Genomic DNA, 114742 nt, shown 5'->3' with positions numbered 1-114742 from the left:
GAAGCATGTTCCTCGACCGCGTGCCCGACCCTGCGGGGGACACGTACTACGGCATGGGATGGACGTCGTTTTACTGGGACGACGGCGAGCTGGTGCTGTCGCACGACGGGCAGGTGGAGAACTACGTGGCCAGCATGTGCCTGCTGCCCGAGCGCGGCATCGGCGTGGCGGTGCTCGGCGACGCCAACGACAACGCCGGCGGCAACGACCGGTTCTTCGACCTGGCCGGCGGCGTGGTGAGCGTGGCGGTGGGCGGTGCGCCCGGGCCGGTGGACGTTGCCTGGGCGGCGCTGTGGCGGCAGCGGACCGATGTGCTGTACGCCTGCGCCCTGCTGGCCGCCGCGGTTCCGCTGCTTCTGACGGGCCGTTGGCGTCGACGGCTGGCCTCGGTGCCGCGCCGGCGCCTGCTCGCGCAAGGTCTCGGTCTGCATGCGGCTCTGCCCGTCGCGATTCTCGCCCTCCCGTTGCAGTGGGGCGCGCCCTGGCGCGATTTGCTCGCGTTCTCGCCCGACGCCGCGCTCGTGCTCGTCCTATGCGCCGCGCTGCTCGTCGTCGCGGGGGCGGCGAAGCTCGCGTTGCTCGCGAAGCCGGCGGCGAAACCTCCTCCCGGAAGCGCGCGAATGCGCTAAGATGACTCCTTCACCGTAGATCGACCGCCGGGCGCGCATGCTCCGGGCGGTGGGAGAGGGATGTCGTGGAAATTCTGGCAGTGATGGTTGCGGGCGTGCTCGTGGGGGCCACGGTGTTCCCCGCGCGGCTCAAGGGGCTCAACGAGAAGCTGACGCTGGCTGCCACCGCGCTGCTCATCTTCTCGATGGGCGTGCTGCTGGCCGGCCGCGATGCGTTCCTCGAGGAGCTGGGCGCCGTGGGGTGGGCGAGCGTGCTGTTCTGCCTCGTCCCCGTGGCGTTCTCCACCGCCGCCGTGTACGGGCTGACGAACCTGTTCCTCTCTGACATCGCCCGCCGACCGCCCGGCCCCCGCGTGGCCGCCGCTCAGGGCGGCGGCGCGCCGGGCGAGTCCGCATCGTGCGGCGAGGCGGTCATGATCGCCGTCGCCGTGGGCGCGCTCGCGCTCGGCGTTGCGTACGGCCTGGCGGGCGTGCCCCTCGCGCCGGTCGACTTCGTGGCCGACCACTCCGATGCCGTCCTCTTCGCACTCATGTTCCTCGTCGGCATCAGCGTGGGCGGCAGCCGCGGCCTGTTGGGCAAGCTGCGCCAGTACCACGTGCGCGTGCTCATCGTCCCGGCGGGCATCGTGATCGGCTCGGTGCTGGGCGGCCTCGCCTGTGCGCCGCTCGTCGGGATGTCGCTGCCCGAGGGCGCGGCGGTCGCGTCGGGGCTCGGGTGGTACAGCCTCGCGGGCGTCATGATGACCGACATCGCCGGCGCGAAGGCGGGCAGCATCACGTTTCTGGCGAACCTGCTGCGCGAGCTCGTGTCGTTCTTCAGCATCCCGTGGATCGCGAAGCACCTCAACTATCCCACCTGCATCGCGCCCGCGGGCGCCACGAGCGAGGACACCACGCTGCCCATGCTCGTCCGCTGCACGAACGGCGAGACCGTGGTGCTCTCGGTGCTCAACGGTGTCATCTGCTCCGCGCTGGTGCCCGTGCTCATCGAGGCGTTCCACCAGCTGATGTAGGGGCGGCGGGAGCCTTCGCGCCGTGCCCCCTCGTCCCTTGCAGGCCGTCTGCGCGAACCCCCCGCGCCCTGCGTTCCACGTGAAGCATTTTCCCCCTGCAAGCCCTCCGCGCAAACCCCCGCTCCGAATGTTTCACGTGAAACATTTGTTCGGGAACATCTGTGCGGTTTCTGGTATACTGTCCCTATGGAGCAGATGATCGAAACAGCGGCGAGCGACCAACCCGACGGCGCGGGCGCCCCTCCGCGCTTGAACGCGGCGCAGCGCGAGGCCGTCACGACGACGGAGGGGTATGTGCGCGTGATCGCAGGCGCGGGCACCGGCAAGACGCGGGCGCTCACCGAGCGGTTTGCCTATCTCGTGAACGAGCTGGGCATCATGCCGGGCAACGTCCTGTGCGCCACGTTCACGAACAAGGCGGCCGGCGAGATGCGGCGGCGCATCCGGCGGCTGACGGGCGACAACGACACCGGCTACATCAACACCTTCCACGGTTTCTGCGTGTCGGTGCTGCAGGAGGACGCCCATGCGCTGCAGTACCCGAAGAGCTTCCTCGTGCTGGACAACGCCGACATCGACGCCATGCTCCAGGTCGTCTACGAGGAGCGCGGGCTCACGTTGCGCGACATGACGTTCGCGAAGGCCCGCGACATGATCGAGATCATGAAGCTGAAGGAGCGCCCCGGCTACTACCGCGACATGCTGGCCATGCCGCTCGAGGACCTGCGGCAGAAGTACCTCGACGCGGAGGCTGCGAAGGACATCATCTTCTACGGCTACCTCTACCAGGAGAAGAAGTGCTTCGGGCTGGACTACAACGACCTCATCGTGTTCGTGCTGTACCTCTTCGAGCAGAACCCTGCCATCCGGTCGAAGTGGCAGAGGCGGCTCGAGTACGTCATGGTCGACGAGTTCCAGGACATCGACGGCCTGCAGCACGAGCTCATGGAGGTGCTGGCCGGCTACCACAAGAACCTGTTCGTGGTGGGCGACCCCGACCAGACCATCTACACGTGGCGCGGCGCGGACGTGCGCTACCTGCTGGACTTCGACAAGCGCTTTCCCAAAACGCACACGGTCATGATGCTGGAGAACTACCGGTCGGCGCCGCGCGTGGTGGCCGTTGCGAACTCGCTGATCGAGAAGAACCGCGAGCGCATGCCCAAGCGGCTCGTCGCCGCACGTTTGGCTCACGGGCCCACCGTGTGGCATCACGCGAAGAGCGCGGCCGACGAGGCCGATTGGATCGCCCAGGGCGCCCTCGCGCTGCACGTCGAGGGCGTGGCGTTCCGCGACATGGCCGTGCTCTACCGCGCCCACTACGCATCGCGGCCGGTGGAGGAGGCGCTGCTGCGCGCCGAGGTGCCCCATGCGGTGCACAGCGGCGTGCCGTTCTTCGGCCGCCGCGAGATCAAGGACGCGCTCTCGTACCTGCGGCTCGTCGCCTACCGGGACGACCTCGACTTCGCGCGCGTGGCGAACGTGCCCAAGCGCAACCTGGGACAGCGCCGCATGGCATTTCTGCGGCAGCAGGCCGACGAGCGCGGGTGCAGCCTGTACGAGGCGCTTGCGCTCGCGGCGGACGACGACCTGTTCAAGCGCACGAAGGCGCGCCAGCTGCTCGACCTGATCGAGCGCTTCCACTCGTCTTACGAAGGCCGGCCGGTATCGGAGGTGCTCGCCGCCGTGCTCTCGGAAAGCGGCTATGAGCGCGCGCTGCGCACCGAGGGAAGCCAGGAGCGGCTCGACAACCTGGCCGAGCTCAAGCAGTCCGTCTACGAGTTCGAAACCACGTGCGGTGAAGAGGTGACCCTCGAGCACTACCTGGCCCACGTGGCCCTGTTCTCGAACGCCGACGCGATGGACGACGCGCAGGACAAGGTGCGGCTCATGACCGTCCACGCCGCGAAGGGCCTCGAGTTCCGGCACGTGTTCCTCTGCTCGATGAGCGAGGGAGTGCTGCCGTCGCGCAAGACGAGCACGCCGCAGGGCATGGAGGAGGAGCGCCGCCTGGCGTTCGTGGCCATGACCCGGGCGCGCGACGGGCTGTACCTCACCGAGGCGGAGGGCCGCTCTCACGAGGGCGCGGCGCGCTACCCCTCGCGCTTCCTGCTCGACATCGACCCGGCAGCGCTCGAGTTCTCGGACAAGCCCTCTGACCCCCAGATGGCCGATGCGCGCTCCGTCTACGCGCTGACCGACCGCTGGATAGCCGACCTCGTCCGCGACGCGCGCTTCTCGGTGGGCGACCGCGTGGTGCACGCGGTGTTCGGCGCGGGGCGCGTGTCGGCCGTCGACACCGGGAAGCGCGCCTACGAGGTGGAGTTCGACGGCATGGACACGCCCCGCACCATCTCGTTCAAGGCCAAGCTGGAAGAAGCCTGAGGAGGGCCGCGAACCTTCGCCTTTCTGTTGAAGGAGACCCTATATGATCAGCATCTTCGGCCAAGACACACGCCACCGGCACCGGTGACGCGCGTCTTGGCCGAAGATGCTGATTTGGAGAAAACTACAAATGAATAAGAACAAATGTTCCTATAATGTGCTATAGTATCATCTAACGAGAAAAGGTTGGCGATGCCTAACCTTCGAAGGGGACAGCCGTGTGGAGGGGTTCGCACCTGCCAGTGTATGAGTTTCAGCAGTTTCTTCAAGCGCGCCGCAATCCCTTTACAAACGAAGGTTATTAGGTTATAACCTAAGGAGGCGTTATGTCCGATCAATATCGCTGGGAGTTGCGCGAGGTGCTCGGATGTCCGTTTTTACGCGTTCTTGCGCCGAAGGGTGCTGAAAAGACCTTTCTCGACAAGTTCGCGGAAAAGCGCCAGAACCGCGAGGCGGCCGTGTATGTGGCCAAGACCCTGCAGCAGGTCGTGCGCGACGGCATCGCGCGCAGTTTGACCGTCGGCCGCATCAAGCGGCTGAAAGGCAACATTGTCGAAGTGAAAGCGCAGGGGACGGTGATCAGATGCTTGGCCTATTGCAGTACCGGCGGGCTCATGCTCGTGCTGCTTTCCGTCGAGCGGACCCATCAAGGTTCCGGCAACATGCATCCTTTGATCGAGGAAGCCGAACGGAAAGCGGCCATCGTCGAGGCATTGATCGATGAGGGGAAGGAGGGCTGACGCATGGTGAGAAGCCCTGAGGCGGAGGAGCTCTTCGGAGTGGAGCTGGAGGAGACTCCCGACACGCTCTCGTACGGGCTGTCGGGCGATTTCGCCAGCCAGGTCATGGACGAGCTCGAGCGGCAGGGGATCACACTGGCGGAGCTCGCGCGGCGCATGGGCATCAAGCAGCCCACGTTGTGCGGTATGCTTCGCGGCACCTCCAACATGACGTTGAAGACCATGGCGCGGATGGCCCTCGCGCTGGGATGCACGCTTGAGGTACCGAGGCTCGTTATCGTCGACGAGCCTGCCTCGCCTTCGCGGTTGGCGAAGGTCGTGCCGTTCGATGCGCTCGAAGACGGTCGCAGACGGCGAGCCGAGGTCGAGGCGCTGCAGGCGTGAGCCGGCTTCTGCAAACCGCGTGGAGGGGGAGCGGGTTCAGGGGAACGCTTGTGCGGTTTGCTATACTCCTGCCATGGACGAATTACATGAGAGCGCCTTCGAAGGCGATATGATAGAGGAAGAGAGCGGCTGGGGCGGCTTCGCCGACGACGGCCTCGGGCCTGCCGACGCGGGCGGCGTGGAGCGCCTTGGGTTCGGCTTCGATTCCGAGAGCGGCGGCGATACCGAACCCGATCCCGAGGACGCCGAGCGCCTCGAACGCGAAGGCCGTCGCCGGCCTGCGCTCCAGCGCGCCGTGCGCGAGCATGGGGGCGAACCCGCTGCGTCCGAGCCGCAGCGGGCCAAGCTCGAGCGCATCAAGCGCGAGCTCGACAGCGTGCCCACGCTGCCGGGCGTGTACCTCTGGAAGGACAAGTCCGGCCAGGTCATCTACGTCGGCAAGGCCAAGCAGCTGCGCGCCCGCATGCGCCAGTACGTGAACTACCAGGACGAGCGTGCGAAGATCCCGCTGCTGGTCGACCAGATCGACTCCTTCGACTACCTCGTGGTGGAGAACGAGCACGAGTCGCTCGTGCTCGAGAAGAACCTCATCAACCAGCACGCCCCCTTCTTCAACGCCGACTTCAAGGACGACAAGTCCTACCCGTTCATCGCGCTCACGAAGGGCGACGTGTTCCCCGCCATCAAGTACACGCGCGAGAAGCACAAGCCCGACACGAAGTACTTCGGCCCCTACACCGACAGCCGCGCCGCCCGCGACATGGTGGACATCGCCCGCCGCGTCGTGCCGCTGTGCGCCACGTCGTGCGCCGATTGGCGCGGGCTCAAGCGTCGCCTGGACAAGGACCCGCTCGCGCTGCTCGACCGCGAGGCGCGGCCGTGCTTCGACGCGCACGTGGGCCTCGGCCCCGGCGCGTGCTGCGGCGGCATCACGCCCGAGGAGTACCAGGTCAACGTCAAGCGCATCGAGCGCTTCCTGTCGGGCCAGCACCGCGAGTTCGTCGCAGAGCTCACCGAGGAGATGCAGGCCGCCGCCGCCGAGCTCGACTTCGAGCGCGCCGCGCGCATCAAGGCGCGCATCGACACGATCAACAGCCTCACCGACAAGCAGCACGCGGTGTCCACGCGCAACCTCGACGCCGACGTCGTGGGCCTGTTCCGCGAGGAGACGGTGGCCGGCGTGCACGTGTTCATGGTGCGCGAGGGCCGCATCATCAACTCCAACGAGTTCGTGCTCGACCGCGGCAAGGACGTGCCCGACCAGGACCTGCTGCACATGTTTCTGCTGCGCTACTACGACGCCACCACCTCCATCCCGCACGAGGTCATCCTGCGCGACGAGCCCGAGGACAAGGACGCCATGGAGGCCTGGCTCACGGAGAAGCTGGCCAGCCCCCATGGCGCCAAGGTGCGCATCTGCGCGCCGCAGAAAGGCGAGAAGGCCGAGCTCGTGGGCATGGCCGAGACGAACGCGAAGCACACGCTCATGCGCTACAAGGTACGCACGAACTACGACGACAAGCGCATCAACAACGCGCTCCTGCAGCTGGAGAGCGCGCTCGCCCTCGACGAGCCGCCGATGCGCATCGAGTGCTTCGACATCTCCACCATCCACGGCTCCTACACGGTGGCCTCGATGGTGGTGTTCACCAACGGCAAGCCCGACAAGAATCAGTACCGCCGCTTCAAGATCAAGACGCCGCTCGACGAGGCGAATGACTTCCTGTCCATGCAGGAGGTCATGAGCCGCCGCTACGCGCCCGAGCGCATGGCCGACGAGCGCTTCGGCTCAAAGCCCGACCTCATCATCCTCGACGGCGGCAAGCCGCAGCTCTCTGCGGCGCTCGAGATGTTCGACCAGATGGGCATCGACGACATCGCCCTGTGCGGCCTGGCCAAGCGCGACGAGGAGCTGTTCGTGCCCTGGCAGGACACCGGCCCCGTCGTGCTGCCTTCGGGCTCGGCGTCGCTCTACCTCGTGAAGCAGGTGCGCGACGAGGCGCACCGCTTCGCCATCACGTTCCACCGCGAGCTGCGCGGCAAGGGCATGACGGCCTCCATTTTGGACGACGTGACGGGCATGGGCCCCGTGCGCAAGAAGGCCCTGCTCAAGCACTTCAAGTCGTTCAGGAACCTGAAATCCGCCACGCTCGAGGAGATCAAGGAGGCGCGCGTCGTGCCGAACGAGGTGGCCGAGGAGCTGTTCCGCGTGCTCCAGCAGTATAATAGGGACCGCAAGGACGAGCGCGTCGTGGGCGGCGAGGCCGGGAGGGCGGAGGGCCCTGGCACGTCGGCCGCCGAGGTCGTGGACGGCCCAAACGCCTCCGACGCGTTCGACGAGCGTGCGGCCGCCTGCCCGCCCGCGGGCACGGGACCGGCCGCCACGTGGTCGCCCGCCGTGGACGAGGCGGTGCGCGCGGCCGTGCAGGGCAGGGAGCCCGGCAGGGAAGACAACGAGGGAAGGACGATCGCATGACCGACGAGAACACCGAGCTGGCGAGCATGCCCGAGCTGGTCATCGTGAGCGGCATGAGCGGCGCCGGGCGCACCGAGGCCATGCACTCCTTCGAGGACCTGGGCTACTTCTGCGTGGACAACCTGCCCTCCAGCCTCATCGGCAACCTGCTCGAGCTCACCGGCATGCCGGGCCAGCCCGACGAGCACCGCCGGCTCGCCGTGGTGTGCGACGCGCGCAACCGCGACTTCTTCGCCAACCTCACGGCCGAGCTGGCGAAGCTCAAGGCCCAGGGCATCGGCTACCGCATCCTGTTCCTGGATGCGGCCGACGAGAAGCTCGTCGCGCGCTACAAGTCCAGCCGCCGCCGGCACCCGCTGTGCGCCGACGGCGCCTCCATCGCGCAGGGCATCGACCGCGAGCGCGACCTCCTGTTCGAGGTGCGCGAGGCGGCGCACCACGTGGTGGACACCACCGACATGCTGCCGGCTCAGCTGCGCGCGACCATCCGCGCGCTGTTCGCTCCCGGCTCCGAGCAGCAGGGCCTGGCCGTGACCGTGTACTCGTTCGGCTTCAAGCACGGGGCGCCGCTCGACGCCGACCTCGTCATGGACGTGCGCTTCCTGCCGAACCCCTACTACGAGCCGCAGCTGCGCGCGCTCACGGGCCTCGACAAGCCGGTGCGCGACTACGTGCTCTACCGCCCCGAGACCGAGGAGTTCGAGCAGCGCTGGCGGGCGCTTTTGGACTGCGTCATGCCCGGCTACGTGGCCGAGGGCAAGCAGCAGCTCGCCATCGCCGTGGGCTGCACGGGCGGCCAGCACCGCTCCGTGGCGCTGGCGGAGTCCACGGGCGACTACCTGAAGACGAAGGGCTACCGCGTGAGCATCGCCCACCGCGACCTGGCGCTCGCCGAGGGCGCCGACGGCCGCCTCGCGGCGGACCCGCAGGCGGCGGCCCCCGGCCCCGAGACGGAGGCCGCCCCGCAGCAGCCGGCCCCGGCCCTCGGCGGCTCCGCGGCCGACCCGCAGGCGTAGGGCGCCCCCATGGCGAAGCCCGCGTTCACCCACGACCCCTCGGCCACCGCCGCCTTCGCGGCGCTCGGCTCCACGCCGCCCGTGGTCGGGCCCGGCGAGCATCTGCGCGCCGTGGTCATCGGCGGCGGCACCGGTGCCCCCGTGTCCATCCGCACGCTCCTGTCCATGGGCCTGGACACGGCCGCCGTCGTGGCCATGGCCGACGACGGCGGCTCCACCGGCGTGCTGCGCGAGGAGGCGAACGTCACGCCCCCCGGCGACGTGCGCAAGTGCCTGGCCGCCATGGCAGCCGACCCCGCCGACCCGCTCACGCGCGCGTTCAAGTACCGCTTCCCGTTCGCGGGCAACCACACGCTGGGGAACCTCATGCTCTCCGCTCTCGAGGACGCGGCCGGGTCGTTCCCGGAGGCCATCGCCATCTGCGAACGGCTGCTGGGCGCCCAGGGCCGCGTGTACCCCTCCACGCTCGACCGCGTGACGCTCGTGGCGCGCACGCGCGACGGCCGCGAGCTGGAGGGACAGGCCGTCGCCTGCCATTCGCGCACGGCGCTCGAGCGCGTGACGCTGCGCGCCGACCGTCCCATCGAGGCCTACCCGCCCGCCCTCGAGGCCATCCGGAAGGCCGATCTCATCGTGCTGGGCCCCGGCTCGCTCTTCACGTCCATCATTCCGAACCTGCTGGTGCCGGGCGTGGTCGACGCCATCCGCACATCGCAGGCGAGCACGCTCTTCGTGTGCTCGCTCGCCGACATGCAGGGCGAGACCTGGGGCCTCACGGCCCGCGAGCACGTGGAGGCGCTCATGGACCACGGCCTACGCGGCCTCGTTGACTACCTGCTGGTGCACACGCCGGTGCCGCTGCGCCCCGACAGCCCGGCCACGGGCGTGTTCGGCGCCATGACCGGCGCCGAGCCCGAGCACGCCTCCACGTCGGGCCTCGACGACGCAGAGCTTTCGGGCCATATCCGCCCCGTGCGGATCAGCTACCATGACGTGCAGGCCATCCAGGCCCAGGGGCCGGTGGTCATCGCGCGCGACCTCGTGGACGGCAGCAGCCCCACGTGGCATGACCCGCAGGCCCTGCGTGACGCGTTCTCGGGGGTGTTGAAGCTATGTCGTTCACGGCAGAGGTAAAGGACGAACTCGCGCGCGTGCCGCCCACCTGCTCGCACTGCGAGAAGGCCACGCTGGCCGCGCTCGTGCGCATCGAGGGCACGCTGTTCTTCAGCGGGCAGGGAACCTACCGCATCGAGATAGCCACGGACGTGCCCAGCGTGGCGCGCCTGATCATCAAGCTGCTCCACGAGCTGTACCACCTGAAGACCGAGCTCACCGTGCGCCGCAGCGTGCTGCACAAGACGCCGAACTACCTCATAGAGGTGCCGGCACAGCCCCATCTGGCCGACGCGTTGCGCGACATGGGCGTGCTCTCGGAGGAGGGCGGCCTGGAGCTGGGCATCAAGGAGGGCCTCGTGGCGAAGGAGTGCTGCACGGCGGCCTACCTGCGCGGCGCTTTCCTGGGAAGCGGCTTCGTGTCTGACCCGCGCGGCGACTTCCACTTCGAGGTCACCGTGGAGAGCGAGGATCTGGCCGAGGGGCTGGTGGAGCTGCTCGACCGCAAGGGCATCAACGCGCGCGTCATGCAAAGGCGCAGCTCGCATATGGTGTACCTGAAAAGCGGCGCCGCCATCCTCGAGTTCCTCGCGTTCACCGGCGCGCACCAGAGCGCGCTGTCCATGGAGAACGCGCGCGTCATCAAGAGCGTGCGCAACGACGTGAACCGCATGACGAACGCCGAGATCGCGAACCAGGCGAAGGCGGCCAGCGCCTCGGTGGACCAGATCTACGCCATCAGGGAGGTGCTGGAGGCGCACGGCATGGAGAACCTGCCCCCGGCGCTGCAGGAGTTCATACGCCTGCGCGTGACCTATCCCGACGCCACCCTCAAGGAGCTGGGCGAGCGCGCGACCCCGCCCCTGTCCAAATCGGCCGTTTACCATCGCGTTCGCCGGATCGAGCAGATGGCGAAAGAGTTACACCGCTAGAATGGTTCGCGTACGTGTTGTATTATCGTTTAAGCTTCAGCGAGCAAGAGTATCTTATGAAAGGGGATACGCATGGCAATCAAAGTAGGCATTAACGGATTCGGTCGCATCGGCCGCCTGGCGTTCCGCGCGATGGTGGAGGATCCCGAGATCGAGGTCGTGGCAGTGAACGACCTCGGCGACATTCCGACGATGGCCCACCTGCTCAAGTACGATTCCATCCACGGGCGCGCCTTCGACACCGTCGAGGTCACCGAGGACGGCTTCGTGGCCGACGGCCATGCGGTCAAGGTGCTCTCCGAGCGCGAGCCGGCGAACCTCCCCTGGGGCGAGCTGGGCGTCGACGTGGTCGTGGAGTCCACGGGCTTCTTCACCGACGGCACGAAGGCCAAGGCGCACCTCGACGCGGGCGCCAAGAAGGTCGTCATCTCCGCACCGGCCAAGAACGAGGACATCACCATCGTCATGGGCGTGAACGACGACCAGTACGATCCCGAGAAGCACAACATCATCTCCAACGCCTCGTGCACGACGAACTGCCTGGCCCCCTTCGCGAAGGTGCTCATGGACAACTTCGGCATCAAGCGCGGCTACATGAACACGATCCACTCCTACACCAACGACCAGAAGATCCTCGACCTTCCCCACAAGGACCTGCGTCGCGCCCGCGCGGCCGCCATGTCGATGATCCCCACCACCACGGGCGCCGCCCGCGCGGTGTCGCTGGTGCTGCCCGAGCTGAAGGGCAAGCTCGACGGCTTCGCCACGCGCGTTCCCACGCCGGACGGCTCGATGGTCGACCTCACGGTGGAGCTTGAGCGCGACGCTACCGCCGAGGAGATCAACGCCGCGATGAAGGCCGCCGCCGAAGGCCCGCTCAAGGGCATCCTGGAGTACACCGAGGACCCGATCGTCTCCATCGACATCGTGGACAACCCGCACTCCTCCATCTTCGACAGCAAGCTCACCATGGTGCTGGGCGGCGAGGGCAACTTCGTCAAGTGCATCAGCTGGTACGACAACGAGTGGGGCTACAGCAACCGCGTCAAGGACCTCGTCAAGATCCTCCTCTAGCCTTTCGTTCCGCCGGTCTGACGACCGGCGGAACTGCTCGACGCTGCGAAGCCCCGAGGCACCCAACCTTGCCGCTCCCGGCTTGGCTCACGTACCCAAGTACGCTTCGCCAAGCCTTCACGGCAATCTTGGGCACCTCGGGGCTTCTCGCTGACTTACTACGCCAACCTGTTCTGAAAAAGGAGTAAGTATGGCCGACATCAAAACCATCGACGAGCTGGACGCGCGCGGCAAGCGCGCGCTCGTGCGCGTCGATTTCAACGTGCCCGTGAAGGACGGCGCCGTCGCCGACGACACGCGCATCCGCGCCGCGCTGCCCACCATCGAGCGCCTGGTGGAGCAGGGCGCGCGCGTCGTCCTCATGAGCCACCTCGGCCGCCCGGCCGGCGAGGGCTTCGAGGAGGCGTTCACCCTGCGCCCCGCCGCGCAGCGCCTGTCCGAGCTTCTCGGCAAGCCCGTCGTGTTCGCCACCGACACGGTGGGGCCCGACGCGCAGGCGAAGGCCGCGTCGCTGCGCGACGGCGACGTGCTCGTGGTGGAGAACCTGCGCTTCGACAAGCGCGAGAAGAAGAACGACCCGGCGTTCTGCGAGGAGCTGGCCGCGCTCGGCGACGTGTACGTCAACGACGCGTTCGGCACCGCGCACCGCGCCCATGCCTCCACGGCGGGCGTCGCCGCGCTCTTGCCGGCGTACGCGGGCTACCTCATGCAGCGCGAGGTGGCCACGCTCTCGGGCATGCTCGAAGCGCCCCGTCGCCCCTTCGCCGCCATCCTCGGCGGCTCGAAGGTGTCGGACAAGATCAAGGTCATCGACGCGCTCATGGACACGTGCGACACGCTCGTCATCGGGGGCGGCATGTGCTTCACGTTCCTGTTCGCCCAGGGCAAGGCCGTGGGCACGTCGCTCAAGGAAGAGGACTGGGTCGAGCGCGCGGCGGCCATGATCGCCAAGGCGGAGGAGCGCGGCGTGAAGCTGCTGCTGCCGGTGGACGTCGTCGTGGCCGACCGGTTCGCTGAAGATGCCGAAACGCTCACGGTTTCGGTCGACGACATCCCCGATGGTATGATGGGGCTCGACATCGGGCCCGAGACGGCGAAGCTCTACGCCGATGCCGTGGCCGAGGCGAAGACCGTGTTCTGGAACGGCCCCATGGGCGTGTTCGAGATGGCGGCGTTCGAGGCCGGCACGAAGGCTGTTGCCGAAGCCGTGGCCGCCAACGCCGACGCGGACACCGTCATCGGCGGCGGCGACAGCGTGGCCGCCGTCAACAAGTTCGGCCTGGCCGAGCAGATGACGTTCATCTCCACCGGCGGCGGCGCCTCCATGGAGCTCGTCCAGGGCGAGGCGCTCCCCGGCGTCGAGGCGCTGCGGTAGGACCCGTTCCGTGCGGCCCCCGCGACGCGGACGGGTCGCACGACACTCGAAGGAAAGGATACCCCAATGGCACGCAAACCCATGATGGCGGGCAACTGGAAGATGAACAACACGGTGGGCGAGGCGGTGGTGCTCACGCAGGAGATCTCGAACCAGTACGAGAAGGAGTGGCCGGAGTCGGTCGACATCGTCATCTGCCCGCCCTACGTGGACCTCAAGCCGGCCAAGACCGTGCTCGACTTCGACAAGACGAAGATCGCCGTGGGCGCGCAGAACGTGTACTGGGAGCCGAAGGGCGCCTACACGGGGGAGATCTCGGTGCCGATGATCAAGGAGATCGGCTGCGCCTGCTCGATCGTCGGCCATTCCGAGCGCCGCGAGCTGTTCGGCGAGACGAACGAGGACGTGAACCGCAAGGTGAAGGCGCTCGTGGAGGGCGGCCTGTACGCCATCGTGTGCGTGGGCGAGTCGCTTGCCGTGCGCGACGAGGGCACGACCGACGAGTACGTCACCGCCCAGGTGCGCGCCGCCTTCGCTGGCGTGGATGCGCAGGACGCGGCGGGCTGCGTCGTGGCCTACGAGCCCATCTGGGCCATCGGCACGGGCCGCACGGCCACGCCCGAGCAGGCCGAGGCCGTGTGCGCCGCCATCCGCGCGACGCTCGCCGAGCTCTTCGGCGCCGAGGCGGCCGAGGAGATGCGCGTGCTGTACGGCGGTTCCATGAACCCCGGCAACGTGGAGGGCCTGTTGGCCCAGCCGAACATCGACGGCGGGCTCATCGGCGGCGCCAGCCTCAAGTGCGAGTCGTTCGTGCAGCTGATCGAGGCGTGCCTGTGATGGAGCGCGCCGACCTCACGCTGCCGGCCTGCCTCGTCATCATGGACGGGTTCGGCCTGGCCGAGCCCGGTCCCGGCAACGCCATCGCGCAGGCGCGCACGCCGAATCTCGACGCGCTGTTCGCGGAGCGCCCCTGGACGCGCCTCGAGGCGTCGGGCGAGGCCGTGGGCCTGCCCGAGGGGCAGATGGGAAACTCCGAGGTGGGCCACCTCAACATCGGCGCGGGGCGCGTGGTGTTCCAGGAGCTCACGCGCATCAACCGCGCCTGCGCCGACGGCTCGCTGGCGGCGAACCCCGTGCTGAACGACGCGTTCGCCGCGGCGCGCGAGCCGGGTGCGGCGCTGCACCTCATGGGGCTCGTGTCCGACGGCGGCGTCCATTCGACGAACGGGCACCTCTACGCGCTCGCGCGCGCGGCGAGGGAGGCCGGGGTGGGGCATATCGTGGTGCACTGCTTCATGGACGGCCGCGACGTGCCGCCGAAGAGCGGCGCGGGCTACCTGGAGGAGCTCGAGGCCGTGCTGGCCGAGCTGACCGACGACGCGTGCACGGCCGAGATCGGCAGCATCTCCGGCCGCTACTACGCCATGGACCGCGATAACCGCTGGGAGCGCGTCGAGCAGGCATGGCGTGCCGTCGTGGCCGCCGAGCCGTGTACGGACGCGACGTCGGCCGAGGTCATGGCAGCCTCCTACGCCGAGGGCGTCACCGACGAGTTCGTCGTGCCCACGGCGCTCTCCGGGCGCGGGGTGCAAGACGGCGACGCCGCCGTGTTCTTCAACTTCCGCCCCGACCGCGCCCGCGAGATCACGCGCGCGCTGGTGGACCCGGCGTTCGCCGGCTTCGAGCGCGGCGCGTGGCCGCAGGTGAGCTTCGCGTGCCTCACCGAGTACGACCCCGAGATCCCGGCTCCGGTGGCCTTCCCCAAGGAGTTCCCCGCCAACGTGCTGGCCGACGTGCTGGCCGCGGCGGGCCTGCGCCAGTACCACATCGCCGAGACGGAGAAGTACGCCCATGTGACGTTCTTCCTGAACGGCGGCCGCGAGGAGCCGAAGGCGGGGGAGGAGCGCGCGCTCGTCCCCAGCCCCAAGGTGGCAACCTACGACCTCAAGCCCGAGATGAGCGAGCCGGACGTGGCCGCCACGCTGGCCGCCGCCATCGAAGCGGGCGAGGCCGACGTCTACATCGTGAACTTCGCGAACTGCGACATGGTGGGCCACACCGGGCGCATCCCGGCCGCCGTCGCCGCCGTCGAGGCGGTGGACGCGGGCGTGGGCCAGGTGCTCGCCGCGCTCGAGCGCAAGGGCGGCGTCGCGCTCGTCACCGCCGACCACGGCAACGCCGACAAGATGCTCGGCGAGGACGGCAGCCCCTTCACGGCGCACACCACGGCCCCCGTGCCGCTCGTGCTCGCGGACTTCGCCGGAACCGGCCGCACCCTCGACGGCCGCGAGGGCGCGCTCTGCGACATCGCGCCGACGCTGCTCGGGCTCATGGGCCTGCCGAAGCCCGCCGAGATGACGGGCAGGAGCCTGCTCGCGTAACCCGGCATGATCGACCGGCCACGAGAGGCGCCACGGTTCGGGCCGTAGCGCCTCTCTTCTGGACGTTTTGCGACGCCCGCGCCCCTGCGGCCTGCCCTGCTTGCCAGGGGAGGCGCTTTTCGGGTATACTTCATAACTTGTGTAAACGATCGTTCTCAATGGAAAGAAGAGAGACGCCTTGAACCCGTTCCTTATCATCATGCTCATCCTGCTCGTCGTCTCGGGCTTGGGCCTCATCGTGTTCATCCTGCTGCATTCCGGCAAGGGCACGGGCATATCCGACATGATCGCCAGCTCCGTGTACTCCACGCAAACGGGCACGAGCATCGTGGAGAAGAACCTCGACCGCATCACCATCATCTTCGCGGTGGTGTTCCTGCTGTCGCTCATCGTGCTGATGATCATCTACCCGCAGGGAACGATCGCAAAATAGCGAAAATTCGCTCTTCACAAGCGGCGAAGGTTCGGGTAGAATAACCAACGTTGCTTGTGAGCAGCATACGTCGGAGTGGTGGAACGGCAGACACGCTAGCTTGAGGTGCTAGTGCCCACACAACGGGTGTGCGGGTTCAAATCCCGCCTCCGACACCATCGAAGCTAGAAGGAGAGTCCGAGTGGCTCTCCTTTTTCGTATTTGGGCCCCTGACGATGAGATGCGGAGGAATCGAACATGGCGAAGGCGCTTGCTGCCAAGGACGCGGTCTCGACGCGCATGCGGTCGATCCGCCGGGTGCTGTGGATCGTGCTCGTGCTGAACCTGGCCGTGGCGGCCGCCAAGTACGTGTACGGCACCGTCACCGGGTCGGCGTCCATGCAGGCCGACGGCATCCATTCGGTGTTCGACTCCGCCGGCAACGTGGTGGGGCTCGTGGGCATCGCACTGGCCTCGCGGCCGGCCGACGAGGGGCACCCCTACGGGCACGCGAAGTTCGAGACGTACGCGAGCCTCGTCATCGGCGTGCTGCTGCTCCTGGCCGCCTTCGAGGTGGGGTCGAGCGCCGTGGCCAAGCTCGCGTCGGGCTCCTACACGGCCGAGGTCACGCCACTGTCGTTCGCGGTCATGGCAGGCACGCTGGCCGTGAACCTGGGCGTGACCACCTACGAGCGGCGCTGCGCGAAGCGCCTCAAGAGCGAGGTGCTGGCGGCGGATGCCAACCACACGCTCTCCGACGCGCTCGTGTCCGTCGGCGTCATCGTGGGCCTGGCAGCCGTGGCGCTCGGATTCCCCATGGCCGACCCCGTCATGGCGCTCGTGGTGACGCTCGCCATCTTGGCCACGGCCTGGGACGTGTTCAAGCACGCGCTGGCCACGCTCTCGGACCGCGCGCGCATCCCTGAGGAGGACGTGCGCGCGGCGGCCCTGGCGGTGCCCGGCGTGCGCGATGCGCATCGCATACGCACGCGGGGCACGGAGGGGGAGGTGTACGCGGACCTGCACGTGCTCGTCGCGCCGGAGATGACGGTGAAGGACGCCCACGACCTCTCGGAGCGCGTGGAGCGCGCCGTGGAGGAGCGCTTCCCGAACGTGGCGGAGGCGCTCGTGCACATCGAGCCCGACGACGGGCACGTGGACTAGGAGGGGGAGCCGCATGGTGGAGGCCGTTTTCTTCGACGTGGGGTCGACGCTCATCCGGCCGTGCCCGTCGGTGGCGGAGACGATGGCGCGCGCAGCCGCCGAGCGCGGGCATGCGCTGACCGTGCGCGACTTCGAGCTCCATATGCCCGCCATGGACGCCTACTACGAGGCGGAGTACCTGCGCGACGGGGACTTCTGGTGCTCGCACGAGGGGTCGACGGCCATCTGGCTGGACCAGTACCGCTACGTGTGCCACCTGGCGGGCATCGGCCACGACGCGGAGGGCATGGCGGCCGCGGTCAACGAGGCCTACCGCCACGCATCGAGCTGGGAGGTGTACGCGGACGTCGCGGGTTGCCTGCGCGCCCTCAAGGAGCGGGGGCTCGCCCTGGGGGTCGTGTCGAACTGGGACGCCGAGCTCGAGGACCTGCTGCGCGGCCTCAAGCTGCTGCCGTACTTCGACACGGTGGTGTCGAGCGCCGCAGTGGGCTACCGCAAACCGAACCCCGTGATCTTCGACCTCGCCTGCGAGCAGCTGGGCGTGCGGCCCGGCGCATGCGCGCACGTGGGCGACCGCCCCGATGCAGACGGGGACGGGGCCCAAGCCGCCGGCATCCGCCCCGTCATCGTCGACCGCCACGGCGCCGAGCCGGACTGCCCCTACGACCGCGTGGAAACCCTCGCCGACGTCCCAGGCTTCCTGTAAGGGAATCCCCCGCAGGTCCGAGGAGCTACTTCCGCCTCCCTGCGTTGGGCCCGCTCGTCCAGTGCCCCTCCTCCCACAGGCGCTGTGCCACAGGCTCCCAGCGGTCGGCTGCGGCGTGCGTCTTCGCGCAGAGCGCCGCCGCGTCCTCCGGCTCCTCCAGGTCGGTCGAGTGGGCGCCCGAAGCCTCCACCATCTGGGCCAGGCGGTCCTTGTTGTCCAGCACGGGGCAGGGCCGCAGGTGGTTGCCGTTGAAAGGCTGGTTGTCGTGGTAGGCCATGAACAGCGGCCGCTTGAGCGCCTCCAGAAGGGGGGTGTCGCGGATGTTCGCGTCAGAGTAGTGGATGAACGCGCAGGGCTCTATGTCGCCGTTCGCGTTGATGTGCAGGTAGCGCCGCCCGCCGGCGATGCACCCCTGCGTGAACTCGCCGTCGTTCCAGAAGTCCATGGTGAACAGCGGCTTCGTCTCACGGAACGCGCGTATCTGCCGGTACATGAACGCGCGGTCCTCGGCCGTGGCCAAAAGGTCGGTCGGTGCGGAGGCCCCCACGGGCATGTAGGTGAAGAACCAGGCGAACTTCGCCCCGCGCGCCACGAGGTCGTCGACGAACGCCTCGCTGCCGATGGAGGCGGCGTTCGCATGCGTGTAGCAGCACGACACGCCGAAGGGCAGGCGGTGGCGCCTCAGCACGTCCATGGCGCGCACGACAGCGGCGTACGTGCCCGCGCCGCGGCGGGCGTCCGTGGCCTCCTCGAAGCCCTCCACCGAGATGGCAGGGATGAAGTTCCTCACCCGCAGCATGTCCTCGGCCAGCGCGTCGTCGATGAGCGTGGCGTTCGTGAACGCCGTGAACGCGCAGTCGTCGTGCTTCTCGCACAGGCGGATGACGTCGCGCTTGCGCACGAGCGGCTCGCCGCCCGAGAACAGGTAGAAGAACACCCCCAGCTCCTTGCCCTGCTCCACGATGGAGTCCAGCTCCTCGAACGTGAGGTTGAGCCGGTCGCCGTACTCGGCAGCCCAGCAGCCGGTGCAATGCAGGTTGCAGGCGCTCGTGGGGTCTACGAGCAGGGCCCACGGCACGTTGCAGCCGTGCTCGGCCGCCGCGGCGTCCTGGCGGCGCAGGCCGACGAGGCTCGCGTTCACGAGGAAGTTCTCCAGCACCTTCTGGAGCACGCCGGGGTCGATGTCGGCCCACAGGCTCTTCAGCAGCACCATCCAGTTGTTGTCGGGGTTGTCGATGACCTCGTGGAACAAGGCTCGCTGTTCCACGAGGTAGTCCTTGGGAACCAGCGCGTCCACGGCTTTGAGCATCTTGGGCAGCTGCACGTCGGGGTCGCCTCCTCGCGCGTATGCCAGCAGCTTGCGCGCTATGGCCGACTGCGCGCCCTCCGCGATGGTCTTCTTCGTGGATGACATTGCTCTGCTCCTTTCCGGGGGATATCGCAGAACATGATGGCAGAAGGGCCGGGACAGAGGGCGGTTTGTCATCCGGCTGGAACAGGGAGGTTGACGAGCCGTTGGAGTGCGCCTGCCATCGGCGGGGAACCGGCTGCAGAGGTGTCGCGGGAGCAAGGGGATCTAGTCCTATAAGCCGGGATCTGCCCGCTGTAGGCCAAAGGCATGAAAAAACCCGCCGGATCGATGTCCGGCGGGCGAGGTTTCGTGGAGCGGACGACGGGGTTCGAACCCGCGACCCCGACCTTGGCAAGGTCGTGCTCTACCAGCTGAGCCACGTCCGCATTGTGAAGCGTGCAGTGCTTGGTCATCCGTCCCCGCAAGGAGGAGCGAATGGAGGCGACGCCCGGATTCGAACCGGGGGTGAAGGCTTTGCAGGCCTCTGCCTTACCACTTGGCCACGTCGCCGTGTTGCGGCAAAACCGTCATGGAAAAGGCCGGCCAAAACTTTGGAGTATGACCGGCCTCGTGATGACGATGGAGCGGACGACGGGGTTCGAACCCGCGACCCCGACCTTGGCAAGGTCGTGCTCTACCAGCTGAGCCACGTCCGCGTCGCGAGGAGATATAATACTGGAACGACCCCTTTCGCGCAAGCCCCCATTTCTGATTTTTTCACATCTCGATGACAACTCCTGCCGAAGAGCCCCGAAAGCCGTTGCCGGAGGATGCTCGCGGCCGTTTCCAGGCTCTGGTGCCCTCTTGCCGTGCCCGGGTTGACGCGGCAGGAACTCAATGCTTATATCATTCAATGAAGCTGCGTAGGGGATTGAGGCGGAGAACGCTTCCTGCCATCTTCGCTTTTGATGCAGGAGGCTGTCATGCGGGAAGATATCGAGAAAACAAGGCAGAGGATTCGCTCTCTTGAGTTCGACATCTCGCAATTGGAGGAGCGCAAGCAGGATTGCCTGCTTCGGTTGAAGCTAAGGGATCTGGAGATTGCAATCCCCTCCAGCAGGGTCGAGGTTTCGCGGGGCGCCCTCGACAGGAAGGCCGACTTCGAGGTTTACGATTTATGCGACGAGCTCGATTGCATGATCGCCGATAAGCAAGACATCATCGAAAAGTGCAAGCGTGCCCTGTCGACATACGAAGGGCGGCATAACGAAAGTGATTAGAATCTCCCGGACCTCGTAAAAGCCAAACGGTTGTGCCAACAACCCCCTCCAACTCTCTGACGCGGGGAGGCCGGAATTTTTCACCCGCAATTCGAAACTTTTCGTCCGAAAAGTGAAAAGGCCCTTTGACATGGCGCCGTGTTCTGGTAACATACCAACTCGTCGGTACGGACGGTGTCCGAACCGCAGAATGTGCGCGATTAGCTCAGGGGGAGAGCATCACCTTGACACGGTGGGGGTCGCAAGTTCAAATCTTGCATCGCGCACCACGGAAACTCGAAAGGCACCCTCGCGGGTGCCTTTTCTCATGCAGACGACCTTGCGGGCGCCGGCCGGCCATCGTTTCGGCCGGTGCGCGTCAGTCCTCGTCCTCGAGCTTCTCGAACTCGTGGTGGCCGCAGTTGGGGCAGGCGGGCAGCTTCTCGGTATCGCTCGTGATGCGCACGATGTAGCCGCAGTTCTTGCAGCGGTAGCGCCCCTCTTCGGGCTGGTCTCCGGTATGGAACTCCATGTCGCGCTCCTTTCGCTTGTCGGAGGGATCCTTCGGCAAGCAGCCTACCACGGGGCCGCCCCCGGGCGGTGGCGGCCTTGCAACGGCACGGCGAGCATTCGGCGACGCCCCTGCGGCGGGCAAGGCGCGCCGCAGGCTCTGTGCAGGCGCGTGTGGGCCCGAATGTCGTGCAACGACACGCGAAATAGGGGATAATGGCGAAAGAGCAAGGGGAGGCGAGGCCGTTTCGCGAGGACGGCGGCAGCTGCATCCGCATCGAGGCGAGGGGGAGAGGCATGGGGGCGTCGAATTTCTGCGAGGACGTGCTTGCGGGCAGGAGCGAGGTCTACGCGCGCACCGTGGAGGACCTGAAGGAGCGCTACGGGTTCGACTTCGTGGGCTTGGGGTTGACGGCGTTCTTGGGGGCGCCGCTCAAGTGGATCTACAGCGCGGGCGCCACCGACGAGCGGCACCACCGCATCGTGCTCGCGCCGGGGCACGGCATCGGCGGCATCGTCATCAAGGCGGGCAAGCCCATGCTGTTCACGAACATCGACGCCGAGATCGACCCGCGCGAGTACTCGTCGTACCCCATCGTGTTCGCCGAGGACCTGCACAGCTTCTGCGCCCTGCCGCTCGTGAAGGAGGGCCGCGTCGTGGGGGCCATCCTGTGCGCGTTCCGCACCGTGAGCGACGCGCACCGCGCGAGCTACAAGCGCTTCATCGCCGACCAGAAAGGACGGCTCGCCGACTTCGACCTGGTATCGAGCGACTTCATGGACTTCGAGCGCATCGCCGAGGAGAAGCGCGACGACGAAGTGGACAGCCCGCTGCTCGTCCATTCGGAAGTATCGCGCGTCATCGCCGCCCAGGAGGCCGAGCGCAAGCGCATCTCGCGCGAGCTGCATGACGGCATAGCCCAGGAGCTCCTGGGGGTCTCGTTCGTGCTCAAGCGCCTGGAGCCTCACCTGGGCGACGACGCGGAGGCGCGGCAGCTGTTCGCGGAAGCCAACAACGACATCGACCGCATCCTGGACGAGCTGCACAACATCTCGGTGGAGCTGCGCCCCTCGGCGCTCGACCACCTGGGCTTTATCCCGGCCCTGCGCTCGCAGGCGGCCGTGTTCGAGAAGACCTACGGCGCCGAGATCGTGTTCGAGGGCAACCTGTCGCGCAAGCGCTTCGACCCCGCGCTCGAGACGCAGGCCTACCGCATCTGCCAGGAGGCCGTGCTGAACGCCTGCAAGTACTCGGGCGCCGACAAGGTCCACGTGACGCTGGAGGACGCCGACGGCTGGCTGCACGCCACCGTCGTGGACCACGGCTGCGGCTTCGACGTGGAGCACCCCGAGGTGAAGGGGAGCGGCTGCGGGCTCTCCGGCATGCGCGAGCGCGCACGCCTCATCGGCGCCACCCTCACGATGGCCTCCGACGGGGACGGCACCGTCGTGACGCTCGTCGCGCCCATGAAGATAGCGGAAGGCGGTGCGGCATGATACGCGTGGTGCTGGCCGACGACCACGAGGTGGTGCGCGCCGGGTTCAAGATGATCTTGGAGCAGGACGCCGAGATCAAGGTGGTGGCCGAGGCCGCGGACGGCACGCAGGCCTATACGATAGTCTCGCGCGAGAGGCCCGACATCCTGCTCATGGACATCTCCATGCCGCCTGGCCAGAGCGGCCTGGTGGCCTGCGAGAAGATCGCGCGCGACTTCCCCGGCACGCGCATCGTCATCCTCACCATGTTCGCCGAGCCCGAGTACCTGTTCTACACCCTGCGCGGGGGAGCTGCGGGCTACGTGCCGAAGAACTCCACGTCCGAGGAGCTGCTCTCCGCCGTCCACGCCGTGGCGGGCGGCGGCAGCTACATCCACCCGAAGATGGCCGCGCTGCTCACCAAGCAGCTCGTGGGCGCCGGCGAGGAGGAGGACCGCTCCTACCAGCAGCTGTCGAACCGCGAGTTGGAGATCCTGCAGCTTCTGGCGAAGGGGTACACGAACAAGGAGATCTCCGAGCAGGTGTACCTGTCCGTGAAGACCGTGGAGGCCCACCGCTCGAAGATCTACAAGAAGCTCGGCTTCAAGACCCGCGCCGACCTGGTGTCCTACGCCCTGGAGCACAAGCTGCTGGACGTGTGAGGGCCCTACGCGGCTGCCGCCGACCCTTCCTCGGCCGGCTCGGCGGCGGGCTTCGCGCCCTTGCCCAGGCCCAGCGACAGGGCGCGGGCGGGGCAGGCATCCACACAGGAGCCGCAGGCCATGCAGTCGCCGGCGCGCACGCACGTGTCGTCCCCGGCGAGCACCGGATCGAGGATGGACGGGTCGGCCAGGCACGCCTTGCGGCACGCGTCGCAGTGGATGCAGGCCGTGCGGTCGTACCTCACGTTCACCACGCCCATGCGCCCGATGGCCTCGTAGAAGCCGCCGAGCGGGCAGAGCGCGCGGCACCACACGCGGTGGCCCCAGAAAAGCTCCGCTGCCACGATGGCCCCGAGCGTCCAGAGCCCCGCCACGCTGCCGAAGAGGATGCCCTTGTTCACGGCGCCGATGGGCGAGAACGACTCGAACAGCGGCACGCTGGTGGCCGCCGACAGCACGAGCACGGCCAGCGCGACCCCCATCTTCGCACGGCGCGGCACGGGCGCCTCGCTCACCTTGATGCCCAGCTTGCGGCGCAGCGCGTCCACCAGCTCCAGCAGCAGGTTCACCGGGCACACCCAGCCGCAGAACGCCCGGGCGCGCACGAGCCCGTAGAGCACCACGACCGGCAGCGCGAACCAGAGCCAGTCGAGCTCGAACGTCTTGGAGGCGGCGACGACCTGAAGGACCCCGAACGGGTCCAGGAGGGTGACCCCTCCTATCGATGAAGAGGAAAGGCTGCCGAAAAAGGGAAGGTCGGCAGGAGCGGGAACAGGGTCGTCGCCGCCGACGGACACCCCGAACAGGCCCCAGCCGGCAACGAGCAAGGGCGCGGCGAACAGCAGCAGGGCCGCTATCTGCACCGCGTGCCGCAGCCAGGACCACTTGAGCGAATGCGAGGTGTTCGGGGTGCGCATCATCTCACGGCTGCCTTCTGCACCGTGGGGTCGTCCTCGAAGTTGGCGTACACCAGGTTGATGCCGATGACGCCCTCAAGGGCGATGAACGTGCTGGCGATGTCGTGGGAGTCGTCGAGCGTCTCGGCCTCGATGGTCACCACCACCTTGTAGCCGTTCGTCTCATGCACCTCGACGCCCTCGATGCGGCCGAGGTCCTCGGCCACGCGCGCCGTGGTTTCGGGCGTCGTCTCCACGACGAGGCTTGATATGACCATGCTGCTCTCCTTGCTACGGTAAGGTCGGCTTGCGAAAAGGGCCGGGACGGCGGAGGGAGCCGCCCCGGCCGGAGGGAAGGGCCGGTGCTAGCCCTGCACGTGGCAGGTGTTGCACTGGTCGTGCGTGGGATCGAGCTCGAGCGTCTGGGACGAGCCGTCGACGTAGTGGTCCTCGGGCATGGCCTTGGAACCGTTCAGCATCGGGTTCGAGCGCTCGCTCGCGCCGTGGCAGCCGTAGCAGCCGGAGGCGCCCAGGGTCTCGAACCGGTCCTGATGCGTGGCGGGCATGAGCGGCGGCGCGCCGGCCGGCACGTTCGCGTTGACGTCCTCTGCGGGCGCGGCGCCCGAGCATCCGGCCGCGGCCAGCGCACCGAACGCCATCGCGACCACGAGGGCGCCGGCAACCAAATGTCTCCTCATAGCGATCACCCCTCGACCTTCGTGATAGAGACGCAGGTCTTCTTGTAGTCCGGCTCCTTCGACAGCGGGCAGTACGTGTCCTGCACTGCCAGGTTCACCAGCGTCTCCTCGGCGAAGAAGGGCGCGAACACGATGCCCTCCTGCGGCTCGGTGCGGCCGGCCGTGGAGGCCTTGATGTCGAACTCGCCGAAGCGCGACTTCACGTGCACGAGGTCGCCGTCCTTCACGCCGAGCTTCGACGCGTCGTTCGGATGGATGTTCAGCAGCGCCTCGGGCAGCGCGCGGTCGAGCTCGGGCACGCGGCGCGTCATGGTGCCGGTGTGCCAGTGCTCCAGGAGGCGTCCCGTGCAGAAGTAGAACGGGTACTCGCCGTCGGGCTCCTCCGCCGGCGGCTCGTAGGGGCGGAACACCACGGAGGGCTTCATGTTGGCGGACTTGTAGAACGACAGGTTGTTGGCCTGGCCCTGCTTGCCGTACTTCGCCACGCCGACCTCGTCGAAGCCGTCGGCCTGCTTGCCGTCGGCGAAGCGCCAGTGCGTCTCGAGCCATTTGCCGTCCACGTTGCGCACGGGCCACGTCATGCCATGGTGCGCCAGGTACTTCTCGTAGGGGGCCAGCTGCTTGGCCTCCATCTTAAGCTTCGCCTCGAACTTCCCGTCGGCATCGTCGTTCACGGCCTTGGCGCGCTCGTTCATGTCGGGGTTCGAGAAGATGCGGTACTCCTCCCACAGCAGGCGGTTCGTCTCGCGCCCGTCGTTCTTGAAATCGTGCGCGCCCTTGTCGTAGACGAAGCCGAACAGGTGGTCGAAGGCGTCCTTGCCGTCGATCTGCTCGCCGTCGAGCACGCGGTGCGCCACCTCCATGAACGCCCACAGGTCCCACTTGGCCTCGCCCGGCGGGTCCACGGCCTTCTCGAACACCGCCGTGCGCCGCTCGGCGTTGCCGAACTGGCCCTCGCGCTCCACCCACATGGCCACGGGCAGCACGACGTCGGCGTACTGCGTGGACAGCGTCGGGTACACCTCGTTCACCACGATGAACGTGTCGAAGATGCCCTTCTTGTCGCCCTGGCCCAGGAAGCGGGTGAGGTTCGGCATGGACTGCGCCCAGTTGTTGTGCGCGGTCCATAGGAAGTCGAGGTTGCCCTTCGACATCTCGCGGAAGATCTTCACCGTGTGCATGCCGGGCTTCTGGATGGCGTCGAGGTAGCCCTCGGGCAAATCCCAGATGGCCTCGGTGTAGCGGCGGTGCTGGGCGTTGGCCACCAGGAGGTCGGCGGGCAGGCGGTGCGAGAACGTGCCCACCTCGCGGGCCGTGCCGCAGGCCGTGGGCTGGCCGGTGAGCGAGAACGGGCCGCAGCCGGGGCGGGCGATCTTGCCGGAGAGCAGGTGGATGTTGTAGATGTTGTGGTTCATCCAGGTGCCGCGGTTGTGCTGGTTCACGCCCATCGTCCACAGCGACATGATGTTCTTGTCGGGGTCGGCGAACTCGAGCGCGAGCGCCTTCAGGTCCTCCGCCGGCACGCCGGAGAGCTCGGAGGTGTACTCGAAGGTGTAGGGCGCCAGGCGCGCGGCGTACTCCTCGAACGTGATGGGGCTCACGGCGTCGACGGTCTTGCCCACGTCGCTCGCGTCGTAGCCGTCGTCGGTGGCGTTGCCGATGTTCTCGGTGCCCTGCTTGAACTGCAGGTGGTCGTTCACGAAGGCCTCGTCGTACTTCTTGTTCTGCACGAGGTAGTTCGCGATGCAGTTCGCGATGGCCAGGTCGGTGTTCGGCTTGAACAGCATGACCGTGTCGGCGCTCACGGACGTGCGGGTGCGCAGCGTGCCCAGGTCGTAGTGCTTCACGTTCTTGCCCGAGAGCTTTCGGGCCGTGAGGCGCGAGTACAGCATGGGGTGCGCCTCGGCCATGTTGGCGCCCCAGGTGACGAACACGTCGGCGTTGTCGAGGTCGGCGTAGCAGCCGGCCGGCTCGTCGGTCTGGAACACGTTCATGAAGCCCACCACGGCGCTGGCCATGCACAGGCGCGCGTTCGGGTCGACGTTGTTCGACAGCAGGCCCGCCTTGATGAACTTGGCGCAGGCGTAGCCCTCGGTGATGGGCTGCTGGCCGGAGAGCCAGAACGCCAGGCGGGTCTTGTCGGCCTTCCATGTTTCCTTGAGCTTCGCGGACACGAGCTCCAGCGCCTCGTCCCACGTGGCCTCGCGCAGGCCCTCGTCGGTGCCCTTCGTGGCCTTGTCCTCGCGGATGAGCGGCTTGGTCAGACGGTCGTCGCCGTAGAGGATCTTGCCCAGGTAGTAGCCCTTCACGCAGTTGAGGCCCTTGTTGGAAAGGTTCTCCGGGTCGCCCGTCACGCTCACGAGCTTGCCGTCCTTCACCTCGCAGATCACGCCGCAGCCGCAGCCGCAGAAACGGCACACGGCCGTGTGCTTCTGCCCCTCGCCGCCCGACGCGGCGCCCGTGGAGCCCGAACCGCCGCCCGCGCAGCCGGTCATCGACGCAAGGCTGCCCGCCGCTGCGGCGCTCGCCAGCGCGACGGCCGTCGCCTTGACGAATGCTCGTCTTGAGATGTCCATGACACCCCTCCTTCTCTCCCTTTTAGCTCTTCGCTCTTCTATCCCACCGTTCCTCGAACGGATTGGCAGTGCTTGGGTCAGGCGCCGGTGCGGGGATGCTCGGCGTCGGTCTTGATGCGGATGGCCACGTCCGGCTCGTCCACCACGCAGCGCTCGACGCACAGGCCGCAGCCCACGCACTGCTCCTCGTCGATGACGGGGGCGAACAAGGAATGGATGGCATCGCCCTCGCGCAGGCGGTAATCGATCGAGATGGCCTGGTCGATGAGGGGGCAGGTGCGGTAGCACACCTCGCAGCGCATGCCCTGGAACGCGATGCACAGATCCTCGTCGATCACGGCCGTGCCCATGCGCACGTCGGATCGCCCCTCGATGCCGCGCAGCGCGTTCGTGGGGCACGCCTCGACGCAGGGAAAGTCCTCGCACAGGCGGCAGGCCTGGGCGCGCGCGTCGACCATGGGAGTCCCGGCGGCGATTCCCTGGTCGCCGGGTGCGGGGGAGAGGGCAAGGTACGGGCAGGCCTCCATGCACTTGCCGCATTTGATGCAGCGGGCCGAGAAATCGGCCTCGCCCTGCGCCCCGGGGGGTCGCAGCAGGCTCTTGGCGGGGCCCTGCACGGCGTAGGCGACGCCCTGGAAGGCCACGGCGGCGGCTGACAGGCCGGCTATGACGCTTGATAGTCTCATTCGCTCCCTCTTTCCTCACCTCGTATGATGCGCCGAAGGCGAGGTCCTGCCAATCGGGGTAGCCCCGAGGATGCGCAGGGGAAGCCCCTCGAGGGGGCGAGGGTTTTCTTCTATTTTTTACAGCGGATAATCGAGGTGGGACAGGGGGCGCCTAGGCGTACAGGCGGATGCCCACGTACACGGCGGTGTCCGGCAGGCCCTTGATGTCGTAGACGCTCGAGAGCTTGATGGCGGACACGCGCCAATGGTACGTGGCGTCGCCTGCGGCGACCGTGCCCTCCTGGAACGTGTTGCCCGACTCGTCGACCGCCATCTCGCCGGCCGTGGCCGGGTCGAAGCCCTCGGAGGCGATGGCCGTCTGCACGGCGGCCTCCACGCTGCCGGACGAGAAGTCGGCGTATTTCACACGCATGTTCGCGGAGTCGCCCGCCTCCCACGTGAACTGCCACGACCCGTTGAGCAGCAGGGTGGCGTCGGCCGCGGACAGGCCGGAGACGTTGCTGTACATGAGGAGGGCCTGGGCCTCGCTCACGTCGTCGGGCAGCTTGATGAGGTCCAGGTTGCCGCTCTCGTCGCCGGAGAGGGCGCCCTTGTCGGCGATGGACCAGCCGGACTCCGCGAACGCCGCCTTGACGCCCTCGGCATTGAGGCCGACGAGCGAGGCGAGGTTCGGCAGGCTGGCCATGGAGGCGGGGCGCGCGAGGTTCTGCTCGACCGTGGCCCGCGCGCGCTCGGCCGAATGCGTCACGTTGTCGATGACGTTGAACAGGAAGACCCCGCCGATGACGGCGGCGGCCAGGACGAACGCGGCCATGGCGAGCATCTGGGGACGGGGCGCCTCCAGCGGGCGGGTGAGCGAGCTGCCGTCCAGGTAGCGGACGGGGCCGTCGCCCGCGTCGTAGCCGTTCTTTCGCGCGTTGAAAAACATGAGCGTACTCCTGAGGGGTTTGTGTGCTTTGGGCATTATAGCATTGTTCCCGCACCGCTCCGTGATAGGATACGTCTCGCCCGTGGGGGAGTAGTTGGCTCGCGCTCTGGAAGCGCGAGCGGCACGTTCAACATCATGGCCGAAAAGCCTGGCGTGTCTTGAATAACGAGACTCATGGCGCAGCTTGCATGCATGCAGCCGCGCCATGAGTCTTTTTTATGGACTCTGCCCGCCCGCGGTACGGACGAGGAACCCGACAAAGGAGCTAGCAACCCGTGGATCTGTCAATCTTCGCATCGCCCGAGGCATGGATCAGCCTGGTCAGCCTCATCTTCCTGGAAATCGTGCTCGGCGTGGACAACCTGGTGTTCATCTCGATCACCACGAACCGCCTGCCCGAGGACAAGCAGCACATCGGCCGAAAGCTCGGCCTGGCGGGCGCGCTCGCCATGCGCATCGTCTTCCTGTGCTTCGCGTCGTTCCTCGTGCATATGACCACGCCGCTGTTCACCATCGACCTCGGGCCCTACGCGCACGGGTTCTCGGTGCGCGACCTCGTGCTGCTCGTCGGCGGCGGCTACCTTATCTACAAGGGCATCGCCGAGCTGCGCGACACGCTCAAGCTCACCGAGCTCAAGGCCGAGCACTGCGAGGAGCACAAGGCGCTCCATCGCATCGCGCTGCCGCAGGCCGTGGGCACCATCATGGTCATGGACCTCGTGTTCTCCATCGACTCGGTCATCACGGCCGTGGGCATGGCCGACCACCTCATCATCATGATCATCGCCGTCATGCTGGCCGTGTTCCTCATGATGATCTTCATCGACCCCATCTCCAACTTCATCAACGGGCACCCCGAGATGAAGATGCTCGCGCTCACGTTCATCGTGGCCATCGGCTGCTTGCTCGTCATCGACAGTGCGGGATTCCATACCGGCATCGAGCTTCTGCACATGCCGCTCGAGAAGCTGATCGTGTACTTCGCCATGGTGTTCTGCATCGTGCTGGAGGTCATCCAGATGCGCTACAACGCGAACGTGCTGGCGTGGCGCAAGGAGCGCTGGCAGAACGAGACGGCCGCGCAGATCGACAGCGTGCGCGCCGAGATGATGGAGCAGATGAAGCGCGATGCTGACGGCGACGCCGCCGCCGGAGCCTCGGCCGAGGGTGCGAAGGCGGCCGCCGCCGAGCGCATCCGGCCCGTCATCATCGGCAACAACGTGTACGTGATGATGCCGATGGCCGGCGAGGACGCCGCATCGTTCAAGGAGCTCATGGCCTCCTCGAGCACCGCAAGCGCCGCCTTCGACGCCCCGCTGGAGATAGGCGCCCAGGTGGAGGACGTGGAGCCGACGTACGAGGAGCCCGCGGAGAAGTAGGGGCGGAACGCCTCGCCGGACGGGACGGGGGATGCGACAGCGGGATGTCCCGCTGTCGCATCCTACTTCTCGGCGAAGAGGTCCCAGCCTTCCTCGCTCACGAAGAAGCGGGCGGCGCGGCGCATGATGTGGGCGGTGAACGGCGTGGTGAGGTTGGTGGCCTCGCCGTCGTACTGCACCTCCATGGGCGGGTCGGCCTCCACGCGCACCTCGCGGGCACGGTGGATCTCGAGCGAGCCCGTGCGGTCGGGGAAGTCGCCGCCGCGGTCGAGCAGACCGGCGAGGAGGGCGGGGATGAGCTCGAAGGCGTTCTGCGCCTTGAGCACCACCACGTCGAACACGCCGTCGCGCGGCTCGTTGTCGTGCGTGACCGTGATGTCGAACTGGATCTTGGAGAAGTTCACCAAAAGGATGCCCAGGCCCTCGCTCTCCACGTGCTCGCCGTCGAGGTCCAGCTTGAACCTGGAGGTCTGCGGCAGGGGGTTCGCCAGGGCGGCCGAGAAGTAGGCCATAGGGCCCAGCAGGCGCTTCGCCGGCACGGCGCCGTGCATGATGGCCGCGTCGTAGCCGGCCCCCGCCATGATGCCGAAGCCGAAGCGGTGCCCGTCCACCTCGATCTCGCCCAGGTCGAAGTCGAGCGTGCGCTCCTCGCGCACGAGCTTCGCGAGCGCGTGGGGCTCCATGGGCGAGGCCAGGTTCGCGGCCAGCAGGTTCGCCGTGCCCGCGGGGAACGGAAGGATGGGGACGCCCGTGTTCGCCAGGCGGTAGCTCACGGTGGCCACCGTGCCGTCGCCGCCGCTCGCCACCACGGCGTCGAACGCCTCCGCGTCGCCCAGAAGGTCGCGCACGTCGGTGGTGCCGTCGGTCGAGCGCACGCACACCTCGTCGCCGTCGCGGGCGAACGAGCGGATGAAGTCGTAGACGGACCCTTCGCCGAAACCCGAAGCCAGGTTGTTGATGACGAGCAGTTTCACACAATCCCTTTCTGTTTGCTATGATGGCATAGTACAACATGGAGCGCGGATGACAAGGCAGGGAATCTCGTACATGTATATTGCTACCCAGGAAAACCTCGCGGCGTTCGTGGAGCGCGCGCGCTCGTCGAGCGTGCTTGCCATCGACACGGAGTTCTTGCGCGAGAAGACGTACTACGCCAAGCTGTGCCTTCTGCAGATGGCCACCGACGACGAGGTGGTGATCGTCGACCCCTTCGAGATGGACGACCTCTCCGTCCTGGCGCCGCTCCTCACGGACGAGCGCATCGTGAAGCTCTTCCACGCGGCGGGGCAGGACCTGGAGATCATCCTGCGCGAGGTGGGCGTGCTGCCGCGCCCGGTGTTCGACACGCAGATAGCGGCGGCGCTGCTCGGCCACACGCAGCAGATCGGCTACGCGGCGCTCGTGCATGCGGAATGCGGCGTGTCGCTCAAGAAGATCGACTCGTTCACCGACTGGTCGCGCCGGCCGCTGTCGGCCTCGCAGCGCGACTACGCGGCCGACGACGTGGTGTACCTTCCGCGGCTGTACGCGGGGATGCGCGCGGCACTGGAGGAGAAGGGGCGGCTGCACTGGCTCGACCATGACTTCGAGGAGCTGTCCGACCCGGCGCGCTACGAGGCGAACGAGCGCGAGCGCTTCCGGCGGCTCAAGCGCGTGTCCCAGCTGTCGCGCCGGCAGCTCTCGGCAGCGCGCGAGGTGGCGGCCTGGCGCGAGCTGGAGGCCCAGCGCCGCGACGTGCCGCGGAAGTGGGTGGTCACCGACGAGCAGATCGTGGAGGCGTGCAAGCGCGAGGCGCGCACGATCGACGAGCTGTTCATGGTGCGGGGGCTGTCCGACCGCCTGTCCACGAAGGACGCGCGCGCGGTGGTGTCGCTCATCTCCTCGGCGCTCTCGACGCCGCCCGACACGTGGCCCGAGCTCGACCGCTGCGGCAAGAGCGAGCCGAACGTGGATGCGGAGCTCGACCTCATGAGCGCGCTCGTGCGCCTGCGCGCCAAGGAGAACGGCATCGCGTTTCCCACGCTGGCCAGCCACGACGACCTCGCGCGCGTCGCGCGCGGCTACCGCGAGGGCGTGGACCTGCTGCGCGGCTGGCGGCGCGCCATCGTGGGGGAGGAGCTGCTGGAGCTTCTGGACGGCCGGCTGGCGCTCAGCCTGGACGGCGGGCTCAAGGTGGAGCGGCGGGAGGGCCCCGGCGCCGCGTGAGGCCGGCCGGGCCCGTGGCCCGGAAAGGCGGCGGGCGCCGGCGCGGGCCGCACCTGATGACGGGCCCGTGGCCGCAGGGTTGCGGGAAGATCACGGCTCGGTAACGCGCCTTTGGTGATTCCGCGCTGTTTGCCGCGTGTTTTCGGCCCGATTTCATGCTCTTGTATAATACAGGTGTACGGTACAGAGCGGCCGCCGCGCGGCCGCGGAAGCAACCCCTTCGAAGGAGTGGTCACGTCCTATGTTTTTCGGATTGAGCTATGGATACCTGCTGCTGATCGTGGTCACGCTCGCCATCGGCGGGCTCGCCACGTGGTACGTGAACTCGCAGCTAAAGAAGTACACGAGGGTGCCCATCTCCAACGGGCTCACCGGCGCCGAGGCCGCGCGGCGCATGCTCGCCTACTACGGCGTGACGAACGTGGCGGTGCACCGCGGCGGGCCGGGCCAGGACTTCTTCGACCCGCGCACGAACTCGGTGACGCTCTCGCCCGACGCGTTCGACGGGCGCTCCATCACGGCCACGGCAACCGCGTGCCACGAGGTGGGGCATGCCTGCCAGTACGCCGAGAACTACGCGCCCATGAAGATCCGCGGGGCCATCGTGCCCGTGGTGAACCTGGCCTCGAACGCGTGGATCTTCCTGCTCATGCTGGGCATCATACTGGTGAGTAATCAGCTCACGACGCTCGCCATCGTCATGTACGCCGTGGTGGTGCTGTTCCAGCTGGTCACGCTGCCGGTGGAGTTCAACGCCTCGCGCCGCGCCATGACCTACATGGACACCATCGCGCTGCCGCAGTCCGAGCAGGGCGGCGCGTTTTCCGTGCTGCGCGCCTGCGCGCTCACCTACGTGGCGGCGGCCCTCACGTCCATCCTGCAGCTGCTGTGGCTGCTGGGCCAGCGCCGGGAATAGCGGAGGCGTACATGGGGGATCGAGGAGAAGGGACGCGCGCGGCCCTGGCCGACGCGCTCGAGCGGGCGCGCGCCGCGACGGCGGGGGCCTCTGCGGCCGACTCGTGCGCTGCCGCGCCTGCGGGCGGAGGACACGAGATGGGCGCCGGGGGCGCGTCTGTGGCGCTCTCCGTCTCCGCGGCCATGGCCCTTGCGAAGGGCGCGCTTGAGGGCGTGGTCGTGCGCCTGGTGGGCGAGGTGTCCGAGACGAGCAGCAAGCGCGGCTACAAGGCCGTGTACTTCACGGTGAAGGACGCCGACGCCGCGCTGCCCTGCATGATGTGGATGGGCCGCTACAAGGCCTCGGGCGTGGATCTGGCCGTGGGGCAGCTGGTCGAGCTGACCGGCAGGTTCACGCTGTACGCGGCCAAGGGCCGCATGAACTTCGACGTGTTCTCGATCGAGCTCGCCGGCGAGGGGCGCCTGCGCGCCCAGGTGGCGGCGCTCGCGCGCAAGCTGGAGGCCGAGGGGCTCATGGACCCGGCGCGCAAGCTGCCCATCCCGCAGTTCCCGCTGACCATCGGCATCGTCACCTCGCCGCGCGGCGACGCCGTGCACGACATGCTGCGCACGCTGCGCAACCGCTTCCCCGTGGCGCGCGTGTTCGTGGCGGGCGTGCAGGTGGAGGGCGCCCAGGCCGCCGCCAGCATCGTGGAGGGCATGCGCTGCATGTACCGCGCCGGCGTGGAGGTCATGCTGGTCGGGCGCGGCGGCGGGTCCTACGAGGACATGATGCCCTTCAACGACGAGGCCCTGGCGCGCGCCATCGCGGCGTGCCCCATCCCCGTGGTCACCGGCATCGGGCACGAGCCGGACACGTTCATCGCCGACATGGTGGCCGACCGGCGCGCCTCCACGCCCACCTACGCGGCCATGGCCGTCACGCCCACGCGCGAGAGCCTGGCGGAGCTGTTCTGCGCGCATGCCCGCTCGCTGTCCATGAGCGCCGGGCGCGCCGTGGAGCGGGCGGCCGCCGAGGTGCGCCGCTGCGTCGAGCGCCCCGTTCTCCGGGACCCGAACCTGCTGCTCGCCGCCCCGATGCAGGGCGTCGACCTGGCCTCGGAGCGGCTGTTCCGCGCCATCCCCGCCAACCTGGAGCGCGACCGCGCCACGCTCGACCGCCAGCGCGAGCGGCTGTCGCGCCTCCTGCCCGAGGGCGTGGCGCGCGAGCGGGCCGCGCTCGAGCGGTGCCGGGAGCGCCTGCTGCCGGCCCTGCCCGCCAACCTGGAGCGCGACCGGATGCAGGTCGGGCACGCGCGGCAGCGGCTCGCGTCGCTGGGGCCCGGGCTCGTGCCCCGGTTCGGCCAGCAGGCGGCGCTCGCGGCCGCACGTTTGGAGGACCTGTCGCCCCTGTCCGTCATCGGGCGCGGCTACGCCATCGCGCGCACCCAGGAGGGCGCCGTGGCGAAGCGCGTCGAGGACGCGCCGCCTGGATCGGCGCTCGAGGTGACGGTGTCGGACGGCGTGCTGGCGTGCCGCGTGGAGTCGGCTCGGCGCGAGGACATCGAGATGATACTATGGGAGGATGAGGACAATGGAGACCGGTGATCGCAAGCCCGTCGAGGAGCTGACGTTCCGCGAGGCCATGGGCGAGCTCGACGGCATCGTGCGGGTTCTGGAGAGCAACTCGCTGGAGCTCGAGGACAGCCTGGTCAGCTACGAGCGCGGCGTGTCTTTGCTGCGCGCGCTGCAGGGCCGCCTGAACGAGGCGCAGCAGAAGGTCGAGGTGCTGATGGGCGAGCTCGAGGGCGAGGTGGACGACGCCACGCGCGACGCCACGCTGTCGTAGGCTGACGCCGCCCCGACGGGGCGGCGCACGGAAAGGAAGGAGAGGGCGCCATGCGCAAGGAAGACTGCCTGTTCTGCAAGATAGTGGCGGGGGAGATCCCGTCGACGAAGGTGTACGAGGACGAGCGGGTGCTCGCGTTCGAGGACGTGAGCCCGCAGATGCCGGTGCACACGCTCATCGTGCCGAAGGACCACTACGACAACATCGGCGACGGCGTGCCGGACGAGGAGCTGGGCTACCTGTTCAACACGGTGCGCAAGGTTGCCGACATCAAGGGCATCGCCGAGAGCGGCTACCGCGTGATCGTGAACACGAACAATGACGCGCAGCAGTCGGTGCACCACCTGCACGTGCACGTGCTGGGCGGCGCCCCCATGAACTCGGGCGACCCTTCGCGGAAGTAGCTCTGCGGCAACGGGGCGTGACAGGGGGACGGGGATATTGTCACATTCACGTTCGTCTTGCCTGGTCGTGATGCGTCACGGAATGTGACAATATCCCCGTCCCCCTGTCACGCTTTTTCGGTGAGCGGCGCGCCGTTTGCCGAATGAACGGGCCGTATCCATTCAACGACCGCAGTGCTTCCCTAAACTAATTGTTTCAGGAATTGAGCCCAAAAGGAGGCAGGTCGTTGAACGTTCTCGTTATCAATGCAGGATCATCTTCCTTGAAGTACCAGCTGGTGAACGTGGAGCAGCACGAGCTGCTCGCGAAGGGCATCTGCGAGCGCGTGGGCTCGGCGGAGGCCTTCCACAAGCACGGCCTCGACAAGAACGAGGAGGTCATCGACGCCAAGATGTCCGACCACGACGACGCCATGGCGCTCGTCCTGGAATCGCTCACGTCGGGCCCGGCGAAGGCCATCGACTCGCTCGACGAGATCGACGCCGTGGGGCACCGCATCGTTCAGGGCGGCAAGTACTTCGACCGCTCGGTGCTCATCGACCAGGACGTCATCGACAAGATAGACGAGCTGGCCGAGCTCGCGCCGCTGCACAACGGTGCCGCCCTCATGGGCATCCACGCCTGCCAGAAGCACATGCCGGACGTGCCCATGGTGGCCGTGTTCGACACGTCGTTCTTCCAGACGCTGCCCCCGAAGGCCTACATGTACCCGCTGCCCTACGAGCTGTACGAGAAGTACGCCATCCGCAAGTACGGCGCGCACGGCACGAGCCACCGCTACATCTCCGAGCGCGCCGCCGCCGTGCTCGACGAGCCGATAGAGGACCTCAAGCTCATCACGTGCCACCTGGGCAACGGCTGCTCCATCAGCGCCATCGACCACGGCGTGGCCGTGGACACGTCCATGGGCCTCACGCCGCTCGATGGCCTCATGATGGGCACGCGCTGCGGCGCCATCGACCCGGCCATCGTGCCCTTCGTCATGGAGCACGAGAACCTGACCGGCGCCGAGATGAACGACCTCATGAACAAGAAGTCGGGCCTGCTGGGCATCTCGGGCATCTCGAACGACCTGCGCAGCGTGCGCGACGCCTCCGAGAAGGGCGACGAGCGCGCCATGCTCGCCTACGACATGTACTCGAACTCCGTGAAGAAGTACATCGGCCAGTACATCGCCGTCATGGGCGGCGTGGACGCCATCGTGCTCACGGCCGGCGTGGGCGAGAACTGCGAGAAGATGCGCCGCATGATCTTCACCGGCCTGCAGCCGCTCGGCATCATCCTCGACGAGGAGAAGAACCGCCAGCGCGGCTTCGAGCGCGAGATATCGGCCGACTCCTCGCAGGTGAAGATCATCATCATCCCCACGAACGAGGAGTACATGATCGCGCGCGACACCTACGACATCGTCCACGAGCAGATGCGCGTGGAAGGCACCGTGTTCGACGAGGAGCCGGTGCTGGTGTAGGGCGCTTTCTCCTGCGAGCCCAGAACCTGGAGCGGCCCCGCGCAACGCGCGGGGCCGCCTTGGTATGCCGTGCATGGCCGTCCGGGGGAGCAGGAAATCCCCTGCGCTCGGCCGCCCCCTTGCGCATAGGCGGGGGCGGCCTGCAGGCGCTTCGCTATTCGATGGCTTTCGCCTGGGCCTGCACGCAGGTGATGGCGATGACGCCCACGATGTCGTCGGCGGAGCAGCCGCGTGACAGGTCGTTCACCGGCGCGGCGATGCCCTGGGTGACGGGGCCGTACGCCTCGGCGCGGGCGAGGCGCTGCACGAGCTTGTAGCCGATGTTGCCGGCGTCCAGGTCGGGGAACACGAGCACGTTCGCGCGGCCGGCCACGGGGGAGCCGGGCGCCTTCGACGCGCCCACGGAGCCGATGATGGCCGCGTCGAGCTGCAGCTCGCCGTCCAACGCCAGGTCCGGCGCCAGCTCGCGTGCGATCTCGGTCGCCTCCACCACCTTGGCGGCGTCGGCGTTCTTGGCCGAGCCATGGGTCGAATGCGAGAGCAGCGCCACGCGGGCCTCCTCGCCCATGAGGGTCTCCCACGACTTCGCGGAGTTCACGGCGATGTGCGCCAGCCTCTCGCTGTCGGGCTGCACCTCCAGGCCGCAGTCGGAGAACAGGAACGTGCCGTTCGCGCCCAAGTCGCAGTCGGGCACGCACATGACGAAGAACGAGCTGACCAGCTTCACGCCGGGCGCGGTCTTGAGTATCTGCAGGCTCGGGCGCAGCACGTCGCCCGTGGCGTGGCAGGCGCCGGCCACCATGCCGTCGGCCAAGCCCTGCTTCACCATCATCACGCCGAAGTACAGCACGTCGTCCATGAGGGCCTCGGCCTGCTCGGGCGTCAGGCCCTTGTGGCGGCGCAGCTCGTAGAGGGCGGCGGCGAACTCGGCGCGCTCGGCGGCCGTGCGCACGTCCACGATGCGGGCGCCGTCCAGCGCGTAGGGGCTCGCCTCGATGGCCGCGGCATCGCCCAGGATGACGAGGTTCGCAACCCCTTCGGCCAAGATGCGCTCGGCCGCCTGCAGCGTGCGCTCGTCGTCGCCCTCGGGCAGCACGATCGTCTGCAGGTCGCCCTTGGCGCGAACCAGCATGGAATCAAGAAATGCACTCATCGGCACTATCCTTTCGCGTATATGATCGAAGCTCGCACGACGGAAGGCATGCGAAAAAAACGATGGTTGTATGATAGCGTGCCCGCGGGCTGGGTTTTTCGGTAAACTGGCTTCTCGGTGCAATATGCGCATACTTCGGGCCGGGAGAGGCCCTACCGCTGGTATAGAGACTAAAGGAAGGTGCCCCATGGGTGTGCAGTACTGCGATTTCAAGGACGTCGATATCGACGAGGTGGACGCCCTCGTAGTGGGAAGCGGGTTCGCGGGCGGCGTCATGGCGCGCGAGCTGGCCGAGCGCGGCGGCAAGCGCGTGCTCGTGGTGGAGAAGCGCCCGCACATCGGCGGCAACATGTACGACGAGGCCGACGAGGCCGGCATCCTCGTGCACCGCTACGGGCCGCACATCTTCCACACCAACGACGAGCGCGCCTTCGACTACGTGCGCCGCTTCACCGAATGGCGCGACTACCAGCACGAGGTGCTGGCCGACTGGTACGGCACCTACCTGCCCGTGCCGTTCAACAAGAACTCCATGGAGATCGCCTTCGGCGAGGAGAAGGCCGCGCGCCTCACGGAGAAGCTCGTGGACACGTTCGGCGACGAGCGCAAGGTGACCATCACCGAGCTGCGCGCCCAGGACGACCCGGAGCTCTCCGAGATCGCCGACTTCGTCTACAAGAACGTGTTCCTCTACTACACGCAGAAGCAATGGGGCCTCACGCCCGAGGAGGTTGACCCCTCCGTCACGGCGCGCGTGCCCGTGTTCGTGTCGCGCGACAACCGCTACTTCCAGGACGCCTTCCAGGGCATGCCGCTGCACGGCTACACCCCGCTGTTCGAGCGCATGCTCGACCACGAGAACATTCAGGTGTGCCTGGGCGTGGAGGCGGAGAGCGCGTTCGACCTGGAGTTCGAGAGCGACGACGAGGACGCTCCGCTGTCCGCCATCAACGTCAAGGACCGCCCGTTCACGGGGCCCATCGTCTACACCGGGCCGCTGGACGAGCTCTTCCTGTCGCGCTTCGGCCGCCTGCCGTACCGCAGCCTGGACTTCGTGTACGAGACGCACGACGCCGACCACGTGCTGCCCTGCGGCACGGTGAACTTCACCGTGACCGAGGACTACACGCGCATCACGGAGTTCAAGTACCTCACGGGCCAGGAGACCGACAAGACCACCATCATGAAGGAGTACAGCCACTCCTACGACGACCCCAAGACGCAGACGCCGTACTACGCCATCATCAACGACGAGAACGCCGCGCACTACGAGCGCTACCGCGCGCTGACGAAGTCGCTGCCGAACTTCCACCCGTTGGGCCGGTTGGCCGAGTACCGCTACTACAACATGGACGTCATCATCGGGCGCGCGCTGGCGCTGGCAGACGAGCTGGTGGGGTAGCGCCGTGAAGACCATCTCCTTCGCCGTGCCGTGCTACAACTCGGCCGATTACATGGACGCGTGCATCGAGTCCATCTTGAAGTGCGGCGACGACATAGAGATCATCATCGTGGACGACGGCTCGACGAAGGACGACACCGCCGCCAAGGCCGATGCGTGGGCGGAGCGGCACCCCGGCATCGTCAAGGCCGTGCACCAGGAGAACGGCGGGCACGGCCAGGCCGTGAACACGGGCCTGGCGAACGCCACGGGGCGCTACTTCAAGGTGGTGGATTCCGACGACTGGCTCGACGAGGCCGCCATGCGCGAGATCATGGCCTACCTGCGCCGCCAGAACGAGCTGGAGGACGCCACCGACCTCGTGATCGGCAACTACGTGTACGAGAAGGTGTCCGAGGGCTCGCGCACCGTCATGCACTACCGCAACGTGTTCCCCGAGGGACGCGAGTTCGGCTGGGACGAGGTGGGGCACTTCGGCCAGAGCCAGTACCTGCTCATGCACTCGGTGGTCTACCGCACCGAGCTTCTGCGCGACATGGGCCTGGAGCTGCCGAAGCACACGTTCTACGTGGACAACATCTTCGTGTACGTGCCGCTGCCGCACGTGCGCACCATCTACTACCGCGACGTGGACATGTACCGCTACTACATAGGCCGCGAGGACCAGAGCGTGAACGAGAGCGTCATGAAGGGCCGCATCGACCAGCAGCTGCGCGTCACGCGCCTCATGATCGACGCCGTGCAGCTGCCCGACGCCGTTCCCGAGAAGCGCCTGGAGCGCTACATGGAGAACTACCTGTCCATGATGATGTGCATCTGCTCCATCTTCCTGCGCATGATAGGCACCGACGAGGCCGAGGACAAGCGCGAGGGCATCTGGGACTACCTCAAGGAGAAGAACCCCGACGTCTACCGGCGCATCCGCCGCAGCGTGCTGAACATGGGCACGAACCTGCCCACCGAGCTGGGCCGCAAGATCGGCATCACCGGCTACCGCATGGCCCAGAAGATATTCAAGTTCAACTAGGTTCCGGCGGCTCGACGGCTGCCGGAACGAGCCAGCAGCGAGAAGCCCCCTCGTGCCGAATCTGCACGAGGGGGCTTCTCGCTGTCTTGCCACGCCAACCTCCGCACCCGTTTCGCTTCGTGCCCGATCCGCGCGCGACGCTACTTCCTGCGCACGAACTCGTAGAAGGCGAAGATGATGGACACCACGGTGAGCACGCACACGATGAGCTCCGCCATGTTGTTCGCGTAATCGGTCTGGTCGGGGTAGAGCGCGCCGACGACGAGGAAGCCTGTGCACCAGATGAGCCCGAGGGCGAGGACGGTGCCCGTGGCGAACCGCAAGAGGATGGAGCCCTTCTTCCACAGGCGCTGGTAGGCGGCCACCTGCTTGTCGGAATAGCTCCGCTTGCGGTGCAGGCGGTACTTCGCCGCGCCGGCGACGACGCCGAACACCGTGCCGGCGGACAGCGCCGCGCATAGGGTGATGATGAGCTCCATGGGAAAACCTCCGAGGGTCGGGCGGGGCGGGCGGTTGCGGGGTCGGCCGATGCGCGTCCCGCGCCGCGCCCGTCCTCGCCATGGTACCACGAAGCCGCCCTCCCCGGGCCGGCGCCTGCAGCGGGAGGGGCGTCCTTACGCCCCCAATCCGGCCGCGACGGCGGCCAGGGCTATGACCACGCCCACGACCGACTCGCCGCCCAGCAGGCCGCTTGCCACCACGAGCCCTGTCTCGTCCTGCGCCTTGAGCCGCGCGGCCGCCTCGTCGGGCGGCAGCTTCGCGCGGCGACGCGCGCACACGGCATCGTAGGCCATCTTCGCCATGGCGCCGAGGAACGCGGTGAGGGACATGTAGAACGGCAGGTAGATGCCCAGGCCCAGCATCATGGCCGGCGCGCCCAGCAGGTAGAGCGCGAAGCCGACGGCCAGGCCGACAAGGAACGCCGGCACCGAGGGGATGCCCGCCACCATGGTGGCCACGACGGATGCCTGCGCCGCGACGAACGTGCCCTGCAGGCCGAACGCGTCGGGCCCGTAGGCGGCCAGGAGCACTGCCATGACGGCCACGGCCACCACGGCGCCCAGCACGCCTCCCACGGCCTGCCCGATCCACTGCGCCCGCGGGTCCGTTCCCAGCACGTGCCCCGCCTTGAAGTCGTTCATGATGTCGCCCGCCAGGCCGCACGCCACAGCCACCACGCCGGCCACGAAGAACAGCTGCACCTGCGCCACGTCGGAGAGGGCGGCCACGGCCAAGAGCACGATGAGGCCGAAGATCTCCATGGGGTCGATGCCGGTCTGGCCCACGCTCTGCGCGCTCATGGCGCAGGTCACGAACGCGAGCAGCACCACGATGACGCTCGGCACCGCGCCGAGCCCCAGCGCGAAGCACGCGAGCAGCGCCACGGCGGCCACGGCCAGCGCCGCGAGTCCCGCGGTGAGGCGGCGGCGACGGCGGGCGCCCGGGGCCGCCGCCTCGTCGGCGGCGGTCGGCGAGGCGGCCTCAACGCGGGCCACGGCCACCGAGCCGCGCGTGTCCCTGACGAGCGAGACGGCCTTCGGCAGGATGTTCTTCGCGATGACGCCCACGCCGCAGCCCATCATAACGCCCATCCCCAGGCTCGATACGATGCCCTGCGCCGCGGCCACGTCCCAGAGCCCCGCCGCCGTGCCGCCCACGACGATGCCGAAGTTGCCGATGAGCGCCCCGGCGAACCATACGGCCACCGCGCCGGTGCCCACGAGAAAGCCCACGGCCAGGAGCATGGGGGAGAGGTACACCCCGAACGCCACGCCCGGCAGGGCCACGTTGCCGAACAGCAGGGAGGGGATGGCGCCCAACCCGTCCCGCAGCGCCGTGAACAGGCCCGCCAGCCCCATGGCGCCGAACAGCTTCTTGCCGGTGGAGCCGCCGGAGTCGCCCGCGACGAGCGTCTGCGCGGCCGCCTGGCCAATGGGGTACTCCAGCTCGGCGTCCTCGATGAAGTGCCGGCGCAGCAGGGCCGTGCACACGAGGCCCAGCACCACGCCCGCCAGCGCCACGGCCAGCATCTGGAACCAGTCGATCTCGGCGGCGTGCCCGAGCATCCAGGCGCCGGGGATGGTGAAAGCCAGCCCGCCCGCCACCATGGCGCCGGCCGACATGACCGTGTGCGTGACGTTCGCCTCGCTCAGGTTCGTGTGCCCGAGGGCTTTCAGGAAGAACAGGGAGATGATGGCGGCGAAGATGATGGGCCAGGGAAGCGCCCCCATCTTGAGGGCCGTGTAGGCCGATGCCGCGGTGATGATCGCGCAGCCGACGCACCCGATGGCGACGCCGCGCAGGGTCAGTTGCCCCTTCAAGGCTTGCATGTTCCGCTCCTTCTCGTATATCCGCTTCCCCTCTCTTCGGGAAGTCGGGTTACTGATGAGACGGGTACAGTATAATCGGGGCGAGCGACGGTGAACATCGTTAATTTCGCAGTATTGGGTAAAAAAGGCGCAGCGCGCGGTCCGACGGCCGCACGAGGCGCGGAAGGCGAGGCGACATCATGGGAACGGATGCGCGTGAGGCGGTCGGCGGCGAGCGGGCCGGCGGCCTGCTGGCGGTCGACGTGGGAAACACCGTCACGCGGCTGGGGCTGTTCGACGGCGGGGAGCTCGTGGCAACGTGGGAGGCCACCACGCCGGAGCGGTGCACGTCCGACGAGGCGCGCCTCGTGGTGACGGGCTTCCTCGATGCGCTCGCGCGCCGCAAAGGCGCCGGGAAGGGGGATGCGGCGCCCGCAGGCGGAGCGTGCCGGCCGGCCGACGCCATCCTCTCGTGCGTCGTGCCCGACCTCGTGGACGTGTGGGCCCGGGCCCTGCACGCGGAGTGCGGGCGCCGGGCGCTCGTGGTGGGCCCCGGCCTGAAGACGGGCATCAGGATGCGCTACCGCGACCCTGCCGAGGTGGGCCCCGACCGCGTGGCCGACCTGGCGGCGGCGCTTGCCGACTACGGCGGGCCGCTCGTGGTGGTGGACCTGGGCACGACGACGAACTTCGAGGTGCTGGACGCCGAGGGCACGTTCCTGGGCGGCATCATCGCGCCGGGGCTGGCGCTGGGCGCGAAGGCGCTCTCGCAGGCCGCCGCGCGCCTGCCGCGCGTGGAGCTGAAGGCGCCGACGTCGGTCATCGGCACGTCCACGCGCGAGGCCATGCAGGCCGGCGTGGTCATGGGCGAGGTTGCGCGCATCGACGGGCTGTTGGACCTGGTGCTGGCCGAGCTCGGCTGCGAGGCGCCGGTGGTGGTGACGGGCGCGGACGCGGACGCCATGGCGGCGCTCCTGCGCCACGGGGCACGTGCCGACCAGACGCTCACGCTGCGCGGCCTGCGCCGCCTCCACGAGCTGAACCGGCGGAGGTGAGCGCCGTGGTGGGCGAAGCGCTCTTGGAGCAGCTGCGCGGCATCGTGGGCGCGGCGGGCGTGCGCTGCGATGCGCCGCTGGCGGAGATGACGACGTTTCACATCGGCGGCCCGGCCGAGTGCTGCGTGGAGCCGCGGACCGAGGACGAGGTGCGCGCCGTGGCGGCGGCCTGCCGCCGGGCGGGCGCGCGCTTCCGGGTGCTGGGGCTGGGCAGCGACGTACTGGCGGCCGACGAGGGCGTGCGCGGCATCGTGGTGCGCCTGGCCGAGAACCTCGCGGCGCTCGAGGTGGACGGCGAGACGGTGCGCGTGCAGGCGGGGTGCGCGAACGCCGACGTCGCCCGCGCTGCGTGCGCGGCGGGGCTCGCGGGCTACGAGTTCGCCTCCGGCATCCCGGGCACGGTGGGAGGGGCCGCCATCATGAACGCGGGCGCCTACGGCGGCGAGTTCAAGGACGTGTGCACCTCGGTGCGCTGCCTGGCCCCCGACGGCAGCGTGGAGGACGTGGACGCCGAGCGGGCGGAATGGTCGTACCGGCACTCCATGATGGGCGCGGCAGGCTACGTAGTGCTGGCCGCCACGCTGGTCCTGCGCCGCGACGACGCGGCCGCCATCCAGGCGCGCATGGACGACTTGGCGCGCCGGCGCGCCGAGAAGCAGCCGCTCGAGCTGCCGAGCGCCGGCAGCACGTTCAAGCGCCCCGAAGGGTGCTTCGTGGGCCAGCTCGTGCAGGAGGCGGGCCTGCGCGGATACCGCGTGGGCGGCGCCCAGGTGTCGGAGAAGCACACGGGCTTCGTGGTGAACGCGGGCGGCGCGACGGCTGCCGACGTGCGGCGGCTCATCGCCGACGTGCAGGCGCGCGTGCGCGAGAGCGCGGGCGTGGAGCTCGTGCCCGAGGTGCGCCTGTGGGGGTTCGAGGAAATGGAAGAGAAAGAGGAAAGCCGTTCATGAAGATAAACCATGCCATCCTGCACGTCTTCGACTTCGTGTCGTGCGTGAACGTGTACGCCCAGGAGGAGCTGGACCTTGCCAGCAAGAACGCGAAGCGCTACGTGACGAGCCATGCAAAGAAGGCGCTCGGCAACATGGACAGCAAGCGCGGCGAGTTCGCCGAGGACAGCATGTTCGCCGAGGAGCTGCGCGCCTACTTCCGCGGGCAGCGCGGGTTCGTGGACCTGTCCGTCCAGGTGGCGGAGTTCATAGCCGGCGAGCTGGGGCGGATGGAGAAGAGCGAGTCGGCCGACCTCTTGGTGCTCGACTTCGAGGACGATCCCGATACCACGGTGCGCGCGATGGACGACGAGGAGGCCGTGGCCGCCTACGAGGCGCGCGGCAAGCGCTACTTCGCGTTCATGCTGCTGGAGAGCAAACAGGCCTATATGCACGAGGTGGGCTACGGCGAGAGCGGCGCGCAGCGCGTGGACGTGGCGCGCCACCACGCCATCCTGCCGAACCCCTCGCAGAAGGTGGCGTCGTTCGCGGTGGTGGAGTCCAAGACGCTCTCCGTGTCGTTCTGCGACAAGGAGCGCGAGATCGCGGGCGAGCGCCGCTGGCTCATCCCCGACGGCCTCTTGCAATGCTCGATGGAGGCGTCGAGCAAGGAGGTGTTCGACACGGTGGCGCGCCTGGTGGAGGAAGTGGCCGAGGAATACGGCGCCAACACGGCCGTGGCGGTGTCGAAGGCGAAGGCCTACGTGGCCGAGAACGCCGACGAGTCCGACGAGCTGGCCCCGTGGGACCTGGGCGAGGAGGTGTTCGAGGACGAGCCCCTGCAGAAGCGCTTCGAGGAGGCGCTTGCCGAGGAGGCCCTGCCCGAGCGCGTGGTGGTGGAGAAGAGCGTGGCCAAGCGCGTGGCGAAGAGCCACAAGATCCGCACCGACACGGGCATCGACATAACCTTCCCGGCCGAGTACGGCGAGAACCCCGACTTCATCGAGTTCGTGAGCGGCCCGAACGGCCTCATCAACATCGAGCTCAAAAACATCGGCCACATAGAGAACCGCTGAGGGAGGGAGCGCCCCGTCCTGCTCGAGCAGGACGGGGCGAGGAGCCTGCCCTTTTAGATCGCGTCGGCGCGCAGGGCCTCCACGATGCTGCCGGCGCGGGCGCGGACGAGCGCGTAGGCCACGCTCAGGGCGAGCACTGCCAGCACCATGCCCACCGCAGCGCCCACGTAGGCCCATGGCAGCGAGAACGCCAGGCCCTCGAACGCCAGCGACGTGGCCCGGTGGAGCGCCCAGGCCACGGCCGTGGCCGCCGCCAGGCCGATCACGAGGCCGCGCGCCGCGTAGCTCGCGCACTCGTAGGCGAGCATCCGGGCGAACGCGCGGTTGCCCATGCCCGCCGACTTCAGCACCGCGAACTCGCGGGTGCGCAGGATGATGCTGTTCGCCAGCGTGTTGAACACGTTCGCCACCGCGATGAGCGCCATGATGAGGGAGAAGCACATCACGAACAGCTGGATGGCCTGCGTCATCAGGCGGTTTTGGCGCGCGCTCTCCGCGAGGTCGCTCACGTACAGGGTGACGCCGTCGAGGCCCTGCGCGAGCGCCTCGAGCTCCTCGGCGGCCTTCGCGTGGTCGGCCGCCTTGAAGGAGAAGCTTGCGAACGAGTACGTGAACGGGCTGGCGAAGCGGTCGTCCGCAGGGGCGGCGGCCGCGCTCTCGGGAAGGACGAGCGCGGGGAACTGGCTGCTCGCGGCCAAGGCGTTCAGGACGCCGGGCTCGCCCTCGGTGAGCGCGCCCACGTCGAGGACGCGCTTCGCCGCCACCTCCTCGATCGGGAACGTCTCGATACGCTGGTTCGGGTCGTTCCCATCGGTATAGCTTGCAACGAGCTCTCCGTTCGGGCCTTCCCGCAATCCCATGAAGGCCAGGCCCTCGCGGCGATCCACCGTGTACAGCTCGATGCTTCCCGTGCCGGCGAAGGGCTCGGCCGAGACGTAGGTGCCGTCCGCGAGCGTTTCCTGGAACGTGTTCAGGCCGATGGCGCGCGGGTTGTCCGGATCGCAGAACGCCGCCTCGTCCTGGCCCAGCTCCGCCACGAGCGAGCGCCACGAGGCGTCGTCGAGGTAGAACAGCGCCAGGTATCCGAGGTAGTCCCCCTGCGCGTTGAAGCTCGGCGCGCTGTATGCGGCGCGCCGCTCGGCGTCGATGAGCTCGCGCGCCGCCCTCGCCTCGGGCGAGATCATGCCCGCAGGCACGACGGCCTCGGCCTGCCCCTGGCGCGTGGAGCCCAGGAACTCGACCCCCTCGACAGCGCGGGCCTGCTCGAGGAAGCGTTCGAGCTCCTGGGCGTAGGAGTGCAGATCGGCGGTCGACCCTTGCTCGTAGGAGTCCACGTGCGCCGACACCGTGACGTCCGCCTGGCCCGCCGCGCCGCCGCGCCCGACCCGGTCGGAGATGGGCGAGAGCGCGTCGGCCAGGCTGCCGGTGGCCACGATGAGCACCACGCTCACCGCGAGCGACGCCACGACGGTGCGCCCGCGGGAGGCGGAGCGCGAGAGGTTGCGGTGCGCCACGAAGCCGGGCACGCCGAAGAGCTTCCCGGCCGCGCCCATCCTCACCTGGGTCCCGGCGGGCGCGGCCGCCTTGCGGCGCGCGCGCTTCGAGAGGCGCACGTCCTGGGTCTGGCGGATGGCGTCGACGGCCGACACGCGGGCCGCGCGCAGGGCCGGCACCCAGGCGCTCGCCACGAGCGTGGCCAGCGAGAGCGCCGCCGCGGCGGCCAGCACGGCGGCGTCCACGTGCACGGGCACGCCGCCTCCGGTGCCCACGAGCGAGGTGAACGCCTCTTGCGACAGGGCGAACGCGCCGACCGTGCCGGCAACGCCCAGCACGAGCCCCAGCGGCACGCCCACGGCGCCCAGCACGAGCGCCTCGGCGAGCACCGTGCGCCGCAGCTGCCGCCTCGACGCGCCGAGCGAGGCCAAGAGCCCGAACTGCCGCGTGCGCTCCGCCACCGAGATGGCGAAGGCGTTGTAGATAAGCGACACCGACGCCACCACGATCACCGCGGCGAGCACGATGGCCACCATCCAAAGCGTGCCCCAGATGGGCCGGCCATCGGAGATGCCCAGGTAGGGGAACAAGGTCCGGTGGTACAGGGTCGTGTCCGCATCGGCGAGCCCCGTCGCCTCCTCGAAGAACGCGTGCATCTCGTCGACGCTGCCGATGCCCCGCGTCACCACGTACGCGCCCATCGTCGCATCGTCCGCGCCTGCGCCGATGCCCGCAGGGGAGCCGGCGGCGTTGATCGCGACCGAGGAGTACGTGGCCACCGCGTAGTTGTTCGCTAGGAAGGGCGGCTGGCGCTCGTAGAACCCGGTCACGACGAGCGTGCGCGGGCGCGGGTCCTCGATGGACTCCTCGCCGTCGGGACCGGCGGTGCGCACGCCCAGGTCGGCCGTCACCGACGAGCCCACGGCGATCGGGCCGTCCGAGCGCACGCCGCCGCTGCCGTCGGCGCCGAGCGTCTCGCCCTTGAGGTAGTCGGGCAGGATGACCTCGTCCGCGGTCTGCGGCATGCCGCCCTCCACGAGCTCGGGCATGAGCGCGTACGGCGCGCCCATCGGCTCGTCCGACCCCTTAGCCACGGTGGGCATGCTCTTCAGCGTGAGGAAGTCGCCCAGGTTGCGCGCATCCTCCTCCGAGAGCGCCGCCGTGCCGCCCTTCGTGAACGTCATGAGGTCGCTCACCTGGTCGCTGTCCGCAAGCGCGTCGACGGCGGTCGCGGACAGCTCCGAGGAGAACACGTGCCACGACCCCTCGGTGGCCATGGTGCGCTCCATAAGCGCCGCCTGCATGCTGCCCACGCTCGTGAGCACGGCGGCCAGAAGCGCGGTGGAGAGCGCTATGCCCACCACGGTGACGGCGGTGCGCACGCGGTTTTTCGCGAGCGACCGCAGCGTGAAGCGCGTGAAGATGCCCATGCTAGCGCCGCCTCTCGTCCGAGGCGACGCGCCCGTCCTCGATGGCGATGACGCGGTCGGCCGCGCAGGCTATGTCCTCGTCGTGCGTGATCACGACGAGCGTCTGGTCGAAGTGGCGGCTCGAGTCGCGCAGAAGGCCCATGATCTCGCGGGAGTTCCGCGAGTCGAGGTTGCCGGTGGGCTCGTCGGCCAGCACCACGGCGGGCGCGTTCATGAGGGCGCGCCCGATGGCCACGCGCTGCTGCTGGCCGCCGGAGAGCTGGTTGGGCAGGAATCCCTCGTGGCCGCGCAGCCCCAGGCCGTCGAGCAGCGTGCCCAGGCGCTCCTCGTTCACCGGCCGGCCGTCCATGAGCACGGGCAGCGTCATGTTCTCCACCACGTTGAGCACGGGGATGAGGTTGTAGAACTGGTAGACCAGCCCCACCTCGCGCCGGCGCAGCACCGCAAGCTCCTCGTCGGTGCGCGCGTACACGTCCGCGCCGGCCAGGCGCACGGTGCCCGATGTGGGGCGGTCCACGCCGCCCATGAGGTGCAGAAGCGTCGACTTGCCGGAGCCCGACGAGCCCACGATGGCCACGAACTCGCCCTGCCCGATGGACAGCGTCACGCTGTCGAGCGCCTTGAGCGCCGTCGGCCCCTGCCCGTACACCTTCGTCAGCCGCTCCGCAGAGAGGATATCCATATCTCGCCTTTCTCTCGATTCTCTACGGAACAGTGTCCCATCGCGCGCTTGCGGCACCGTGAACCCCGCATTACGAAATCGTCATCTTCGCCTTCGCGGGGCCGCGCGTCACACCACCATCTTGGGGAACGCGAAGTCGAAGCGCGCGCCGCCCGTCGCGCGGTCGTTGCCGGCGCGCAGCGTCCCGCCTTGGGCGATGGTGAGCGAGCGGGCGAGCGGGAGCCCTATGCCGAAGCCTTCCGACCCCTCCCCGCGGTAGAAGCGCTCGAACAGGTGCGGCAGGTCCTCGGCCGCGATGCCGGGGCCCGTGTCCGTGACATGCAGGCGCAGCGCCACCGCGTCCTCCCGCGCGCTCACGCGCACGGTGCCGCCGGCGGGCGTGTGCTCGAGGCAGTTCTTCAGCACGTTGCCGAGCGCCTCGGCCGACCACGCGGCGTCGCCCGTGAACGTGGCGCCGGGGGCCACGTTCACCTCGCAGGCCACGCCGCGCAAATCGAACGCGCCGGCCAGCGGGGCCAGCGCGTCGCGCACGATGCGCTCCACGTCCACGGGCGCGGCCTGCACGCGGATGGCCCCCGCGTCGGCCTTCGCCAGCTTGAGGAGCGTCGTCACGAGCCAGCCCACGCGCTCCACGAGCGCCTCCAGCTCGCGCAGGGCGCGCGTGCGCTCGGCGGGGCCTGTGGCGTCCTCGATGGCGGGCACTAAGAGGCCGATAGCCGTGAGCGGCGTTCTGATCTGGTGCGACACGTCTGCCAGCGCGTCGGCGAGGGCGGCTTTCTCCTGTCCGAGGCGCTCGGTGGCGCCGGTCAGCGCCGCGGTCATCTTCGCCAGCTCGTTCTTGAGCACGGCCACGTCGCCTTCGCGGTAGTCCGCGAAGGTGATGCGCCGGCCGCCGTGCAGCACCTCGTCCACCTCGGCGGCGAGGCGCGCGATCTCGCGGTATCGGCGCGCCGAGAACGCGGCGAAGAGCGCGCAGGTTGCGGCGAGCGAGCACAGGGAGGCGCATCCCGCCGCCGGCCCCGCGAGCGCCCCGGCCAAGGCCGCGACCGCGCCGAGTGCGCCGGCCATCACGGCCAGCTCCACGGCGAAGGATCGGTTGCGCAGAAGGCTCATCGCGCGCCGCCTTCCGCCGCGGGGCCCGCCTTGTACCCGAGGCCCCGCACCGTGAGCACGAGCTGGGGGTCGGTCGGGTCGTCCTCTATCTTGTCGCGCAGGCGCTTCACGTACACGTTCAGCGTGTTGTCGCTCACGTACTCGCCGGCGCTGTCCCAGATGGCGTTGCGCACGTGCTCGCGCGTGACCAGGCGGCCCTGGCTCTGCGCGAACAGCAGCAGCAGCCGGTACTCGAGCGCCGTCAGCTGCACCTCGCGGCCCGCCTTGCGCACGACGGCCGCCGCCGGGTCCACCTCCACGTCGCCCAGGCGCAGCGCCGCCGACGCGCCCGAGGTGCGGCGCAGCACGCTCTTGATGCGCGAGAGCAGCTCGCGGGCGCGGAAGGGCTTGGCTATGTAGTCGTCGGCCCCCATGTCCAGGCCCGCCACCGTGCTGTACTCGTCGTCGGAGGCGGTGAGGAAGATCACGGCCGGTGCCGGGTCGGCCGCCTTCGCCGCCGCGCACACGGCGAACCCGTTGCCCTGCGCGAGGGCCACGTCCACGAGCGCGAGGTCGAACCGCGATGCGGCCAGGAGCCCCTCGGCCGCGTCCTGGCCGTCGGCGTGCTCGGTCTCGTACCCCTCGCGGCGCAAGAGGTCGGTCAGGCTGGCCACGATGGCCGCGTCGTCTTCCACGATGAGTATGCGCATGCGCTCGGCTCCTTCTCCTGCGGGCGTTTGCGAACACGGTAGCAGAAAACGGGATGCCGCGCAGGGAGGAAGGCGTGCCGGGGCGGGTTCGCTCGCTTGGCTCATGCCCTCGAGGCGCCACGATGCGGGCGGGCTCGGGAGGGGAGAGGGGGGCCGGTGCGGTTCGCCGGACGCTACCCGAGGCGGTTGATCGCGCGGTCGATCGGCGGCAGCGCGGTGTAGGCCACGAGGACCCCGATGACCGCGCCGAGCGCGTCCACGAGCCAGAGCACCGGGACGGACACGTAGTCGGCGGTTCCCAGGGCAACCTCTCCCACGATGGCAAGCAGCCCTGTGAGGGCGAACGCCATCGCGCATGCCCGCTTGAGCTCTGCGTGTTGCCAGAGCGCGTTCACCAGGAGGAAGGCGAGCAGGAAGGCGGCGAACATGCGGGGGATGGCAGGCCAGAGCGCCACGACCGCCACGCCCCAGGCGACGGCGACCGCCCATCGCCCGGCGACGATGAACGGCCGCATCTTCGAGCGGCCGGAGGGGGCGGGGGCGTTCCCTGATGTCTTGCGAGATTCCATGCCCGCCAGCGTACCGCGGGCCGCCTGCGCCGCCCCCTCCGCGCCTAAGCGGTCGCCCTCCCGTTGCCCGCCCATGAACGCCCCGTTTCCTACATAAACTAGAAGTCATACCCCTACTTTAAAAATTCCATCACTTCCTCCATAGAGCTTTTCCCTAATGTAAATCGCTCTAGTGCCAGGTATCTTTTCTCCGCAACAGTGTGTTCTCTTTCATGCAACCCTTTTACTATGTTCGCTTCATTATCTAACGGCTCGACAATATTTGATTTGGTCTGATAAGCTTCAAAATATCTAATGCCAAATCTTCTTTGAGACTCTGCATTGATATGGATACCATCTGGATTAGGGTATAATTTTTTCCCTGTTACAAAATAACAATTCCTATTATTTTCTGCGTATTTAAGTAATTCCTGGTTAATCAAGTCATGCTCTACACAGCTTATTCCAAATCCAGACTTACCTAAATAATCTCCCAAACCACCAACAATGAACGGAGCTTCCAAAGCTCCCAGTTCTTTTCTGAATGAATTAATTAAAACGTTAAGTTTTTGATAATAATTTTTGTACTTTCCGCTGTGACCATCACTTTCACCTTGATGCCACAGAATTGCAATCAATTCACTGTTTCCCATGGCGAATTTTGCCTCGCTGACTGCATGGCGAAATAGAGCGCCTTCCTTATTCCATTCATCAATGGAACTTCCTCCTTCCGCACAAGGGATAAGCCCAATTTGTTCATTTTTATTCGCGTTGCACCATGCTTGCGCAAATGACGCTGCCGGTCCGACACCGGCAACTGCCCGGTCAAAGTGGATAGGCTCTGTCATCATCTGCCATCTGCTATTTCTAAGCATAAAAATATTCTCATTGCAAATCGGCATAACCTCGCTTGAAAATCCACGTCCTGCCATATTTGACTGCCCTATAAGTAAAACTGATTTCATTGCTAATTTCCTCTCGCTTTAACTTGTTCTTTCTCATTATATCGTTAGGGCTTTCGGACGTTTTCCGGACTGGTTTTACGATGATGAAAGAAGCCTGGAAAATGGCTTACTCGAAGGAGTGCGAGGAAGATTTCCTGGACAGGTTCCATGCGAGCGGAATGCCGAGGTGCACGGCCTTCTGCATCCGTCGCACGCTCCACTTTGCAAAGTTCTATCAACCATACGCCGAGAACAGGTGTCTCGAACGAAACGTAGGGGCGGGAGGCTCATCCTGTTGATGGTGGGGTTGCCAAGCGGCGACGGCTGCGAGGACGGCGCCGCTTGGGGAGGGGGCTACTTCAGCTTGCCCACGTTCATGGCGCGCATGGCGTTCAAGATGGCGATCACGGCCACGCCCACGTCGGCGAACACGGCCAGCCACATGTTGGCGATGCCGAGCGCCGCCAGGATCAGCACCAAGAACTTCACGCCGAGGGCGAACACGATGTTCTGCCACACGATGCCCATGGTGGTGCGGGCCACGCGGATGGCGCGGGCGATGTTGGACGGCTTGTCGTCCATGAGCACCACGTCGGCCGCCTCGATGGCCGCGTCCGAGCCCATCGCGCCCATGGCGATGCCGATGTCGGCGCGCGTGAGCACCGGGGCGTCGTTGATGCCGTCGCCCACGAAGGCCAGCTTGCCCTTCCCGGCGCCCTGCGCGTGGGTCTCCTCGAGCAGCTTCTCCACTTCGGCGACCTTGTCCTGCGGCAGAAGCTGCGCGCGGAACTCGTCGATGCCCAGCTCCTTCGCCACGGCGGCGGCCACGTCGGCGCGGTCGCCCGTCAGCATGACGGTCTTCTTCACGCCGGCCGCGCGCAAGGCGGCGACGGCCTCGGCCGCGTCGGGCTTGACGACGTCGGCGATGACGATGTGGCCGATGTATTCGCCGTCCAGCGACACGTGCAGGATGGTGCCGGTCAGCTCGCAGTCGCGGCAGTCCACGCCGCACGCGCTCATGAGCTTGTCGTTGCCCACGTACACCACGTGCTCGTCGACCCGCGCCCGCACGCCGTGGCCGCTCTGCTCCTCCACGTCGTCGATGCGCTGCTGGTCGATGGGCCCCGAGTAGGCCGCGCACACCGACAGCGCGATCGGATGGTTCGAGTACGCCTCGGCGTGCGCCGCGATGGACAGCAGCCGGTCGGGGTCGATGCCGGAGGCGGGGTGCACGGCCACCACGTTGAACGAGCCGTCGGTGAGCGTGCCGGTCTTGTCGAACACGACGGTCTCGGCCCGGCTCAGCGTCTCCAGGTAGTTGCTGCCCTTCACGAGGATGCCGAGGCGCGAGGCGCCGCCGATGCCGCCGAAGAACGACAGCGGCACGCTGATGACGAGCGCGCAGGGGCACGACACCACGAGGAAGATCAGCCCGCGCTGCACCCAGTCGGACCAGCCGCCGCCCAGCAGAAGCGGCGGCATGATGGCCAAGAGCGCCGCGATGCCGACGACCGCCGGGGTGTAGTAGCGCGCGAAGCGGGTGATGAAGTTCTCGGTCTTGGCCTTCTTCTCGGCTGCGTTCTCCACGAGCTCGAGGATGCGGCTCACGGTGGACTCGCCGAAGGGCTTGGTCACGCGCACGGTGATGAGGCCGCTCATGTTGACGCAGCCCGAGATGATCTCGTCGCCCTCGCGCACCTCGCGCGGCACCGACTCGCCGGTGAGGGCCGCGGTGTCCAGCTGCGAGGAGCCGCGCACCACCACGCCGTCGAGCGGCACGCGCTCGCCGGCTTTGACGACGATCTCGTCGCCCACGGCCACCTCGTAGGGGTCGACCTGCACGAGCCGCCCGTCGCGCTCCACGTTGGCGAAATCGGGCGCGATGTCCATCATGTCGGCGATCGACTTGCGCGATTTGCCCACGGCGTAGCTTTGGAACAGCTCGCCCACCTGGTAGAACAGCATGACGGCCGCGCCTTCGGCCATGTGCGGGTCGCTGTCGGGGAACAGCACCAGCGCGAACGCGCCGATGGTGGCCACGCTCATGAGGAAGTTCTCGTCGAACACCTGGCCGTGGCCGATGTTCTTCGCCGCGCGCAAAAGCACGTCGTAGCCGGCGATGAGGTAGGGGACGAGGAAGAGCGCGAACTCCACCCAGAGCGCGGCTGTCTCGCTTCCGAGCCACGTGGCGAGCGGCATGAGCTCGGCGATCACGTAGACGACGGCGAACAGCGCGATGGCGAGGACGATGCGGTTCCTCGTTCGTTTCTGTTTCTTGTTCATCGATTTCAACTTTCGGTTCGGTCGAGGGCGCGGAACGCCGCCGGAGTGTTTCACGTGAAACATCCGTTCGTGAAAAGTGCGGCGAGCGCGCTCGTGCGCAGGCGCCCCCTCGATGGTCGGTGGGTTAACGCAGGATGACGCAATCCGGCTCGATCTTCGAGCAGGCGCGCTGCGCTTCGTCGAGCACGGCGTCGAAACAGTCGTCGTCGGCCTCGATCACGAGCTTCTGCGTCATGAAGCTGACCGTGGCGCTTTTCACGCCGTCGATGCCCTTGATGGCGTTCTCCATCTTCGCGGCGCAATTCGCGCAATCGAGGTCCTGGAGTTTGAAAGCCTTGCGCATGGTTCTTCCTTTCACGTGCGCCGCTGCCGGCGCTCTCCTGTTTTCGTCTTCCGGGCGAGATGTTTCACGTGAAACATCTGTACGTGTCGGTGGCGCTCGTCATTCGCAGATGTGGGTCATGCCCTGGGCCAGCATGGTGTACACGTGGTCGTCCGACAGCGAGTAGATGACGTTCTTGCCGTCGCGCTGGAACTTCACGAGGCGGGCCTGCTTGAGCGTGCGCAGCTGGTGCGACACGGCGCTCTGCGTGGCGCCGATGAGCTCGGCGATGTCGGCCACGCACCGCTCCGTGCCCATGAGGGCGTAGAGTATCTTGATGCGCGTGGTGTCGCCGAACACCTTGAACAGGTCGGCCAGGTCGTAGAGCAGCTCCTCGTCGGGCAACGAATCGGGCGGCTGGTCGGGCGAGGGATGCTCCGCGCTTCCGCACGCGCATCCGTGATCGTGCTCCGTCGTCGGGGCGGGCGCTTCGTTCGCTTCGTTTCGCTTTGATGTCATTTCAACCTCTTAACATATGAACAACTGATCATAAGTATACGAACCGGAAGGGAGCTGTCAAGAGGTTCGGGAGATTTTCTCCCAGCCAACGAAAAAACGAATCGCCGGAAAACGGCGAAAGGGAGCGGAGGGGTTGGGGTTGGGCCGGGAGGGGGGTGGAAGGGTGCTGGAAAAACGGCGGTCGATGAGCGGGAGGCAAGGAGGTCGCGGGAAAGATGTGCAAGAGAAAGAGAAAAAGAGGAGGGGGCACCTCTCATGGCGGGGGCTGTGGGTCGTCGGGATAGCGAACGAATGTTTCACGTGAAACATTTTTGGATGACGGGGCCCGGTGGTGCCAGCGCAGGGGACGGCCAGGCCGCCCGGGCGCCGTATTGTTGCAGAAAATGCAGGGGGAGTGCCCGCGGGGAGTAAGTGAGCAGGGGAGTGAAAAAAGAGGGATGGGGAGATGCGGTAACCGAGAGAGTCCTGCGGAACTGCCGAGCTACCGAGCTGCCGAGCCGAGGGGTCGCGGCGTTTCGGGGCTGTCGAACCGCGGCGAGAGGCTCCACAACCGTTTTTTCGCGAACCAAAAAACGGTTGGAGTGGGAAATGTTGTAAATACAACAGAAGAGAGGAGGTCGGGATGGTAGGCTTGCCTCGAATAGGAGCAAGCTCGGGCGCGGGCGGCGGTTGCGTGACGCAGGTTGCGGGCCCGCGGCAGGCGGGGAGACGGAGGAGGCGGAGGAGGCGGAGATGATCCGTACGATCGTGGAGATAGACGAGGTTGCCTGCAACGGATGCGGGCTGTGCGCAGAAGCATGCCACGAGGGCGCGATCGGCCTGGTGGGCGGCAAGGCGCGGCTCCTGCGCGACGACTACTGCGACGGGCTGGGCGACTGCCTGCCGGCATGCCCGGCCGGGGCCATCTCGTTCGTACAGCGCGAGGCGCAGCCCTACGACAAGCAGGCGGTGCTCGCGGCGAAGGCGGCAGCAGGGTCCCCGGCCGATGGGTCGTCGGGGCATGCGGGCGCCGCGCCCGAGCCCGTCGCAGCAGCGCGGCATGCAGCCGGCTGCCCGGGGTCGCTCTCGAGGTTCTTCGCGGCAGAGGACTCGCCTGCCGCGTCGGCGGCGGCCGACGCTTCTGCCGCCGCCGCAGCCCCGGACGCTCCGCCGAGGTCCCGGTTGGCGCAGTGGCCGGTGGAGATCAAGCTCGTGCCTGCTCAGGCGCCGTACTTCGCGGGCGCGCACGTGCTCGTGGCGGCCGACTGCACGGCGTTCGCCTATGCGGACTTCCACCGTCGCCTCATGGACGGCAAGATCACGGTCATCGGCTGCCCCAAGCTCGACGCGGTCGACTACGCGGACAAGCTGGCCGAGATATTCGCCTCCAACGACGTGGCCTCGGTCACGGTCGCGCGCATGGAGGTTCCCTGCTGCGGCGGGCTGGAGCAGGCGGCGCGGACGGCGCTCGCGCGCAGCGGAAAAGACGTGCCGTTCGCGGTGGCCACGATATCGACGCGCGGCGAGCTGCTCTAGGAACCGCCTGCCAGGACCGCCTCCAAGACGGGCTTCTGCCGCGCGTTTTCCAGTGCGGCACGCCTCTTGCAGCTGCGCGGATGCCGCCCGCGCAGCCCTGCCCCCGTCGCTACGCCTCGGCCTCTATCTTCAGCTTGCCGTGCTTGCGATGCAGCTTGAAGGGATAGAGGATGAGCTCGATGCCCAGCACGATGAGATGGTGCTCGATGTTGGCGAACGGGTTCAGTATGAGCAGCACCGACAGCACGAACTGCAGCACGCAGAACGCCAGCGCCACGGCGAAGGGGCGCTTGTGCCTGATGTCGGAGAAGATGCCGTCGAACGTGCGGGCGGCCTTCTGCAGGCCGAGAAGGCCCCATACGATGCCGATGAACACGGTGGAGTTCGCCCCGTGCACGATGATGACCAGGCCGAGGACGCACAGCACGATGGCCGACCCCAGGCTCTCGCGGCCCGCGCCCGCATCGCGCTCGCGCACGACGGCCACGATGCTGCCGATGGCCGAGACCACCATCGGCACGCCCAGGTACCACGGCAGCGCCTCCTCGGCAAGGGCGGGGAACAGCAGGCAGCTCACGCCCGCCACCGGCACCAGCAGCATGGATATCACGGCAACCTGCACGCTTATCTTGCTGTTCCTCACGTCTTTCACGGACGAGACGGTGGTCATGGAATTCCTCCTCTATCGGTTTCAGCGGGCAATTCTACCATTCATGCAGTTTCGCACGGACCGACCCGGGCCAAGGAGGAGCGAAAACCTGCACGATGTTGACAAACTGTCGGGCAACGTCTCTTGACAATACCCTCATGGGGTATATACTGACCGCGTGATAGATACCCGACAGGGGTATAAGGCAAGCAGAGAGGACGAGCCATGGCGAGCGACGGCCCGTTGACGGATGAAAAGGCGACCGCGACCGACGACGGCGCGATCGCGACCGACGACGGCGCGAGGGCGACGGAGGGCGGCGCGCGCGACGGGGCGGCGTGCCCGTGCCGTCACAAGGAAACGCCCCGCGACGAGGAGCTGCAGGCCGACCTGCAAAAGCGCCTCAACCGGGTGATAGGGCAGCTGGGCGGGGTGAAGGCCATGCTCGACGACAACCGCTACTGCGGCGACGTGCTCGTGCAGCTGGCCGCGGCCGAGAGCGCCGTGCGCAGCATCTCGAGCAAGCTTCTGCAGAACCATTTGGAGACATGCGTGGTCGAGCAGATACAGCGCGGCAACGTGGAGGTCGTCGACGAGGTCATGCAGCTCATGAGGAAGTTCTCGCGCTGACCGCACCGCAGCGCGTATCGCCGCAAGCGATTCGACGGCGGATGTTTCACGTGAAACATCCGTTCGTGATCGGGAAAGCTGCCTGTGCGGAAGCGGTGCTTTCAGCGGGTGGATCGGGCGGGCTTGCGAGCGAACGAAAAACCGACGTCGCGGGCATGCGAGCCAAGGCGGGCTCGCGCCCGATCGAACGGTGCGATGCGCGTGGCGCAGGAGCACGCGGCCCCGTTCGACGGCGAAGACAACCAGGACGGACGACGCGGTCCGCACGGGCCGCGCAAGTTAGGAGGCGGAAGCCTTGAAGCAGACGTTCGACGTGACCGGCATGACGTGCGCGGCGTGCTCGGCGCACGTGGAGAAGGCGGCGCGCGGCGTGGAAGGCGTGTCCGACGTTGCTGTGAACCTGCTGAAGAACAGCATGGAAGTGGACTCCGACGGCGCGCCCGAGACGCTCGCAGCCGTGGCCGCGGCCGTGGAGAAGGCGGGCTACGGCGCCTTCCCGCGCCCGGCCAAGGGGGCGGGCCCCGTGGGTGCCGGGGGCTCTGTTGCGGGCGGCGACGCCCGAGCGGGAGCGCCCACGCCGATGGGTGCGGCCGCCGCAGAGGCCAAGCAGGTGAGGATGCGGCTCGTCGTGTCGTTCGCGTTCACCATCCCGCTGTTCTATATCTCCATGGGCCACATGTTCGGCTGGCCGCTGCCGGGGTTCTTGCTGGGCGAGCGCAACATCATGGCGTTCGGCCTCACGCAGCTGCTGCTGCTCGCGCCCGTGGTGTTCGTGAACTTCAAGTTCTTCCGCGTGGGCTTCAAGACGCTCTTCCGCGGCGCGCCCAACATGGACTCGCTCATAGCGCTCGGCTCCACGGCGGCCACGGTATACGGCGTGTACGCGCTGTACCGCATCGCCTACGCGCTCGGTGCGGGCGACGTGCACGGGGCGCATGCGGCCGGCATGGACCTGTACTTCGAGAGCGCGGCCATGATCCTCACGCTCATCACGCTGGGCAAGTACTTCGAGGCGCGCGCGAAGGGCCGCACGACCGATGCCATCGCCACGCTCATGGACCTGGCGCCCAAGACGGCCGTGCGCGTATCCGCCGACGGCACCCAGGAGCAGATCCTGGCCGACGACGTGCGCGAGGGCGACGTGTTGGCGGTGCGCGCGGGCGAGGGCGTGCCGGTGGACGGCGTGGTGGTGGCCGGCGCGGCATCGGTGGACGAGTCGGCCATCACCGGCGAGTCGGTGCCGGTCGACAAGGCGCCTGGCGACCCGGTGACGGGGGCCACGGTGAGCCGCACGGGCTACTTCACCATGCGCGCCACGCGCGTGGGCGACGACACCACGCTCGCCGGCATCATCCGCCTCGTGGACGAGGCCACCAGTTCCAAGGCGCCCATCGAGAAGATCGCCGACCGCATAAGCGGCGTGTTCGTGCCCGTGGTCATCGTCATCGCGCTGGGCACGTTCGCCGTATGGATGGTGCTGGGGGCGGGGCTCGAGTCGGCCCTGTCGCACGCCATCTCGGTGCTCGTGATATCGTGCCCCTGCGCGCTGGGGCTCGCCACGCCCACGGCCATCATGGTGGGCACCGGCCGCGGCGCGAGGAGCGGCATCCTGGTGAAGTCGGCCGAGGCGCTGGAGGGCGCCCACGACGTGCGCACCGTCGTGCTGGACAAAACCGGCACCGTGACCCAGGGAACCCCGAGCGTGACCGACGTGCTGCCTGCGCCGGGCGTGCCCGAGGAGCGCCTGCTGGCGACGGCGCTGGCCGTGGAGCATCCAAGCGAGCACCCGCTCGCCCGCGCCGTGTGCGGCTTCGCCGAGGCGCGCGGGATGGCGGCGGACGCTCGCGTCGAGGGCTTCATGCAGGTGTCCGGCGAGGGCCTGTCCGCCGCCGTGGACGACGCGGCCGTGCTGGCCGGCAACCTGCGCATGATGGAGGCGCACGGCGTGGATGCAGGCGAGATGGGGGCACGGGCGCAGCGCCTGGCCGACGATGGCAAGACGCCGCTGTTCTTCGCCGCCGACGGCAGGCTGCTGGGCGTGATCGCCGTGGCCGACACGGTGAAGCCCACGAGCCGCGCCGCCGTGGCCGAGCTCAAAGCCATGGGCATCCGCACCGTGATGCTCACCGGCGACAACGAGCGCACGGCCGCCGCCATCCAGCGCGAGGTGGGCGCAGACGAGGTGATAGCCGGCGTGCTGCCCGAGGGCAAGGAGCGCGAGATCCGCCGCCTGGCCGAGCGCGGCCGCGTGGCCATGGTGGGCGACGGCATCAACGATGCGCCCGCGCTCGCCCGCGCCGACATCGGCATCGCCATCGGCGCCGGCACCGACGTGGCCATCGAGAGCGCCGATGTCGTGCTCATGAGAAGCGACCTCATGGACGTGCCGGCGGCCATCCAGCTGTCGCGCGCCACCCTGCGCAACATCAAGCAGAACCTGTTCTGGGCGCTCGTCTACAACGCCGTGTGCATCCCGGTGGCGGCCGGCGCGCTGGCCTTCGCAGGCGTGAACCTGAACCCGATGATCGCCGCGGCCGCCATGTCGTTGAGCTCGGTGTGCGTGGTGTCGAACGCGCTGCGGCTGCGCGGGTGGCAGCCGCGGTTCACAGCAGCACCGGCGGACGCCCCCGCGCCCGCCGTGAAGGAAGACCCTATAACGAAGGAGAGCGCCATGGAGAAGACCCTGCATGTCGAGGGCATGATGTGCCAGCACTGCGTCGCGCGCGTGAAGAAGGCCCTCGAAGCCGTGGACGGCGTGGAGGAGGCCGTCGTGGACCTCGACGCGAAGACCGCCGTCGCGAAGCTCGCGCACGAGGTGGACGATGCGACCCTGAAGGCCGCCGTGGAGGAGCAGGACTACGAGGTGACGGGCGTGGAGTAGCCTCCCCTAGCACCCCGCGATGATCTCGCGGAGGGCGGCGATGAGCTTCTCGTTGTCCTCGCGGGTGCGCACGGCCACGCAGAAGTACTTGCCGTTGGTGAGCCCCGGCGTGCCCTGCAGCTTGCGGATGAGGAACCCGGCCAGCTGCAGGCGCGCCGCCAGCTCCTCGGTGCTCGCCACGCCCAGATCCAGGTCGGGGCCGTGGTCGAACGCGCACATGACGTAGTTCGCCTCGGCGGGGAAGATGTCGATGCCCGGCACCAGGCTCAGCATGCACTGCATCCACGGTATCTCGGAGTCCAGGAACTCGCGCGTGCGCTCCAGGTGCTCGCGCTCGGCCAGCGCGAGCTCGCCCAGCACCTCGGCGAACATCGGCACGCCCGAGCTGTCGTAGAAGCGCGCGATCTGCGCGATGGTGTCGGGGTGCGCCCCGCAGTAGCTGATGGGGATGCCCGGCATGGCGTACGGCTCGCAGAGCGAGCGCACCACCACGAGGTTGCGGTGCTCCTTCACCAGGCCCACCATGCTCTCGCCGCCGAGCGTGAGCTCGATGGAGCGCTCGTCCACCACGACCCAGATGCATGCGTCCAGGTAGGCCAGCAACGTGGGCAGGGGCAGCAGGCGGCTCGTAGGGTAGCCGGGGTTCGCCAGCACCGCGGCGTCGAAGGACACGCCGTGGCGCGCGGCCGCGGCGGGGTCGGGCATGACGAAGCCGGCGGGGCTCGTGATCTCCACCACGCGGTGCCCGGCGTTGCCGGCCGCCAGCGCGTACTCCACCGGGCCCGGCACGGCCACGCCCACGGTGCAGGGCTGGTAGGTCTGCGCGACGGCGCGCACCATGTCGCCCACGGTCGAGCCCACCAAAAACGACTCCACGGGCAGGCCGTGCTGGCGCGCCAGCACGCTGCGCAGCGTGTGCGCCTCACGGTCGGGGGAGTAGTTCAGCTCGCCGGCTGCGAGGGCGGCCTGCATGGCGCGGATGAACGAGGGGGGCGTGCCCAGCGGGTTGGCCGTTCCCGAGAAGTCTATCCAGTTCATCTCGGTGCGCAACTCGTAGGGAGGGGAGAGCAGCTGCTCGGGCAGGGCGGTCACCGCGGCGCGCACGCCGGGCGTCGCATCGCATCCGTTCGACATGTCGTCTCTCCTTCCCATCTCTTCCCGATACGGTCCGCTGCGGGCTTGAGGGGAATCTGGGGGACGTTTCAGCAGGTGGCAGATTCGAGCGCGGCCGTGTATGTCAAGTTCCCCGCCCGCGCGATCGGGCGCGGAGGTTGCGAGGGAATGATAATCCTAGCACATGTTCCCAACGGCCACGTGCGGCATGGTAGACTAATTCGCGCAATGAAGGAAGAATTCCCGCAGACCGCCGCGCCCGCACCGGGCAACCGCCCCTCCCGCCCGCCGGCAGGGGAAGCTCCGGCGCGCCCGCTGCCGCTCGAGCCGTGGGAGGGGTCGGCCATCCTGCTGGTGGACCTGGACGCGTTCTTCGCCTCGGTCGAGCAGCTGGACCACCCTGCCTGGCGTGGCAAGCCCGTCATCGTGGGCGGCGATGCGGACAAGCACGGCGTGGTGTCCACCGCCTCCTACGAGGCGCGGCCCTACGGGGTGAGAAGCGCCATGCCCTCGTCGACGGCGCGCCGCCTGTGCCCCGACGCCATCTGGACGCACGGGCGCTTCGATCGCTACCGCGAGGTGTCCAACGCCATCATGGCCATCCTGCGCTCCGAGACGCCGCATGTGCAGCAGGTGAGCATCGACGAGGCGTTCCTGGACGTCACGCCTACCGTGGTGAACCGCGAGCACCCGGTGCGGGTGGCCCAGCGCATCCAGCGGCGCGTGGAGGAGCTGGGGGTGACATGCTCCATCGGCGCAGGCACCTCCAAGACCATCGCGAAGATCGCCTCGGACATGGACAAGCCGCGCGGCCTCACCGTGGTCTACCCCGGCAGCGAGCGCGACTTCCTGGCGCCGCTGCCCGTGCGAGTGATGAGCGGCATCGGCGCATCGGCCGAGGAGAAGCTGAAATCGCGCGGCATCCGCACGCTGGGGCAGCTGGCCGACGCCGACCTGCGCATGCTCGAGCGCGTGTTCGGCAAGCTCGGGCGCGTGATGCACGTGCGGGCGAACGGCGGCGACGACGCGCCGGTCGAGCAGGACGATGCCGTGAAGTCGGTGTCCAACGAGATGACGTTCGCGACGGATCTGACCCGCCGCGAGGACGTGGAGGCCGCCATCGCCACGATGGCGGCGAAGGTGGGCCGCCGCCTTCGCCGCAAGGGCCTGCGCGGCCGCACGCTCGCGCTGCGCGTGAAGTTCGACGACCTGAGCGTGCGCTCGGTGCAGCGCCAACTGCCGCGCCCGAGCGATGACGAGCTGGCTTACACGCCGCTGCTCTATGCCATGGTCGACGAGGTGTGGCGCCCCGGCACGCCGCTGCGCCTCATCGGCGTGGGCATGAGCGGCTTTTCGGAGGAGGGCGTCGTGCAGGAGAGCCTCTTCGACGTGGCCGAGGCGGCGCCGTCCGCTGACGACGTCGAGCCCGTCGTGCGCGACGAGCGCAAGCGCCGCGGCCTCATCGAGGCCACCGACCTCGTGAAGGACCGCTTCGGCGAGGCCGCCGTGCGCTTCGGCCACGAGCTGCGCAACGAGGAGAACACCACCGGCTCGTCCAGCAAGAACCCGGCGGACTACAAGTGACGGCGGGCCGTCGGTTGCCCGGCGGCCCGCTCAAGATCAAGGCTAGCGCTTGTCGGCAAGGAAGAACAGGGCCATGGTGCCGGGGCCGGAGTGGGCGCCGATGACGGGGTCGACGTAGTTGATGACGACCTCCTTCACGCCGAAGCGCTCCTTCACCTGCTCGGCCACGTACTCGGCCTCCTCGAGGCAGTCGCCGTGGGTGATGAACACCATCTGCTGGTCGATGGGCTGGACGGCGCTCTTCTCCATGTGGTCCACGAGCGCGTTCAGCGACTTCTTGCGGCCGCGCACCTTCTCGAGCGGGATGAGATGCCCCTCGTCGTCCACGTGCATGACCGGCTTGATGTTGAGCATGGTGCCCGCCCAGGCGGCCGTCTTCGACACGCGCCCGCCGCGGAACAGGAACATGAGGTCGTCCACCGTGAACCAGTGGGCCAGGTGCAGCTTGTTCTCCTCCACCCAGTCGCGCACCTCCCCGATGGGGGCGCCGGCGCGGGCGCGCTGCACGGCATGCCACACGAGCAGGCCCTCGCCACCGGAGGCCGCCAGCGTGTCCACCGCGAGGAGGGTGCGCTCCGGGAACTCCGCCGCCAGGTCGCGCATCAAAAGCTCGGTGGCCTCGAAGGTGCCGGAGAGGCCGCTCGAGAAGCCCAGGTACAGGATGTCGCGCCCCTGCTCTAGGAGGCCGCGCATGAGCGCCTCGGACTCGGCCAGGTTCGGCAGCGACGTGGTGATGACCTTGCCCTCGCGCATCATGGTGTAGAACTGCTTGAGGTCGGTGTGCTGGCCCTTGAGGTAGCTCTGGTACTCCTCGCCGTCCACCATGAAGGTGAGGGGCAGGACGTGCAGGCCGAAGTCGTCGATCATCTCCTCGACGAGGTTGCTGCTTGAATCGGTGACGATCTCAAAATCCATGGGCATGGCGGATCCTTCCTTTGTTGCACCGCGCCGACGTGGAACGGGATCAGCGGCTTCTACGCATAGCTTCTCCGTGTATCGAGTAAAAGTATAGCCTTTCGCTACGCGTTCGACGCCGCGATTTTGGAGAACGGGTGAACACCTCCGATCTCCGAGGCGCGCGCCCCTCTTCAACGAATTGCTTTGGGCCCATGATAGAATGGGCTACCGATCGTGCAGGAGGGCGAGGGATCCGAGAAGAGGCGGCGCGTATGGGGGCTTCGAAGGCGGCGGAACGGCCCGGGCTGCGCCAGGCCGCGTCGGCGGTTCGCTGGGCGCGGGTCCTTATCGTCCTTGCGGCGTGCTGTGCCCTCGTCCTCGCGCGGACCGCTTACGCGGACGGCCGCGCCCTCAATGTGCTCGGCGGCCAGGAGGGCGTCGATTTCACCTATGAGGGCGGCGTCCTCACGGTTCTCGGCGAGACGCCGCTGACCATCTCGATGGCGGACCCGGGCGCACCGCCCACCGACGACGGCAGAAAATCCGGGAGCGGCGTTTTCGGTTGCGTCCGGCGGACTCGACCTCGTGATCGAAGGGGAGAATTCCCTCACGTCGACTTTTGGCCATGCCGGTCTCCGGAACGGCGAGAATCCGCTTGCCATATCCGGACAAGGCTCGCTCTTCGCAGAAGGCGGAGGGGCTGCCGGCATCGGCGGCGACCGCAAGCAGAACGGCTCGAACATCACCATCGCGGGCGGGACGGTGACGGCTGTAGGCAATGAACCGGGAGCAGGCATCGGCGGCGGGTTCATGAGCAGCGGCTCGAACATCACCATCACCGGAGGGGTCGTGACGGCCCAAGGAGGCAAGTTCGGCGCTGGAATCGGTGGTTCATACGGATACGACCTCACCGGCAACAGCGCAGACGTCACCATCACGGGCGGCGAGGTCACGGCGATAGGCGGATACGGGTCAGCCGGCATCGGCGGCGGCTACTGGGGATTCTGCTCAAACGTTGTGATAGAAGGTGGTCAGGTCACGGCTCAAGGAGGCGAGCGCGCCGCAGGCATCGGCGGCGGCGAAGGCGGCGGCGGCAACGATATCGTCATCACCGGAGGAACCGTGACGGCGACAGGCGGTGAATGGGCCGCAGGCGTCGGCGGCGGTTTCAATGGCGACGGCAGCGACATGGCCATCTCGGGCGGAACGGTGACGGCGACGGGAGGATCGGAAGGGGCCGGCATCGGCGGCGGGGTCGTTGGCGATGGCAGGAACATCGCCATCTCGGGCGGGACGGTTATGGCCTATGGCGGCGACTTCGCCACCGCCATAGGCGGCGGATCCGGGCTCGACAACAACATCAGGCCGTGCTCGGGCGGACGCGGCTCGAACATTGCGATCACCGGCGGATTCGTCGCGGCGATCCCCGGTCAGACACCAGACCCCGACTACGCCCAAGGAACCGTCATCAGGCCGATCGCGCAGGCCATCGGCAGCGGCTACGGCTCGCTGACCTATGGCGACTCCTCCATCACGGGAGGGTTCTTCGCCGACGAGGCGCGGGACTGGGCGGGCAACACGGTCTACGGGCTGGCGCCCGCGCCGGGGTACGCTGCGGCCGAGAACCGCGAGGGGGCGACCAAGGACGCCTTCCCCGTGCGGGTGCTCCCCGTGGCCACGCTGGAAGTGCGCGCCGACGTCCAGCATGTCTGCGACGGATCGGCGGTCGCCGCGTCCGAGGTCGTCTCGACTGCGCGCTACGGAGACGCCGACGCCCTCGACGCCGTGGCGTTCGAGCATCGGGAAGCCGGCCGGTCGGACTGGAAGGCCGGTCTGCCCGAGGATGTCGGAACGTACCGCGTGCGCGCGACGCTTCCCGAGGGGGCGGACGCAGGCGGCGCGCTCTACGCCGCAGCCTCGGCCGAAACCGACCTCGCCATCGTCTCCGCGGACGGCGCCGACCGAACCGGCGACCCCGCCGACGGCAGCCCGGCACCGGCCGAGCGCCGCGGGGGCGCGCTCGCCGCAACCGGCGACCCGTCGGGTGTGCTCGCCCTCATCGCGCTCGCGCGCGCCATCTCGGCCGCCGCCCTCCTGCGCACGGCCTCCCGCCGCCGCTAGCGGCCTGACCGTCCGCGCCCGCCCGCTCCTGTGGCGTTTTTGGAAATCGCCGCGCAGGACGTGGGCATCCGGGCCCGCTTACACTATACTAGAGCGGTTTGTAACGAACGGAAACCCCGCGGGGCCCGGCGGCCCGATCGCCGCCCCGCGAGAGCGCATACTTGAAGGAAAGGTACTCACAGCCGTGGCGAACAGTTACAAGGAAACGATGAACCTGCCCAAGACCGACTTCGCGATGCGGGCGAACCTGCCCGAGAACGAGCCGAAGCGCCTCGCGAAGTGGGAGGAGGAGCGCATCTACGAGCGCGTGCTGGAGAAGAACAAGGACGGCAAGCCCTTCATCCTGCACGACGGCCCCCCGTACGCGAACGGTCCCATCCACATCGGCCACGCCTTCAACAAGATCCTCAAGGACTTCGTGAACAAGTCCCATGCGCAGCGCGGCTTCTTCACGCCGTACGTGCCCGGCTGGGACTGCCACGGCCAGCCCATCGAACACATGGTGGAGAAGACGCTCGGCCCCGAGAAGATGGCGAAGATCGACCAGCCCACGCTGCGCCGCCTCTGCCGCGAGTGGGCCGAGAAGTACGTCGACGTGCAGCGCGAGGGCTTCAAGCGCCTCGGCGTGAACGGCGACTGGGAGCATCCCTACCTCACGTTCACCCCGAACTACGAGGCCGGCAACGTCGAGGTGTTCAAGAAGATGTACCTCGACGGCTCGGTGTACCGCGGCCGCAAGCCCATCCACTGGTGCAAGCGCTGCCACACCGCGCTCGCCGAGGCCGAGATCGAGTACTCCGACGAGACGTCGCCGTCCATCTTCGTGAAGTTCAAGATGGACCTCATGCCCGGGATGTTCGAGGCCGCGGGCGCCGAGGGCGACGCCTACGTGCTCATCTGGACCACCACGCCCTGGACGCTGCCGGCCAACACGGCCGTGTCGCTGGCCCCCGACGCCGACTACGTCATGGTGGTCGCCGACGGCTCCAACATGATCATGGCGCGCGAGCTCGTGGAGCAGGTGGCCGAGATCGCGGGCTGGGAGTCCTACGATCTCGTGCGCGGCGCCGACGGCGAGCCCGTCGCGCTCAAGGGCCGCGAGTTCACGGGCCTCACCTACACGTGCCCCATCCGCCAGGACCTCAAGGGCACCGTCATCTACGGCGACCACGTCACGCTCGAGTCGGGCACGGGCGCGGTGCACACGGCCCCCGGCCACGGCCAGGACGACTACCTGGTGGCGCTGGAGTTCGACGTGCCGCTGCTCATGCCGGTGGACGACAACGGCGTGCTCACCGACGAGGCGGGCCCCTTCGCGGGCCTCGACGTGGACGAGGCGAACCCGGCCATCATCGAGTGGCTGCGCGAGCGCGGCACGCTCATGGCCGAGAAGAAGATCCTGCACAGCTACCCGCACTGCTGGCGTTGCCACGAGCCGGTCATCTTCCGCGCCACCGACCAGTGGTTCGTGTCCATGGACAAGAACTCGCTGCGCGAGGATGCGCTCGACGCCATCGACCACAAGGTGGAATTCATCCCCGCGTGGGCGAAGAACCGCATCGGGTCCATGGTGGCCGACCGCCCCGACTGGTGCATCTCGCGCCAGCGCTCGTGGGGCGTGCCCATCCCCGTGTTCAAGTGCGCCAAGTGCGGCAACACGGTGGCCACCGCCGAGACGTTCGACGCGGTGATCGACCTGTTCTACCGCGAGGGCGCCGACGCGTGGTTCACGCACGAGCCGTCCGAGTACCTGCCGCGCGGCGTGAAGTGCGAGACCTGCGGCTGCTCCGAGCTCATCCCCGAGAAGGACATCCTCGACGTGTGGTGGGAGAGCGGCGTGTCGCACACCTCCGTGCTGAAGCACCGCGCCGACGAGGGCCTGCGCTTCCCAGCCGATATGTACCTCGAAGGCTCCGACCAGCATCGCGGCTGGTTCCAGTCGTCCCTGCTCACCAGCATGGGCGCCTACGGGGTGCCGCCGTACAAGTCCGTCATGCACTGCGGCTTCACGATGGACGCCGAGGGCAAGAAGATGTCGAAGTCGGCCGGAAACGGCGTCGACCCGGCGGACGTCATGGCGAAGAGCGGCGCCGACGTGCTGCGCCTGTGGGTGGCCAGCGTCGACTACTCCCAGGACGTGAACATCGGCGACGAGATCCTCGAGCGCACGAGCGAGGCGTACCGCCGCATCCGCAACACGATGCGCTTCCTGCTGGGCAGTTTGAGCGACTTCGACGACCTGAAGCATACGGTCACCGACTGGAATGCGCTTGAACCCGTCGACCAGTGGGCCATGGTGCGCCTGTGGCACCTGCTCGTCGACGTGGAGCGTGCCTACGACGAATACAAGTTCCATATGGTGTACCGCGCGGTGTACGACTACATCGTGGGCGACCTTTCGGCCGTTTACATGGACGCCACGAAGGACCGCGTGTACTCCGAGGCGCCCGACTCGCCGCGCCGCCGCGCTGCGCAGACCGTGCTCATGAACATCGTCGAGGTGCTCGTGCGCGTGCTGGCGCCGGTGCTGTCGTTCACCACTGACGAGGTGTGGGAGCACTATCCCGAGGCCATCCGCTCGCGCGAGGGACGTCCCGGAAACGTGCAGCTGGCCGGCTGGCCCGAGAAGTCCGACTTCGCGCCCGCGCTGCCGGGCGATGCGGACGCCGAGCGCATCGCCGAGGACTTCGGCGTCATCCTCGGGGTGCGCGAGATCGTGACGAAGGCGCTCGAGGACGCGCGCGGCCAGAAGATCGTGAACAAGAGCCAGGAGGCCGATGTGACCGTGACGGCCCCGCGCTCGGTGCTCGACCATGTCGAGCAGTACGACGCCGCCGTGTTCGAGGAGCTGTTCATCGTGGCGTCGGTCTCGTTCGTCGAAGGCGAGGAGCTCTCGGCCGAGGTGCGCAAGACGACCGCCGAGAAGTGCCCGCGCTGCTGGAACTACCGCGAGCTCGGCGGCAACCCGAACCACCCGTCCGTGTGCGAGCGCTGCGGCGACGTGCTCGACGCCATCGGCTACGAGGAAGCGGGGTCGGACGCTTGAGCGAGGACAGGCGCGGGACGGGCGTGGGTGCCGTAGGCGGCGCCGGCGCCCTCGGACGGGCCGCGCGGCTGCGCGATACGCTCGTGTTCGGCGCGGTTGCCCTGGTGTGGCTCGCGCTCGACACGCTCACGAAAGGGTACTTCAACGGCTCGTTCGCCGTGGGCGAGGTAGCCGGCGGACCCTTCCTCGGGCTCGTGCGCTTCCGCCTCGTGCACAACACGGGTGCGGCGTGGGGTATGTTCGGCGACTCGACGTTCTTGCTGGGCGTGGTGTCCATCGTGGTGTGCCTCGTGCTCGTGGCGTACCTGTTCTTCCTGTCGCCCCGTCCGGGGATGCTGGAGGTCGTGGGCGTGGCGCTTGTGGTGGCGGGCGGGCTGGGCAACGCGTTCGACCGTTTCACGCTGGGCTACGTGGTGGACTTCATCGAGCCCGTTTTCATCGACTTTCCCGTGTTCAACGTGGCCGACATAGGCGTGACGTGCGGATTCGTGCTGTTCGTGGCGGGGATGATCCTGGCGTACCGCCGCGCCGACCGCGAGGCCGCGGCGCTGGCCGAGGGCTCCGGGGAGCCGCAGGCGCCCGGGGACGGCGGCGGGGAAGGGCCGGGGGAGCGATGACGCGCTCGCTCTGCCACATCGTGGCCGCGGCCGATGCCGGCGCGCGCCTGGACGCGCTCATGGCCGAGCGCGGACTATACCCCAGCCGCAGCGCCGCCGCGCGCGCCATTGAGGAGGGCGCCGTGTTCGTGAACGGCGCGAACGTGGCCAAGAAGCACGCCGTGGCGGCCGGCGACACCGTCGTGTACGAGGCGGCCGAGGAGGCAGCCCCCCGCGCGCTCGAAGGCGAGCCCATCGACCTGGACATCCGCTTCGAGGACGAGCACCTCCTGGTGCTGTCGAAGCAGGTGGGCCTGGTGTGCCACCCCTCGGTCGACCACTACGACGGCACGCTGGTGAACGCGCTCGTCCACCATTGCGGGGCCGCCAACCTGTGCAACGTGCAGGGCGAGGACGACCGCCTGGGCATCGTGCACCGCCTCGACCGCGACACGAGCGGCCTCATGCTGGCCGCCAAGACCGACGAGGCGGGCTACGCGCTCATGGAGGACATCCGCGCCCGCGCCGTCGACCGGCGCTACCTGGCGCTCGTGCATGGCGTCATCCCGCACGACACCGGCATGGTGGACGCGCCCATCGCCCGCGCCGAGAAGGAGCGCACGCGCATGGCCGTGCGCGACGTGCCCTCTGCCCGCGACGCGGTGACGACGTTCCGCGTGCTGGAGCGCTTCGAGCACGGGCCGCGCGACGATGGCTACTCGCTCATCGACTGCAAGCTGTTCACCGGACGCACGCACCAGATCCGCGTGCATATGGAGTATGCGAAGCACCCGCTGGCCGGCGAGCCGGTCTACCGCTCACGCGCCCCTAAGGACCCGGCTGCCGACCTGGGGCTCGAGCGCCAGTTCCTGCATTCGTTCCAGCTGGCGTTCACCCATCCCGCCACGGGGGAGGAGCTCTCGTTCGCCGACAACCTGCCCGCCGACCTGCAAGCCGCCCTCGATTCCCTGGCCGACCGCAGCCGCGGCCGCACCGAGGCCGGCGAGGAGGTCTTCGAGTTGCTGAGGGATGCGCCGCGCCCGAGGCTGTAAGGCAGGGGCAAGACAGCAAGGGGTAAGACAGGGGGACGGTTCTCTTGTCCCCCTGTTCGATGAAAGCCAGCAAGGAGTGGAGGGGGACAAGAGAACCGTCCCCCTGTCTTGCCTATCCTTTCCCGTACACGCTCATGTTCTGCATCCTGGCTTGCAGGAAGCTGTCGGGGAAGTGCTCGTCGAGGAAGCGCTGCTCCCAGGTGGTGGCGGGGACGCCCTGGGCGCGCTGCCCCTCGCGGTCGAGGGCGAGCACCGTCACCGCGATGTCTGCGGCCAGGAAGGCCGTCATGAGCACCGTCACGGCGCGCACGGCTGCGTTTTGCGCGTTCACGTGCGAGAACGCCTGCTTGACGGCAGGCAGTGCCACGCGTACCCACACGAGGCCCAAGAGGCCCCACATCATGCCGAACGCGAAGTTCGTGCGCCCGTTGATGGAGCCGAACGTGCCCGAGTAGTTCCAGGCCACGGCACCCCAGAAAAACTCCATGCCCCAGCTGGTCACGTACTCCAGCACGCTGCCCACCACCATGGCAACCAGGAATATGACCAGGTTGTGCGAATGGTAGAAGCGGTTGAGGAACAGCGTCAGCACCACGGCGCCCACGCCGTAGATGGGCGAGAAGGGTCCCCACACCAGGCCTGCGCGGCTCTCGAGGCCGCCGTAGACGATGGCGTGGAACACGGTCTCCACGGCGAGCCCGATAACGCAGCCCGCCACGAACAGCCAGAACAGGGTGAACCAGTCGAGCCGCAGATAGCCGGTGTTGTGGAACACCTGGGCCTTTACCTCCTGCTTGACCTCGCGCAGCAGGCCCGTGCCCTCCGAGGCGCCCGCGCATGCGGGCGCAGCCCCCGAAGGGGCCGGAGCATCGCCCTCCGCTTCGGGCGAACCCGGGTTTTTCGGTTCTTTCTCCATTCGTCCGTTCCTCGAGGGGCCGATAGGGCTAAACTATAGCAGATTTCTCAAGTTGGACGGGCACCGTTTCGCCTCGGCGACGCGCGCGGGCCGGGAAGGGGATCGACATCGTGCAAGAAGGGGACCGCACCGGCATTCTCCTGGTGAACACCGGCACGCCGGACGAGCCGCGCCCGCATGCCGTGCGAAAGTACCTCGCGCGCTTCCTCATGGATCCGCGCATCGTCCCGATGAACCGTGTGGGCTGGTGGTTCGTCCTCCACCTGTTCATCCTGCCGAAGCGCGGGCGCGCGTCGGCGGAGAAGTACGCGAGGATCTGGACCGACGAGGGCTCTCCCTTCACGGTCGCCCACGGGAAGCTCGTCCGCGGCCTGGACGCGCAGCTTGCCGAGGAGGGCCTCGATGCCGTCGTGCGCTGCGCCATGAGCTACAGCGCCCCGTTCGTGCGCGATGCCGTGCGCGAGCTGAAGGAGGCCGGCTGCACGCGCCTCGTCGTGCTGCCGCTGTACCCGCAGAGCGCGCATTCCACCACCGGATCGGTGTCGGACGGCGTGGCCCGCGCGCTGCGCCGCGAGCGCTGGAACGTGCCGTGCGACTTCGTGGACAACTACCATGACGACCCCACCTACGTGCGCGCCATCGCCGCCTCCCTACGGCATGCCGGCTTCGATCCCGGCTCGGACGACAGGGTGCTGTTCTCGTACCATTCCATCCCGCTCGCCGACATCGAGGCGGGCGACACCTACGAGCTGCAGACGGGCGCCTCGAGCCTCCAGATAGCGGGCGAGCTGGGTATCGAGCGCAACCGGTGGACCATCGGCTACCAGTGCCGCTTCGACAAGGGGCGCGAATGGCTCTCGCCGTTCACGCGCGACGTGCTGGCGCGCTGGGCCGAGGCGGACGTGGGTCGCGTGTTCTTCGTGTGCCCGAACTTCGCCGTGGACTGCCTCGAGACGCTCTACGACATCGAGCACGAGCTGAAACCGTTCTACTTCGACCAGATCAGGAAGGCGGGCCGCGAACCGCGCGAAGGCGCTTTCACGTATGTACCCTGCCTCGACCGCAGCCGCGCGCACGTGAGGGTGCTCGCCGACGTGCTGCGCACCCCTTTGGAAGGAGGCCGCTGATGGCCAGGGAGGAAGGCGCCGCAGCCCCGGCGCCGCAGAAGACGGTGCTCGTGGGCGTGACGGGCTGCATCGCGGCCTACAAGTCCTGCGAGATCGTGCGCCTTCTGCAGAAGGCCGGCGTGAGGGCGAAGGTGGTCATGACCGAGCACGCCACCGAGTTCGTGGGTCCCACGACGTTCCGCGCGCTCACGCGCGAGCCGGTGGCCGTGGGCCTGTTCGACGACCCGGCCGACCCCATACACCACGTGTCGCTCGCGCAGGAGGCCGACTGCTTCGTCATCGCGCCCTGTACGGCGAACGTTATCGCCAAGATAGCGAACGGCCTGGCAGACGACCTGCTCACCACCACGGCGCTCGCCTGCACGTGCCCGCTCGTGGTCGCGCCCGCCATGAACGTGCACATGTACGAGAACCCGGCGACGCGCTACAACCTGGGCAAGCTGCACATCCGCGGCGCACGCATCGTCGAGGCCGGCGACGGGTATCTGGCCTGCGGCGACGTGGGACGGGGCCGTCTGGCCGAGCCGGCCGACATCGTGGCCGCCGTGCTCGAGGAGCTGGATATGCGCCGCGACCTGGCCGGCCGCCGCGTCATGGTCACGGCCGGGCCCACCGTGGAGCCCATCGACCCGGTACGCTACCTCACGAACCGCTCGTCGGGCAAGACCGGCTACGCCCTCGCGCGGGCCGCGGCCGCCCGCGGGGCCGACGTCACGCTCGTGTCCGGCCCGGTGGCGCTCCCCGAGCCCGAGGGCGTGCGCACCGTGCACGTGGAGACGGCGCGCGAGATGCTTTCTGCGGCCCAGGAGGCGTTCGCGACGGCCGACGTGGCCGTGTTCTCGGCCGCCGTGGCCGACATGCGGCCGCGCGAGGCTGCGGCGCGCAAGCTGAAGAAGGGCGAGGCGGATGTGCTGCTCGGCACCATCGAGCTCGTGGAGAATCCCGACATCCTGGCCACGCTCGGCGCCGCCAAGCGTCCCGGCCAGGTGGTGGTGGGCTTCGCCGCCGAGACCGACGACGTGGTGGCCAATGCCCAGCGGAAACTCTCTTCCAAGCATGCCGATCTTATCGTGGGAAACGAGGTGGGAGGGGGCCGCGCCTTCGGCACCGACGACAACGAGGTGTGGTTCGTCACGGCGGAGGAGACGTACGGCCTTCCCCTCATGCCCAAGGACCGTCTGGCCGACCGCATCCTCGACGTGGCCGCCTCGTTCCTGCCGTAAGGCCGGGCCAGGTCTGCGCCGGCCTTACGTGGGTGTAAAAAGCCCCTCGGCCCGTGAAGGGCGGAGGGGCTTTAGAATCGGGACCGGCGGGCCGGCCCCGGGCAGTTCGAAGTTCGGCGAGCTAGATGGTGTGCACCATCGTAGCCTGGCTCTTGCCGTTGTTGCCGACGGCAACGGTGAACTCCACGTGGGCGTTCTCCTCGAGGGTCTTGAACCCGTCGGTCTGGATCTCGCTGAAGTGCACGAACAGGTCATCGCCGCCGTCCTGGGAGATGAAACCGTAGCCCTTGTCGGCGTTGAACCACTTAACTGTACCTGTAGACATGAAAACCTAGCTTTCTGCCCCGCGGGGCATTTAACAGGCAGCGCGGGCCGAGCCCGAACCACTGCCAACAACGTGCGGCAACGTGCCGCGTCAACCAGTGTACGCGCATCCGCGTGCTTTTCGGTCGGGGTTGGGCGGAAAGCCCCTTGCACACGCTATCCACACGATCGGTCCCTTGACGGCCCATCGGCGGGCGCCGCACCCCAGACAGAACACGCGTAATTGAAAAAGATTCGGGGAAGATGATAAATTCCATCTTGAAATACCCGGCGAGTAACGGTAATATGTTCAAGCTGTCTGATGGGGAAACGATTCAAACCCCAAGACGCATAACGGGTTGTGGCGCAGTTTGGTAGCGCACTTGACTGGGGGTCAAGGGGTCGCAGGTTCAAATCCTGTCAACCCGACCAGAAACTCGAAAGCCGCCTTCGGGCGGCTTTTTCGTGCTTGTCGACGGCCGCTGTCGGCGCCGACAGGGAGCATGATGCCCAGGCCTACAGCGCGGCTTCCGCGCCGCGGGCGCGACGGACGTGGGGCAGGTGCAGCCTCGCGCCGCACTCGGCGTACACGGCGCCGCCTATGACGAGCGCCACGCCTGCGGCCTGGACGGGGGAGAAGGCCTCGCCCAAGAGCAGCGCGGACAGCACAACGGCTGCGAGGGGCTCCAGGTAGCCGCACACCGACACCGTCTGCGCCGGCAGCTTACCCATGGCGGAGAAGTACACGAAGCAGCCGAAGCCGGTGTTCACCAGACCCAGCACGAGCAAGGGCGCCCAGTCGGCGGTACCTATCTGCAGCGAGGTCCCCCCGGTTGCGCCGACGAACAGCGCGACGGCCGCGAAGCTGGACGCGAGCTGCACGGCGGAGCTCTCCAGTCCCTCTACGTGGCGCACCTTCTTCGTGAACACCACCATGGCCGCGTACATGACGGCCGACATCCCGCCGCAGAAGAGCCCCCATCCCGAGGCGCCCTCGCCGAGCGCGCGGCCGTTCACCAGCAGCACGCCGACCAGCACGAGGCCGAACCCGGCGAGCTTCGCGCGGGTCAGCCGCTCGCCGAACAGCCACGGCGACAGGGCGGCCACGATGATGGGGCCGCAGTAGTACACGAGCGAGGCGGTGCCAACGCCCAGATGGCGGTAAGCCTCGAACAGGAAGAGCCAGCTGGCACCCAGCGCCGCGCCGGACGCGGCGAGGCAGCACAGGTCGCCAAGGTGCCGGTGGAACGTGATGCGGCGCTTCGCGGCAACCAGCAGCGCAGCCAGCAGCAGGCTGCCCAGCAGCGTGCGCAGCAGCACGACCGAGGAGCTGGGCAAGGCGATGCCGCTCGCCACGATGCCGTTGCTGCCGAACAGGAGCAACGCCCCCACGTACTTCCCGTAGTCCCGTGCCACCCTCGCCCTTCTTCCCCTTGCTTCGCCGCCCATCCCGCACCGTGTGCGGGAAACTGCCGGAGACAGTGTGCCATAGAACAAATAAGCACAAAAGCGAATGTTTATCATAATAAGCATGATAAAATTGCATGGTAAAGCAGACCGGGCAGAGCCGGCGGAGACGGGGATGGAAGGAGAAACGCCGATGGACGCGAGCATCCAGAAGTACCAGGCGTTCGTGAGGACGGTGGAGCTGGGAAGCTTCACCAAGGCGGCCGAGTCCCTCTCGTATTCCCAGTCGGGCGTGAGCCGCATGGTGGCCGACCTGGAGCGCGAGTGGAAGGTCGCCCTGCTCGAGCGCGGGCGGGCTGGCGTGCGCCTCACGTCCGAGGGCACGCGCCTTTTGCCGTGCATCCGACGCGTGTGCGAGGAGCATGCGCGCCTGCAGGCCCAGGTCGACGAGCTGAACGGGCTGCAGGCGGGCCTCATCCGCATCGGCACGTTCTCCAGCGTGGCCACCCATTGGCTGCCGAACGTCATCCGCGCGTTCCAGGAGGACTACCCGAACATCGACTACGAGCTTTTGCTGGGAGACTACGGCGAGATCGAGGAATGGGTGCTCGAGGGCCGCGTTGACTGCGGCTTTCTGCGCCTGCCTGCGCACCGCGGCCTGGAGACGGCGTTCATCGAGCGCGACGAGCTGCTGGCCGTGCTCCCCGAAGGACACCCGCTGGCCGAACGGGAGCGCGTACCGGCGGCGGAGCTGTGCGAGGAGCCGTTCCTGCTGCTGGAGAAGGGCGACAACACCGTGGTGTCCGAGGTGTTCGAGCGCGACGGCCTGTCGCCGCGCACGCGCTTCACCACCTGGGACGACTATGCCATCATGGCCATGGTGGAATGCGGCCTGGGCGTGAGCATCCTCCCCGGGCTCATCCTGCGGCGCGCGCCGTACCGCATCGCGGCGCGGCCGCTGGAGGAGCCCGCCTACCGGACCATCGGGCTCGCCCTGCGCAGCCGCGAAGCCGCCTCGCTCGCCACGCAGCGCTTCCTGGAGTACCTGGACTGCCGCTGACGGCCGTCTGCGGTTCTTCGCGAAACGACGCGGAAACGCTGGGTGCACGAGATGCTTCCAGTATCGGCTGCCCCGCTTGCGAACTCCTACACTGGACGATGTCGGTCACAGGAAAGGAGCATAACCATGAGCATTATCGTGTGGATCATCATCGGCGGCCTGGCCGGCTGGGTCGCGGGCATGATCATGAAGGAGCAGGGCAGCCTCGTGAAGAACATCATCGTGGGCATCGTCGGTGCCCTGATCGGCGGGTTCATCATGAGCTTCTTCGGGGCGGAGGGCTTCACCGGGTTCAACCTCTGGTCGTTCGTGGTGGCGCTGCTGGGATCGGTGGTGCTGCTGGCCATCATCAACTTCGTCACGAAGAAGAGCGCCTAGGCGAACCGCTGGTCAATGGTGCTCGTACCGGTCTGATCGCTTTCCACAGTCGGTTTTTCGCCCTAAGCGGCGCCGGGAGGGCCGCTTAGGGACGCCTTCTCCCTCCCGTGGGCTCCCGGGCCTCTGGATCTCTCCCGCCCTTCGCGTTTCTAGCGGAGCTCGGCGCCTCGGCGAACGCGGCATCCGCGATCGAGCCGCCTCCGGCGGATCTTCAAGGGCGTGGCGGCGTCGGGAACCTGGCCGCCGAGCCCGAAGGGCACGCCCGTGAATTCGGAGAAGGCTCGGGGGCCGCAGACCGCGTCTCCCACCCCTTCGCCAGAGAGGTTGAACCACGGCTGCAAGAGGCGCATGCGCAGCAGGGGATGGACGTGCCCGTCTGGCGCAGGAGCCCCCCCCCCCCGCGCTCGGCCGTGCGCTTGCGGGAGGCCTCCGGGCATCTGCGAGGGCGGTTCGGCGCTCCATGGAATGCCTCTCTCTCGATCTGGCGGTATCGCCATTCCGGCCGTCTTCTGCAGCCCGCTTCGCCTCGCTTCGCGACGGCGTGCGGCGCGGGCTCCGAGCGCCGGTAGTCGGCGGTTCCCCAGGTTCGGGCAATGCCCTGCTGGCGGGCATGCGGCCCCGCAAGATGGGGTAGGAGGTCGAGCTACGGTAATGGATTCGCAATTTTTTCCCGATATGTTACCGAACCTCGGGATCTCGCGTCCGAAGCCTCCCGTCCGACGCCCGATATCCGGCTTTTCGCGCTGATTCGGGCGATTGTCTCGCCTTGGAGGGGGTTTCGGAACCCTCGTCGCTCGCTACGGTAATATATCGAAAATTTTCTTCGATTCCATTACCGTATCCGGAGGAACAGGGCGATGCGGGCGGGCGTCGCCGCGCGATCGCCGGCCTGCACGGCGCCGTGCCGCCGGGATGCGCGGCGATCCGTTGCGGACCCGGGAACCGCTGATCGACGCTCTTGCCGCGCCCGCCCTGCGAAAAAGCCGAATCCGATAATTAATCGGCGGTTCCTTAGGCCGACCAGAGGGGGTCCCGCAGGCGAGCTTGCGGGACCCCCTCTGGCGTATTGGCTACGGCAGCGCTATCTCCGTTCCGCCGATGGTGACGGAGGCCACTTCGTCGGTGTTCAGGAACTCTTCGAACACTATATTCTTATGGCAGACGGTCGTGCTGCCGTCCTCGCGGGAGCCTCCGCTGTGCTGCGATGCGTCGATCTCCAGGACCGTGCCGTCCTTCATGTTCACCGTGATGGACGGGTTGAGGAAGCGGTCGCGCTCGCCGGCCTCGCGCTCGGACATGCGGCCGGATTCCTTCTCGATCCAGTCCATGCGGCCGTCGGCCGTGTACTCGAGCGTGAGCGCGATCGGCGAGATGCTGGCGCTGTCGAGCGTGGCGCCCATGCCGTTCAGCTCGAACGGCTGCCCGGCCGGCAGGTTGATGGAGGTGTCCTCGTAGTCCACGACGAACTTCATGTTCCAGGTGCCTTCGACGAGGACTTCCCGCCCGCCGTCGCCGTACCGGTACAGGTCCTGGAAGCAAACGCGCGCCGTATGCCCGATGATGCTGCCGCTGGTCGAGGTGACGGACATCTGCTCCACGTACTGGATAGCGTTGTCGGAGGGGTCTGCATCGTAGAAGTGGCTGCTTCCACCGCTTGTCGTCACCCCATCGACGTGGACTCCGGCCGCCTCTCCGAACCCGAGGGGCAAAAGCCCGTTGTCCAGGGCCTCGATATCCTCGAACGGGGTGCCGTCGTCCTTGGCGATGCTGAACACGATGGTGTAGTTCGCCCGGTCGCCGATGATGGCCTCGGCCGTGACGGTGACGCCGTTCGACGTGGCGCTCGCGCCGAGGGGGCGCCCTATCTTGTCCACGACCTCGGTCTGGGCAGGCGGGCCGCCGAACAGGTCGTCCATGACGTTGCCCACGCCCATGAGCGCGCCGGAGGCGTACGCGCCCCCGGCCAGGCCCCCTGCCAGAACCAGCGTGACCGCCGCTGCCGCCGCGAAGCGCCAGCGCCGCTTGCCGCCGCGCGCTGCGTAGACGTCCGGTTGCGGGCGCTCCGACCGCGCCTGCTCCCGCGCTGCGGCCAGGTGCGCCGCCATGCGCTCCTTCGCGCCGGGCGAGAATCTCAAGTCGTCCATGGCCTCGTTATACTCCCTGTTCACAATAGGCTCCTTCCAGCATCGTGCGGAGCTTGGCACGGCCGCGGCTCAAATGCGCGCTGACGGCCGACTCGCTCCGTCCGGTGAGCTTTGCGATCTCCCGGATCGAGTATCCTTCGTAATAGTGGAGGTAGATGGCCTCGCGGTATTTGCAGGGCAGCGCCATCACGGCGTCCACGACCTCGCTTTCGGGCTCTTCGGGGGCTGCGGCGTCGGGTGCCGCCTCCAGCCCCACCGTGCGCCTTCTGTGCCCGCTGCGCAGCACGTCCTTGCAGGCGTTCGCCGTCGTGCGGATGACCCAGGCCCTCTCGTGCTCCGGTCCCTCGAACCTCGCGGGCGCCCCCATGAGCTTGAGCAGCACCGTCTGGCAGATGTCCTCGGCGTCATGCGTGGACTTCAGGTAGGTGTAGCTCAGCCGCAGTATGAGGTCCGCGTAGGCCCCGACCAGCCGTTCGGCCTCCACCTCGTTCGCTCTTCTCGTTTCCATCCGTGGCTTTCCCTCTCTTGCCCGGCTGCCGCCGGGGATGTTCGAGCAACGTCGCTTCACCTGCAATACGATCCAGGGACGGCTTTCCTGACAGCATACGCGAATTTTCCGGGAAGCCGGAGCGTGCGTCCCCGGCCGGCTGGTGGGAACCCCGCCCTCTTCGCCCTTGCCGCCTCACACCGGCTCCCGTATACTGGCCTTCGTTCGGGATGACCCGAGCCGGCCGGCGTAGAGTTCCAGGGGGAGCTCCGCCGCGTAGCCAGAGTCTGCCGGGACAACCCGGGAAATCCACGCGATCGCACGCAGCCCGCACGGGGCGCGCGGGGGTCGCTCGCACTGAGCGGGGTAGCACGATCGTGAACGAGAGAGAGAACGAGGGCTGCCGCAAGGCGGCCGCAAGCGACGGGGGAGACGCGCAGGACCGCTCCCTTTCGGCCCAGATAGCCGCCCAGGAGCCCTTCGAGCGCCGCCCGGTGCTCGACACCGGCGACCTGGAGGTGGCCGTGCCCGTGGCGCGCACGGACCAGCAGCGCGCCGGCGACGCGAAGATCGACCGCATGGGAACCGCCAGCACGCTCAAGCTGCTGCTGGAGTTCTCCATCCCGGCCGTGTTCGGCGTGCTCGTGCAGACGCTCTACAACGTCATCGACGCCGTGTACGTGGGCGCGGCCGTGGGGGAGAACGGCCTGGCTGCCACGACGGTGGCGAACCCCGCCATGACGTTCATGGTGGCCGTGGCCATGCTCGTGGGCGTGGGCGGCAACGCGCTCGCGGCCATCAAGCTGGGCGAGCGCAAGAAGCGCGTGGCCGAGCGCGTGCTGGGCAACAGCTTCGTGCTGCTCGTGGGCGCAGGCGTCATTGCCTGGATCGTCGGCCTCGTGGCGCTCGACCCCATCCTGCGCGCCTCGGGCGCCGACGATGCGGTGCTGCCGCACGCGCGCGCCTTCATGACGGTCATCATCGCGGGCTGCCCCTTGCAGTTCGTGGCGTTCGGCATGAACAACTTCATCCGCACGGCGGGCCATCCCAACCGCGCGCTCGGCTCCATGCTCGTGGGCACGGGCGCGAACATCGTGCTCGGGTACCTGTTCATCATCGTGCTCGGCGGCGGCATGATGGGCGCGGGGCTCGCCACCGTGTGCTCGTGGGCGCTCTCGGCCGCTTTCGTCATGCAGTTCTTCCTGAAGAAGGGCTCGCCCATGCCGCTGCGCCGCGAGGCGCTCGGCATCAAGTGGCGCGTGGCGCTGCGCATCTGCGCGCTCGGCGTGGCCCCCTCGGTCATGGAGCTGGGCTTCGCGGTGTCGAACATGATCATGAACAACCTGCTGCTCTCCTACGGGGCCTCCGACCCGCTCGGCTCGGACGGCGCGCTCGCGGTCATGCGCGTGCTCTCGGCCGTGGGCATGTTCACCATCATGCCGTCCATGGGCATCGCCATGGGCGCGCAGCCCATCATCGGCTACAACTACGGCGCGCGCAAGTTCGGGCGCATGAAGCGCACGCTGGGGCAGGGCATCCTCTTGGGCATCGCCATCACCACGCCCTTGTGGCTCACCGTGCTCTTCCTGCCCGATATGTACGCGCACCTGTTCAGCCTGCCGGAGGCTTACCTGGACGCCACGGCGTGGGCCCTCATCGCCTACCTCGTGTTCATACCCATCCTGCCCGTGGCGCTCATCGGCTCGAACTACTTCGACGCCACCGGGCAGGCGCTCAAGGCGACGCTGCTCACGCTCACGCGCCAGATACTGTTCTTCATCCCGCTGCTCTTGGCGAGCCCCCACGTGCTGCCGCTCGTGCTGCCCTGGACGCCGCTGCAGAGCCTGTTCTTCGCGCCGTCGATCTCCGACATCACGTCCACGCTGCTCGTGGTGGCCTTCCTGGCGGCGGAGTGGCGCCGCCTGCGCAAGCTGGAGGCGCACGAGGCCCTCGAGGCGACGGGCGCCGCCTCCTAGGGCCCGTCCGCTCACCGCGGCTGCCTCGCCGTTCGCCGTTGCGTGCGTCCGCAGGGACGCTCGATGCCGCCGGTTGGCGGCGCGGCTCCGCCCGTGCTCGGCACGGGGCCTAGCATGGTGCGCAAGGCTATCGAGGAGCACGAGGGAGGAGCGCACATGAAGATCGAGGCCGCCGTTACCCACGGCCAAGGCGAGGAATTCAAGATCGGGGAAGTCGAGCTGGCTGAACCCCGCTCCAACGAGGTTCTGGTGAGGGTGGTGGCGACGGGCGTCTGCCATACGGATGCCGTCGCCCGGGACAACGGCATCGTGCCTTACCCGATCGTCCTCGGGCACGAGGGCGCCGGCATTGTCGAGCAGGCGGGCGAGAACGTGAAGGCCGTCGGGCCGGGAGACCATGTGGTGCTCTCGTATTCCTCGTGCGGCCATTGCGAAAACTGCCTGTCCGCCCATCCCTCCACGTGCGAGAAGATGAACGACCTGAACTTCGGCTCCCAGGGAATCGAGCGCCTGGAGCAAGACGGGAGGCCGGTGGCCACGTTCTTCGGGCAGTCCTCCTTTGCCACCTACGCCGTCGCCGACGAGCGCAACGTGGTGAAGGTGCCCGATGACGTGGAGCTGGAGCTGCTCGGCCCCTTGGGCTGCGGCATCCAGACGGGCAGCGGGACGGTGCTCGCCTGCCTCAAGCCCGCGTTCGGCTCCACGATCGTCGTGTACGGCTGCGGCGCGGTGGGGCTTAGCGCCGTCATGGCGGCGAAGATCGCGGGATGCAGGACCGTCATCGCGGTCGACGTGCACGAGAGCCGCCTCGAGCTGGCGCGCGAGCTGGGCGCCGACTATGCCCTCAACGGCGCCGAGGTGGACGTGGTCGAGGAGATAGGGAAGGCGACGGGGGCGGGCACCCATTACGCGGTCGAGACGACCGGCGTCCCCGCGGTCGTCCACCAGAGCCTGGCCGCGCTGCGCCCGCTGGGCACCGTGGCCATCGTGGGCATCACGCCCGAGATGACCGTCGACATGTTCGGCGAGATCATGGCGGAGGGAAAGACGGTGGCGGGCGTCATAGAGGGCGACACCGTGCCCCAGCTGTTCATTCCCGAGCTGGTCGAGTACTACCGCCAGGGCCGCTTCCCCTTCGACAAGCTGGTGAAGTACTATGACTTCGAGGATATCAACCAGGCGTTCGAGGATTCCCGAACGGGCAAGACCATCAAGCCGGTCGTCAAGATGAGGTAGGATCCGGCTCGAAGCATGGCCGAAGGCGCGCCCCGCATCCTCGCGGGGCGTTTTTGCGTGCGGGGGAGGACGCGCCGCGCACTTTCGTGTCCAAAAGGTATACGACCTGTTGAAAGGCCGTTGCCATCGGCAAAAACCGCTGGCGACGGCAAACGCGCCGCTGCCCGGCGATACGAATACCCAATGCATCCATAATACAACCGTGGCGCTCTCCTTTCGCCGGATAATACGCTCCGATGGGGAAGCGCTGCGGCCGCGGATGCCCAGGTTTGCTAAAGTGCGGTCATCGCTTGCACGGGGGTTCAGGTTTCCCTGCCGCATTCTGCAAGCTTTCCATCAACCAACACAAGTGAAGGGATACGACGTGGCTCTGCTCGGGTTCTTAATCCTTTTCCCGCTGGTCGTTGCCGCCGTGCTTCTGGTCGTGCGCAACAACCGGGCGAGAAGCGCGATTGTGGGCGCCTCGGCGCTCGTCATCGGCCTGGCCTCCATCTGGTTGGTGGCCACCTACCTGGGGGCTCCCTGGGTAACGTTCGACTTCGAATCGCCCCTCATCGACTACGCCAGCACGGCGGTGAGCGTGCTCGTGGCGGCGGCCATCCTGTACTACGGCATCCGCTACAAGAACGTGCTCGCCTGCGTGCTCGCCGTGATCCAGGTGGCGGGGTCGCTCGTGTTCGAGTTCGGCTTCGCCCATTCCATCGACGTGACCGAGGCGCTGTACCTCGACTCGCTGTCGCTGCTCATGGCGTTCATCATCGGCGTCATCGGCTCGGGCATCTGCGTGTACGCGCTCGGCTACATGGAGGACTTCCAGGCCCACGAGCCCGAAGGGGCCAAGGACCGCCGCCCCGTGTTCTTCGCGCTCATGTTCGTGTTCCTGTCGGCCATGTTCCTGATCGTGTTCTCAAACAACATGGTGTGGATGTTCACGGGCTGGGAGGTCACGACGGTCTGCTCGTTCCTCCTCATCGCCTACACGCGTACCGAGGAGGCCATCAAGAACGCCTTCCGCCAGATCATCATGAACCTTCTGGGCGGCCTGGGCTTCCTGGCGGCGCTCTACCTGAGCGCCATCCAGCTGGGCACGCTGTCGTTCCTCGAGTTCCTGCAGATAGGCATCCAGAACCCGGCGCTCGTGGTGCTGCCGGTGTGCGCGCTGGCGTTCGCGGGCCTCACGAAGGCCGCGCAGATGCCGTTCCACACGTGGCTGCTCGGCGCCATGGTGGCGCCCACGCCCACCTCGGCGCTGCTCCACTCGTCCACCATGGTCAAGGCCGGCGTGTTCCTGCTGGTGAAGCTGGCGCCCGTGTTCCTGGTGTGCCCCGTGCCGTCGGTGATGGTCGTGCTCGTGGGCGGCATCACGTTCGCGCTGTGCTCGTTCATGGCCATCTCGCAGAGCAACGCCAAGCGCGTGCTCGCGTACTCCACGATCGCGAACCTCGGCCTCATCACGGCGTGCGCGGGCGTCGGAACCCCGGAGGCCGTCTGGGCCGCCGCGTTCCTCATCCTGTTCCATGCCATCGCGAAGTCGCTGCTGTTCCTGTGCGTCGGCACGGCCGAGCATCACATCGGCAGCCGCGATATCGAGGATATGGACCTTCTGTTCGATCGCATGCCGCGGCTGGCGCGCTTCATGATGCTGGGTATCATGTGCATGTTCATCGCGCCGTTCGGCATGCTGGTGGCGAAGTGGGCCACGCTCGTGTCGTTCGTGGACACGGGCCAGGTCGCCCTCATCCTGCTTCTGGCCTTCGGCTCGGCCGCCACGTTCATGTTCTGGGCCAAGTGGCTGGGCAAGCTCTCCGGCATCGCCGGCCAGCCGGCGAACGTGGAGGTGACCGTGCATAAGAGCGAGTGGACCGCCATCGTGGTCATGGCCGTGCTCGTGGTCGTGGGCTGCGTGTGCCTGCCCATCATCTCGCAGCTCGTCGTGGAACCCTACGTGTACAGCGTGTTCGGCGTGCTCGGCCAGGACATCGCCTCCACGAACCTGTGGATCGCCTCCATCGCCGCGGCGCTCATCGCCATCGTGCTGTTCGCGGGGCTCGGGCGCGGCAAGGCCAAGAAGGCCGAGGTGTACCTCGCCGGCGTGAGCGCCGACAACGAGGCGCGCGTCTACCGCAACTCGCTGTCGGGCGAGTCGGCCGCCACGTCGCGCAACATGTACCTGGACGGCATCTTCGGGGAGAAGCGCATCAACCCCGTGGGCACGGTGGCCTGCGCCATCGTCATCATCGTCGCGTTCGGTTTCTCGGCCATCACGCTGCCGGGCCTGTTCTAGGAAAGGGTGTGATCTGAAATGTCCTTGCTCTTCGCTCTCATCGGCACCCTCGCCTTCGCCATCGTGGCACCGGTGCTGGGCTGCCTCCTGGCCGGCCTCGACCGCAAGATCACGGCGCGCATGCAGGGCCGCGTGGGCCCGCCGCTGCTGCAGCCGTACTACGATGTGCGCAAGCTCATCGAGAAGGATAACGTCTCCGTCAACTCCAGCGAGGGAACCTACATCACGTGCGCCCTCGTGTTCACGCTGCTGGCGGGCGGCATCTTCTACTCGGGCGGCAACCTGCTCATGAGCGTGTTCGTCATCACGCTCGCGGGCCTGTTCTTCATCGTCGCCGCGTACTCCACGCGCAGCCCCTACGCGGAGCTCGGCGCGAACCGCGAGACGCTGCAGGTCATGTCGTACGAGCCCATGGTGCTGTTCATGGCCGTGGCGTTCTACATGGCCGCCGGCACGTTCGACTCCGCGGGCGTCTTCGCGCTCGACGCGCCCGTGGTCACGAGCATCTGGCTCGTGTTCCTGGGCCTGCTGTTCGTGCTCACCATCAAGCTGCGCAAGTCGCCGTTCGACCTGTCTTACTCCCACCACGCCCACCAGGAGCTCGTCAAGGGCATCACCACCGAGATGAGCGGCAAGACGCTCGCGAAGGTGGAGATCATGCACTGGTGCGAGAACGTGCTGTTCCTGGGTTGGGTCGGCCTGTTCTTCGTCTGGGCCAACCCGCTCTCCATCGTGCTGGCCATCGTCGTGGTCGTGCTCGTGTACTTCCTGGAGATATGGATCGACAACAACTTCGCCCGCGTGAAATGGCAGGCCATGCTCTCGTCGGCCTGGGCCGTGGCGTTCGTGGCGGGCTTCGTCAACATCGCCGTCCTGGCGTACCTGTAAGGAGGCGCAGAACCAATGACGTTCGCAACGAAATCACCGTGGGTCATCCACTACGACGGCTCGAGCTGCAACGGCTGCGACATCGAGGTGCTGGCGGCGCTGTGCCCCGGCTACGACGTGGAGCGCTTCGGCATCATCAACACGGGCAACCCCAAGCACGCCGACATCTTTCTGGTCACGGGCAGCGTGAACGAGCAGAACATCAAGGTGGTGCAGGAGATCTACAACCAGATGGTCGAGCCCAAGGTCGTCATCGCGTGCGGCATCTGCGCGTGCTCGGCCGGCATCTTCCACGACTGCTACAACGTGATAGGCGGCGTGGACCAGGCCATACCCGTTGACGTGTACGCGCCCGGCTGCGCCGTGCGCCCCGAGGCCATCATCGACGCGGTCGTGCAGGGCCTGGGCATACTGGAAGAGAAATCGAAGGCCCTGCAGGCTCAGAAGAAGGGAGCGTGACATGGCGCTTGAGACGACGTTCGTCCCGCTGACCGTCGAGGAGCTGCCGGCGCTGGCGGCCGCCAAGAAGGACGGCGGCTGGCGGTTCGTGCAGCTGCTCGCCGTGAACACCGAGGACGGCATCGACCTGATCTACTCGTTCATGAAGGACAACCTGCTGGAGAACCACGAGATCAAGGGCTTGCAGAAGGGCACGTCCGTGCCCAGCATCACCGACCGGTTCCTCGAGGCGTTCGTGTTCGAGAACGAGACGCACGACCTGTTCGGCGTGGATGTGCAGGGCATCGCCATCGACTTCGGCGGCAATTTCTACGCGCTGGCGCAGAAGGAGCCCATGACCATCATCTCGCCGGAGCAGAAGGCCGCGCGCGAGAAGGCCAAGAAGGTGGCTGCCGCCAAGGCCGCGAAGGAGAAGGCCGCCAAGGCGGCCGCGGCGAACGCCGCCTACGTGGAGACGCACCCCGACGCCGCGCCCGCCCCCGGCGAGCACGGCTACATCGCGCCGCCCGAGGACGACGATCTGGAGACGAAGCTGGCCGGCATGGACCCCGAGATGGTCGCCCGCGTGCGCGCGGCCATCGCCGCGAAGGCCAAGAAGGCGGCCGCCGAGGCCGGGAAGGAAGGTGAGTAGCATGGGGAAGGCGACCGTCATCCCGTTCGGCCCGCAGCACCCGGTGCTGCCCGAGCCCCTGCACCTCGACCTCGTGGTGGAGGACGAGACCGTCATCGAGGCCGTGCCGCAGATCGGCTTCATCCACCGCGGGCTCGAGAAGCTCGTCGAGACGCGCGACTACAACCAGTTCATCTACGTGGCCGAGCGCATCTGCGGCATCTGCGCCTTCGGGCACTCCATGGGCTACGCCGAGACGGTGGAGAAGCTCATGGGCGTTGAGATCCCCGAGCGCGCCGAGTACCTGCGCGTCATCTGGCACGAGCTGTCCCGCGTCCATTCCCACGTGCTGTGGATGGGCCTGGCCGCCGACGCGTTCGGCTACGAGAGCCTGTTCATGCACTGCTGGCGTTTGCGCGAGCGGGTGCTCGACATCTTCGAGAAGACCACCGGCGGGCGCGTCATCTTCTCGGTGGTGAAGGTGGGCGGCGTCGTGCGCGACATCGACGAGGGCATGCTCGCCGAGATGAAGCGCGTGCTGGACGGCATCAAGGACGACTACCGCCAGCTCTGCAACGCGTTCCTCAAGGACACCTCGGTGAAGAACCGCACCGTGGGCATCGGCTACATCAGCCCCGAGGATGCGTTCTCGCTGAGCATGGTGGGCCCCTTCGCCCGCGCGTCCAACGTGAACAACGACGCGCGCTGCCTGGGCAACGGCGGCTACGGCAAGCTCGCCGACTTCCGGCCGGTGCTCGACACGCAGGGCGACTGCTACGCCCGCGTGAAGGTGCGCGCGCTCGAGGTGCTGCAGTCGATCGACATCATCGAGGAGATGATCGCGAAGATACCCGCCGGCGACATCGCGGTGGACGTGAAGGGCTCGCCCGCGCCGGGAGCCGAGGCGGCCAACCTGGTGGAGCAGCCGCGCGGCGAGTGCTACTACTATGCGCGCGGCAACGGGTCGAAGTACCTGGAGCGCATGCGCATGCGCACGCCCACCTCGCAGAACCTGGCCGGCATGGCCACGGCGCTGGCCGGATGCGACCTGGCCGACGTCAATATGATCGTGCTGACCATCGACCCCTGCATCAGCTGCACGGAAAGGTAGGCGGGAATGGGATCGTTCAAACTGGGAAAGATGACGCTGAAGTCGCTGTTCGGCAAGCCGGAGACCATCCAGTACCCCGTCGAGCAGAAGACGCCCCCGCCGGGCCTCAAGGGCCACGTGACCAACAACGTGGACGCGTGCATCCTGTGCGGCATCTGCATGAAGCGCTGCCCCTGCGACGCCATCACGGTGGACAAGCCGGCCCGCACGTGGTCCATCAACCGCTTCCGCTGCGTGCAGTGCGGCACGTGCGTGCGCGAGTGCCCGAAACAGTGCCTGGCCATGGAGCCCACGTACACGCCGCCCGCCACCGAGAAGCGCTCGGACGTGTTCGAGGTGCCCGAGCATGCGAAGGCGGCTGCGGCGCAGTCTTAAAAATCTGCGAAGGATGCGTGGGCGCGTCGGCGGGCGCGCGCAAAACTGCTAGAATGAACGCCGATAGGCAAGGGACCGGGCTTCGAGCCCGGTCTTTGCGTGGGAGGCCGCCGCGGGTCTTGGCCGGCGGCTCCTGCGCAGGGCGGACGGCGGGAGAAGAGGACGATGGCAGGCAGAGAAGCGCGCGGGGCCGCGGGACCGAAGGGCAAGGAGGAGGCGAGCAACCGCATCTTCACCGTGCCGAACATCATATCGCTCATCCGGCTGTGCCTCGTGCCCATCTTCCTCGTGCTGCTGTTCAACGGCTACGACCTCATGGCCACGTTCCTGTTCGCGCTGGCCGCGGGCACCGATTGGGTCGACGGGCAGATCGCCCGCCGCACGCACGCCGTGTCGAAGCTCGGCCAGCTGCTGGACCCGGCCGTCGACCGCATCCTCATGATAGCGGGCGTGGCGGGCCTGTTCCTGGTGGGACGGCTGCCGCTTTGGATCATACTCGTCGTGCTGATACGCGACCTGGCCCTGCTCGTGGGCGGCGCGGTGCTGCTCAAGCGCTACCGCGTGCGCGTGGCGGTGGTCTATGCGGGCAAGGTGGCCACCACGCTCTTGTTCGTGGGCTTCGCCGGGCTGCTGCTGAACTGGCCGCTGCTGGAGGGCCTCGGCGTGGTGGACGCCGCCTGGCTGCCGGGCCTCGCGGCGGGCCCGTACTCGTGGGGCATCTGGTTCGTGTACGCGGGGCTCGTGCTCGCGCTCCTCACCACGGCCTACTACGCCGTTTCCGCCTTCGCGAAGGTGCGCGCCGCCAAGCGCGAAGCCGAAGCCGCCCAGCCGGAGCGTCGGTAGCCGATGGCGGGCAGGACGCCGGGCAACGGCGGCGCGCCGAAGCACCAGCGCACGGGTCCGCAGCCGGCCGCGCGGCCGGCTCGGCAACCTGCGCCCCGCACCGCCAAACGCCCTGCTGCCGCAGCCGGCCGCGCCTCCTCGCCCGCATCGCCCAAGGCGGGCAGGCCCTCCGCCCGCGCATCGCATGCCGCGTCGGCCCGCAAGGGCGGCGGGTCCCCTGCGCGCAGGCAGGCTTCCCCCTCCTACAACGCCCCCTCGCTCTGGACGAAGGACGCCCCGGGCACATCGTCTGCAGGCGGTCCCGTTCGCCGCGTGCTCGGGTACGCGGGACGGGGGCTGCTGTCCGTGCTCGCGCTCGCAGGGCGCGGGGCAGGCTGGGCCGCGTGCTCCCTCGGCGCGCTGGTGCGCCGCAGCCGCGCGGCGCTGGCCGTGACGGTGCTGGCAGCGGTGCTCGTGGCAGGCGGCGCGGTTGACTTGGGGTTGAACTGGGGGAAGGCCTACGCCGGCGTGAGCATCGGGGAGGTGGACGTGTCCGGCAAGAATGCCGAGGAGATGCGCGCGCTGGTGGAGCAGGCCTACGCCGCGCGCCTCGCGGCGGGCTCCGCCACCGTCTTTGCGAGCGACGACGCCGCAGCGCGGGTCGCCGACGCGGCGGCCCAGGCCGAGGACGAGGCGCTGGCCGAACAGCGCTCCGTGGAGGAGGCGCGGGCGGCCAAGCAGCTGTGGACGGCCGACGCGGCCGCGCTCGGAGCCGTGCTGCCCGCCGAGCAGCTGGTGGGGGAGGCCCTCGCGGTGGGGCGCGAGGAGGGCGGGCTGGGCGCGCGCCTCGCGGCGCTCTTCGGCGGCTGGACCGTCGAGGTGCGGGCCGACTACGACGCGGGCGCGCTGGAGGAGCTGGCCGCCGACATCGACGCGACCGTCGGCAACCCGCGCGTGGACTTCGGCATGGCCGTGGACGCAGGGCAGGCGCGCGTGACGGAGGGGCACGACGGCTCCATGGTCGACCGGGCGGCGTTCGCCCGCGAGCTCGACCGGGCCTACCTTGCGAGCCCGGACGGCAAGGGCTCCTTCGTGGCGCGCGCGGAGTACGCGCCCCTGCGCATCGACGGCGCCGCGGCCCAGGCGGCCTGCGATGCCGTGAACGCCGCCATCGCCGACGGCGCGCGCTTCTCCTGGGCGGGCACCTCATGGGAGGCCTCAGCCGCCGACCTGGGAGAATGGGTGGTTGCCACGCCTGTGGAGCGCGATGGCGGCTGGGTTCTCGCGCCGTCGGTGGACGAGGCGAAGGCGAAACCCGCCATCCTCGCCCACGTGCAGCAGAAGCGCACGGGCGACCCCGTGCACGTGACGTTCGAGCGCGCGGGCGAGGAGGTGCGCGTGCGCACGGACGGCGCGGGCGAGGTGCCGCTTGCGGCCGAGACGGCGCGTGTGCTCGACGCGGCCCTCTTCGGCTCCGGCGACGGCACGGGGGGCGACAGCGGCTCCGCGAGCGCGCACCGGCCCGGCCCCGGGCAGCCCGTCGAGGTGGCGGTGGGCAGCGGCACCGCCCCCGAGACGTCCACGCTCGACGAGGCCGTCTCGCTCGGCCTCGTGGCCGAGATCTCGTCGTACACGACCGAGTTCACGAGCGGCGCGGGCACCGAGAACCGCAACCACAACATCCGCCTCGTGTCCGACCTGTTGAACGACTCCGTGGCCCCGGCGGGCGGCACCTGGTCGTTCAACGGCACGTCGGGCGAGTGCAACGCCGAGCGCGGCTTCCTGGGCGCCGGCGCCATCATCGACGGCGAATATGAAGACGCCGTGGGCGGCGGCATCTGCCAGGTGGCCACCACCGTGTTCAACGCGGTGTACGACGCCGGCTATCCCGTGCCCACGCGCTACAACCACTCGCTCTACATCGCCAGCTACCCGGCCGGACGCGACGCGGCGGTCAGCTGGGACGAGCTCGACCTCGTATGGAAGAACGACGGCGCTTCCGATGTTTTGATGCGCACCAGCTACACCGACACGTCCGTAACCGTTACACTGTACGGAGTCGATCCGGGCTACCGCGTGAGCACGAACGTGGGGGAGTGGACCGAGGGAGAGAAGCACAAGACCAAGACCGAGCGCGACGACTCCATGGCGCCGGGCACGAGCTACGTCAAGACCGCGGGCACCGACGGCAGGAAGATCACGGTGATCCGCACGGTGGCTTCCTCCGACGGAAGCATCTTGCACGAGGACCCGTTCTACTCGACGTACGACCCCGTCACCGAGGTCGTGGTCGCGGGCCCCGAGGCCAAGGAGAAGACGGACGGCGCGGCCGCCGGGGACGACGCCGCGAAGAAGCAGAACGAGGAAAGGTGAGCCGTGTACTACCAGCCAGACATCGAAACCATGCCGCGCGAGCAGCTGCGCGAACTCCAGCTCGAGCGCATGAAGCAGAGCGTCCGCCACGCCTATGACAACGTGGCGTTCTACCAGCAGTCCTTCAAGGAGGCGGGCGTCACCCCCGACGACCTCCAGGCCCTCGAGGACTTGGAGCGCCTCCCGTTCGTCGTGAAGCAGGACATGCGCGACGCCTACCCGTTCGGGCTGTTCGCCGTGCCGCAGAAGGACGTGGCGCGCATCCACGCGTCCTCCGGCACGACGGGCCAGGCCACGGTGGTGGGTCACACGGCGTCCGACCTCAAGAACTGGGGCGACTGCTTCGCCCGCGGCATCGCCATGGTGGGCGGCGACGAGAACTCCACCATCCAGGTGTCCTACGGCTACGGCCTGTTCACGGGCGGTTTGGGCGCGCACGCCGGCGGCGAGGCCATGGGCTGCTCGGTCATCCCCACCTCCTCGGGCAACACGCGTCGCCAAGTGCAGATGATGAAGGACTGCGGCACGGACATCCTTGCCTGCACGCCCTCGTACGCCCTGCTCATCGCGGACACCGCCATCGAGATGGGCTATGACCCGGCCACCGAGTTCAAGATCTCCGGCGGCATCTTCGGCGCCGAGCCTGCGTCGGACAACATGCGCGAGGAGATAGCCTCGAAGCTGGGCATCCAGTACTGCGACGTGTACGGCCTCTCCGAGATCATGGGCCCCGGCGTGGCCATGGAATGCGCGGAACGTGCCGGCCTGCACGTGGCCGAGGACCACTTCTACTGCGAGATCCTGGACCCCGAGACGCTCAAGCCCGTGCCCGACGGCGAGTGGGGCGAGCTCGTCATCACCACGCTCACCCGCGAGTGCTGCCCGCTCGTGCGCTACCGCACGCGCGACGTCACCCGCATCATCTCGGAGCCGTGCGCGTGCGGGCGCACGCACCGCAAGATCGACCAGCTGCGCGGCCGCACCGACGACATGCTCATCATCCGCGGCGTGAACGTGTTTCCCTCGCAGATCGAGCAGGTCATCACCGGCTTCCCGGAGATCGCTACGCACTACCAGATCATCCTCACCACGCGCGGCCCGCTCGACCACGTGGAGCTGCAGGTGGAGACGGTTCCCGACTTCCCCATCGACGAGGTGCGCAAGATCGAGGACCTGAAGCGCCGCCTGGGCGTGGAGCTGAAGAGCAACCTGCAGGTATCGGTGGAGGTCAAGATCGTCGAGCCGAAGACCATCGCCCGCAGCGAGGGCAAAGCGAAGCGCGTCATCGACCAGAGGGAAGGGAAGTAAGCCATGATCGAGCAGCTGACCGTGTTCCTGGAGAACGAGAAGGGCCGCCTGGCCGCCGCGTGCCAGACCCTCGCCGACGCCGGCATCAACATGCACGCGCTGAACCTGGCCGACACGGCCGACTTCGGCGTCGTGCGCATGCTGTGCGACACGCCCGAGGCGGCGTCCGGCGCGCTCAAGGCCGCCGGCTACCGCGCGGCCGTGACCCCCGTGCTGGGAGTGCGCGTGCCCAACGTGCCCGGCGGGCTGGCGAGGCTGCTCTCCTTCATGGATGAGCAGGAGGCCAACATCGAGTACGGCTATTGTTTTTCCGTGAACGACGACGTCGCCATTGACGTGCTCAAGGTGGACGGCGATAGTGGGATCGAGGAGAAGCTGACCGCTGCCGGCTTCGAGCCGGTACGACCCGAAGACATCTATGAGCTTGACTAGCAAGATGACAACTGCTTGGAACAAGCGGCGCGCGAGCCTTGTGGCTTGCGCGCTCGTTTTCGCGCTGGCCTGCGGCGTTGCCGTGCCTGTGCCCGCGCTCGCCGACGTGCGCAAGGCCGACGTCGTCTACGGGCAGACGGTGGACGCGCGCGGCCTCTCGGTGGCGCAGTGCCCGAACATCGATGCGGAGTACGCGCTCGTCATGGATGCGGACGGCACCGTCTACTTCGAGCGCAACGCCACGAGCCCCACGCAGATCGCGTCCATCACGAAGGTCATGACGGCCATCGTGGCGCTCGATGCCGTGGCCTCCGGCGCCGTGTCGCTCGACTCGACCGTGACCGTCTCGGCGGCCGCCGCCGCGGTGGGCGAGTCGTCGGCGGGGCTGCAGGAGGGCGACGCCATGCCGCTCGAGGTGGCGCTCAAGGCGCTGCTCGTTCCGTCGGGCAACGATGCGGCCGTGGCCATCGCCGAGACGGTCGGCGGCAGCGAGGACGCGTTCGTGGCCGCCATGAACGCGAAGGCGGCGGAGCTCGGCTGCACCGACACCGTGTTCGAGAACCCCCACGGCCTGGACGACGGCGAGTTCGCCGGCGACCAGCACAGCTGCGCGGCCGACGTGGCGAAGATGGCCCGCTACGCCATGAGGAACGAGACGTTCCGGGCCATCGTGGGCGGCGGCGACACGGGCATCGTGGTGGACCGCGCCGACGGCACGAGGGCCACCATCGAGCTGGAGTCCACCGACGAGCTCATGGACTACTACGACAAGGCCATCGGCATCAAGACCGGCTTCACGGCGCTCGCGGGCCCCTCGTTCGCCGGCGCGGCGAGCAACGGGGAGAAGGAGCTCTACGCCATCGTCATCCACTCGACGTCCGAGACGCAGCGCTTCAACGACGCCGAGACGCTGTTCGAATGGGTCTACGAGCACGAGAGGGACTACCCGCTGGCCAACAGCACGCAGACGGCCTCAATGACGGTGGGCGGCCAGACGTCCGAGGTGCCCGTGGTGGCCGAGGTGCCGCACGCGGACTGGATCGACAAGACCGTGAAGGCCACGCTCTCCGACCCCGAGGCCTCGGTGCGCATATTCGACCTGAACGGCAACGTGAGCCAGTCGCTCGAGTTCGACGAGGTCAGGGGCGATGTGCATGCCGGCGACAAGGTGGGCACGATCACGTTCAAGCAGCGCAACGCCACCGTGGCCACGCTCGACCTCGTGGCCTGCGAGGACGTGGCGGCGCCCGACGTGTTCCAGGGCATTGGCATCTGGTGGGACCGCCTGTTCAGGGGCCTGTCCGGCCAACCGCAGACCGCCTCGGCCGTCACGTTGAACGAGACGCCGCTCGTCGTGGACAAGACCGCCGTCGTCGGCTAGCCGACGCACCCGATAGAAGGAGCCGCACATGACCGAGAAATGCCCCGTATGCAACAACGAGCTGGCGCCCGACGATGCGGCGTGCCCGCACTGCGGCTTCAAGCTGCTCGGCTCCACGCAGCGCTTCGCCCCCGTGGCGCTGCCCGACGAGTCGTTCTCGCCCGAGGCCAAGCCCGCCGCCGCGGCCGCCCTGCGCGTCGTGCGCGGGCCGCAGACCGGCGTGTCCATCCAGCTGGGCGACGCGCCTCAGACCATCGGCCGCAGCCCCCAGCGCGATGTGTTCCTGAACGACATGACCGTGTCGCGCGAGCACGCGCTCATCGAGCCGTGCGAGGGCGGCTACGCCATCCGCGACACGAACTCCTTCAACGGCGTGTGGGTGAACAACGACAGCGTGGACGCCCCGCGCAAGCTGCAGGACGGCGACGTGATCCAGATCGGCGCCTTCTGCCTGCTGTACCAAGAGGAGTAGGGCCCGCCCGCAGGCGGTAGCGCGAGGCCGCCCACCGGCGGCCGCCGAGCCCATGCGCGCGCCGAGGGCGAGTCGGCCGTGATCTTCGCCTATCGGCCGGCCGCCCCGGCGCCTGCCAGCCGGTTCTCCCTCGTCATCGCCGAGCGCTTCCTTCGCCAGCCCCCTGCACCCTCATCCATCGGCCGTACCCTCGTTGGCAACCAGCCATCGGCCGCGCTATCAGCCGCATGCCCTCCACCTATCAGCCAGTTGCCCTCGGTATCAACCGGCGAGGCCCCTTCTTTTCACCAGCCGGCCGGGGCCGTGCGGACGAGGGCGGCCGCCCCGGCGCATGCGGTCGACCTCCGGGACATCCCGGTGCGCCGGGGCGGCTCTCATCGCCCGCACGGCCCCGGCCGGCTGGTGAAAAGGGGAGCCACTTCCTCCTTCCTTCTCCGCGAAGCACCGCGCTTCCGCATGCGCTCGTAAACATGACTGTCAAGATAATGGACAAGATCGGAGGCCGTGGCACGACCTCCGCGCATCGTGCGTTGTCGTGGCTCCCGCGACCTGGGGCTTTCCCGATGTTGCTCGTGCGGCGGCGTAGAAAACGCGCCATAAGCTCCGATCTCGTCCCGGAGGTAGCGTTTCCGCATAGCTGACGGGCCGAAAGCCCTCGCCGCTGTTCCCGAAGCGCCTGCGCCCGTGCGGCGCGCCGGCGGGGGCGCCCCCTTCCGCTGATTTCCTCCGCCTGCGACGGTTGAGCGGGCTGCTCGGCGTTCGTTGCCGTATAATTCGCCATGGTAATCTGAAGCGGGGGAAGGTCGCTTATGGAACTGATGTCAGGAAACGAAGCCATCGCCCAGGGGGCATGGGAGGCCGGCGCGCACATCGGCGTGGCCTATCCCGGCACGCCCTCTACCGAGACGCTCGAGGCGTTCGCGAAGATGGACGGCGTGTACGCCGAATGGTGCGTGAACGAGAAGGTGGCCGTGGAAGTGGGGGTGGGGGCCTCCGCCGCGGGCGCGCGCGTGCTCTCCACCATGAAGCACGTGGGCGTGAACGTGGCGGCCGACCCGCTGTTCACCGCCGCCTACACGGGCGTGGGGGGCGGCCTGGTGGTGCTGGCGGCCGACGATCCCGGCATGTACTCGTCGCAGAACGAGCAGGACTCCCACTGGTACGCCCGCGCGGCGCACATCCCCATGCTCGACCCCGCCGACTCAGCCGAGGCGCTGCGCTTCACGCGCGAGGCCTACGAGCTGTCCGAGCGCTTCGACGTGCCGGTCTTCATCCGCTCCACGGTGCGCGTGTCGCACACGAAGACGCCGGTGGAGCCCGGACCGCGCGCCGAGGCGCCGCTCAAGCCCTACGAGAAGGACGCGGCGAAGTGGGTCATGATGCCCGCCTTCGCCAAGCCGCGCCGCCGCGACCAGCTCGCGCGCGTGGAGGCGCTGGGGGAATGGGTCGAGACCTGCCCCTATAACAAGGTCGTGCGGCGCGGGAGCGCCGTGGGCGTCGTGTGCGCAGGTGCCGTGTACCAGCACGTGACGGAGGCGCTGCCTGACGCGTCGGTGTTCAAGCTGGGCTGCACCTGGCCGCTGCCCGCCGAGGCGCTGCGCGCCTTCGCCGGGAGCGTGGAGGCGCTCTACGTGGTGGAGGAGGCCTCCGAGTACCTGGCCGAGGGCGTGCGCGCGCTCGGCATCCCGGTAGCCCCGTTCGCGCGCCCGCTGCCGGCCGACGGCGAGCTCACCCCCGGCCTTATCCGCGCCGCCTTCGGGCTCGCGGAGCCCCCGCATGCCCCGGCGCCCGAGGGCCTGCCCGGCCGCCCGCCGGCGCTCTGCCCCGGCTGCCCGCACCGCCTGGTGTTCAAGGAGCTCACGCGCCTCAAGGCCATCGTCACGGGCGACATCGGCTGCTACACGCTGGGCGCGCTGCCGCCGCTGTCCGCCATGGACACGTGCGTGGACATGGGCGCGTCGGTGTCGATGGCGCACGGCTTCGAGCTGGCGCTGGCAGGGACGGAGCACCGCCCCGTGGTTGCCGTCATCGGCGACTCCACGTTCGCGCACTCGGGCCTGTCATCGCTCATCTCCACCGTGTACAACCGCTGCGGGGGCACGGTGTGCGTGCTCGACAACCGCACGACGGCCATGACGGGCCGCCAGGGCAACCCCTTCAACGGCGAGACGCTGCAGAAGCGCCCGAGCCGCGAGCTGGACCTGGAAGGGGTCGTGCGCGCTCTCGGCGTGGGGGACGTGCGCACCGTCGACCCGCACGACGCGCGTGCCGTGCGCGCGGCGCTGAAGGATGCAACCGGCACAGGCGAGCTGTCCGTGCTCGTGTTCCGCGCGCCCTGCGTGCTGCTCGAGCGCACGCGCAAGCCGGCCTACCTGGTGACGGGCGCCTGCACGGCATGCGGCGTGTGCCCGACGCTCGGCTGCCCGGCCATCGCGAAGGACGCCGAGACGGGACGGGCCTCCATCGACCCGGGCCTGTGCATCGGGTGCGGCCAGTGCGCCCAGTACTGCGCCTTCAACGCCATCGAGCAGCCGGAAGGGGGCTCCCATGAGTAACGTGAAAGCGACCACCGTCCTGCTCTGCGGCGTGGGCGGCCAGGGCACCATCCTGGCGGCCGACCTCCTGGCCCATGCGGCGCTTGCGGCCGGCACGTCGGTGAAGGTGTCGGAGATACACGGCATGGCCCAGCGCGGCGGCGCCGTGACCACCGTGGTGCGCTTCGGCGACGAGGTGCCCTCCATGGTGTGTGACCCCGGAACGGCCGACTGCGTCGTGTCGTTCGAGACGACCGAGGCGCTGCGCAACCTGCCGTTTTTGGCCGAGGACGGCTACCTGCTGGTGGCCGACGAGGCCATAAAGCCGCTGCCCGTGGCCACCGGGCGCGCCTCCATGCCCGCCCATGCGCGCGAGACGCTGGCCGACCTGGGCGCCACGCTCATCCCGGCGGGCCAGCTGGCCCGCGAGGCGGGCAGCGCCAAGTCGGTGAACGTCGTGCTGCTGGGCGCGCTGTCCACGCGGCTGCCGTTCGCCCTCGAGGCGTGGGAGCGCATCGTGGCCGACCGCGTGCCGCCGAAGACGGTGGAGGCGAACCTGGCGGCGTTCCGCGCCGGCCGCGCGTTCGCCCTGCCTGCCGACGAGAAAGAGGAGGTGCGGGAAGCATGAGCGTTCAGCAGATCAGCGTGTTCCTGGAAAGCCAGCCGGGGCACCTGCGCCGCGTGCTCGACGCGTTCGAGGACGCGCACGTGAGCGTGCGCGGCTACAGCGCGTCCGACACGGGCGACTACGGCATCGTGCGCTTCATCGTGGACGACCCCCTGCGCGCGCTGGACGTGCTCGTGGACATGGGCGCCGCCGCCACGACGACCGACGTGCTGTGCGCGCGCCTGAACGACGAGCCGGGCGAGCTCGCGCGCGTCATGGGCGTCATGGCCGACTGCGGCATCAACGTCACGTACAGCTACTCGCTCATCTCCACCTACATCGCGCTGTCCGTGAAGGACCTCGCGCGCGCCGAGCAGCTGCTGGCGGGCGAGCCGGTGGAGCTCATCGGGCAGGACGACCTGGCGCGCTCCCTCGGCCCCGACGGCCTTGCCGCCGCGTGCGGCGAGGGGCGGTGAGCGCCGTGGCCGACCTGACTGCGAAGGGGGCCGCCCTCGCGGCGGCCCGTGCTGGCAACTTCGCCGACCTGCCCGTGTACGACCGCGCCAGGGAGTGCGCGCCGCGCGAGGAGATCCGCGCGCTCCAGCTGGAGAAGCTTAAGGCCCAGGTGGCCTGGACCTACGAGCGCGTGGCGTGGTACCGCGAGCGCATGGACGCCCTCGGCGTGGCCCCGGGCGACATCCGCACGCTCGAAGACGTGCAAAAGCTCCCGTTCACGGACAAGTCCGTGCTGCGCGACACGTTCCCCTACGGCCTGTTCGCCGTGCCGCTGGACGAGGTCGTGGAGCTGCATGCGTCCTCCGGCACGACCGGCAAGCCCATCGTGGTGGGCTACAACGCCCACGACATGGACGTGTGGAGCGACTGCATCGCGCGTTTGGCGCAGATGGCGGGCGTCGTACCCGGCGACCGCGTGCAGATGGCGTTCGGCTACGGCATGTTCACCGGGGGCTTCGGGCTGCATTACGGCTGCCAGAAGCTCGGCTGCATGATGATCCCCGCCGGCTCCGGCAACACCGAGCGCCACATCGCCATGATCGGGGACTACGGCACCACGGTGCTCATCGCCACGCCCTCCTACGCGCTGCACCTGTGCGAGGTGGGGGAGCGGCTCGGCTTCGACTGGGAGGCGTCCACGCTGCGCGTGGGCCTGTTCGGCGGCGAGCCCTGCCCGCCGGGCCTCAAGGCCGAGATCGAGGAGCGCATGCACATCGTGTGCACCGACAACTACGGCCTGACCGAGGTCATGGGCCCGGGCGTGTCGGGCGAGTGCCTGGCCAGCCGCGACATGCAGCATATCGCCGAGGACCATTTCCTGTGGGAGGTCGTGGACCCCGAGACCGGCGAGCCGGTGGGCGAGGGCGAGATGGGCGAGCTCGTGCTCACGCCGCTCGACAAGCAGGCCATCCCCGTGCTGCGCTACCGCACGCACGACCTGACCCGCGTGGTATGCGAGCCCTGCGCCTGCGGCCGCACGAGCGCGCGCATGCAGAAGGTGCGCGCCCGCTGCGACGACATGCTCATCATCCGCGGCACGAACGTGTTCCCGAGCCAGGTGGAGGACGTGCTCTCCGGCATCCAGGGCGTCACGCCGCACTACCGCATCGTCGTGGAGACGGTGAACGGCCTGGACCGCATGACGGTGCACGTGGAGCTGAAACCCGAGGCGTTCTCCGACTCGTACCAGGAGATGGAGGACTTGCGCCGTTCCATCGAGGAGAGGCTCAAGGGCGTGCTTCTGGTGGGCGTGCGCGTTAAGCTGGTGGAGCCCGGCGGCATCGAGCGCACGACCGGCAAGGCCAAGCACGTGGAAGACCTGAGGAAGTAGGGGTCCCGCATGACCGCCGTCACTCCACCCGCTCCCGTCGTCGGGCGGTTTGCGCCGTCGCCGACGGGGCGGATGCATGCCGGCAATGTGTTCGCGGCGCTTGCGGCCTGGCTCGTGGCGAAGTCGCAGGGCGGGAAGGTCGTGCTGCGCATCGAGGACCTCGACGCCGAGCGATCGAAGCCCGCCTACATCGACGCGGTGCAGCGCGACTTCGAGGCGCTCGGCCTCACCTGGGACGAGGGGCCGTACTTCCAGCACAGCCGCACGGAGGCCTATCGCGCCGCCTTCGACGAGCTGGCCGCGCGCGGGCTCGTGTACCCCTGCTTCTGCACGCGCGCCGACCTGCACGCCGCCTCGGCGCCGCATCGGGGCGAGAAGCCGGTCTACCCGGGCACCTGCCGGGGGCTTTCCGCTGCAGAGCGCGCCTCGCGTGCGCTGGAGCGCACGCCCGCCCAGCGCCTACGGGTGCCCCACGAGGAGGTGGCGTTCACCGACCAGGTGCAGGGCCCCTATGCGCAGAACCTCGTGCAGGACTGCGGCGACTTCCTCGTGCGCCGCTCGGACGGGGCGTTCGCCTACCAGCTGGCCGTGGTGGTGGACGATGCCGAGCAGGGCGTGAGCTCGGTGGTGCGCGGCGTGGACCTTCTGTGCTCGACGCCGCAGCAAATCCACCTGCAGAGCTTGCTGGGGCTGCCGCACCCGGACTACGCGCACGTCCCGCTGCTCGTCGCCGAGCGCGACCGGCGCCTCTCGAAGCGCGACCGCGACGCCGCCCTCGACGCGCTGCTCGCGCGCTTCAAGACGCCCGCCGCCGTCATCGGCCGTATCGCCGGTCTCACCGGCCTCGCGCCCACCTGCGACCCCGCCACCCCCGAGGAGCTGCTGGGAACGTTCGACCTCGCCGCCCTGCCGACGGCCTTCCCCGACCTCGTGCAGGTGCGCTGGGAATAGGGGCTCGACCTACAGCCCGGCGAACAAGATGCCCACGAGGGCGATGACGGCTATGACGACCAGGGTGAACAGGATGGTGGCGAGGGGCAGGTGATCGAGGCGCGCGGCGTGCGCGCGGGAGGCCATGGGGGAATCCTCCGAGGAGGCGCCCTCCTTGGGTCGGTCGGGCCGCTGCACGATGAAGAACCACACCATGGCGACGAGCAGGGCCACGAACGCCACGTTGTTGACCAAGGTGGCCGCCGAGGCGAGCAGGGCGTTGCCGGCCAGCTTCGCCCCCTCGAACGCGAGCAGCGTGGCCACGAGCACGCAGGCCGCGAGCAGCACGACGGCCATGCGCCGCCCCATCTTGCGGATGCCGCCCGCGCCGGAGGGCCCGGCCTCGGACCCGCCGCAGCCGGCGGCGCTCTCGGCCTCCTCGGCGGCTGCGGCGCCTCCCGCCACGAGGAACAGCCACTTCCCCCTCCAGAACATGAACGCTGCCAGCGCGAACGCGACGAGTGCCGCCGCGGCCGCCGCAAAGGCGGCGAGAGTGGTGCCATCCATTCGAAACCTCGCAGTCTTGGATCGTGCCCTTGGTTGCCTTCGGCTTGATTATAGCGTTCTTGCCGAAGGGGAGGGGCGACTGCCGATGGGTTCTCGGGAGATTGCGGGCATGGTAGAATGAGGGCAACGAGCAAGATGCCTGATGGGCTGCGGGTTCGCGCGACCTCGGGCACGGGAGAAAGCGGGACTGCTATGGGTTACGGAGCGATCTTGGTCGCATACGATGGTTCGGCACCCTCGAACCGTGCATTGGCGGACGCTCTCGAGCTCGTTGAATGCGGGCTGGGCACGCGAGTGGTGGTGCTGAGCGTCAGCGATCCTCTGAAAATGGAAGATCCCGCGTTCGTGGCCGCAGCGCGCGCTGCAGGCGTGCTGCTGTCGCTCGGCGGCGACGAGAAGGCGAGCCTCGAAGCCCTCAAGGAGCAGGTTGCCGACCGCATCGCGGAGCACGAGGGCGTGGTCGACCTGCGCGTGGCGTTCGGGAAGCCCCAGGAGGCCATCGTCCGCGAGGCGGCTCAGGAGCCCTGCGGCCTCATCGTCATGGGCAGCCGCGGACTGGGCGCCATCAAGGGCATGCTCGGCAGCGTGAGCACGGCCGTGCTCCACGCCTCCCCCGTGCCGGTGCTCATCACGAAATAGCCCGCAGGCGTGCCGGCACCCGCGCGCCCCGCCTGCACGGTCCCGGCGCAACCCAACGCGTTCGCCTTAGGAGCGTGCGGCCGCCCCGCGGAAGGGGCGGAAGGCGAGCAACGACCGGAAAGGCCGCGCTCAGCCGGCTGCCAAGGGAACCACGACCAGCATGACGAGCAGGTAGATTCCCAGAATGGCGAGGAGCACGCGGCCGGACAGGCGGTCGAGCCTCCGGTCCTCGGCTGTCCGGGAATCTTCCCTCGCGCCCTCCTGTCCGCAGCGTGCCTTGCGCCCTTGGACATTGGACCATACTACGACCCAGATGCAGGGAACGACGATGCCGACTATGCCCGCCGCGACCAAGGCGTCGGACACCGCCCCGGCCGACGGGCCTCCCGCCGCCTCGACGAACGAGGAGGCGGCGAGCGCCGCAAGGGAACCGCAACAGCAGAGCATGACCACGCCCATGCGGCGCCCGAGGGCGCGCTGAAAGGGGCTTTTCTGCTCCTCGTCGGACACGAGGTTATTGCCGGCGATGAGCCGCAGCCACTGCCCATGCCAGAACTTCCAGCCCAATACCGCGAAGAGGGCGAACGTCGCGAGCCAGAACACGACTCCCACCAGGTGCTTCCCGAACTCCTCCATCGGCCCCCCCCCCTCTCAGTGTCCAACCGGTCGCACCAGTATAGCGAAGCGCCGTTGCGAGGCGCGCCGAGCAATCAAGCATCGGCAGGGCGGCATGAATCGCATTGCAGGTCAGCTGTGGCCAGCCGCAAAGCGGGCGTGCCGTCAGGCAAACAGCAGCGACAGGGCGGTGAGCACGGCGCAGGTGGCTGCGAGGGTGACGACTAGGCGCGAAGAGCCGCCGGCGAAGTAGGGGCGGCCGTGCGCCTTGCAGTGGAAGGCCACGGTCCATACGACGAAGGCCCCGTACGCCACGAGCGCCACGCCGCTCACCACGAAGCCCGCCTGCGCGAACAGGGCGCTGCCGGACAGCCGTCCCATCTCGGAGGCCATGAGCGTGGCGACTGCCGCGAAGCAGGCGACCATGACCCAGGAGAGGTGCCGGCCCGTCTCGCGGGTGCCGGCAGGAAAGAACGTGCCCTTCTTCGTGCGCTCGGGCCGGGCCACGAGGAACTGCCAGCGGCCGTTCCACAGCTGGACGGCCAGCAGGGCCGACGCGACGAGCAGCAGGGCCCCCACGGCGAAACGGACGATCTCCATAGCGCCTCCTCCTAGATTCTGACGTGCCGCTCCGATAGCGCCCTGCGCACCGGAACCGGCTGCGGTTCCTACACGGCGAGCACGGTCCCGCTCGCCAGGATGGCGGCGGCGTAGAACGCACCGAGCGCCACGTTCACGCTGCACACCTGCGCCATGGCGCCCACGCGGGCGGGCGGCGCCAGCGGGTTCTTCAGCAGCGCGCCCACGAGCGGCCAGGCGGCCAGCAGCATGAAGGGCACCACCACGAGGCCACCTGTGAAGAACACGGCCACGAGCGCCACGATGGCGGCGATCCACGCGAGGAGCACCGCGTGGTAGAGCCGGCGCGCCCGCTCGCGGCCCAGCAGCACGGACAGCGTGCGGCGCCCGGCCTCCACGTCCTTCTCCACGTCGCAGGTGTTGTTCGTGAACATGATGAGGCCCACGCCCAGCACCGTGGGCACGGCCCACAGAAGCGCCCGCAGGTCGAACGTGCCCGTAAGCGCCTGGTAGCACGCAAGCGGGATGAGGCCGCCCATGACGAACCCGCTCACCAGCTCGCCGACGGGCAGGTAGGAGAGGGGCGTCCTGCCCGCCGAGTACAGCACGACGACCACGGCGCCCACGGCGCCGATGGCGAGGGGTATCCAACCCGCAATCCAGATCACATAGGCGCCGACCAGGAACGCCGCCGCAAGGAAGCCCACGGCCAGCGCGAGCGCCGCGCGGGGGTTCACGTTGTTGTACACGAGCACGGCATCGGTGGGGTCCACGTTGTCGTCGGCGGAATCAGCCCCCTTCACGTAATCGTAGTAGTCGTTGAACGTGTTCACGGCCGACTGCATGAGCACGCAGATGGTCAGGAGCGCGCACGCCATCGTCACGGACACGCCCCCCGTTGCCGCCGCAGCGGCGGCAACGGCCACGAGCGCCGGCAGGATGGCCGCCGGCCACGTGTGCGGCGCGGCCAGCTGCAGCGCCATGCGCGCGGAAAGCCGGCCGTAGGGCGCCTGCCGCCCCGCGTCTTCCCCGATGCCGCCCGCTGCCGATACCTCGCTCATTGCCTTCGTCCTTTCCGATCGTACGCCTCGCGCCGCCGCGCCAGCCAGGTGGACGGGGACGGCCTGAAGCGCCTGACGGTCTCGTCTTTCAATATGCCACCCAAGCTGCCGAGCGTCTTCCAGATGAAGCTCTTCGTCTCGGCGTCCAGCTTCGTGCCCGAGCCCAGCAACCGCCGCGTGTTCGCGAAAAGGCCCTCCTGGAACTCGGCCCACGTGCTGGCCTCCGTGGAGGCGAACAGCTCGTAGATGGTGTCGATGAACCGCTCGCGCTCGGCCGGCGTCTTGCCGCGCAGCCATGCGTCCAGCGCCTCGTCGAAGAACACGGCCGCGCGGTTGAGCGCATCCTGGTACACGAAGTCGTCGCCGTCCACCTGCCAGGAGAACGGCTCGTGCTGGAACACCGAGAGTGCCGAGGACTGCACCACACGGTAGTCGGGCCGCCGCTCCAAGATCATGCCGAACGCGGAGGACTCGGGAACCGTCTTGTGCAGCAGCGTTGCGAAGCGCCCGTCGTGGATGCGGGGCGACGGATCGTCCAGAAACGAGGGCCCGTCGTGGTTGTAGACGCCCGCGAGCCGCGCGTAGGCGCCCTCGTCGACCACGAGCGCCGCGAACTCGGCGAGGTTGCCGCCCTTGGAATGACCGCAGGCCACAAGCGGCCCCTCCACGGCCGACGCCACGCCCGAGAGGTAGGCGGCCGCCGCGCGCTGGGAGGGGATGACCTCCTTGAAGCAGAGGTTGAAGTCCTCCTTCCAGCCCGCGAAGCTGCCGTCGGTCCCGCGGAACGCCAGGCAGGCGAACTCGTCTCGCCCGGCACGCATCCCGCAGGCCCGTCCCTCGTAAGGCGCGCCCTCCGCCTGGGCGGCAACGCGCCCGGGGACGACGAACGTCGTTGCCGAGAACTGCTTCTCCACGGCATCCGAGCGCTCGTTGGCGTAGAAGGCCAGCTCCACGCCGCGGAAGCGCCGGCTGGCCATGAGGACGTGCAGGAACGCGCGCGTGTCCTTCGCGTCCTCCAGCCAGCTTGCGCACGTGAGCGTGCGCCAGTCGGCGAGCGCCAGCACGTCGTGCAGGAGCACGCGCTCGGGCGACGAGGGGTCCACGAGCCCGCACGCCTCGTAGTTGAAGTAGCAGAGCGTGGAGAACACGAGGCTGTCGACGGGGTTGAACGGTGATTCCGCGAACGTTCGCTGGTTTTCCTGGATATACGATACGATATTGCCCATAGGACCATGGTACCAAAACGGAAGGGACGTGAGAGCGGCCATGCGGGTTTGCACGCCAATAACCATACGCTACGGCGAGACGGACATGATGGGCGTCGTCTACCATGCCAACTACCTGCTGTACTTCGAGGACGCGCGCACGGCGTTCCTCGAGGCTATCGGGTACCCTTACGCGCGCATCGAGGAGGCGGGCTTCATGTCGCCGGTGACGCACATGGAGTGCGACTACCGCGAGCCGCTGCGCTACGGGGAGGGGGCGGTCGTGCGCACGCGCGTCGTGTCGTCGCGCCCGACGAAGACCGTGTACGCCTACGAGGTGTTCCGGGAAGGGCAGGACAGGAACGTTGAGAGGCCGTGCTGCACGGGACGCAGCACGCATTGCCTCGTGGACGCCGCCACGTTCAAGCCCGTGAGCCTCAAACGCTGCCTGCCCGACCTGTACGGGCGCTATGCGGAGGTGCTCGAGCCGGACGAGGGGGAGGGCCGATGAGCGCGCCTTTCCGCATCCTGTTCGTGTGCCACGGCAACATCTGCCGGTCCCCGATGGCCGAGTTCGTCATGAGGGACCTTGTTCGGCGGCGCGGCTTGGCCGGAAGTTTCTCCATCGCCTCGGCCGCCACGCACGACGACGAGATAGGCAGCCCCGTGCATCCCGGCACGCGCGCCGTGCTGGAAGCGCAGGGCATCGACTGCTCGGGCAAGGCCGCCCGCCGCCTGCGCCGCGCCGACGCCGACGAGTGGGACCTGTTCGTGGGAATGGACGAGGCGAACATGCGCGATATGCGCCGCCAGCTGGGACGCGGGGCCGAGGGGCGCTGCCGCAAGCTGCTGGAGTACGCCGGCTCCGAACGCGACGTGGCCGACCCGTGGTACACGGGCGATTTCGACGCGACCTACGACGACGTGCTCGCCGGGTGCACGGGGCTCCTGTCCGCCCTCGTCGCCCGCGAGGGCGCCGGCGGGCGCGGCTAGGGCGGGGGCCGCGCGTGGACATCGCCATCCTCGACCTCATCCAGGTGCACCTGCGCTCGCCGCTCATGGACGCGCTCATGCTCGCGGCCACGCACCTGGGCGACCTTGCGCTCGTGTGGCTTGCCGCCGGCGCCGTGCTGGCCGCCCAGCCGCGGTACCGCCGCTACGGGGCAGCCGTGCTGCTTGCCGTGGCAGCCACGGCGGTGCTCGGCATGCTCGTGCTGAAGCCGTTGTTCGGGCGCGTGCGTCCGTTCGAAGCCTACGGCTTCATGGGCCTGCTCGTCCCGCCGCCCGCCGGCAACTCGTTCCCCTCGAACCACTCGATGGTGTCGTTCGCGGCCGCGGCCGCGCTCTGCTGCGTGCCCGGCAGGGGCCGCCTGTCCGTGGCGCTCAAGGCGGCGGGCGTGGCGCTGGCGTGCCTCATCGCCTTCTCGCGCCTGTACCTCTACGTGCACTACCCGAGCGACATCCTCGTAGGCGCCGTGGTGGGCGCGGCCGTGGGCGTCCTGTCGGTCCGGCTCGTGCTGTGGCTCTGGCCCGAGAAAACGCCGTCCTGACCCCGCCCGCGCCCTGCGCCGGCCCCGCGCGCAAGGCTAATCGGTGAGCGGTAGGTACCATAATCCTGCATGAAACGGGGGCCGCGCCCCCGGATTTCCGCATAGGCCCCGCAGGGCCTTCCAGAATTTGCGGTAAACGGTCGGTCGACGGTTTTTCCGCTGGTCAGTAAATCATTCGAAAAGTGTTTTGTGCAGATGCACAAAACGATATAATGCAGCCCTCGCGTAAAGGGAGGGCCTGGCAGGGCCGTCCTTCCGCGAGGGCGCGGGCCCCTGGGGCCGAGCAGCGCAACCGAAAAGCGAGCACTCGAGAAAGCAGGTACCTCAATGAGCGGTGACAACGTAGTCCTGGCACGGAACGTGGAAGGTGCGCCCGCAAGCCCCCTGCACGCGCAGACCGTGGCGTTCTCCCATTACAACAACCTGTCGGCCCAGCTTCCCCTCGACCCCGAGACCGGCGAGCTCGTCGAGGGCGGCGCCCTTGAGCAGGCCGCCCAGTGCCTCGAGAACCTCGAGGCCGTGGCGGAGGGCATCGGGCACACGCTGGGCGACGTGGCGCGCCTCACCGTGTTCGTGCGCGACATCCGCGACCTGGACGCCGTCGACGAGGCGTTCCGGGCCTACTTCCCAACCTACGTGCCCGCCCGCACGAACCTCGCCGTGGCGGCGCTGCCCCTCGACGCGCTCGTGCAGGTGGAGGCGCTCCTCACGAACGGCGAGGGCACCATCCCGAACGAGCCCCAGGCCGGCGACCTCGTGAAGTACGTGAACAACACGCACAACGCCCCCTACGACGCCCTGTCGTCCCAGACCGTGGCCTTCTCGCACTACAACAACGTGACGGCCCAGCTGCCCCTCGACCCCGTCTCGAACCAGATCGTGGCCGGCGGCGCCGCCGAGCAGGCCGTCCAGTGCCTGAAGAACATCAAGGCCATCCTCGCGAGCATCGACGTTCCCTTCGACGACATCGTCAAGGTGACCGTCTTCCTGAAGGACCTCTCCGACCTCGACGCCGTGGACGAGGCGTACCGGCGCTTCTTCCCCGACTCGGGCATCGCGCGCGCCGTGGGCTACCTGCCCGCGCGCACGGTGGTGGAGGCGGCCGAGCTTCCGATGCACGCGCTCGTGCAGATCGAGGCCGTGGTGTCGCACGGCGACGGCACCCCGCCGCAGGAGGTGGAGGCCCGCCACGGCCTGATCATCGAGGCGAACAACACCGACGCGGCTCCCGTGAGCGCGCTGTCCACCCAGTCCGTGGCCTTCTCGCACTACAACAACATCTCCGCGCAGATCGGCCTCGACCCCGCAACCGGCGAGCTCGTTGCCGGCGGCGCCGCGGCGCAGGCCGAGCAGGCGTGCAGGAACATCCAGGCCATCATCGAGAACGTGGGCCACACGATGGACGACGCCGTCAAGGCGAACGTCTACCTGCGCGACTTGGCCGACCTGGCCGCCATCGAGGACGTGTACGCCCGCTACTTCCCCGGCGCCCCCGCGCGCCGCGTGGTGGGCGTGTCGAACCTGCCGATGGGCGCCCTCGTGCAGATCGACGCCATCTTCGGCAACGCCGAGGGCACGCCGCCCGTGGCCTAGGCGCCGCCGAACTTCCTTTCGCTCCCTCTCTCTCCTCGGAAAGCCCCCGGTTGCTGCTGCAGCCGGGGGCTTCTCTCCTGCGGGGGGGGGATCAGGCGCAGCGGGGCATGCCCGCATGTCTTTAGGCTGGCGGGCGCGGGTCAGCCGGCGCGCTTCGCGGGGGGCTTGCGCTTCGGCTTGGGCGCCTTCGCGCTCTCGGCGCTGCCCGCTTTCGCTCCTCCGGCATCCTCCCCGGTGCGGGCCTTCAGGCTGGCGGCGAGGGCGTCCATGAGGTTGATGACGTTCGCGGGCTGGGGGCTGTGCTTCTCGGGGGTCACCTGCTTGCCGGCTATCTTGTCCTGGATGAGGCCCATGAGCTTCTCCTGGTAGGCGTTCTTGAAGCGGGCGGGGTCGAACGGCTCGGCCATGCTCTCCACCAGGCGGCGCGCCATGTCCAGCTCCGCGTCGTCCACGGCGGGGCGCTCGGCCGGCTTCGGGAGGTCGCGCACCTCGCTTTGGTAGTGCAGCGTCATCATGACCAGGTCGTCGCCGTAGGGGATGAGCGCCAGCGGCGTCTCGGAGTTGCCCAGCACCGTGGTGCCGATGGCGGCCTTGCCCTCCTCGACCATGGCCAGGCGCAAAAGCTCGAGCGGCTTCTCGCCGCCGGGCTGGGCCCTTACCTGGTAGGGCTTCTCGAAGTAGACGGGCGGCACCTCCTGCAGATCCACGAACTGCACGATCTTCATGGCACGGTCGGCATCGGTCTTGATGGCGTCCAGCTCCTCGTCGCTCACCACCACGTACTTGCCCTTCTCGTACTGGTAGCCGCGCACGATGTCGTCCGGGCCCAGCTCGCGGTTGCAATCGGGGCACGTCTTCACGTAGCGCACGCGCTGCATGCTCTCCTTCGCCAGCTGGTTGAAGCGCACGGCATCGTCCTGGGTGGCGGGATAGAGCTCCACCGGTATGTAGACGAGGCCGAAGGCGATCGCGCCTTTCCTTCCTGCCATGGAGCCTCCTGTCGGTCGGGGATCGGCCCGATAGCGGCCGGGCCTGCATCGTAGCGCAGCGCGGTTCGGGCCGTCGCCGCAGGCAGCGCTGCCGAGGACGACCTGCTGCTGAAGCGGTGATGGCGCGTTGACGGATCGGCTGCGGTTGCAGGCGGCCGTGCGGCGAAGGGCCATGCCGGGCCCCGCCTTGCCGTTGCCGGCAACGGGCGGCAAAGAAAGGGCCGGCCCTCTCGGACCGGCCCCGTTCGCGCGCTGTGCTTTAAGCAAGGCGCCGTATGAGCGAGATGCAGAACGCGGCGCCTGCGAAGCACAGCAAGGAGATCGAGTATCCCATTGGTTCCTCCTTGCATCCAGAACCCTCCCTGTCAGGTTCTGCTACCCGGACTATAGCACGCGCGCGAGAGTACGGGTAAGCCCGCGATGCCCGCCGTAACCTTCCGGTTTTCAATCTGTTACGGACGGCCGGGCCCGCCGGAGAACGAGGCCCTCGGCGACGCGGGCGGGAGCCGCAGCGAGGGAAGCGCGTCGGGGCCGCTGCGGGCGAGGAAGTCCTCCTTGCCGAAGCCCTCGCAAGCCTGCTCCAGAAAGTCGACGAACGACGTGATGGCGCCGGTCTCCTTCGACCTCTTCCACACGGCCCCCGCGCAGATCTCCATGTTCTCGTCCGCGAGCGGCACGAACTCCACGTTGCCGTTGCCGAACACGCGCAGGTGGTCGAGCGCTATGGCCACGGCGCCAGCCGTCACGAGCGTGGCCATCATGGCGCCCACGTCCTCGAAACCGGCCGGGCGCACCTCGGCGCCGGCGTTGCGCAGCTTCACGTGCATCTGCTCGAGCATGCTCTTGGAGCGGTTGAAGTGAGGCACGACCACCCGCTCGCCGCGCAGGTCGGCGATGCTCACCGACGCTCGCTTGGCAAGGCGGTGCCCCACGGGCACGGCCAGCATGTAGCGGTCCTCGTACAGGCGGCGGTAGCAGAACTTCGCGCCTTGTATGCCGTCCTGGTAGATGGAAAGCCCCACGTCGATCTCGTTCTCGTTGAGCGCCTTCTGTATGTTGGCCAGCTCCATGGTGCGGAAATGGAAGTCGACGTCGGGGTGCTCTTTGCGGTAGCTGCGGCACACGAGCGGCAGGAACGAGCCGAACGAGCCCTCCAAGAAGCCGATGCGAACGACCGACGACACGCCGTCGGCGTACTGGGACAGGCGCTCGAGCGCGCGCTCGTAGTCCTCCACGATGCGCTGGGCGTCCTGCTGGAACAGCCGGCCCGCCTCGGTGAGGCGCACCGAATGGCGGTCGCGCACGAACAGGAGCGCGCCCAGCTCCTTCTCGAGGCTCGATATGTGCCCTGAGAGCACCGACTGCGAGATGAAGAAGCTCTTCGCCGTCTCGGTGAAGTTCAGGTTGGACGTGAGCAGCAAAAACTCGTATAGCGTCTCGATGCGCAAGGCAAACCCCCTTTGTCTACCCAGCATTGTAGCGTATCGGACGATGGCGGGGGAGGAGCCCCCGCGGCCGCACGGGGCGGTGCGGGAAGCGCGTTGCGCCAGCCGCACCGCCCGGCCGGGACGCCTCCTAGGTGAACAGCGCCACCTTGCGCTTGTCCACCTTGGCGCCCAGCTCCTCGAGCGTGCCGTAGTACAGGCAGCCCGCCTGGCAGTGCTGCACGCAGGTCGGCGCCTTGCCGGCCGCCTGCCGGCGTGCGCAGCGGTCGCAGCGGTCGGTGGGGACGGGCACGAACTCGTACTGCCAGCGGCGCTCGTCCAGCTGGTCGGGGCCTATCTGGGTCAGCTTGATGCCGAACCGGTCGGGCGCCAGGCCGTGCTCCTGCTGGCAGGCTATCTCGCAGGTGTGGCACCCCGTGCAGAACTCGTAGTCGACGGCCAGGTACTTGCGCATGGTCCTCACTCCTCGATCCTATCGATGCGGCACAGCTGCGACTTGTACGACGCGCCGAGCCCCGACTTGCCCGGCCGCATGGGCACGAGCTGGTTGATGTTGCTCTCGAGCGTGCCGAACAGCGTGCCGTCCTCGGGCCCGCGCTCGGGGAACCACCAGCCGTGGTCGGCCGACACCGTGTCTTTGCGGATGCGCACGGTGGTATGGGCGCGCAGGCGGGCGGAGCCCAGGTTGTTCGAGATGGTGCACCAGTCGCCGTCGGCGATGCCGTAGGCTGCCGCCGTCTCGGGATGCACGAGGAACTCGGGCTCGGGGTGCAAGCGGCGCATGGACGGGCTCTGGCGGTGCTCCGAATGGAAGAACCCCCATTTGCGGGCGCCTGTGGTGAGCACGAGCGGGTACTTCTCGGCCAGGTCGGGCGCCGACACCGGGCTCTCGGGCGGCTCCTCGTAATCGGCCAGGGGCGACAGGCCGAAGTGCAGCATCTCCGGGCAGTAGAAGTTGTAGCGGCCGGTGGACGTGGCGAAGCCGGGCGTGCCGTCGGGTCGCAGCAGCCCCTTCTCGTACTTCCGGTACTCGAATTCGGGGTAGGCCCACGCGCGCTCCTTGAGCGAGTCGTAGGTGAACCCGGTGCTGCGCAGCAGGTAGTCGTAGAAATCCTGCTCGGAATCCCAGGGCCGATGGTCGCGGCCAGCGAAGCGGTCGCCCAGCTCGTAGATGATGCGCTGGTCCGACTTGCACTCGCCCAAGGGCTCCACGGCCTGCGCGATGGCGCCGAGCGCGTAGGGCTGGTGCCCGGTGATGCCGATGCGCTCCGCGAAGCACGCGGCGGGCAGCAGCACGTCGGCGCAGGCGAGCGCCGTGGGGGTGAGGAACAGGTCCACCACCACGTTGAACTCCATCTTCTGCAGCGCGGGCAGGATGCGCTGGGGCTGGGCGCCCATGCAGGCGATGGCGTTGTTCTGCATCATGAACATGGCCTTGATGGGGTAGGGCTCGCCCGTCTCCATGGCCTCGAGCAGGGCGTCGGGGCTGATGCCGTTCATGGCCTCGAGGGCCTTGTAGCCGCCGTGGTTCTTGCGCTCGGGATGGGGGATGGGCTCGGAGCACTCGTCCCACACCGAGCCGCGCGGCGACCAGGTGACCGACATGCCGAAGGCGGGGTCGGCGGCGAGCATGCCGCCCGGGTTCTCGAAGTTGCCGGTGAGCGCCATGAGGTCGAAGCACGCCATGCCGGTGATGAAGCCCTCGGAGGTGTGGTCCATCGCCACGCCCCACTGCAGGCAGCACGACTTCGCGCGGCCGATCTTGCGGG

At 68.2% G+C, this 114742-nt stretch carries 105 protein-coding genes and 6 tRNA genes (1 of these 111 cut by a window edge); 70 read left to right on the top strand and 41 right to left on the bottom strand.

Annotated elements, in window-relative coordinates:
- From C1877_RS11680 to C1877_RS11600, 17 genes are all read left to right on the top strand, one after another.
- Positions 1 to 629: the final stretch of a serine hydrolase domain-containing protein gene (locus C1877_RS11680; RefSeq protein ID WP_114569243.1), read on the top strand. 973 nt of this gene lie to the left of the window's left edge; the window shows 629 of its 1602 coding nt (coding positions 974–1602); its start codon lies off the left edge, out of view; the stop codon is at positions 627 to 629.
- 65 nt (positions 630 to 694) lie between these two features.
- On the top strand, positions 695 to 1642 hold the full coding sequence (locus tag C1877_RS11675) for a LysO family transporter (protein WP_114569242.1): 948 nt from the start codon (positions 695 to 697) through the stop codon (positions 1640 to 1642).
- 195 nt (positions 1643 to 1837) lie between these two features.
- On the top strand, positions 1838 to 4027 hold the full coding sequence (locus tag C1877_RS11670) for an ATP-dependent helicase (RefSeq protein WP_049783984.1): 2190 nt from the start codon (positions 1838 to 1840) through the stop codon (positions 4025 to 4027).
- Between the two features lie 326 nt (positions 4028 to 4353).
- Entirely contained in the window at positions 4354 to 4767 is a 414-nt protein-coding gene (locus C1877_RS11665; RefSeq protein WP_015538828.1) for a hypothetical protein, read from the top strand.
- Positions 4768 to 4770: 3 nt separating this feature from the next.
- Positions 4771 to 5151, top strand: coding sequence for a helix-turn-helix domain-containing protein (locus C1877_RS11660; RefSeq protein WP_015538827.1), 381 nt, complete (start codon positions 4771 to 4773; stop codon positions 5149 to 5151).
- 109 nt (positions 5152 to 5260) lie between these two features.
- Positions 5261 to 7627 carry an excinuclease ABC subunit UvrC gene (uvrC, locus tag C1877_RS11655; protein WP_227155135.1) on the top strand — a complete coding sequence of 789 codons (2367 nt, stop codon included), beginning with the start codon at positions 5261 to 5263 and terminating at the stop codon, positions 7625 to 7627.
- Positions 7624 to 8643, top strand: a complete 1020-nt coding sequence (gene rapZ / locus C1877_RS11650) for an RNase adapter RapZ (RefSeq protein WP_114569241.1) — start codon at positions 7624 to 7626, stop codon at positions 8641 to 8643. Before uvrC ends, rapZ begins: the two co-directional genes overlap by 4 nt.
- Positions 8644 to 8652: 9 nt before the next feature.
- Complete coding sequence (locus C1877_RS11645; protein WP_114569240.1) at positions 8653 to 9777, top strand: gluconeogenesis factor YvcK family protein; 1125 nt, start codon at positions 8653 to 8655, stop codon at positions 9775 to 9777.
- Positions 9756 to 10688 (top strand): DNA-binding protein WhiA, encoded by a 933-nt coding sequence (gene whiA, locus C1877_RS11640; RefSeq protein ID WP_015538826.1) that lies wholly within the window; start codon positions 9756 to 9758, stop codon positions 10686 to 10688. Before C1877_RS11645 ends, whiA begins: the two co-directional genes overlap by 22 nt.
- Positions 10689 to 10760: 72 nt before the next feature.
- Positions 10761 to 11762 (top strand): type I glyceraldehyde-3-phosphate dehydrogenase, encoded by a 1002-nt coding sequence (gene gap, locus C1877_RS11635; protein ID WP_015538825.1) that lies wholly within the window; start codon positions 10761 to 10763, stop codon positions 11760 to 11762.
- A 190-nt stretch (positions 11763 to 11952) separates the two neighbouring features.
- Positions 11953 to 13137 carry a phosphoglycerate kinase gene (locus tag C1877_RS11630; RefSeq protein WP_114569239.1) on the top strand — a complete coding sequence of 395 codons (1185 nt, stop codon included), beginning with the start codon at positions 11953 to 11955 and terminating at the stop codon, positions 13135 to 13137.
- Between the two features lie 66 nt (positions 13138 to 13203).
- Positions 13204 to 13974, top strand: coding sequence for a triose-phosphate isomerase (gene tpiA, locus C1877_RS11625; RefSeq protein ID WP_114569238.1), 771 nt, complete (start codon positions 13204 to 13206; stop codon positions 13972 to 13974).
- Positions 13974 to 15518 carry a 2,3-bisphosphoglycerate-independent phosphoglycerate mutase gene (gene gpmI, locus C1877_RS11620; RefSeq protein ID WP_114569237.1) on the top strand — a complete coding sequence of 515 codons (1545 nt, stop codon included), beginning with the start codon at positions 13974 to 13976 and terminating at the stop codon, positions 15516 to 15518. Before tpiA ends, gpmI begins: the two co-directional genes overlap by 1 nt.
- 178 nt (positions 15519 to 15696) lie before the next feature.
- Positions 15697 to 15951, top strand: coding sequence for a preprotein translocase subunit SecG (gene secG, locus C1877_RS11615; RefSeq protein ID WP_041238829.1), 255 nt, complete (start codon positions 15697 to 15699; stop codon positions 15949 to 15951).
- A gap of 69 nt (positions 15952 to 16020) precedes the next feature.
- Positions 16021 to 16109, top strand: a tRNA-Leu gene (locus C1877_RS11610).
- 79 nt (positions 16110 to 16188) lie between these two features.
- Entirely contained in the window at positions 16189 to 17094 is a 906-nt protein-coding gene (locus tag C1877_RS11605; protein WP_015538824.1) for a cation diffusion facilitator family transporter, read from the top strand.
- A gap of 13 nt (positions 17095 to 17107) precedes the next feature.
- A complete protein-coding gene (locus C1877_RS11600) occupies positions 17108 to 17800 on the top strand; it encodes an HAD family hydrolase (protein WP_015538823.1) in 693 nt (230 codons plus the stop codon).
- Between the two features lie 25 nt (positions 17801 to 17825).
- On the opposite strand, the gene C1877_RS11595 is transcribed toward C1877_RS11600, so the two are convergent.
- The 4 genes from C1877_RS11595 to C1877_RS11580 form a co-directional block, all read right to left on the bottom strand.
- Entirely contained in the window at positions 17826 to 19214 is a 1389-nt protein-coding gene (locus C1877_RS11595; RefSeq protein ID WP_015538822.1) for a radical SAM protein, read from the bottom strand.
- A gap of 247 nt (positions 19215 to 19461) precedes the next feature.
- A tRNA-Gly gene (locus tag C1877_RS11590) sits at positions 19462 to 19537 on the bottom strand.
- A 50-nt stretch (positions 19538 to 19587) separates the two neighbouring features.
- Positions 19588 to 19661: transfer RNA gene (locus tag C1877_RS11585), tRNA-Cys, on the bottom strand.
- Between the two features lie 70 nt (positions 19662 to 19731).
- Positions 19732 to 19807, bottom strand: a tRNA-Gly gene (locus tag C1877_RS11580).
- A 267-nt stretch (positions 19808 to 20074) separates the two neighbouring features.
- On the opposite strand from C1877_RS11580, the gene C1877_RS11575 reads away from it, so the two are divergent.
- A complete protein-coding gene (locus C1877_RS11575; RefSeq protein ID WP_147274554.1) occupies positions 20075 to 20371 on the top strand; it encodes a hypothetical protein in 297 nt (98 codons plus the stop codon).
- Positions 20372 to 20565: 194 nt separating this feature from the next.
- A tRNA-Val gene (locus tag C1877_RS11570) sits at positions 20566 to 20640 on the top strand.
- 89 nt (positions 20641 to 20729) lie between these two features.
- On the opposite strand, the gene C1877_RS11565 is transcribed toward C1877_RS11570, so the two are convergent.
- Positions 20730 to 20882, bottom strand: coding sequence for a zinc ribbon-containing protein (locus C1877_RS11565; RefSeq protein WP_041238826.1), 153 nt, complete (start codon positions 20880 to 20882; stop codon positions 20730 to 20732).
- Positions 20883 to 21076: 194 nt separating this feature from the next.
- Here C1877_RS11565 and C1877_RS11560 point away from each other — a divergent pair, with 194 nt between their 5' ends.
- Together C1877_RS11560 and C1877_RS11555 are read left to right on the top strand one after the other, a co-directional pair.
- Positions 21077 to 22357 carry a GAF domain-containing sensor histidine kinase gene (locus C1877_RS11560; RefSeq protein ID WP_015538820.1) on the top strand — a complete coding sequence of 427 codons (1281 nt, stop codon included), beginning with the start codon at positions 21077 to 21079 and terminating at the stop codon, positions 22355 to 22357.
- The gene (locus C1877_RS11555; RefSeq protein WP_114569235.1) at positions 22354 to 22998 is read left to right on the top strand and encodes a response regulator; all 645 of its coding nucleotides are present in this window, start codon (positions 22354 to 22356) and stop codon (positions 22996 to 22998) included. The genes C1877_RS11560 and C1877_RS11555 overlap by 4 nt, the downstream gene beginning before the upstream one ends.
- A gap of 5 nt (positions 22999 to 23003) precedes the next feature.
- On the opposite strand, the gene C1877_RS11550 is transcribed toward C1877_RS11555, so the two are convergent.
- The 6 genes from C1877_RS11550 to C1877_RS11525 all read right to left on the bottom strand — a co-directional run bounded on the left by C1877_RS11550 (position 23004) and on the right by C1877_RS11525 (position 28782).
- On the bottom strand, positions 23004 to 23918 hold the full coding sequence (locus C1877_RS11550) for a 4Fe-4S binding protein (protein ID WP_015538818.1): 915 nt from the start codon (positions 23916 to 23918) through the stop codon (positions 23004 to 23006).
- On the bottom strand, positions 23915 to 24172 hold the full coding sequence (locus tag C1877_RS11545; protein ID WP_015538817.1) for a chaperone NapD: 258 nt from the start codon (positions 24170 to 24172) through the stop codon (positions 23915 to 23917). The genes C1877_RS11550 and C1877_RS11545 overlap by 4 nt, the downstream gene beginning before the upstream one ends.
- A gap of 87 nt (positions 24173 to 24259) precedes the next feature.
- Positions 24260 to 24592, bottom strand: coding sequence for a hypothetical protein (locus tag C1877_RS11540; protein WP_114569311.1), 333 nt, complete (start codon positions 24590 to 24592; stop codon positions 24260 to 24262).
- Between the two features lie 5 nt (positions 24593 to 24597).
- Positions 24598 to 27168: a nitrate reductase catalytic subunit NapA gene (gene napA / locus C1877_RS11535; protein ID WP_114569234.1), complete on the bottom strand. Its 2571-nt coding sequence runs from the start codon at positions 27166 to 27168 to the stop codon at positions 24598 to 24600.
- A 77-nt stretch (positions 27169 to 27245) separates the two neighbouring features.
- Positions 27246 to 27854 carry a 4Fe-4S dicluster domain-containing protein gene (locus tag C1877_RS11530; RefSeq protein ID WP_041238823.1) on the bottom strand — a complete coding sequence of 203 codons (609 nt, stop codon included), beginning with the start codon at positions 27852 to 27854 and terminating at the stop codon, positions 27246 to 27248.
- 151 nt (positions 27855 to 28005) lie between these two features.
- Complete coding sequence (locus C1877_RS11525) at positions 28006 to 28782, bottom strand: hypothetical protein (RefSeq protein ID WP_015538816.1); 777 nt, start codon at positions 28780 to 28782, stop codon at positions 28006 to 28008.
- Between the two features lie 275 nt (positions 28783 to 29057).
- Here C1877_RS11525 and C1877_RS11520 point away from each other — a divergent pair, with 275 nt between their 5' ends.
- Positions 29058 to 30161, top strand: coding sequence for a TerC family protein (locus C1877_RS11520; RefSeq protein WP_041238822.1), 1104 nt, complete (start codon positions 29058 to 29060; stop codon positions 30159 to 30161).
- Positions 30162 to 30223: 62 nt separating this feature from the next.
- Here C1877_RS11520 and C1877_RS11515 read toward each other — a convergent pair whose 3' ends face one another.
- Positions 30224 to 31135: a diacylglycerol/lipid kinase family protein gene (locus C1877_RS11515; RefSeq protein ID WP_114569233.1), complete on the bottom strand. Its 912-nt coding sequence runs from the start codon at positions 31133 to 31135 to the stop codon at positions 30224 to 30226.
- 73 nt (positions 31136 to 31208) lie between these two features.
- Here C1877_RS11515 and rnd point away from each other — a divergent pair, with 73 nt between their 5' ends.
- From rnd to C1877_RS11485, 6 genes are all read left to right on the top strand, one after another.
- Entirely contained in the window at positions 31209 to 32366 is a 1158-nt protein-coding gene (rnd, locus tag C1877_RS11510; protein ID WP_114569232.1) for a ribonuclease D, read from the top strand.
- Between the two features lie 241 nt (positions 32367 to 32607).
- Positions 32608 to 33282, top strand: coding sequence for a zinc metallopeptidase (locus C1877_RS11505; protein ID WP_015538815.1), 675 nt, complete (start codon positions 32608 to 32610; stop codon positions 33280 to 33282).
- Positions 33283 to 33293: 11 nt separating this feature from the next.
- On the top strand, positions 33294 to 34868 hold the full coding sequence (xseA, locus tag C1877_RS11500; RefSeq protein ID WP_244909854.1) for an exodeoxyribonuclease VII large subunit: 1575 nt from the start codon (positions 33294 to 33296) through the stop codon (positions 34866 to 34868).
- Complete coding sequence (gene xseB / locus C1877_RS11495; RefSeq protein ID WP_015538814.1) at positions 34855 to 35109, top strand: exodeoxyribonuclease VII small subunit; 255 nt, start codon at positions 34855 to 34857, stop codon at positions 35107 to 35109. Before xseA ends, xseB begins: the two co-directional genes overlap by 14 nt.
- A 50-nt stretch (positions 35110 to 35159) precedes the next feature.
- The gene (locus C1877_RS11490) at positions 35160 to 35513 is read left to right on the top strand and encodes a histidine triad nucleotide-binding protein (RefSeq protein ID WP_015538813.1); all 354 of its coding nucleotides are present in this window, start codon (positions 35160 to 35162) and stop codon (positions 35511 to 35513) included.
- Positions 35514 to 35740: 227 nt separating this feature from the next.
- Positions 35741 to 36982 (top strand): acetate/propionate family kinase, encoded by a 1242-nt coding sequence (locus C1877_RS11485; RefSeq protein WP_049783982.1) that lies wholly within the window; start codon positions 35741 to 35743, stop codon positions 36980 to 36982.
- A gap of 154 nt (positions 36983 to 37136) precedes the next feature.
- Here the strand turns inward: C1877_RS11485 and pta are convergent, their stop codons facing one another.
- Positions 37137 to 38135 (bottom strand): phosphate acetyltransferase, encoded by a 999-nt coding sequence (pta, locus tag C1877_RS11480; RefSeq protein ID WP_114569230.1) that lies wholly within the window; start codon positions 38133 to 38135, stop codon positions 37137 to 37139.
- Between the two features lie 187 nt (positions 38136 to 38322).
- Here pta and glf point away from each other — a divergent pair, with 187 nt between their 5' ends.
- Positions 38323 to 39537, top strand: coding sequence for a UDP-galactopyranose mutase (glf, locus tag C1877_RS11475; protein WP_114569229.1), 1215 nt, complete (start codon positions 38323 to 38325; stop codon positions 39535 to 39537).
- Positions 39538 to 39541: 4 nt separating this feature from the next.
- On the top strand, positions 39542 to 40564 hold the full coding sequence (locus C1877_RS11470; RefSeq protein WP_041238820.1) for a glycosyltransferase family 2 protein: 1023 nt from the start codon (positions 39542 to 39544) through the stop codon (positions 40562 to 40564).
- Positions 40565 to 40704: 140 nt separating this feature from the next.
- On the opposite strand, the gene C1877_RS15505 is transcribed toward C1877_RS11470, so the two are convergent.
- Both C1877_RS15505 and C1877_RS11460 read right to left on the bottom strand, forming a co-directional pair.
- Positions 40705 to 41043, bottom strand: a complete 339-nt coding sequence (locus tag C1877_RS15505) for a hypothetical protein (protein WP_015538811.1) — start codon at positions 41041 to 41043, stop codon at positions 40705 to 40707.
- Between the two features lie 135 nt (positions 41044 to 41178).
- Entirely contained in the window at positions 41179 to 42894 is a 1716-nt protein-coding gene (locus C1877_RS11460) for an OPT/YSL family transporter (protein ID WP_114569228.1), read from the bottom strand.
- Between the two features lie 179 nt (positions 42895 to 43073).
- On the opposite strand from C1877_RS11460, the gene C1877_RS15770 reads away from it, so the two are divergent.
- The 3 genes from C1877_RS15770 to C1877_RS11445 are packed head-to-tail and all read left to right on the top strand — an operon-like array spanning position 43074 to position 45933.
- Positions 43074 to 43928 (top strand): type III pantothenate kinase, encoded by an 855-nt coding sequence (locus C1877_RS15770; protein ID WP_154270979.1) that lies wholly within the window; start codon positions 43074 to 43076, stop codon positions 43926 to 43928.
- Positions 43929 to 43933: 5 nt separating this feature from the next.
- A complete protein-coding gene (gene murB, locus C1877_RS11450; protein ID WP_244909853.1) occupies positions 43934 to 44878 on the top strand; it encodes a UDP-N-acetylmuramate dehydrogenase in 945 nt (314 codons plus the stop codon).
- Positions 44875 to 45933, top strand: a complete 1059-nt coding sequence (locus C1877_RS11445; RefSeq protein WP_015538810.1) for a nucleoid-associated protein — start codon at positions 44875 to 44877, stop codon at positions 45931 to 45933. The genes murB and C1877_RS11445 overlap by 4 nt, the downstream gene beginning before the upstream one ends.
- Before the next feature lie 53 nt (positions 45934 to 45986).
- On the opposite strand, the gene C1877_RS11440 is transcribed toward C1877_RS11445, so the two are convergent.
- From C1877_RS11440 to C1877_RS11400, 9 genes are all read right to left on the bottom strand, one after another.
- Positions 45987 to 48857, bottom strand: a complete 2871-nt coding sequence (locus tag C1877_RS11440) for an ABC transporter permease (protein WP_114569227.1) — start codon at positions 48855 to 48857, stop codon at positions 45987 to 45989.
- A 1-nt stretch (position 48858) separates the two neighbouring features.
- Complete coding sequence (locus C1877_RS11435; RefSeq protein ID WP_114569226.1) at positions 48859 to 49539, bottom strand: ABC transporter ATP-binding protein; 681 nt, start codon at positions 49537 to 49539, stop codon at positions 48859 to 48861.
- Positions 49540 to 49647: 108 nt separating this feature from the next.
- Positions 49648 to 50652: a sensor histidine kinase gene (locus C1877_RS11430; protein ID WP_114569225.1), complete on the bottom strand. Its 1005-nt coding sequence runs from the start codon at positions 50650 to 50652 to the stop codon at positions 49648 to 49650.
- On the bottom strand, positions 50649 to 51341 hold the full coding sequence (locus C1877_RS11425; protein ID WP_114569224.1) for a response regulator transcription factor: 693 nt from the start codon (positions 51339 to 51341) through the stop codon (positions 50649 to 50651). The genes C1877_RS11430 and C1877_RS11425 overlap by 4 nt, the downstream gene beginning before the upstream one ends.
- A 173-nt stretch (positions 51342 to 51514) precedes the next feature.
- Positions 51515 to 51985, bottom strand: a complete 471-nt coding sequence (locus C1877_RS11420) for a hypothetical protein (RefSeq protein ID WP_049783980.1) — start codon at positions 51983 to 51985, stop codon at positions 51515 to 51517.
- A 38-nt stretch (positions 51986 to 52023) separates the two neighbouring features.
- Positions 52024 to 52854, bottom strand: coding sequence for a sialate O-acetylesterase (locus C1877_RS11415; RefSeq protein WP_083808856.1), 831 nt, complete (start codon positions 52852 to 52854; stop codon positions 52024 to 52026).
- 333 nt (positions 52855 to 53187) lie between these two features.
- Positions 53188 to 55116, bottom strand: a complete 1929-nt coding sequence (locus C1877_RS11410; RefSeq protein ID WP_114569223.1) for a heavy metal translocating P-type ATPase — start codon at positions 55114 to 55116, stop codon at positions 53188 to 53190.
- A gap of 124 nt (positions 55117 to 55240) precedes the next feature.
- Positions 55241 to 55459 carry a cation transporter gene (locus C1877_RS11405; RefSeq protein WP_015538806.1) on the bottom strand — a complete coding sequence of 73 codons (219 nt, stop codon included), beginning with the start codon at positions 55457 to 55459 and terminating at the stop codon, positions 55241 to 55243.
- Positions 55460 to 55558: 99 nt separating this feature from the next.
- Positions 55559 to 55957: an ArsR/SmtB family transcription factor gene (locus C1877_RS11400; RefSeq protein WP_015538805.1), complete on the bottom strand. Its 399-nt coding sequence runs from the start codon at positions 55955 to 55957 to the stop codon at positions 55559 to 55561.
- Between the two features lie 732 nt (positions 55958 to 56689).
- Here C1877_RS11400 and C1877_RS11395 point away from each other — a divergent pair.
- Positions 56690 to 57472 (top strand): ATP-binding protein, encoded by a 783-nt coding sequence (locus C1877_RS11395; RefSeq protein WP_114569222.1) that lies wholly within the window; start codon positions 56690 to 56692, stop codon positions 57470 to 57472.
- Between the two features lie 109 nt (positions 57473 to 57581).
- On the opposite strand, the gene C1877_RS11390 is transcribed toward C1877_RS11395, so the two are convergent.
- Positions 57582 to 58142: a DUF308 domain-containing protein gene (locus tag C1877_RS11390; protein WP_015538804.1), complete on the bottom strand. Its 561-nt coding sequence runs from the start codon at positions 58140 to 58142 to the stop codon at positions 57582 to 57584.
- 204 nt (positions 58143 to 58346) lie between these two features.
- Here C1877_RS11390 and C1877_RS11385 point away from each other — a divergent pair, with 204 nt between their 5' ends.
- Positions 58347 to 58751: a metal-sensing transcriptional repressor gene (locus C1877_RS11385; protein WP_015538803.1), complete on the top strand. Its 405-nt coding sequence runs from the start codon at positions 58347 to 58349 to the stop codon at positions 58749 to 58751.
- Positions 58752 to 59046: 295 nt separating this feature from the next.
- A complete protein-coding gene (locus C1877_RS11380) occupies positions 59047 to 61632 on the top strand; it encodes a heavy metal translocating P-type ATPase (protein WP_114569221.1) in 2586 nt (861 codons plus the stop codon).
- Between the two features lie 6 nt (positions 61633 to 61638).
- Here the strand turns inward: C1877_RS11380 and C1877_RS11375 are convergent, their stop codons facing one another.
- Positions 61639 to 62766 carry a pyridoxal phosphate-dependent aminotransferase gene (locus C1877_RS11375; protein ID WP_114569220.1) on the bottom strand — a complete coding sequence of 376 codons (1128 nt, stop codon included), beginning with the start codon at positions 62764 to 62766 and terminating at the stop codon, positions 61639 to 61641.
- Between the two features lie 207 nt (positions 62767 to 62973).
- Here C1877_RS11375 and dinB point away from each other — a divergent pair, with 207 nt between their 5' ends.
- Positions 62974 to 64329, top strand: a complete 1356-nt coding sequence (dinB, locus tag C1877_RS11370) for a DNA polymerase IV (RefSeq protein WP_114569219.1) — start codon at positions 62974 to 62976, stop codon at positions 64327 to 64329.
- 42 nt (positions 64330 to 64371) lie between these two features.
- Here dinB and C1877_RS11365 read toward each other — a convergent pair whose 3' ends face one another.
- Positions 64372 to 65250 (bottom strand): DegV family protein, encoded by an 879-nt coding sequence (locus C1877_RS11365; RefSeq protein ID WP_114569218.1) that lies wholly within the window; start codon positions 65248 to 65250, stop codon positions 64372 to 64374.
- 561 nt (positions 65251 to 65811) lie between these two features.
- Here C1877_RS11365 and C1877_RS11360 point away from each other — a divergent pair.
- From C1877_RS11360 to C1877_RS11345, 4 genes are all read left to right on the top strand, one after another.
- Positions 65812 to 67347 (top strand): hypothetical protein, encoded by a 1536-nt coding sequence (locus C1877_RS11360; RefSeq protein ID WP_114569217.1) that lies wholly within the window; start codon positions 65812 to 65814, stop codon positions 67345 to 67347.
- Between the two features lie 184 nt (positions 67348 to 67531).
- The gene (ileS, locus tag C1877_RS11355) at positions 67532 to 70393 is read left to right on the top strand and encodes an isoleucine--tRNA ligase (protein WP_041238807.1); all 2862 of its coding nucleotides are present in this window, start codon (positions 67532 to 67534) and stop codon (positions 70391 to 70393) included.
- Positions 70390 to 71010 (top strand): signal peptidase II, encoded by a 621-nt coding sequence (gene lspA, locus C1877_RS11350; RefSeq protein WP_173011794.1) that lies wholly within the window; start codon positions 70390 to 70392, stop codon positions 71008 to 71010. The genes ileS and lspA overlap by 4 nt, the downstream gene beginning before the upstream one ends.
- Positions 71007 to 72041 carry an RluA family pseudouridine synthase gene (locus C1877_RS11345; RefSeq protein ID WP_114569216.1) on the top strand — a complete coding sequence of 345 codons (1035 nt, stop codon included), beginning with the start codon at positions 71007 to 71009 and terminating at the stop codon, positions 72039 to 72041. Before lspA ends, C1877_RS11345 begins: the two co-directional genes overlap by 4 nt.
- Before the next feature lie 112 nt (positions 72042 to 72153).
- Here C1877_RS11345 and C1877_RS11340 read toward each other — a convergent pair whose 3' ends face one another.
- A complete protein-coding gene (locus tag C1877_RS11340; RefSeq protein ID WP_114569215.1) occupies positions 72154 to 72957 on the bottom strand; it encodes a putative ABC transporter permease in 804 nt (267 codons plus the stop codon).
- Positions 72958 to 73067: 110 nt separating this feature from the next.
- Between C1877_RS11340 and hemH the strand changes: the two genes are divergently transcribed.
- Together hemH and coaBC are read left to right on the top strand one after the other, a co-directional pair.
- Positions 73068 to 74084 (top strand): ferrochelatase, encoded by a 1017-nt coding sequence (hemH, locus tag C1877_RS11335; protein WP_244909852.1) that lies wholly within the window; start codon positions 73068 to 73070, stop codon positions 74082 to 74084.
- On the top strand, positions 74084 to 75307 hold the full coding sequence (coaBC, locus tag C1877_RS11330) for a bifunctional phosphopantothenoylcysteine decarboxylase/phosphopantothenate--cysteine ligase CoaBC (RefSeq protein WP_114569213.1): 1224 nt from the start codon (positions 74084 to 74086) through the stop codon (positions 75305 to 75307). The genes hemH and coaBC overlap by 1 nt, the downstream gene beginning before the upstream one ends.
- Before the next feature lie 121 nt (positions 75308 to 75428).
- On the opposite strand, the gene C1877_RS11325 is transcribed toward coaBC, so the two are convergent.
- On the bottom strand, positions 75429 to 75632 hold the full coding sequence (locus C1877_RS11325; protein WP_015538799.1) for a cold-shock protein: 204 nt from the start codon (positions 75630 to 75632) through the stop codon (positions 75429 to 75431).
- A gap of 333 nt (positions 75633 to 75965) precedes the next feature.
- Between C1877_RS11325 and C1877_RS11320 the strand changes: the two genes are divergently transcribed.
- Positions 75966 to 76042 (top strand) — tRNA-Pro (locus tag C1877_RS11320).
- An 84-nt stretch (positions 76043 to 76126) separates the two neighbouring features.
- Here the strand turns inward: C1877_RS11320 and C1877_RS11315 are convergent.
- Positions 76127 to 77026: a DMT family transporter gene (locus tag C1877_RS11315; protein ID WP_041238803.1), complete on the bottom strand. Its 900-nt coding sequence runs from the start codon at positions 77024 to 77026 to the stop codon at positions 76127 to 76129.
- A gap of 184 nt (positions 77027 to 77210) precedes the next feature.
- Here C1877_RS11315 and C1877_RS11310 point away from each other — a divergent pair, with 184 nt between their 5' ends.
- Both C1877_RS11310 and C1877_RS11305 read left to right on the top strand, forming a co-directional pair.
- Positions 77211 to 78077, top strand: coding sequence for a LysR family transcriptional regulator (locus C1877_RS11310; protein WP_015538798.1), 867 nt, complete (start codon positions 77211 to 77213; stop codon positions 78075 to 78077).
- Positions 78078 to 78203: 126 nt separating this feature from the next.
- Positions 78204 to 78455, top strand: a complete 252-nt coding sequence (locus C1877_RS11305) for a GlsB/YeaQ/YmgE family stress response membrane protein (protein WP_015538797.1) — start codon at positions 78204 to 78206, stop codon at positions 78453 to 78455.
- Positions 78456 to 79525: 1070 nt separating this feature from the next.
- On the opposite strand, the gene C1877_RS11295 is transcribed toward C1877_RS11305, so the two are convergent.
- Both C1877_RS11295 and C1877_RS11290 read right to left on the bottom strand, forming a co-directional pair.
- Positions 79526 to 80623, bottom strand: coding sequence for a DUF4179 domain-containing protein (locus tag C1877_RS11295; RefSeq protein ID WP_147274553.1), 1098 nt, complete (start codon positions 80621 to 80623; stop codon positions 79526 to 79528).
- A complete protein-coding gene (locus C1877_RS11290) occupies positions 80607 to 81107 on the bottom strand; it encodes an RNA polymerase sigma factor (protein ID WP_015538795.1) in 501 nt (166 codons plus the stop codon). Before C1877_RS11290 ends, C1877_RS11295 begins: the two co-directional genes overlap by 17 nt.
- A gap of 356 nt (positions 81108 to 81463) precedes the next feature.
- Here C1877_RS11290 and C1877_RS11285 point away from each other — a divergent pair, with 356 nt between their 5' ends.
- The 19 genes from C1877_RS11285 to gluQRS all read left to right on the top strand — a co-directional run bounded on the left by C1877_RS11285 (position 81464) and on the right by gluQRS (position 102751).
- Positions 81464 to 83062: an MATE family efflux transporter gene (locus tag C1877_RS11285; RefSeq protein WP_227155949.1), complete on the top strand. Its 1599-nt coding sequence runs from the start codon at positions 81464 to 81466 to the stop codon at positions 83060 to 83062.
- A gap of 114 nt (positions 83063 to 83176) precedes the next feature.
- On the top strand, positions 83177 to 84298 hold the full coding sequence (locus C1877_RS11280; protein WP_220149915.1) for an NAD(P)-dependent alcohol dehydrogenase: 1122 nt from the start codon (positions 83177 to 83179) through the stop codon (positions 84296 to 84298).
- A 364-nt stretch (positions 84299 to 84662) separates the two neighbouring features.
- Positions 84663 to 86582: an NADH-quinone oxidoreductase subunit 5 family protein gene (locus C1877_RS11275; protein WP_227154035.1), complete on the top strand. Its 1920-nt coding sequence runs from the start codon at positions 84663 to 84665 to the stop codon at positions 86580 to 86582.
- Positions 86583 to 86600: 18 nt separating this feature from the next.
- Positions 86601 to 87470 carry an NADH-quinone oxidoreductase subunit H gene (locus tag C1877_RS15760; protein ID WP_015538793.1) on the top strand — a complete coding sequence of 290 codons (870 nt, stop codon included), beginning with the start codon at positions 86601 to 86603 and terminating at the stop codon, positions 87468 to 87470.
- Positions 87471 to 87485: 15 nt separating this feature from the next.
- Positions 87486 to 87929, top strand: a complete 444-nt coding sequence (locus C1877_RS11270; protein ID WP_015538792.1) for an NADH-quinone oxidoreductase subunit B family protein — start codon at positions 87486 to 87488, stop codon at positions 87927 to 87929.
- 1 nt (position 87930) lies between these two features.
- The gene (locus C1877_RS11265; protein WP_114569211.1) at positions 87931 to 88560 is read left to right on the top strand and encodes an NADH-quinone oxidoreductase subunit C; all 630 of its coding nucleotides are present in this window, start codon (positions 87931 to 87933) and stop codon (positions 88558 to 88560) included.
- Position 88561: 1 nt separating this feature from the next.
- A complete protein-coding gene (locus C1877_RS11260; protein ID WP_114569210.1) occupies positions 88562 to 89650 on the top strand; it encodes a hydrogenase large subunit in 1089 nt (362 codons plus the stop codon).
- Positions 89651 to 89656: 6 nt separating this feature from the next.
- Positions 89657 to 90025, top strand: a complete 369-nt coding sequence (locus tag C1877_RS11255) for a 4Fe-4S binding protein (RefSeq protein WP_015538791.1) — start codon at positions 89657 to 89659, stop codon at positions 90023 to 90025.
- Between the two features lie 165 nt (positions 90026 to 90190).
- A complete protein-coding gene (locus C1877_RS11250; RefSeq protein WP_015538790.1) occupies positions 90191 to 90868 on the top strand; it encodes a CDP-alcohol phosphatidyltransferase family protein in 678 nt (225 codons plus the stop codon).
- A 312-nt stretch (positions 90869 to 91180) separates the two neighbouring features.
- A complete protein-coding gene (locus tag C1877_RS11245; RefSeq protein ID WP_220149914.1) occupies positions 91181 to 93220 on the top strand; it encodes a VanW family protein in 2040 nt (679 codons plus the stop codon).
- 3 nt (positions 93221 to 93223) lie between these two features.
- Positions 93224 to 94528: a phenylacetate--CoA ligase family protein gene (locus C1877_RS11240; protein ID WP_114569208.1), complete on the top strand. Its 1305-nt coding sequence runs from the start codon at positions 93224 to 93226 to the stop codon at positions 94526 to 94528.
- 3 nt (positions 94529 to 94531) lie between these two features.
- Positions 94532 to 94960, top strand: a complete 429-nt coding sequence (locus tag C1877_RS11235; protein ID WP_114569207.1) for an amino acid-binding protein — start codon at positions 94532 to 94534, stop codon at positions 94958 to 94960.
- The gene (locus tag C1877_RS11230) at positions 94947 to 96341 is read left to right on the top strand and encodes a D-alanyl-D-alanine carboxypeptidase family protein (RefSeq protein WP_227155948.1); all 1395 of its coding nucleotides are present in this window, start codon (positions 94947 to 94949) and stop codon (positions 96339 to 96341) included. The genes C1877_RS11235 and C1877_RS11230 overlap by 14 nt, the downstream gene beginning before the upstream one ends.
- Positions 96342 to 96369: 28 nt before the next feature.
- Positions 96370 to 96813, top strand: a complete 444-nt coding sequence (locus C1877_RS11225; protein WP_114569205.1) for an FHA domain-containing protein — start codon at positions 96370 to 96372, stop codon at positions 96811 to 96813.
- 809 nt (positions 96814 to 97622) lie between these two features.
- Positions 97623 to 99368: a thiamine pyrophosphate-dependent enzyme gene (locus C1877_RS11220; protein ID WP_114569204.1), complete on the top strand. Its 1746-nt coding sequence runs from the start codon at positions 97623 to 97625 to the stop codon at positions 99366 to 99368.
- Positions 99361 to 99975, top strand: a complete 615-nt coding sequence (locus tag C1877_RS11215) for an indolepyruvate oxidoreductase subunit beta (protein ID WP_114569203.1) — start codon at positions 99361 to 99363, stop codon at positions 99973 to 99975. The genes C1877_RS11220 and C1877_RS11215 overlap by 8 nt, the downstream gene beginning before the upstream one ends.
- Positions 99972 to 100430 (top strand): amino acid-binding protein, encoded by a 459-nt coding sequence (locus tag C1877_RS11210; RefSeq protein WP_114569202.1) that lies wholly within the window; start codon positions 99972 to 99974, stop codon positions 100428 to 100430. Before C1877_RS11215 ends, C1877_RS11210 begins: the two co-directional genes overlap by 4 nt.
- A 5-nt stretch (positions 100431 to 100435) precedes the next feature.
- Positions 100436 to 101800, top strand: a complete 1365-nt coding sequence (locus C1877_RS11205) for a phenylacetate--CoA ligase family protein (protein ID WP_227155946.1) — start codon at positions 100436 to 100438, stop codon at positions 101798 to 101800.
- 9 nt (positions 101801 to 101809) lie between these two features.
- Positions 101810 to 102751 (top strand): tRNA glutamyl-Q(34) synthetase GluQRS, encoded by a 942-nt coding sequence (gene gluQRS / locus C1877_RS11200; RefSeq protein WP_114569200.1) that lies wholly within the window; start codon positions 101810 to 101812, stop codon positions 102749 to 102751.
- Between the two features lie 9 nt (positions 102752 to 102760).
- Here the strand turns inward: gluQRS and C1877_RS11195 are convergent, their stop codons facing one another.
- Entirely contained in the window at positions 102761 to 103297 is a 537-nt protein-coding gene (locus C1877_RS11195; RefSeq protein WP_114569199.1) for a hypothetical protein, read from the bottom strand.
- 210 nt (positions 103298 to 103507) lie between these two features.
- On the opposite strand from C1877_RS11195, the gene C1877_RS11190 reads away from it, so the two are divergent.
- On the top strand, positions 103508 to 103936 hold the full coding sequence (locus C1877_RS11190; RefSeq protein WP_181813841.1) for a universal stress protein: 429 nt from the start codon (positions 103508 to 103510) through the stop codon (positions 103934 to 103936).
- Between the two features lie 129 nt (positions 103937 to 104065).
- On the opposite strand, the gene C1877_RS11185 is transcribed toward C1877_RS11190, so the two are convergent.
- The 4 genes from C1877_RS11185 to C1877_RS11170 form a co-directional block, all read right to left on the bottom strand.
- Entirely contained in the window at positions 104066 to 104572 is a 507-nt protein-coding gene (locus C1877_RS11185) for a DUF3784 domain-containing protein (RefSeq protein ID WP_114569197.1), read from the bottom strand.
- 144 nt (positions 104573 to 104716) lie between these two features.
- Positions 104717 to 105151: a hypothetical protein gene (locus tag C1877_RS11180; RefSeq protein ID WP_015538786.1), complete on the bottom strand. Its 435-nt coding sequence runs from the start codon at positions 105149 to 105151 to the stop codon at positions 104717 to 104719.
- A gap of 68 nt (positions 105152 to 105219) precedes the next feature.
- A complete protein-coding gene (locus C1877_RS11175; RefSeq protein ID WP_114569196.1) occupies positions 105220 to 106191 on the bottom strand; it encodes a prenyltransferase in 972 nt (323 codons plus the stop codon).
- Positions 106188 to 107417, bottom strand: a complete 1230-nt coding sequence (locus C1877_RS11170) for an Mbeg1-like protein (RefSeq protein ID WP_015538785.1) — start codon at positions 107415 to 107417, stop codon at positions 106188 to 106190. The genes C1877_RS11175 and C1877_RS11170 overlap by 4 nt, the downstream gene beginning before the upstream one ends.
- A gap of 40 nt (positions 107418 to 107457) precedes the next feature.
- On the opposite strand from C1877_RS11170, the gene C1877_RS11165 reads away from it, so the two are divergent.
- From C1877_RS11165 to C1877_RS11150, 4 genes are all read left to right on the top strand, one after another.
- Entirely contained in the window at positions 107458 to 107907 is a 450-nt protein-coding gene (locus C1877_RS11165) for an acyl-CoA thioesterase (RefSeq protein ID WP_041238783.1), read from the top strand.
- Positions 107904 to 108389 carry a low molecular weight protein-tyrosine-phosphatase gene (locus tag C1877_RS11160; RefSeq protein ID WP_114569195.1) on the top strand — a complete coding sequence of 162 codons (486 nt, stop codon included), beginning with the start codon at positions 107904 to 107906 and terminating at the stop codon, positions 108387 to 108389. The genes C1877_RS11165 and C1877_RS11160 overlap by 4 nt, the downstream gene beginning before the upstream one ends.
- 14 nt (positions 108390 to 108403) lie before the next feature.
- Positions 108404 to 108946 carry a phosphatase PAP2 family protein gene (locus tag C1877_RS11155; protein ID WP_114569194.1) on the top strand — a complete coding sequence of 181 codons (543 nt, stop codon included), beginning with the start codon at positions 108404 to 108406 and terminating at the stop codon, positions 108944 to 108946.
- A gap of 327 nt (positions 108947 to 109273) precedes the next feature.
- Complete coding sequence (locus tag C1877_RS11150) at positions 109274 to 110539, top strand: RidA family protein (protein ID WP_015538783.1); 1266 nt, start codon at positions 109274 to 109276, stop codon at positions 110537 to 110539.
- 140 nt (positions 110540 to 110679) lie between these two features.
- On the opposite strand, the gene ku is transcribed toward C1877_RS11150, so the two are convergent.
- The 4 genes from ku to C1877_RS11130 form a co-directional block, all read right to left on the bottom strand.
- Positions 110680 to 111528: a non-homologous end joining protein Ku gene (gene ku, locus C1877_RS11145; protein ID WP_114569193.1), complete on the bottom strand. Its 849-nt coding sequence runs from the start codon at positions 111526 to 111528 to the stop codon at positions 110680 to 110682.
- Between the two features lie 452 nt (positions 111529 to 111980).
- Positions 111981 to 112976, bottom strand: coding sequence for a LysR family transcriptional regulator (locus C1877_RS11140; RefSeq protein WP_049783977.1), 996 nt, complete (start codon positions 112974 to 112976; stop codon positions 111981 to 111983).
- Positions 112977 to 113103: 127 nt separating this feature from the next.
- On the bottom strand, positions 113104 to 113427 hold the full coding sequence (locus tag C1877_RS11135) for a 4Fe-4S dicluster domain-containing protein (protein WP_114569192.1): 324 nt from the start codon (positions 113425 to 113427) through the stop codon (positions 113104 to 113106).
- Positions 113428 to 113432: 5 nt separating this feature from the next.
- The coding region (locus C1877_RS11130; protein ID WP_147274552.1) for a molybdopterin-containing oxidoreductase family protein at positions 113433 to 114742 on the bottom strand (1310 nt) is incomplete at its 5' end.

Origin of the sequence: Gordonibacter pamelaeae (assembly GCF_003340385.1) — a bacterium.
GTDB lineage: Bacteria > Actinomycetota > Coriobacteriia > Coriobacteriales > Eggerthellaceae > Gordonibacter > Gordonibacter pamelaeae.
The sequence above is the reverse complement of the archived record's forward strand: the minus strand, read 5'-3'. Positions and strand labels throughout refer to the sequence as shown.

Coding starts and splice junctions, on each gene's coding strand:
- C1877_RS11150 (WP_015538783.1), top strand. CDS start 109,274: ATGAGCGGTGACAACGTAGTCCTGGCACGGAACGTGGAAGGTGCGCCC.
- tpiA (WP_114569238.1), top strand. CDS start 13,204: ATGGCACGCAAACCCATGATGGCGGGCAACTGGAAGATGAACAACACG.
- C1877_RS11605 (WP_015538824.1), top strand. CDS start 16,189: ATGGCGAAGGCGCTTGCTGCCAAGGACGCGGTCTCGACGCGCATGCGG.
- C1877_RS11425 (WP_114569224.1), bottom strand. CDS start 51,341: ATGCGCATACTCATCGTGGAAGACGACGCGGCCATCGTGGCCAGCCTG.
- C1877_RS11630 (WP_114569239.1), top strand. CDS start 11,953: ATGGCCGACATCAAAACCATCGACGAGCTGGACGCGCGCGGCAAGCGC.
- C1877_RS11490 (WP_015538813.1), top strand. CDS start 35,160: ATGCGCAAGGAAGACTGCCTGTTCTGCAAGATAGTGGCGGGGGAGATC.
- uvrC (WP_227155135.1), top strand. CDS start 5,261: ATGATAGAGGAAGAGAGCGGCTGGGGCGGCTTCGCCGACGACGGCCTC.
- C1877_RS11575 (WP_147274554.1), top strand. CDS start 20,075: ATGCGGGAAGATATCGAGAAAACAAGGCAGAGGATTCGCTCTCTTGAG.
- C1877_RS11440 (WP_114569227.1), bottom strand. CDS start 48,857: ATGGGCATCTTCACGCGCTTCACGCTGCGGTCGCTCGCGAAAAACCGC.
- C1877_RS11645 (WP_114569240.1), top strand. CDS start 8,653: ATGGCGAAGCCCGCGTTCACCCACGACCCCTCGGCCACCGCCGCCTTC.
- xseA (WP_244909854.1), top strand. CDS start 33,294: ATGGGGGATCGAGGAGAAGGGACGCGCGCGGCCCTGGCCGACGCGCTC.
- C1877_RS11445 (WP_015538810.1), top strand. CDS start 44,875: ATGAAGATAAACCATGCCATCCTGCACGTCTTCGACTTCGTGTCGTGC.
- C1877_RS11255 (WP_015538791.1), top strand. CDS start 89,657: ATGGGATCGTTCAAACTGGGAAAGATGACGCTGAAGTCGCTGTTCGGC.
- C1877_RS15505 (WP_015538811.1), bottom strand. CDS start 41,043: ATGGAGCTCATCATCACCCTATGCGCGGCGCTGTCCGCCGGCACGGTG.
- C1877_RS11540 (WP_114569311.1), bottom strand. CDS start 24,592: ATGAGGAGACATTTGGTTGCCGGCGCCCTCGTGGTCGCGATGGCGTTC.
- C1877_RS11555 (WP_114569235.1), top strand. CDS start 22,354: ATGATACGCGTGGTGCTGGCCGACGACCACGAGGTGGTGCGCGCCGGG.
- C1877_RS11565 (WP_041238826.1), bottom strand. CDS start 20,882: ATGGAGTTCCATACCGGAGACCAGCCCGAAGAGGGGCGCTACCGCTGC.
- C1877_RS11385 (WP_015538803.1), top strand. CDS start 58,347: ATGGCGAGCGACGGCCCGTTGACGGATGAAAAGGCGACCGCGACCGAC.
- ku (WP_114569193.1), bottom strand. CDS start 111,528: ATGGCAGGAAGGAAAGGCGCGATCGCCTTCGGCCTCGTCTACATACCG.
- C1877_RS11305 (WP_015538797.1), top strand. CDS start 78,204: ATGAGCATTATCGTGTGGATCATCATCGGCGGCCTGGCCGGCTGGGTC.
- C1877_RS11395 (WP_114569222.1), top strand. CDS start 56,690: ATGATCCGTACGATCGTGGAGATAGACGAGGTTGCCTGCAACGGATGC.
- C1877_RS11545 (WP_015538817.1), bottom strand. CDS start 24,172: ATGGTCATATCAAGCCTCGTCGTGGAGACGACGCCCGAAACCACGGCG.
- C1877_RS11180 (WP_015538786.1), bottom strand. CDS start 105,151: ATGGAGATCGTCCGTTTCGCCGTGGGGGCCCTGCTGCTCGTCGCGTCG.
- C1877_RS11165 (WP_041238783.1), top strand. CDS start 107,458: ATGCGGGTTTGCACGCCAATAACCATACGCTACGGCGAGACGGACATG.
- napA (WP_114569234.1), bottom strand. CDS start 27,168: ATGGACATCTCAAGACGAGCATTCGTCAAGGCGACGGCCGTCGCGCTG.
- C1877_RS11160 (WP_114569195.1), top strand. CDS start 107,904: ATGAGCGCGCCTTTCCGCATCCTGTTCGTGTGCCACGGCAACATCTGC.
- C1877_RS11270 (WP_015538792.1), top strand. CDS start 87,486: ATGACGTTCGCAACGAAATCACCGTGGGTCATCCACTACGACGGCTCG.
- C1877_RS11530 (WP_041238823.1), bottom strand. CDS start 27,854: ATGAGACTATCAAGCGTCATAGCCGGCCTGTCAGCCGCCGCCGTGGCC.
- C1877_RS15760 (WP_015538793.1), top strand. CDS start 86,601: ATGTCCTTGCTCTTCGCTCTCATCGGCACCCTCGCCTTCGCCATCGTG.
- C1877_RS11290 (WP_015538795.1), bottom strand. CDS start 81,107: ATGGAAACGAGAAGAGCGAACGAGGTGGAGGCCGAACGGCTGGTCGGG.
- C1877_RS11600 (WP_015538823.1), top strand. CDS start 17,108: ATGGTGGAGGCCGTTTTCTTCGACGTGGGGTCGACGCTCATCCGGCCG.
- pta (WP_114569230.1), bottom strand. CDS start 38,135: ATGAGTGCATTTCTTGATTCCATGCTGGTTCGCGCCAAGGGCGACCTG.
- C1877_RS11185 (WP_114569197.1), bottom strand. CDS start 104,572: ATGGAGGAGTTCGGGAAGCACCTGGTGGGAGTCGTGTTCTGGCTCGCG.
- gap (WP_015538825.1), top strand. CDS start 10,761: ATGGCAATCAAAGTAGGCATTAACGGATTCGGTCGCATCGGCCGCCTG.
- C1877_RS11250 (WP_015538790.1), top strand. CDS start 90,191: ATGGCAGGCAGAGAAGCGCGCGGGGCCGCGGGACCGAAGGGCAAGGAG.
- C1877_RS11170 (WP_015538785.1), bottom strand. CDS start 107,417: ATGGGCAATATCGTATCGTATATCCAGGAAAACCAGCGAACGTTCGCG.
- whiA (WP_015538826.1), top strand. CDS start 9,756: ATGTCGTTCACGGCAGAGGTAAAGGACGAACTCGCGCGCGTGCCGCCC.
- C1877_RS11505 (WP_015538815.1), top strand. CDS start 32,608: ATGTTTTTCGGATTGAGCTATGGATACCTGCTGCTGATCGTGGTCACG.
- rnd (WP_114569232.1), top strand. CDS start 31,209: ATGTATATTGCTACCCAGGAAAACCTCGCGGCGTTCGTGGAGCGCGCG.
- C1877_RS11430 (WP_114569225.1), bottom strand. CDS start 50,652: ATGAGCCTTCTGCGCAACCGATCCTTCGCCGTGGAGCTGGCCGTGATG.
- C1877_RS11550 (WP_015538818.1), bottom strand. CDS start 23,918: ATGATGCGCACCCCGAACACCTCGCATTCGCTCAAGTGGTCCTGGCTG.
- C1877_RS11260 (WP_114569210.1), top strand. CDS start 88,562: ATGGGGAAGGCGACCGTCATCCCGTTCGGCCCGCAGCACCCGGTGCTG.
- C1877_RS11235 (WP_114569207.1), top strand. CDS start 94,532: ATGATCGAGCAGCTGACCGTGTTCCTGGAGAACGAGAAGGGCCGCCTG.
- C1877_RS11225 (WP_114569205.1), top strand. CDS start 96,370: ATGACCGAGAAATGCCCCGTATGCAACAACGAGCTGGCGCCCGACGAT.
- C1877_RS11415 (WP_083808856.1), bottom strand. CDS start 52,854: ATGAAATCAGTTTTACTTATAGGGCAGTCAAATATGGCAGGACGTGGA.
- gpmI (WP_114569237.1), top strand. CDS start 13,974: ATGGAGCGCGCCGACCTCACGCTGCCGGCCTGCCTCGTCATCATGGAC.
- C1877_RS11365 (WP_114569218.1), bottom strand. CDS start 65,250: ATGCCCATGGATTTTGAGATCGTCACCGATTCAAGCAGCAACCTCGTC.
- C1877_RS11340 (WP_114569215.1), bottom strand. CDS start 72,957: ATGGAGAAAGAACCGAAAAACCCGGGTTCGCCCGAAGCGGAGGGCGAT.
- C1877_RS11210 (WP_114569202.1), top strand. CDS start 99,972: ATGAGCGTTCAGCAGATCAGCGTGTTCCTGGAAAGCCAGCCGGGGCAC.
- C1877_RS11390 (WP_015538804.1), bottom strand. CDS start 58,142: ATGACCACCGTCTCGTCCGTGAAAGACGTGAGGAACAGCAAGATAAGC.
- C1877_RS11665 (WP_015538828.1), top strand. CDS start 4,354: ATGTCCGATCAATATCGCTGGGAGTTGCGCGAGGTGCTCGGATGTCCG.
- C1877_RS11135 (WP_114569192.1), bottom strand. CDS start 113,427: ATGCGCAAGTACCTGGCCGTCGACTACGAGTTCTGCACGGGGTGCCAC.
- C1877_RS11435 (WP_114569226.1), bottom strand. CDS start 49,539: ATGGATATCCTCTCTGCGGAGCGGCTGACGAAGGTGTACGGGCAGGGG.
- C1877_RS11400 (WP_015538805.1), bottom strand. CDS start 55,957: ATGACATCAAAGCGAAACGAAGCGAACGAAGCGCCCGCCCCGACGACG.
- xseB (WP_015538814.1), top strand. CDS start 34,855: ATGGAGACCGGTGATCGCAAGCCCGTCGAGGAGCTGACGTTCCGCGAG.
- C1877_RS11230 (WP_227155948.1), top strand. CDS start 94,947: ATGAGCTTGACTAGCAAGATGACAACTGCTTGGAACAAGCGGCGCGCG.
- C1877_RS11660 (WP_015538827.1), top strand. CDS start 4,771: ATGGTGAGAAGCCCTGAGGCGGAGGAGCTCTTCGGAGTGGAGCTGGAG.
- C1877_RS11595 (WP_015538822.1), bottom strand. CDS start 19,214: ATGTCATCCACGAAGAAGACCATCGCGGAGGGCGCGCAGTCGGCCATA.
- C1877_RS11325 (WP_015538799.1), bottom strand. CDS start 75,632: ATGTCTACAGGTACAGTTAAGTGGTTCAACGCCGACAAGGGCTACGGT.
- C1877_RS11175 (WP_114569196.1), bottom strand. CDS start 106,191: ATGAGCGAGGTATCGGCAGCGGGCGGCATCGGGGAAGACGCGGGGCGG.
- C1877_RS11265 (WP_114569211.1), top strand. CDS start 87,931: ATGGCGCTTGAGACGACGTTCGTCCCGCTGACCGTCGAGGAGCTGCCG.
- C1877_RS11525 (WP_015538816.1), bottom strand. CDS start 28,782: ATGTTTTTCAACGCGCGAAAGAACGGCTACGACGCGGGCGACGGCCCC.
- C1877_RS11460 (WP_114569228.1), bottom strand. CDS start 42,894: ATGCAAGCCTTGAAGGGGCAACTGACCCTGCGCGGCGTCGCCATCGGG.
- coaBC (WP_114569213.1), top strand. CDS start 74,084: ATGGCCAGGGAGGAAGGCGCCGCAGCCCCGGCGCCGCAGAAGACGGTG.
- C1877_RS11280 (WP_220149915.1), top strand. CDS start 83,177: ATGGTGCGCAAGGCTATCGAGGAGCACGAGGGAGGAGCGCACATGAAG.
- C1877_RS11420 (WP_049783980.1), bottom strand. CDS start 51,985: ATGGGCGGGCAACGGGAGGGCGACCGCTTAGGCGCGGAGGGGGCGGCG.
- glf (WP_114569229.1), top strand. CDS start 38,323: ATGGGTGTGCAGTACTGCGATTTCAAGGACGTCGATATCGACGAGGTG.
- rapZ (WP_114569241.1), top strand. CDS start 7,624: ATGACCGACGAGAACACCGAGCTGGCGAGCATGCCCGAGCTGGTCATC.
- C1877_RS11220 (WP_114569204.1), top strand. CDS start 97,623: ATGGAACTGATGTCAGGAAACGAAGCCATCGCCCAGGGGGCATGGGAG.
- C1877_RS11310 (WP_015538798.1), top strand. CDS start 77,211: ATGGACGCGAGCATCCAGAAGTACCAGGCGTTCGTGAGGACGGTGGAG.
- C1877_RS11410 (WP_114569223.1), bottom strand. CDS start 55,116: ATGAACAAGAAACAGAAACGAACGAGGAACCGCATCGTCCTCGCCATC.
- C1877_RS15770 (WP_154270979.1), top strand. CDS start 43,074: ATGGGAACGGATGCGCGTGAGGCGGTCGGCGGCGAGCGGGCCGGCGGC.
- C1877_RS11670 (WP_049783984.1), top strand. CDS start 1,838: ATGATCGAAACAGCGGCGAGCGACCAACCCGACGGCGCGGGCGCCCCT.
- C1877_RS11215 (WP_114569203.1), top strand. CDS start 99,361: ATGAGTAACGTGAAAGCGACCACCGTCCTGCTCTGCGGCGTGGGCGGC.
- C1877_RS11375 (WP_114569220.1), bottom strand. CDS start 62,766: ATGTCGAACGGATGCGATGCGACGCCCGGCGTGCGCGCCGCGGTGACC.
- C1877_RS11405 (WP_015538806.1), bottom strand. CDS start 55,459: ATGCGCAAGGCTTTCAAACTCCAGGACCTCGATTGCGCGAATTGCGCC.
- C1877_RS11195 (WP_114569199.1), bottom strand. CDS start 103,297: ATGGATGGCACCACTCTCGCCGCCTTTGCGGCGGCCGCGGCGGCACTC.
- C1877_RS11560 (WP_015538820.1), top strand. CDS start 21,077: ATGGCGAAAGAGCAAGGGGAGGCGAGGCCGTTTCGCGAGGACGGCGGC.
- C1877_RS11345 (WP_114569216.1), top strand. CDS start 71,007: ATGACGCGCTCGCTCTGCCACATCGTGGCCGCGGCCGATGCCGGCGCG.
- gluQRS (WP_114569200.1), top strand. CDS start 101,810: ATGACCGCCGTCACTCCACCCGCTCCCGTCGTCGGGCGGTTTGCGCCG.
- dinB (WP_114569219.1), top strand. CDS start 62,974: ATGAAGGAAGAATTCCCGCAGACCGCCGCGCCCGCACCGGGCAACCGC.